Source organism: Geodermatophilus sp. SYSU D01186, assembly GCF_054050215.1.
Window position 1 is genome coordinate 1 of record NZ_JBJGYW010000024.1, and the last position, 84,094, is coordinate 84,094.

The window sequence follows — 84,094 nt, forward strand, 5'->3', positions numbered from 1 at the left end:
GCTCCAAGCCCCACCACCCGCAACCCGACGCCCACACGGCCCGCCCCGGCCCCCCCCCCCCCCCCCCCCCCCCCCCCCCCCCCCCCCCCCCCCCCCCCCCCCCCCCCCCCCCCCCCCCCCCGGGGGTGCCCGTCCGGGGCGCCCGGCGCCCACGACCGCCGGCCGTCGGGCAGCCGGCCGCAGGCCACCTCGAGGGCCAGCGACCAGTCCGGGTCGGTCCAGTAGCCGCTGTGCCCGCCGATCCCGGTGACCGCCCGGGTCTGCAGCGCGAGGTCGCCGGGCACCGGGTCCAGCAGCCGCCACTCGTTGCCGCACACCCGGCGGCCGGTGCGCGGGTCGACCCAGTCCGGCTGCGGCGTCGCCGGGTCGTCGAGCCGCCGCGAGACCAGCGGGCCGCCGTCGTGGCTGTGGTCCCAGCTGGTGACCGGCCCGGCGACGGGGTCGGTGTCGCGGTACAGGCTCACCCACCGGAACGCCCCCGCCATCCCGCGCAGCAGCTCCGGCGGCACGTAGTGCGGGAAGCCGCGGGTGAACTGCAGCCGCAGCTGGGACCCGAAGGTCACCCACCGCACCCGGCCGCGGACCTCCTCGGGCAGCCACAGCAGGGCGACCAGCGAGATCAGGCTGCCCTGGCTGTGCGCGGCCACGACCACCTCCCGCACCGGCGCGGGGTTGACCGCCGGCCGCGATCCGGCCGGCCCGGCGTCCTCGTCGTCCTCCAGCGGGTCGGGCACACCCAGGTGCCAGCAGATCCGGCGCACCAGCGCCGGGACGACCTCCGAGGCGTACGGCGGCGGCACGAACGGGTGCGCCGTGCGCGGCCAGAACGCCACCACGTCCCACACCACGTTCAGCCCGCGCCGGGCACCCTCCCTGCGCAGCGCGCCCCGGGCCAGCAGCACCGTGCCCAGCCCGATCCCGAGCAGCGCCACCTGGCCCACCCCGATGACCACGTCGTCCCCGGTCACCGTGCCGCCGGGCGGGGAGGACACGCCGGTGAGCAGGCTGACCGGGAACGCCGGGTCCTCCCCCGCGCCGCGGGCCGACCACGACGCCGCCCCGATGGCCGCGGCCAGCACCAGGCCGAGGGCGGTCCAGAAGCCGAGCACCAGGGGGACGGCGTTCTTCATCCGTGCCCGCTGCATCGCCCTGCCGGCCGCGTGCACCCACGGCGGCGGCAGGTGGAGCGCGGGCGGGTCCCCGAAGGTCATCGCCGCCTGCGCCCGGGCGCGGAACACCCGCCGCCGGCGGCCGGCCCGCAGCCTCGCGGCGACGGCGAGCGCGGCGAACACCAGCGCGGTCAGCCCCCACGCGTAGGAGAACCGCTGCAGGAGCTCCGGCACGTCCACGTCGGTGCCGGTCAGCCCGTCGACCAGCTCCTCGACGCCGAGGGTGAGCCCGGCGCTGGAGCCGACCGCCAGGTAGCAGCCGACCGCCGTCGCCAGCGCGGCGGACATCCCGCCGGCGAAGCGGCGGAACGGGCGCGGCGTGCGGCGGGCGGCCGCCCGCGTCCCGGCGGCGAGGCCGGCGACGGCCAGCACGAGCAGGGTCACCGCGCCGGTGCCCGCGAGGACCAGCAGCGCGACCGCCGGTTCGGTCCCCGGCAGCCGGCCGGCGCCGGAGACGTCGGTGACCGCGACGGCGACCAGGGCCAGCACCAGCGCACCCCCGGTGAGCACCTGGACGGCCCCGGCCGCGGCCGCGGTCCAGCGCACCGCCCGGGCGCGGTCGGGTGCACCGGCCTCCAGCACCGTCGCCCGCCGCTCCGGGTCGCCCGCGAACAGCACGACCAGCGCCACCAGGCCCAGCACGGCGGCGGCGTACCAGCGCCAGCCCGCCGCCCAGCCGGTCCCGCCGTCGGCGGCCACCGACAGCCCGAGCCAGGCGACGACGAGCAGCCCCGCGGCGTGGTGCAGCCGGCGCAGCGACGGGCTGTCGGGGTCGCCGTCGAAGAACGCGGCGTCCCCGAGGCCGGGCAGCCCGTCGGCGCCGTGCCCGAGGTCACGGGGGCCGGCGTGGGCGAACCGGTAGCGGCGGCCGGTGTCGACCGCGCCGATCCGCGACAGCCCGGTGACGAGGGCGGCGGCCACGAGGAGTCCGGCCACGACGACGACCCGGTCGGCCACCGGCAGGCCCCGGCCGGCCAGCCACTGCCAGGCGAGCAGGTCGACGACGACGAGGCAGTCGGCGAGCGCGAACAGGCCGGTGAGCACCAGGCCGACGGTGCGCAGCAGCGCCCCGCACAGCGCGTGCAGGCGACGCTGGGCGCCGGTCTCCGGCGGCGGCAGCATGAACTGGGCGGCGTTGACGATGCCGAAGGGGATGAGCAGCAGCCACAGGCCCTGCGCCCACGAGCCCGACGTCCACCGGCCCCAGTGGAAGGCCTCGAGCAGGTGCCCGTCGGGGGCCGGCACCTCGTGCTGCTGGGCGTCGGCGGGGCGGAAGCAGCGGCTGCGGTCGTCCCCCGCGACCTGGACGGTGTGCGCGCTGCCCAGCATGTAGCCCGGCGGGGTCCCGCTGACACCGTGGACCCGCAGCTCGACCCAGCCGGCCATCGGCTCTCCTCCTCCGCCGCCCGCCGCGCACGTCACGGTTGACCGTCGGGTGTGCGGGCATGATCTGCCCCGTTCCCCGGCCCCGGCCAGACCCGAGCCCCCGCCGTACCGTCCTCGCCCACCCGCCTGGAGGCGTTCCGCATGTCCGCACCCGTCGAGTTCTCCGTCTGGGCACCGCTGCCGAAGCGGGTCCGGCTCCAGGTCGACGGCGCGGTGCACGACATGCGCCGGGACGACGACGGGTGGTGGCGCGCCGTGGTCGAGGCGGCACCGGAGGCCGACTACGGCTTCCTGCTCGACGAGGACGGGACGCCCCGGCCCGACCCGCGCTCGCGCCGCCAGCCCGACGGCGTGCACGGGCTGTCCCGCCGCTTCGACCCGGCGGCGTACGGCTGGGGCGACTCCGCCTGGACCGGCCGCCCCCTGGCCGGTGGCGTGGTCTACGAGATGCACGTCGGCACGTTCACCCCGGAGGGCACCCTCGACGCGGCGGCCCGGCGGCTGGACCACCTGGTGGAGCTCGGCGTCGACTTCGTCGAGCTGCTCCCGGTCAACGGCTTCAACGGCACCCACAACTGGGGCTACGACGGCGTCCTCTGGTACACGGTGCAGGAGGAGTACGGCGGCCCGGCGGCCTACCAGCGCTTCGTCGACGCCTGCCACGCGCGGGGCATGGGCGTGATCCAGGACGTCGTCTACAACCACCTGGGCCCATCGGGGAACTACCTGCCGCTGTTCTTCCCCGTGTTCTCCGAAGGCGCCAACACCTGGGGCAACTCGGTCAACCTGTCGGGGCCGGACTCCGACGAGGTGCGCCGCTACATCATCGACAACGCCCTCATGTGGCTGCGCGACATGCACGTCGACGGCCTGCGGCTGGACGCCGTCCACGCGCTGGTCGACGAGCGGGCCACCCACCTGCTGGAGGAGCTGGCCCAGGAGGTGGACCGGCTGTCGGTCGCCGAGGGGCGGCCGCTGACGCTGATCGCCGAGAGCGACCTCAACGACCCGCGCATGGTCACCCCGCGGGTGGCCGGCGGCACGGGGCTGACCGCGCAGTGGAGCGACGACTTCCACCACGCCCTGCACGCCACGCTCACCGGCGAGGGACAGGGCTACTACGCCGACTTCGCCGCGGCCGGGCTCGCCGGCCTGGCCAAGACCCTGACCGGGGCCTTCTTCCACGACGGCGCGTGGTCCAGCTTCCGCCGCCGGCACCACGGCCGGCCCGTGGACACCGGCGTCCTGCCCGGCTGGAAGTTCCTCGCCTATCTGCAGGACCACGACCAGATCGGCAACCGCGCGGTCGGGGACCGGATCTCCGCCTCCCTCTCCCCCGACCTGCTCGCCGTCGGCGCCACCATCGTGCTCACCAGCCCGTTCACGCCGATGCTGTTCATGGGCGAGGAGTGGGGCGCCTCGACGCCGTGGCAGTTCTTCACCAGCCACCCCGAGCCCGAGCTGGGCCGGGCCACCGCCGAGGGCCGGATCGGCGAGTTCGCCGAACACGGCTGGGACGCCGACGTCGTCCCCGACCCGCAGGACCCCGAGACCTTCACCCGCTCGAAGCTGGACTGGGAGGAGCTCGAACGGGAGCCGCACTCCCGGCTGCTGGGCGTGCACCGGGCGCTGCTGGCCCTGCGCCGGGCGCACCCGGACCTGGTGGACCCCGACCTGTCGCGGATCGCGGTCACGTGGGACGACGCCGAGCGCTGGCTGGTCGTGCACCGCGGGTCGCTGCGGGTGGTGGCGAACCTCTCCGGCGAGGCCCGGGAGGTCGACCTCGACGTCCCGGCGGGCGAGGTGCTGTTCGCCAGCGGCGAGCTGCCGACCATCGACGGGCGCACGGTGACGGTGCCCCGCGAGAGCGCCGTCGTGGTCTCCACCCGCTGACGTGCGCCGCCTGCTCCCCGGGGCTGCGGCCGAGCTGACCGACGCCGACCTGGCCGACGCCTACCGGCCGCCGCCCGGTCGCTCGCTGCGGACGAACTTCGTGGCCTCCCTCGACGGCGCGATCACCGTCGAGGGGAAGAGCGCCGGGCTGGGCTCCCCGGGCGACCAGCGGGTGTTCCGGGTCCTGCGGGCCCTGGCCGACGTCGTCCTCGTCGGGCACGGGACGGCGGCGGCCGAGGGCTACCGGCCGGTCGCGGCGGACCCCGCCGTCGGGGCGCTGCGCGCCGCGCTCGGCCGGAGGGCGACCGCGCCGATCGCCGTCGTCTCCCGTCGGGCGTCGCTCGCCCCCGGGGACCGGCTGGCGGTCGACTCCACGATCCTGGTCACCTGCGCCGCCTCCGACCCCGGCCGCCGGGCGGCTCTGGCCGACGCCGGCGTGACGGTGCTGGTCTGCGGGCAGGACGACGTCGACCTGCCGCTCGCGCTGGACCGGCTGGCCGACCTCGGCCACGAGCAGGTGCTGTGCGAGGGCGGGCCGCAGCTCTTCCGCGCCGCCCTGCGGGCCGGGGTCGTCGACGACCTCGCGCTCACGCTGTCACCGGCGCTGGTCGGGGCGGGGCAGCCACACCTGCTCGGCGAGCCGCTCACCGACCTCGTGCCGCTGGAGTTGCGGCACGTGCTGGAGGACGACGGCGTCCTGTTCACCCGCTACGCGATCACCCGCTGACGAGCCGGACCACGTCGCCGTAGCCGGTCAGGCGGGCGTCCGCGGTCAGCAGGACGGCGTCCTCCGCCACGGCCTGGGCGACGAGCAGCCGGTCGAACGGGTCGCGGTGCACGTCGGGCAGGTGCTCGACCGCGGCCGCGTGCTCCGCGGTGACGGGCAGGGAGTCGAGCCCCAGCTCACGAGTGACCCGGCGTGACCACCTCCGGACGTCATCACCGAGGGACAGCTTGCCGAGGCGCTGCTTGATCGCCAGCTCCCAGATGCTGACGGCCGACAGCATCCGCTGATCGGCGTCGGCCAGGAGCTCCTCCGCTGCACCGAGCCGTTCGGGCGTGGCCGCGGCCCACATCACCACGTGGGTGTCGAGGAGGAACCTCACTCCTCGCCCTCGAAGGCGCGCTGCAGGTCCTCCGGCAGCGGGTCGTCGAAGTCGTCGGCGATCCAGACGTTGCCCCTGTCGAATCCGAAGTTGGGCGTCCGGCGCGCTGGGGCAACCAGCCGAGCCACCACCCGACCGCGGTTGGTGATCTCGATCTCCTCGCCCGCGGCGACCCTCTCCAGCAGCCGAGACAGGTGGGTCTTCGCCTCGTGGACCCCGACCGATGTAGTCACATCACTTAGTCTACTGTTCGCGCTCCCTCTGGACCGGCCCTCGGCACCCGCGGGACCGGTCGGCGCTGCTAGCTTCCCGCCGGTGGGCGACGCGAGCACCGGTCCAGGGTCCTTCGCCGAGCTGCTGCGCCGCTTCCGCGACCGTGCCGCGCTCAGCCAGGACGAGCTCGCCGCCCGCGCCGGCCTGACCGCCAAGGCCGTCGGGGCCTTGGAACGCGGCGAGCGCCGCCGGCCCTACCCGCACACCGTCCGCGCCCTCGCCGACGCCCTCGGCCTGGCCGGCGGGGACCGGGCCGCGCTGACCGCGGCGTCGCGCCCGGCCGGGGAGGAGCAGCCGCCACCCCCGGTCGGCCTGCCGCTGCCCCCCACGCCACTGGTCGGCCGGGACGCCGAGCGTGCGGAGGTGCTCGGGCTGCTGCGCTCGGGCGCGACCCGGCTGCTCACCCTCACCGGGCCGGGTGGCGTGGGCAAGACCAGCCTGGCGCTCGACGTCGCTCGAGCCCTGGCCGGCGACTTCCCCGACGGGATCGCCGTCGTCGAGCTGGCGCCGGTCCGCGAGGCGCGGCTGGTGCTGCCGACGCTCGCCCGCGCCCTCGGCGCCCGGCAGCTCGCCCCTCCCCTCGGCGACTCGCTGGCCGCCTTCGTCGGGACCCGGCGGCAGCTCGTCGTCCTCGACAACGTCGAGCACGTGCTCGACGCGGCGGCCGACGTCGCCGACCTGCTGGCCCGCTGCCCCGGACTGGCGGTGCTGGCCACCAGCCGGGCGGCCCTGCGCGTGCGGGCCGAGCGCGACCGTCCGCTGGACCCGCTGCCCGTGCCGGCCGGCGCCGACGTCGCGTCGGTCGCCGCGTCCCCCGCCGCGCAGGTGTTCCTCGACCGTGCCCGCGCCGCCGGCCGGGCGGTGCCGCTGACCGGGGCGACGGCGGCCGACGTGGCCGCCATCTGCCGGCGCCTGGACGGGCTGCCGCTGGCCCTCGAGCTGGCCGCCGCGCACGCCCGCTTCCTCTCCCCCGCCGCGCTGCTGGCCCGCCTCGACCAGGCGGTGGGCCTCCCGCGGTCCCGGGACCTGCCCGAGCGCCAGCGCACCGTCCGGGCGACGCTGGACTGGAGCCACGACCTGCTCACCCTCGACGAGCAGGTGCTGCTGCGCCGGCTGGCGGTCTTCCCCGGCGGGTTCTCGCTGGCGGCCGCGCAGGAGGTGGCGGGGGACGGTGGCGACGTCGTCCCGGCGCTCGGCGGCCTGGTGGAGCAGTCGCTGGTGGCCGTGCAGGGCGACCGCTACCGGATGCTGGAGCCGGTGCGCCAGTACGCGGCCGCCCGGCTCCAGGAGGCCGGCGAGACCGACGCGGTGGCCGACCGCGCGGCGGAATGGGGCTGCGCGCTCGCCTCGGGCGCCCGGGCCGGCCTGCGCGGGGCGGAGCAGGCCGCGTGGCTGGACCGGCTGCAGCGCGAGCACGGAAACCTCAGTGCCACCTTCGGCCGGCTGGTCGACAGCGGCCGCCTGGGTCCGGCCGCGCGGCTCGGCGCGGACACCTGGCTGTACTGGGCGCTGCGCGGCGACGTCGTCGAGGGGCTCGGGTGGGTCGAGCGCGTGCGAGACGCCGCCGGGACAGGGACGCTGCCGCCGGCCGAGCGCGCGGCGCTGCAGCTGGCCCTGGCCGGGCTCCGCTACGCGGCCGGTGACATCGCGGGCATGCGGGCCCCCGCGGCCGAGGCGGTCCCGGCCGCCCGCGCGGCCGGCGCCGACGACCTGCTCGCCGAGGCGCTGGTCCTGTCCGGGTCGGCGGCGGTCTTCCTCGGCGACCTCGACCGGGCCGCCGGGGAGCTGGCCGAGGCGGCGTGGCTGGGGCGGACGGCGGGCCTGCCGTGGGCGCTGGCCCACGCGACCCTCGCCGAGGCGCAGCGGCTGGTCCAGTCCGGGGACCTCCCCGGGGCGGCCGCCGGACTGGACGACGCCGAGCGGGTGGCCCGCGAGATCGGCAGCCCGTTCACCCTGGCCACGGTCCTCAACATGCGCGCCACCCTCGCCCAGGGCACCGGGGACGACGCCGCGGCGCTGGCCTGCCTCACCGAGGCCGCCGACCTGGCCGCCGCCGTCGCCACCACCTGGACGCTGGCCTACACCCTCCCGGGGCTGGCGGTGCTGGCCGCGCAGCGCGGGCGCCCGGAGCTGGCGGCGGAGCTGTTCGCGGCCGGGTCGGCGACCGCCGAGGCGGCGTCCGTGGCGGTCAGCTTCCCGCCGGACCTGGAGCGGGCCGGCCACTGGCTGGCCGCGGTGCGCGCCGAGCTGGGTGAGGAGGCGTTCCGGCGGGCCTGGGAACGCGGCCGCGGCGTCCGGCCGGCCGACGTCCCCGGGCTCGCCGCCCGGCTCACGCGGCCGACCGCACCCGCCTGACGTAGCGCCGGTACCGCCGGAGGAACACCGTCCGCGCCAGCAGGCGGACCGGCAGCGGCAGCTTGGCCAGCATCTCGGCGGCCTCGTCCGGGGTGGCCTCCTCGAGGACCGACCCGAACATGATCGGCAGCTCCGCCAGGGACATCTGCGCCAGCCCGTGGTCGCCCAGCTGCGCCCACTCCTCCGTCGACACGTGCCGCGCGGCCAGCGGCAGGATCTCCCGCTCCTCCTCGTCGAGGTGCTCCACGAGGGCGGCGCGCAGCGCGTCGAAGGTCGCGGCGACCTCCTCGGTGACCGCCGGCCGCGCCTCGGCCTCCCAGCGCGCCAGCGCCGCGGGCAGCCGGTCGATGTGCTGCTCGACCTGCCCGTGCTGCGCCTCCATGCGGTGGACCAGGGCGGCGTCGGGGGCGGCGCGCTCCAGCAGCTTGGGCCAGAGCAGCTCGTCCTCGCCGGTGTGGTGCAGGTGCAACCCCTTGAGGACGAGCCGGGCGTGGGCGGCGACCACGGCGGCGCGGGCGGTGTCCCCGGCGGGGACGGCCCGCACCAGCTCCGGGATCAGCCGGAACTCGCGGCGGAACGTGCGGTGGACGACGACCATGTCGTGGACGTCGGTGAGCGGGGCGGAGGAGGTCTCGGTCATGGCGACGAGCCTGTCCGGGAGCCGGGGACGGCGGCACCCACACGACCTCCACACCGCCCCCACACTCGCCCCGCCCGGGGGTCCTCGCGCCCCGCTGAGCTGCCGGCCGCCGGCCGCGGCTGCTTGACTGCGGGCATGGACCTGCCCGTTCTCCCGCCGGTCAAGCCGATGCTGGCCAAGGCCTCGACCAAGCTGCCCACCGCCGAGGGCCTCTTCTACGAGCCGAAGTGGGACGGCTTCCGCTGCATCGTCTTCCGCGACGGCGACGAGGTGGAGCTGGGCAGCCGCAACGAGCGCCCGCTCACCCGCTACTTCCCGGAGGTGGTGGCGGCGGTCAAGGCGGCGCTGCCGGAGCGGTGCGTGGTCGACGGCGAGATCGTCGTGCCGGCGGGCGACCGGCTGCACTTCGAGGCGCTGCTGCAGCGCATCCACCCGGCCGAGTCGCGCGTCAACCTGCTGGCCGAGCAGACCCCGGCGTCCTTCGTCGCCTTCGACCTGCTCGCCCTCGGCGACGAGTCGCTGATGGAGTTGCCGTTCGGCGAGCGGCAGGCCCGGCTGCGGCAGGTGATCGGGAAGGGCACCGAGTCGGTGCACGCCACCGCCATCACCCAGGACACCGGGACGGCGCAGCGCTGGTTCGAGGAGTTCGAGGGCGCGGGGCTCGACGGCGTGGTCGCCAAGCCCGCCGACCTGCCCTACGGACCCGACCAGCGGCTCATGACGAAGGTCAAGCACGTGCGCACCGCCGACTGCGTGGTCGCCGGGTTCCGGTGGCACAAGAGCGGGCCGATCGTGGGCTCGCTGCTGCTCGGTCTCTACAACGACGCCGGCGACCTCCAGCACATCGGCGTCGCGGCGTCCTTCCCGATGACCCGGCGGGCCGAGCTGGTCGAGGAGCTGGCGCCCTACCGGGCCCAGGCGCTCGACGGGCACCCCTGGCAGGACTGGGCCAACGCGGAGACCAACGGGAACGGCGAGCACCGGATGCCCGGGGCGCAGAGCCGGTGGAACGCCGGCAAGGACCTCTCCTGGGTGCCGCTGCGGCCGGAGCTCGTCGTCGAGATCAAGTACGACCAGCTGGAGGGCCGCCGGCTCCGGCACACCGGGCAGTTCCTGCGCTGGCGTCCCGACCGGGAGCCGCGCAGCTGCACCTACGACCAGCTGGACGTGCCGGTGCGCTACGACCTCGCCGAGGTCTTCGCCGGCTGACAGCCCAGGGAGCATCGCAGCACAGGTCGGTCCGGGGCGCGGGGGCCGGCCGGTGTCATCGCCGGCTGAGCGCAGCGTGAGTGGCCGTTGTGACCGGAGGGGCGCAGCGGCCGAGGGACCCGGACCCGACCGCCTGTCGCGGACGGGTCCGATCGGTTCCCGAAATAGCATCGCTCCCCGTGTCGAGGAGCCCTGGAGACCTGCTGCGGACGACGGCCCGCGGGCTGGGGCAGTCGCTCCTCACCGTCGGGTTCGTGCTGCTGCTGTTCGTCGTGTACGAGCTGTGGGTGACCGACCTGCAGAGCGCCGCCGCGCAGGAGGAGCTCACCACCGAGCTGCGTGAGCAGTGGGACGACCCGGCCCAGGCGGCCCCCGCGGAGTTCCCCGACGGCGAGGCGTTCGCGTTCCTGCACATCCCGCGGCTGGGGGCCGACTACTCCCGGGCGATCGTCGAGGGCACCGGCGCCACCGAGCTGGCCCAGGGCCCGGGCCACTACGTCGACACCGCGATGCCCGGCGAGCAGGGCAACTTCGCCGTCGCCGGCCACCGGGTGGGCCGCGGCTCGCCGTTCCTCGAGCTCGACGAGCTGCGCCCGGGTGACCCGATCGTCGTCGAGACCGCCGAGAACTGGTTCGTCTACCGCGTCATCGGCGACCCGGCCACGGGCTCGTTCACCGCGCCCGGCACCGCCGTCCCCGGCCGGCAGATCGTGTCGCCGAGCGACGTGTCGGTGATCAACCCGACGCCCGGCGCCCCCGAGGCCGCGCCCACCGGCGCCTACCTGACGCTGACCACGTGCCACCCCGAGTACTCCGCACGCCAGCGGCTGATCATCCACGCCGTCCTCGACGGCGCCCCGATCCCCCGCGCCGACGTCCCGGAGGGCCCCGGCGCCCTCCGGGAGGGATGAGGACGACGACCGTGTACTCCTGGATCTGGCGGCACCTGCCCGGGCCGACCGCCGTCAAGACGCTGCAGGCGCTGGTGCTCGTCGCGGCGGTCAGCGCGCTGCTGCTGTTCGTCGTGTTCCCCGAGGTGGAGCCGCACCTGCCGTTCGCGGACGTCGTCGTCGACGAGTGACCGTCGACCGCTGAGCCGGGCAGCGGTGAGGGGAGGCTTCTGCGGCCCCGGCGCGGGGCTCCTAGGCTCATGATCATGCGCCTGTCCCGCGGCCTGGTCGCCGTCGTCTCCGGCCTGCTGCTGACCGTCTCCGGCTGCACGTCCTCGGACTCGGAGTCGCCGGACTCCTCCGCCGCGTCGACGACGGCGGCCGAGCCGGAGGCCGAGGAGATCGCCTGGACCGACTGCGACGAGCAGATCCAGTCCTCGATCGCCGGCAGCCCCGGCAGCGACCGGGACATCCTGTTCGAGTGCGGCCGCACCCAGGTGCCGATCACCTACGCCGAGCCGCAGGGCGAGAAGCTCACGATCTTCCTCGTCCGGGCCCGGCTGGCGGGGCAGACCGACCGGCTCGGCTCGCTGGTGGTCAACCCGGGCGGCCCCGGGGCATCCGGCGCCGACGCCGCGATCCAGCGGGCGCTGACCCTGCCGGAGAACGTGCTCGCCCGCTTCGACGTGGTCGGCTTCGACCCGCGCGGGGTGGGGCTGTCCACGCCCGCGGTCGAGTGCGTCCCCGACGAGCTCAAGGACCGCGTCGTGGCCGCCGAGCCGCGGCCGGTCAGCGACGAGCAGCTCGACGAGGCGTTCTCGCTGGCCCAGGAGGTCGCCGACGGCTGCGCCGACGAGTACGGGGACGCGCTCAGCACGTTCAACACGACCGACACCGCCCGCGACCTGGACCTGCTGCGGCAGGGGCTGGGCGACGAGCAGCTGACCTTCCTCGGCTGGTCCTACGGCACCACGCTCGGCTCCACCTACGCCGAGCTCTTCCCCGACCGGGTGCGGGCGATGGTGCTCGACGCCGCCGTCGACCCCGACAACGACCCCCGCGCCGACGCCGAGGCCAGCGCCGCCGGCTTCGAGGCGGGCTTCGACGCCTTCGCCGCGAACTGCACGACCCTGGTCGCCGGCTGCCCCATCGGGGCCGAGCCGCGGCGGTTCGTCGAGGAGCTGCTCGCCCAGGCCGCGCAGACGCCGATCCCCAGCGCGCGGGCGGGTGAGACCCGGCAGGCCACCCCCGGGGTGGTCATGACCGCCATCCAGGCCGGGCTCTACAACACCAGCGCGTGGCCGCAGCTGCAGCAGGGCCTCGCCGCGGCCCGCAACGGCGACGCCCAGCAGCTGTTCTCCCTGGCCGACGCCTACTACGGCCGCCTCCAGGACGGCACCTACTCGAACCTCATCGACGCCTCTCTGGCCATCGGCTGCGCCGACCGCGACCCCGACCTGCAGGTACCCGAGGACGAGATCCGGGCGCTGGCCGCCGACTGGGGCCAGCGGTACCCGCTGTTCGGCGCCGGCTCGGCCGCCGGCCTCTACACCTGCTCGGCGTGGGACGACGACCCCACGCCGCTGCCGGCACGCGACGCCGAGGGGGCGGCGCCGATCCTCGTCGTCGGCAACACCGGGGACCCGGTCACCCCGCTGCCCGGCGCGGAGCAGATGGCCACCGAGCTGACCTCGGGCGTGCTGCTGGTCTGGCAGGGCCTCGGGCACACCTCGTACCCGAAGACCGGCTGCGTCAACGACGTGGTCAACGCCTACCTGGTCGACCTGGTCGTCCCGGCCGACGGTGCGACGTGTCCCCTCTGAGCCGGCGGGGCCCTAGGGTGCGCCGGGTGAACGCGCGATCCGGGTCCGGTCGGTGATGGCCTCTGCGAAGGACGCCGTCGTCCTGCAGGTCGACGGCCACGACGTGCGGATCTCCAGTCCGGAGAAGCCGTACTTCGCCGACCGCGGCATCCGCAAGATCGACGTCGTCGAGTACTTCATCAGCGTCGGCGACGGCATCCTGAACGCGCTCCGGGACCGGCCCACGACGCTGGAGCGCTGGCCCGGCGGGGTGTTCGAGGGCGCCCGGCTGTCCACCCGCGTGGACAACACCGGTGACGCCTTCTACCAGAAGCGGGTGCCCAAGAACGCGCCCGACTGGGTGCCGACCGCGCACATCACCTTCCCCAGCGGTCGCACCGCCGACGAGATCGCCCCGGACTCGGTCGCCGTCGTCGCGTGGTGCGCCAACCTCGGCACGCTGACCTTCCACCCGTGGCCGGTGTCGAAGTCCGACGTCGAGCAGCCCGACCAGATCCGCATCGACCTCGACCCGCAGCCGGGCACCGACTTCGCCGACGCGGTGTGGGTGGCCCCGCACGTCCGGGAGCTGCTGGCCGAGTTCGGCATGCAGGGCTGGCCGAAGACCTCCGGCGGCCGCGGGGTGCACGTCTACGTGCCCATCCAGCCGCGGTGGACCTTCCCGGAGGTGCGCCGGGCGGTCATCGCCTTCGGCCGCGAGCTGGAGCGGCGCCTCCCCGACCGCGTGACGATGTCGTGGTGGAAGGAGGAGCGCGGCGAGAAGATCTTCATCGACTACAACCAGATGGCCCGGGACCGCACGATCGCCTCGGCCTACTCGATCCGCGCCAAGCCGCACGCCCCGGTGTCCGCGCCGGTCGACTGGGACGAGTTGCCCGACGTCTCGCCGCTCGACTTCGACGTGCGCACCATGCCGGCGCGGTTCAAGGAGGTCGGCGACAAGCACGCCGGCCTGGCCGACCACGCGTTCGGCATCGAGCCGCTGCTGGAGCTGGCCGACCGCCAGGCCAAGGACGACGGCCTCGGCGACCTCCCCTATCCCCCGGACTACCCGAAGATGCCGGGCGAGCCGATGCGGGTCCAACCGAGCCGCGCCAGGCGTGTGACCAGCGAAAACGACTGACGCCGAGGTCTCTGACGGGCTAGCACAGCGCTCACTCGCCCGATAACCTGCCCGCCGTGGCCGTGCGGCTGGAGGACCTGCTGGCGTCGTTCCGGCGGCACCTGCGGGCCGCCGCCAAGGCGCCACGCACGATCGAGCTGTACAGCCAGAGCGTTCAGTACTTCAGCCGCTGGCTGGCCGACCGAGGCCGGCCGGCGACGCTGGAGGAGCTGACCAGGCACGCCATCGCGGCGTGGCTGGCCGAGCTGGCCGAGACCTGCGAGCCGTCCACCATCAGCACCCGGCTACGGGGCATGCGGCGGTTCTGCCGCTGGCTGGTCACTGAAGGAGAACTGGAGAAGGCCCCCACCGACGGGATCGAGATCGCGAACTCACCCGACAAGCCTGTCCCGATCCTCACCGACGACGAGATCGCGGCGTTGCTGAAGGCGTGCGCGGTCGGTCGTGGCCGGCCCGGGATCCTCGACCGCGCCGTCTTCCTCGGCCGCCGCGACGAGGTCGTGCTGCGGCTGCTGCTCGACACCGGCGTGCGGGTGTCCGAGCTGTGCGGGCTCGCGCTGACCGACGTCGACCTGGACCGGGAACTGGCCTACGTCACCGGCAAGGGCTCCCGGCCCCGGGTGGTGCCGTTCGGCGCGAAGACCGCCCAGGCCGTGGACCGCTACCTGCGGGTACGCGCGCTGCACCCCTACGCCCGGTCACCGCGGCTGCTGCTCGGCCAGCGCGGCCCGATGACCCCCGACGGCGCCCGCGACGTGCTGCACACCCGCGCCGCGCAGGCCGGCGTGGCCGACGTGCATCCGCACCGGTTCCGGCACACCTTCGCCCACCGCTGGCTGGCCGGAGGAGGACAGGAGCGGGACCTGATGATGCTGGCCGGCTGGCGCAGCGACGACATGCTGTCCCGCTACGCCGCGTCCACCGCCGTCGAGCGGGCCCACGAGGCGCACCGACGTCTCGGCCTCGGCGATCGACTCTGACCCGGCCGCAACCCGAGAGACCCCGCGGTCCGGACCACCACGCGTGAGGGCGGGTTGCCGAGCCGAGTGCAGATTTCCGGGAGCCGACTGGTCGAGCTCCCCGCCTCCAGATCTTCTCCAGTACACGCGCCCCGCGCTTCGGATCTGCCTGCCGACCTGCTGAGTTCCTCGGTAGCGGTGGCGGGTGACCGCCGGCCGGCACTCGATCGTCTCGGTTCTATCGGCCGCTCATGTCATCCTCGTGGCAGCGCCGTCGTCCACGGGGGAAGAGGCGCTCTCACGGGGGTTCCTTCTGATGCGTTCACGCCTGCCATCTGTCGCGCTGCTCGCCGTCGGCCTGCTCGCCGGGTGCGGTGCCGACTCCGAGCCCGCCGTCTCGCCGGCAGCAACGCCGTCGCCGACCGTGGCCTTCGTCGGCCCGTCAGGGCTGGAGGTCGAGTCCGAGGAGGCGGCTCGCGCCGCGCTCGATGCGCAGCGCGTCGAAGCCGAGCGACTGGCCGCCGAGGCGGCCGCGCAGGCTGCCGCCGAGGCCGCCTCCCGGCAGGCGGCTGCGGCCCGCCAGGCCGCCGCGCAGGCGGCCGCAGCCCAGGCAGTCATCGACGCCGAAGGCGGCTGCCCGCCCGGCTGGTACTTCGACGACTACTCGGGATGCACCGATCCGAACGACGTCGCGGACAGCGGCCCCGCCGTCGACGGGGATGACGGCTACGTCTCCTCCGATCTCGAGGTCCGCTGTTCCGACGGCACCGCGACCGTCGAGGAGTGCTTCGGACCGGGGTCGGACCTCAATGACAATGGCATCGCCGACATCAACGAGTGACCCGGCCCGACCCCCGCTCGGGCCGGCACGGCCGTGCATCACCCGAGCCGCCGCGCAGCACCCCAGCCGCTTCGTCAACAAGCAAGCCTCGAGCCAGATGACACCGACCTGACCCCCCAGTCAGTGCCCGGGGTCCGCCGACATCCGGGGTCGTGCCGCTTCCCCAGGTCAAACGGCTGCGACGTTCGGCGCCGTCCGGCCGGGTACAGCCTCGTCCGGACCGCGACGGCGGCGCAGTCTGCCGTCGTCGGACGCCGTCAGCAGTCTGACGCGCCCCGCTCGGGTGAGGTCACCCCAGTGGAGGGGTGTACGCCGAGGACGAGGAACGCGCGGCGGGCAGGGCACTCCGTTGGCCGAGGACCGGGTCGGCACCTGGCTGTCCGATCGAGGAGTGGCACGGCATCCGGGTGCGGGATCCGGCGCGGACCTGCCCCGGGAACGTCGCATGTCGGAGGCGAGCCGTGCACGGGTGATCCCACTCCCAAGACCATCCGACCGGGGGCCCGTGCGTGCATCCGGGCGCGCCGGTCGTCCGGAAGGACTCTGCGTGGGAAGCCTCTCGCCCAGCGGAGGTCGCGTCGTCCAGCCGCTGTTCGGCGCCGGCCCGAGCCGGGAGCGGGTCGGGTCCCTGGTGCTCCGACCCGCCTTCCCCCCGTCGTCGCCGACGGCCACACGCCGTGACGGGGCGTCGGCTCGCTGGTCCCGAGGACGCCGGCGAGACGCCCGGCCGGTACGGCCGGGATCGAGTCCGGATCAACGTGTCGCCGAGGACGCCGGCGACCCGACCCTGAGCCCGTGACCGGAGGGGACGTGGAACGACACGAGGTACTCGTCGTGGGAGGCGGCAACGCCGGCATCTCCCTGGCGGCACGACTGGTCCGCGACGGCACCTCGGGCGTCACCGTCGTGGCCCCCCAGCCGGTGCACCGCTACAAGCCCCTGCTCAACTACGTCGGCGGCGGGCAGGCGACGATGGCGGACCTGGAACGCCCGATGGCCGACGTCATCCCCGACGGGTGCGCGTGGATCCGCGACGCCGTCGAGGCGGTCGACCCGGTCGGCAGGACCGTGCGCACGCGTGCGGGGCGCTCCCTGCGGTACACGACGCTCGTCTTGTGCCCCGGCCTGGTGGAGGACTGGGAGGCCACTCCGGGGCTGCAGGCGGCCTACCACGACGGGTGGGCCGCCTCCACCTACGTCCCGGGCGGCGCACCGCGGGTCTGGCCGGGCCTGGCGTCGCTGCGCGCGGGCTCCGCGCTCTTCACCGTCCCGCCGGAGCCGGCGTCCTGTGGTCCGACCGCGCTCAAGCCGCTCTTCCTGGCCTGCGACCACTGGCGGCGCACCGGTGTCCTGGCCGACCTGGAGGTCCGGCTCGTCCTCCCCGAGCGGTCCGCCGTGGGCGTGCCGGAGGCCGACGAGGTCGTGGACCGGGCTCTCGCCACCTACGGCGTCGAGGTGCTGCGCGAGGCCCGCATCGAGCGGGTGGACCCGGATGCCCACGCCGTCACGGTCGCGACACGCACCGGACGGAAGGTGATCGACGACGTCGACGTCGCCCACGCCGTCCCCCACTACCGGGCGCCACGCTGGATCGCCGACAGCGGCCTCGCGGCCGATCCGGCGCCGGGCCTGGCCGACGTCGACCCGTTCACCCTGCGGCACCGCTCACACGCATCGGTCTGGGGGCTGGGCGACGCCGCCGCCGTGGCGACGCGACCCTCCGGCGGGGCTCTGCGGCGCCAGGTCGCGATCCTGGCCCACAACCTGGCGGCCGACCGGAGCGGGGCGCCGATGCAGCGGTACGACGGGTACACGGTCGCGCCGATCACGGTGGGCCGCCGGGCGCTGATGCTCGCCGAGTTCACCCGCGACGGCCGGCCGGCCCCGTCCGTGCCGTTCGTCGACCCGATCAAGCCCCGGCGGGTGACGTGGTGGTTCGACCGCTACGCGCTCCCGCAGGTCTACTGGCGCCGCATCCTCCGCGGACGGGTGTGACCCGGAGGCGCAGCGCCGCACGACGCCCCTCGACCTCGCAAGCCCTCCAGTAGCGCCGCGAAGCCGTCCGCGGCGGCACGGCCCATCGAGGTTGCTCAGGATGAACGGAGTTTCCCGCACGAGGTCCAGGGCCAGCGCTCTGCGCACCGCCCGGTAGGCGTGCAGCGCGGCCACGGTGGCCGTGAGGTCGACGACCCGCGTGCACCGCCCGGAAGCTCGAGCCCTCGGGCCGCGGCCATCAGCGCGCCGCGGTCGCCGGCTGTGGTCGCTGGTCAGCCGTGCCTCGGCGGTCGGGCGCCGGGTGCACCACCATCACCGGGCACGGCGCGTGCATGGCGCAGTGCAGCGCCACCGACCCGAGCAGCAGGCTGCGCGGCTCACCGCGCCCCGTGCTGCCGACCACGAGCAGCGCCGCGCCACGCGCCCGGGTCACGAGCACGTCGTGGGCGGGGCCCTCGACGACCTGGACGTGCACGGCCGGCTGGTCGGTGGCGCCGCCGTCGCGCACCTCCTGCACGAACGCGGTGGCCTTCTCCCGGAGGCCCGCGCGGATCTGGTCGGCCGTCGGGAGGAGGGCCGAGTACATGTCGGTCCAGTGGTCGGCCAGCTCGTAGGCGGCCACCGCCTCCACCACCCCGCCCCGCAGCGCGGCCTCCACCATGGCGCGCAGCAGCGCCGCTCGGGAACGCTCGGAGCCGTCGATGCCGACGACGACGCGGGCCGGCGCGGCGGCCTCGACGGCCATCGGGTGCACCACCGTCACCGGGCAGCGGGCGTGCGTGACGCAGTGCAGCGCGACCGAGCCGAGCATGGCGCCGCGGACGCCGCCCCGCCCGCGGCTGCCCACCACCAGCAGGTCGGCGTCGCGGGACCGGCTCAGCAACTCGTCGGCCGCCGGACCCGCGGTGACGACGGTCCGGACGGCGACGTCCGCGACGCCCGGCACGGCCGCCACGGCCGGCTCCCGGCGGACCTCCTCGAGGAAGGAGGACGCCTGTTCCTCGGTCTGCGTCCGGACCGTCTCGACCACCGACGGGTCCCAGACATAGGGATCGGTCCAGTACGGGTGGACGAGGTAGGCGCTGACGACGTCGAGCTCCGCACCCCGGGCGGCGGCAGTGGTCAGGGCGTACCGCAGGGCGGCGCGCGAGCCGGCCGACCCGTCGACGTCCACCACCACGCGCGACCCCCGGGGAACGTCCCCGCGCGGGTCCTCTGCTCCGGTCATGTGTTCTCCTCGATCCCGGCCCGTTCGTCACCGGGCTCCAGTCGACCTTCGAGGTGGGGAAACCGGCCTATCCGGGGTCGATGGTCACCGGCGGGAGGACCTCCGGTCCCGGGCTTCGGGGGGCAGCCGAGCGCTGCTCCCGGGAGCAGTTGCACCGGGCGGGCGCGCGCCGCGGGTGGACGAGCGGCCCGTGCCCGTCCCCCTCCGGCGCCGTCCCGGCCTGCACCGGCGGTGGGCGGGACGTGGTCGACCTACACCCGATCCTCGTCGGGAGTCCGCACCGCGGCGCGGAAGGGCAGCCACACGGCCAGGCCCATGACGAGCAGCGCCAAAGGGATGTGCACCGGAGTCAGGAAGTCCTGTCCGTCGTCCACGAGCAGGCCGCTGACGTAGGCCTCCACGACCAACGCGACGGTCAGGGCGAGCGCACCGAACAGGAGGTCCCGGCGCGCCCTCAGCCGGAACCACACCGTTGCCACGACGGCCAGGACGATCGCGATCTCCCCACCGCGGGCGTGGACCTCGATCCAGCTGCCGGCGGCGTCCCGCTGTCCGTCGTACTCCAGGAACAGCCCGGCCCACAGACCCTGCAGCAGGACGGCCACCGCGGCCAGGCCGGTGATCCCCCCGAAGACCCGCCGGTCGATGCTGTCCCTGGCCTGCCCGCGCACGGGTGCGCGTCCTGTCGTCGTCACTCCGGGTCTCCCTCCGTCGCTGCACTCGGGGGACCGAGTCCACCGGACCGCGCCGGACGCGCACCACCGCCCTCCGGCGCTCGTGACGGGACGACCGGCCCCCGGGGACACGGCGGGGACGAGACGTGTCGTCGGCGCCCACCGGGAGACGACGCCGAGGTCGCCCGGGTCAGGCGTTCCCGGCCGAGTGGTGCTCCGGGGCGAACGGACCACTCGTCGAGGACCTTCGCTCCGGGGCACAGGCGGACGCTGCAGCGGACTGTTGGATCACCGGCGGACCGTGGAGCACCCGGGTGGAGGAGCGGGAGACCGATGATGGGCTGGTACGGCTGGAACCACATGAGCGGCTGGGGCTGGTTCGCGATGACGGCCAGCACCGTGCTGCTGCTGGCGCTCCTCGTCGGCGGCATCGTGCTGCTGGTCCGGGTCGCCCAGCAGGCATCGCAGGGCGACGCACGCCGTCCGCACGCCGGCTCCCGGCCATCGCCCGAAGACGTACTCGCCGAGCGGTTCGCGCGGGGGGAGATCTCGGAGGACGAGTACAGGCAGCGGCTGGCAGTTCTCGCCGACCCCCACCCGGGCACGCCCCGACGCTGATCCGACTCGCCGCGTCCGGGCCGTACGCGACTCCTGCCCGAACGAGGCGCGGGCCTGCCCGTAGGCGCACCGCAGGATGGACCGGACGACCCCGCGAGTGGAGTCCTCCGGCCCCGTCCGGCCGGACAGGGCCGCGGTGGGATGGCCCCCGAGCCCCTGGACGGGAGGAGCCGGACATGTGCGGGGACACGCCGCAGTACCGCGGGAGGGTGGACCGTGCACGCCCGGGTCGGTGACTGGCTGGCGGTCTACAGCAGCACCGTGGACGCCCCGGTCCGGCGCGGGCAGATCGTGGAGGTCCCCCACGCCGACGGCTCACCCCCGTACGTCGTCCACTGGCTCGACGACGAGCGCCGCAGCCTCGTGTTCCCCGGCCCGGACGCGGTGGTCACGACGCAAGCTCCCCACGCCGCCGCGGTCGTTCCCCGTCCCTGAGCCCCCACGAGACCGAGGAGGACCCACGATGACCAGCAACCTCCAGCGCCGCGACAAGGGCACCCAGACGTCCCCGTTCGCGCGCCTGGACCGCATGTTCGAGGAGTGGCTGCGCAGCGGCCCGATCCGCCGCTCCTTCCCCTCCGTGTGGGAGGGGCTCGGGGAGGACGTCATCAGCGTCGACGAGTACCGGGACGGCGACACCCAGGTCATCCGCGCGGAGCTCGCCGGCATCGACCCCGACCGGGACGTGGAGCTGACCGTCCTCGACGGCACCCTCCGCATCGACGCCGAGCGGCGCGTCGAGCAGGACACCGAGGACAGGGGCTACACCCGCCACGAGCTGCGGTACGGGCGCTTCACCCGGACGCTGCCGCTGCCCCCGGGCGCGACCGAGTCCGACATCGCGGCCAGCTACCGGGACGGGATCCTCGAGATCCGGGTCCCGATCGCCGAGCCGCCCGCCGAGCCGACGCCCACGCGGATCCCCATCGCCAAGGGCTGACCGGCGTCCCCGCCACCGAGGCCCCGGCCCTGCACCACGGGGTCGGGGCCTCGGCACGGCGTGCCCGCCGCCCCTGGCGGCGCGGGGACGTTCGTTCCTCGCGGAGGGGACCGCCGCCCCCGGTGAGCGGCGGCCCGCAGGCCGAGGCTCGGGAGGCACCACCGGACGAGGAGCCCCCATGACGCCCCCGACACCTCAGGACCGGCCGGCGACGCGGACCCGGGAGCCCGCCACCGTGCCCCGGGAGCTGGAGCAGGCCGCCGATGCGGCGGTGCTCGCCCCGTCGGTCCACAACACCCAGCCCTGGCACCTGGTCCTGCAGCCGTCCTCCCTGACGCTACGGGCCGACCGCGCCCGCCAGCTGACCACGCTGGACCCCCTGGGCCGCGAGCTGGTGCAGAGCGTCGGAGCCGCCCTGTTCAACGCCCGGGTCGCGCTCGCCGCCGCCGGCCGCGCGGTGCAGGTGGACCGGCTACCGGCTCCGGAGGACCCCGACCTGCTGGCCGTGGTCCGGCCCGTCGACGGGGCCCCGGACGCCGCCCTGGCCGCCCTCGCCCCCGCCGTCCCCCGGCGGCGGACCAACCGGCGACGATTCGACGAGGCCCGGCTGCCCGACGACCTGCTGCGCCGGCTGGCCCACGACCTCAGCCTGGAGGACACCGAGCTGGTCCCCGTGGACCGCGAGGACCACCGGCAGCTGCTGGGCCGCCTGACGCAGCAGGCCGACCGGGTGCAGAACGCCGACGCCGCCTACCGCGCGGAACTACGGCACTGGACCAACCGTCCGTCCTCGGACGGCGACGGCGTCCCCTCGGCCGCCGTGCCGCACGTCGACGGCCGGCAGCACGACGACCTGCCCCTGCGCGACTTCGACACCGCCGGGTCCGGGGGTCTGCCGGCCGACACGCACTCGGGCACGGGGCAGACGGTGGTGCTGCTGGCCACCCGGGACGACGGCCCGTACGCCTGGCTCCGGTCCGGGGAGGCGCTCGAACGCCTCCTCCTGGAGATCACCGCGCTCGGGTGGACCGCCAGCCCGATGACCCAGGTCGTCGAGGTGCCGCTGACCCGGACCCAGCTCCGGTCGGCGCTGGCGTGGGACGCCCACCCCCAGTTCGTGGTCCGCATCGGCCACGCGCTCTCCACCTCGCGCACGCCGCGCCGGCCCCGCCGCACGGTCGTGGACAACAGCAGCCGGCCTCCCGAGCCCGCCACCGAGACGGGATCCCCGACCCCCACCGGCTGGCCGCTGATCCCGCGTCCGCGCCCGTCCGGCCGCCGACCGGTCTCCGACGGCCGCGGAGGGACGACGTGGGTGTGACCGCGGGCCGCCGACCGGTCGTGGTCTGGATCGACGGTTCCCGTGCCTCCCGGCCCGCCGCCACCGCCGCCGCCCGGCAGGCACGCCGGGGCCTGCACCCGCTGCGTCTGGTCCGGGTCGTGCCGACGACGTCGTCCGGGCAGGACGCCCGCGACACGGCGCGGCGAGCCGCGGACGAGCTCGACGACGCCGGCGCCGCCCTGCGCACAGAGGCCCCGGCGGCCCCCGTCACCACCGCGGTCCGCGCGGGCCCGCCCGACCTGGTGCTGCTCGACGAGTCCCGGTCGGCGCGGCTGCTCGTGCTGCCGGCCGCCCCGCAGCCCGACCCGGTGGCCACGTCCCTCATCCGCCGGGCGCACTGCCCCGTCCTGGTCGACCGGCCGGTCCCGCCCGGGGCGGCCGGCGTGGTGGTGGGGGTGGACGGCGGTCCGGGCACCGTGGCCCTGCTCCGCGCGGCCACCACCGAGGCCTGCCTGCGCGGCACCGCCCTCCTCGTCGTGCACGCGTGGCGCCGGCACCGAGAGGGCAGGGCCGACCCCCGGTTCGAGGCGGCCGTGACCGAGGCCGAGCGGGCGCTGGTCGAGCAGTACGTCACGCCGGTCAGGGAGGGCCATCCGGGCGTTCCCGTGGCGGTGCGGGTCGTGCACGGCGAGCCGCGGCGGGCGCTCCTCGCCGCATCCACCACCGCCGAGCTCGTCGTCCTGGGGCGCCGAGCCGGGCGCGGCGCGCTCCGCGCGGACGCCACCGCCGCGGCCGTGGCGGCCGGTGCCGCCGCGCCGGTGCTGGTCGTGCCCCTCGCCCCCACCCTCCCGGCCCGGGACCGGTCGCGGGCCCGGCGCAGCGCCGTCGCGCTCAGCTCCTGAACCGGTCACCCGCGGGTCAGCGGTGCAGCACGGCCGCACCGCCGAACCGGCCGTGCGCGAGGTCGGCCAGGGCCCGCGGTGCGTCGTCCATCGCGTACGGGACCGTGGTCGCCCGGACGCCGAGCCGGCCGGCGAGCCGCAGGAACTCCTCGCCGTCGCGCCGGGTGTTCGCCGTGACGCTGCGCAGCCGGCGCTCCTGGAACAGCTCGGCGGTGTAGTCGAGCGCCGGGATGCGGGAGAGCCAGATGCCGGCGACGGCGAGGGTGGCGCCGCGGTCGAGGGCCCGGAGGGCGACCGGCACGAGATCACCGGCCGGAGCGAACAGGATCGCGCCGTCCAGCGGCTCGGGGGGAGGGTCGGTCGCGGCGCCGACCGAGTCGACGCCGAGCTCCGCGGCGAGCCGGCGATTGTGCTCCCCACGGGTCAGGACGTGCACCCGCAGCCCCTGGGCCAGCGCCACCTGCGCGGTGAGGTGCGCGCTGCCGCCGAAGCCGTAGATGCCCAGCCGCCCGGCGGGCGGGACGTCGGCCAGGCGCAGCGCCCGGTAACCGATGATCCCCGCGCACAACAGCGGCGCGGCCTGCTCGTCGTCCAGACCGCCGGGCAGCGCGTAGGCGAACCGCTCGTCCACCACGCAGGCGTCGGCGTAGCCGCCGTCGAGATCCCAGCCGGTGAACAGCGGGGCGGTGCACAGGTTCTCCTCGCCGCGCCGGCAGAACCGGCAGGTGCCGTCGGTGCGCGCCAGCCACGGCACGCCGACCCGGTCCCCGACGGCGAACCGCGCGGCACCCGGGCCGACCGCCGTCACGCGGCCGACCACCTCGTGCCCGGGCGTCACCGCGGGGCGGCGGGGCGGCAGATCACCCTCGGCGAGGTGCAGGTCGGTGCGGCACACCCCGCAGCAGGCCACATCGATGCGCACCTGGCCCGGCCCCGGCTGCGGCTCGTCGCGCTCGACGCGCCGCAGCGGCCCGGCATCGATCGGTGCCGGGCCGTCGACCACCCAGGCCCGCATGCGCCGGCCCCGGCCGATCAGGGGTGCGCGGCGACGGACGCCGACCGGGGCGCCGGGGCGACCCCTCGGGAACGCTCCGGGTGGACCACCATCACCGGGCACGGCCCGTGCACCACGCAGTGGAGGGCCACGGACCCGAGCAGCATGCCGGCCAGCCGGCTGCGGCTGCGGCTGCCGACGACCAGCAGGAGCGCGCCCTCGGACCGGCGCACCAGCACCTCCCCCGGCGTCCCGACCTCTACCACGACGTCGACGCCGGCGGGACGGGTCTGACCGAGGGCGGCGGCCACCACGCGCTCGCCACGCCGGCGGGTGTCCTCGAGCGTCTCGGGGACCGGGGGCGCGACGATCGCGACCTCGCTCCAGTACGGCTCCGGCTGGGCGACCATGACCGCCTCGACCTCGGCGCCGGACCGCCGGGCCTCCTCCACCGCCCGCACCAGGGCCTGCTGCGCCACGGCCGACTCGTCGATGCCCACGACCACGCGCGCGGCCTGCGGCTGCAGCGGCGCGTGGACGACGACGACCGGGCACGGGCTGTGCACCGAGCAGTGCAGGGCCACCGACCCGAGGAGGGTGCTGCGCACGCCGCCGCGGCCCCGGCTGCCCACGACCAGCAGCCGGGCCCCCTCCGCCCGCCGCACGAGGTACTCCGCCGGCGCACCGGCGGCCACGACGACCTGCACGGGGGTGGCCGCCGCGTGGGGCACCGCCATCACCCACGGGTCGCGCATCGCCTCGGCGACGAAGGCCCGCGCCCGGGCCTCGGTGTCCGACCGGACGGTCTCGATGCGGCGGGTGTCCACCAGGTACGGGTCGGCCCAGTAGTCGTCCACCGGGAAGGCGCTGAGCACCTCGACGTCGTCCCCGGACCGCGCCGCGGCGGCCAGCGCCCAGACCAGGGCGGCCCGGGCTCCGGATGAGCCGTCCACCCCGACCACGATGCGGCCCGGGGCCGCGTGCCCGGGACGGTCACGGGCGCGGTCGCCCGGGTCGGTCGTCGACGGCTCGCCGCTCACCGCGACCACCTCGCTCTCCGCCGGGTCCCTCCCGGACGGGACGAGCGTCGGCCACCACGCAGCCGGGGGACGCTGGCCCACGTCCCCCGAGCCGGGGACCTTCGTCCCGGGAGACGGCCGGCAGCCCGCCGACCCCGGAGCCAGGAGGGTCCGCACCCCGCCCGCCCGGCGGGGCCCGCGTCCCTCCCGGCCCAGGAGGGACAGAGGTCCCGCGCCGCTGCGCCCGGCGACCCTGGGGCGGGCTCGCCCCCCTCCCTAGCGTCCGGACCAGCAGCCCGTCCCGGAGGAGGAGCCGTGCAGGCCAGAGACGTCATGACCCGCGAGGTCGTCACCGTGGGGCCGGAGACGTCCGCCAAGTACGCGGCGGAGGTCATGGCCGAGCGCGGCTTCGCGGCCCTGCCGGTCGTCGACGAGGAGGACCGGGTCGTCGGCATCGTCGCCGAGGCCGACGTCCTGCGGGACCGGGTGCCGCAGGACCCCCGGCTCCACCTGCGGCGGGACGGCCAGTCACGCGAGTCGGTCCCGTCCCTGCTGGTGCACGGCGTCATGACGCGGGAGGTCCGCACCATCGACGCCCGGGCGGACGTCGCCGACATCGCGCGGCTGTTCGTCGACGACCGGCTGCGCAGCGTCCCCGTGGTCGACGGCGGGCGGCTGGTGGGCATCGTCAGCCGGCGCGACCTGCTCCGTGCGCTGGTCCGCCCGGACGAGGAGATCCGCCACGACCTGCTCCGGCTGGTGGAGGGCTACACCGGCGAGCTCGACTCCTGGTCGGTCTCCGTCGCCGACGGCCTGGCCACGATCCAGCGGGTCCGGGGCGTCCCCCAGCCGTCGCCGGCCGTGGAGGAGCGCGCCCTGACCGCACTCGCCACGACCGTCGGCGGTGTCGTCGGTGTCCGCATCGGCGCCGCACCGGACCGTGCGGCTCCCGCGCCGGCCCGGTCGGCGTCCACCCACAGCTGAGGAGACGGTGATGACCGGGCCCCTTCCCGTGCTGGTCGGGTTCGACGGCTCGGACGCGTCGCGTGCCGCCGCGTCCCTCGCGACCACCGAGGCCCGGCTGCGGCACGCACCGCTGCGGCTCGTGCACGCCCTGTCCTGGCCGCTGGGCGGCGTCGCCGCCGCCACCGACCAGGACCCGGAGCCGGGCACGGTGCTCCAGTCGGGTGCGGAGGCGGTCCTCCGGGACGCCGCGGCCGGGGCCGCCGAGGCCCTGGGCGCCGACCGGGTCAGCTGGTCGGTCGTCCCGGGCGACCCGGTGGAGGTCCTGCAGGCCGCGTCCGCCGAGGCACAGCTGCTCGTCGTCGGCAGCCGTGGCGTGGGAGGCGTCGCCGGCCTGCTGGTCGGTTCCACGGCCAGCGGGGTGGTCGCGAACCCCCCGTGCCCGGTCGTCGTCCTGCCCGACGAGACCGACGTCGTCGTCTCGCGGCGGACCTCCGTCGTCGTCGGCGTGGAGGGACGCCGGCGGGACGACGCGGTCCTCGCCTTCGCCTTCGCCGAGGCCGCCGCCCGGGGCACGGACCTGGTCGCCGTCCACGCGTGGCAGGACGCGGTCCTGGAGACCTCGTTCCAGTCGATGGGCCCGCTGGTCGACTGGGCCGGCGTCCGCGCCGACGAGGAACGGGTGCTCGCCGAGACGCTGGCCGGGTGGCGGGAGAAGGAGCCCGACCTGACCGTCCGTGAGGTGGTCGTGCGCGAGCGCACCGCCCGCGCCCTGGTCGCGGTGAGCCTGACCGCCCAGCTGCTCGTCGTCGGGCACCGCCACCGCAGGCCGTTCGCCCGGCTGGGCTCGACCACCCACGGGGTCCTGCACCGTGCCGGCTGCCCCCTCGCGGTCGTCCCCGTCCCGGCCGACGGTGCCCGGTGAGCGGGGCCGCCCTCCGCGTCCTGGTCACCGCGGCGAGCCGGCACGGATCGACCCACGAGATCGCCGACGCGCTGGCCCGTTCCCTCGCGGAGGGAGCTCCCGGAGGGGACGCGCTCCTGGTCGTCTCCTCGGTGCCGGCCGAGCACCGCCCCGACCCGTCGGCGTTCGACGCGGTGGTCCTCGGCGGCGCGGTGTATGCCGGGCGCTGGCTGGACGCGGCCCGGGACCTGGCCACGGTGCACACGACGGCGCTGCGGATGCTCTCGTTCGGGGAGCGGGCCATGGCGACGGCCATGCGAGCACCTGTCGGGGACTTGCGGGACTGGGCGCCGGTCCGGGCCTGGGCCGTGCGGATCGCCTCCGCCCTGAGCCACCGGTCGGTTCCGACGTCGGTCGCCGGGACGCCGGGCTGAGCCGCGCGGCCGCCGTCGCGCCGGCGCGCCGGCGCTCCTCCCGTCGCCCGCCCGGGACGAGCAACGGCCGGGTCGTCCACGCTGCGGGGTCGGGAGGACGGACGTGCCCACGACGGATGCGGACCGGGCGTTCGAGGTCCTCGGCGAGGCCGAGTGCCGGGAGCTCCTGACGACCGCACGCAGCGGGCGGCTGGCGTTCACCCAGCGCGCCCTCCCCGCCATCCAGCCCGTCTCGTTCCGCCTCCACGACGGCTCGATCGTCATCCCGGCGCACGCCGACGACGAGCTCTCCTCGGCGGCCAGGGGCGCGGTCGTCGCCCTCGAGACCGGTGACCGGGACGACGATCGCAGGCTCGAGTGGAGCGTGTCCGTGGTGGGTCCGTCCCGGCTCGTCACCGATCCGGCCGAGATCGCCACCTACGACTCCCTCGGCTGGGGACGACCGATGAGCGCCCCGGACCGCTGCTACGTCACCGTGGTGGTGGGGCTGCTGCGCGGCTGGCGCACCGTGCCCGCGCACCCGCCGACCCACCACGGTCCGGCTCGTCCGGTCCGGCCGGCCTGACCGCCCCCTCCCGCGGCGGGTTCCCCTCCCCCGTGCGTCGTGCCAGGCTCGATCCGGGAGGGGGAGGTGGCCGGCCCATGCGCACTCAGCAACCCGGACCCCAGCCGGAGCCCGGAGCCGCGCCGCTGAGCGGGATGCGGCTCACGGAGCTGCTCGAGGAGGTTCAGGACCGGCTGGCCGCCGTCGCCCGCAACCAGGCCCGGATCCAGCACCTGCTCGACGCCTTCCTCACCGTGTCCACCGGGCTGGACCTGGAGACCACCCTGAGACGCATCGTCGAGGCCGCGGTCGACCTGGTCGACGCCCGCTACGGCGCCCTCGGCGTGCTGGCACGGGGCGGCGGCCTGGCCGCGTTCATCCACGTCGGCATCGACGACGACCTCGCCGCCCGGATGGGGTCCCTGCCCGAGGGCAAGGGCGTGCTCGGACAGCTGATCACCGACCCGTACCCGCTGCGCATCCCCGACCTCGGCCGGCACCCCGCCTCGGTCGGCTTCCCGCCGCACCACCCGGAGATGCACTCCTTCCTCGGGGTGCCCGTCCTGGTCCGCGGCGAGGTCTTCGGCAACCTCTACATGACCGAGAAGCAGAACGGGGAGTTCACCCCGGAGGACGAGGCCGTCCTCACCGCCCTCGCCGGCGCGGCCGGCATCGCCGTCGACAACGCGCGGCTCTACGCGGAGGCCGAGACGCGACGGAGGTGGACGACGGCGGTCTCGGACGTCCGGGCCAGCCTGCTCGACGCCACGTCGCCGGACGACGCGCTGTGCCTGATCGCCACCCGGGTCGCCGAGCTCACCGACGCCCACGCCGCCTGGGTCGTGGACCGGCCCTCCCCGGGCGAAGACAGCTTCCAGGTCCGCGTCCAGGTCGGCGACGGGCTCGACGATCGGGCCGGGCAGTGGCTGACGACGGCGGGCAACCCCCTGCTGGGCGCGGCCACCGACGGCGTCGTCGTCATGGACGTGCGTGGTGTCGATGACCCGGAGCCCCGCGCCCAGGCCGACTGGGGCTCCTGCATCGCCGTCCCTCTGCGGGGGGCGCACAGCGAGCACGCCGTGCTCATCGCAGGCCGGCGTGCCGGAGCGCCTCCCTTCGACACCGGCACGGCACCCCTGATCGCCTCCTTCGCCGACCAGGTGGCCGTCGCACTCGACCTCGCGGCCCGGCACCGGCTCGCCCGCCGCCTGGACGTCTTCGAGGACCGCGACCGCATCGCGCAGGACCTGCACGACCACGTCATCCAGCGGGTCTTCGCCGCCGGCCTGGCCCTCCAGTCGGTGCAGCCCAGGGTGGCCGATCCTCAGGTCGCACGACGGATCGGCGAGGTCATCGGCCAGCTCGACCAGACCGTCCGCGACATCCGGACGACGATCTTCGACCTGCACACGACCGCGGACGACGACCGGTCCACCAGCCTCCGGCGACGCGTCCTCGACATCGTCACCGAGACCGCCGGACCCGACCTACAGCCGACCGTGCGCATGTCGGGGGCCGTCGACAGCCTGGTGACCGGTTCCCTGGCGGCCGACGTCGAGGCCGTGACCCGGGAGGCGGTGAGCAACGCCGCGCGGCACTCCGGCGCCGGCCACGTCGTCGTCACCCTCGACGTCGCGGACGAGGTCGTGCTCGAGGTGGTGGACGACGGCCGTGGCATCGATCCGCGCGCGGCGCGGAGCGGCCTGCGCAACCTCGAGGACCGCGCCGGCCGGCGAGGCGGCGGGGTGGTCGCCGAAGCGGTGCCGGACGGCGGTACCCGGCTGCGCTGGTGGGCTCCCCTGGCCGACCCCGCCTCAGCTCCGGTCAGTCCCGCCGGGATGCCGCCGGGGAGCCGCGCAGCTCCGTTGCCAGCACCGCGGCCTGGGTCCGCCGCTCCAGCCCCAGCTTCGCCAGCACGTGCGAGACGTAGTTCTTGACCGTCTTCTCGGCGAGGAACATGCGCTCGCCGATCTGCCGGTTGGTCAGTCCCTCACCGATCAGCGCGAGCACGGTGCGCTCCTGCTCGCTCAGCGTGGCCAGGGGACCGGTCGGCTCCGCGGCCCGGCGCAGCCGCTCCAGCACCGCGGTCGTGGCCGTCGGGTCGAGCAGGGAGCCGCCCGCCGCGACGACCCGGACCGCGCTGACGAGGTCCTGCCCGAGGATCTGCTTGAGCAGGTAGCCCGACGCCCCGGCCATGATCGCCTCGAACAGCGCCTCGTCGTCGCTGTAGCTGGTCAGCATGATCACCTTGAGCTCGGGCATCCGGGACCGGAGCTCCCGGCACACCGAGACGCCGTCCCCGTCCGGTAGGCGGACGTCCAGGATCGCCACGTCCGGCCGGACGGCGGGGATGCGCGCCAGGGCCTCCGAGGCGGATTTCCCCTCCCCCACCACCGTGAGCCCCGGATCGCTCTCCAGCACGTCGGCCACCCCGCGGCGGACCACCTCGTGGTCGTCGAGGAGGAAGACCCCGATCCTGCCCTCACCACTGTCCGCGTCCACCGGCCACTCTCTCCGCCGCACTGCCGACCCGGGCGGCACCCCACCACGGCTTCTCCGTGGTCCCGACGCCGACGCTAGGTCCTCAGCCGGCGAGCCGATGGGAGGCCAAGGTCCCGGCACACCAGGGCCTCCGCCCATGATCACCAGCCCGGCGCCGAGCTGGCCGCGGGCGAGCCGCCGTCCGCGCAGCAGGTGCGGGACGCCGACCAGGCCGAACGCCGTAGCGGTGGAACCGAGGGCGTTGAGCACCCCGCAGGCCTGGTAGAGGCCACTCCTCCGCCCCCGTACCGGACCTCCCCGGGGGCGTGCCCCCGCCCCGCCTCAGACCGGGAGGGCCCGCGCCCGCACGTCCAGTGCCACGGCGCGCCGCACGTCGACGACGAGCGGGTTGACCTCGATCTCCACCACCTCGGGGACGGCGTCGGCCAGCCAGGCGACCCGCCGCAGACAGTCGGCCACCCCCGCGCGGTCCAGTGCCCGCCCGTGTCCGGTCGCGAACAGCCCCGTCGCGGCGAGCATCTCCTCGGCGTCGGCGTCGCCCAGCGGGGCCAGCCGGTGCACGCGGTGGCCGAGTGCGTCCGTGGCTCGGCCGCCCGGCCCCAGCGCCACCACCGCACCGGCCGACGGGTCCCGCACGGCCCCGACGAGGACCTCGTCCCCCGGCGCGACCACGGGCTGCACGACGGCACCCAGCCAGTCGTCCCCGGCCCGCCCGGCCCACTCCGCCACGACGGCGGCGGCCTCACGCGGATCGGTGACCGGGAGCCGCAGCAGCCCCGCGTCGCCCTTGTGCACGACGCCGCGGACGACGCCCTTCACCGCGACCGCGCCGGGGACCGAGGACGCCGCGATGCCGGCCTGGGCCGGGGTGGTCGCCCAGTGCAGGGGCACGAGGGGCAACCCGGCCGCGCCGCACAGCGCCGTCAGCTCCTCCGGCAGCAGCCAGTCCCCCTCCGATGCCCGACGGCACACCGCGGTGACGACGTCCCGGGCCGCCCGCACGTCCACGCCCGGCGGCGGCGACACCGGACCGGGGAGACGCGACAGCCAGGCCCGTCGCCGGGCGGCGGCGCCGAGCGCGCGGGCGGCGGTGGCGGGTTCGGCCACGGAGACGAGGAACCGGCCGGCGGGGTCGCCGGGCAGGTCGATCCGCTCGACGGAGGTGGGCCGGCTCAGCCGGACGTCGACGACCGGCGTGCCCTCCGGGTGGCGCTGCACCGCCGCCGCCACCGCCGGGGCGGGGTCGCTCACCCCGGTGGGTGCGGTGACGGTGACGACGGCCGCGATCTCGGGCGCGTCGAGTAGGCAGGTGAGTGCGGCGCAGAACGCCGGCACGCCCACCGCGGCTCCCGCATCCACCGGGTTGCCGGTCGCCGCCAGCGGCGGCAGCAGGTCGCGCAGCCGCGCCTGCAGGTCGGCCGGCAGCGGGTCCACCGGCAGCCCGGCCGCGACCAGGGCGTCGGCGGCGAGCACGCCGCCCCCGCCCACGTTGGTGAGGACGGCGACCGTGCCCGCTGCCGGCAGGGGCTGCCCGCGCAGGAGCGCCACGGCGGCGGCCAGCGTGGTCAGGTCCGGCACGGTCTGGATGCCGGCCGTGGCGTACGCGGCCTCCCGTACGGCCCGCGGCGTGGCCGCGCGCGCCGTGTGCGAGGCGGCGGCGCGGGCGCCGGCACCGGAGGTGCCCGACTCCACGGCGAACACCGGCACCCGAGCGCTCAGGTGGGCGGCGGTCCGCGCCAGCCCCCGGAGGTCGGGTTCGGACTCCGCGTAGAGGGTCACGGCCTCCGTGTCCCCGTCCTCGTCGAACCAGGCCAGCAGGTCACGGGCACCGACGTCGTAGGCGTCCCCGATCGCCGCCATGGCCGACAGCCCCAGTCCCATCCGCTGCCAGGCCGCGACGGTGGCGATCACGATGCCGCCGGACTGCGCGACCAGCCCGATGTCGCCGGCCGGGCATGCGGCCCCGGCGAACGTGGCGTCCAGGAAGGCCGGCGGCCCCGGCGCGGCGACGCCGACGCTGTTGGGCCCGACCAGCCGCATGCCGGACCGGGAGGCGAGATCCCGGAGGCGGTCGGGCAGGCCGGGGATGCCGCCGACGCCCCCGCTGAGGACCAGCACCACCCGGACCCCGGCCCGGCCACACCCCGCGACGACCTGCTCCACGGCGGCCGCCGGCACGGACACGACGGCGAGGTCGACCAGCCCCGCGAGCTCCTCCACCGTGGGCCGGCAGCGGACGCCGTCCAGTTCGGAGGCCGCCGGGTTGACGGGGAACACCTCCCCGCGGAAGCCCGACGCGCGCAGGCCGCGCAGCACGGCCCGGCCGATCGACGTCTCCGACCGGCCGGCGCCGACGACCGCGACCGAGCGCGGGCGGAAGAGGGCCTGCAGGCTCGCGGCCGCCGCGCGGCGGTGCCGGTCCTCGTTCGCGGCCTCGTACCGGCCGTCCGGGTGCAGGGCGACCTCCACGGTGATCTCGACGCCCTCGCGGGTGACCTCCAGCGGCAGGCCCAGGTCGGTCAGCACCTGCAGCATCGGGCCGTTCTCGGCCAGCACCTGCGCCTGGAACCGGTCGACACCCAGCCGCCGCGCGGTCGCGGCGAGCTCCTCCAGCAGCACCGTGGCCACTCCCCCGTGGCGCGTCCCCGGGTCGACGACCGCCGCGACCTCGCCGGTGGTGGCGCCGGTGGGCAGGAGCTGGACCACGCCGACGAGTCGGCCGCGGACCCGGGCGCCGAGGTTCACGGCCCCACCGGCGGGGTCGAACGTCCGGCGCACGTAGCCGGCGAGGTCCGCGGGGTGCATCGTGGCGAAGCGCAGGTACCGGTCCCGGTCCGGCAGGCGCTCGTGCAGGGCGAGGGCCTCGGCCGCGGCGGCGGGACCCAGCGGCTCCACCAGGACCGGTGTCCCGTCGCGCAGCAGCGCCCGCGTCGGGCGACTCCCGCCCGGAGGCGTCACCGTCCCGTCCCCCGGGCGACCGCCTCCGCGGCTGGCACCTCCGCCGGGTCGCCGGCCAGGACCTCGCGGGTCAACCGGTCCATCACGGCCTCCTCGTCCACCGGCACGGTGAGCACACGGACACCGTTGGCCACCAGCCGCTCGCTCGGCCTGCCCCACAGCTCGCGGGTGCCGGCGCGCAGGGGCAGCAGCCGGGCGCACACCCGTTCCCGGACCTCCTCGGAGTGCGGGCGGTGGTCCGCACCCGGGCGGCCTCCCCGTCCAGGCCCGCGATCTCCGCCTGCAGCCGCAGGTGCGGGGTCCGGACCGCGACCTCGAGCGACGAGGACCCGACGTTCACGCAGAGGACCGCCTCGGCCACCGGTCCACCGTCGGGCCCGGGCGGCGGCGACGAGCAGGGCCGAAGGGCCCGAGCGGCCCGCCGGAGGGCGCCTCCGGTGGGCCGCCGGCGGTGCGTGACCGGACCCTCGACACCGATCCGGGACCTCCGGCTCTGCCGCCCGGAGCCGGGATCGGCTGCGCTTCCCGTGACGCCGGCGCGCCCGGGCCGAGGAGGCAGCGTGATCCTGGACCTGGCGACCTCGCTCCGCGAGGAGCTCGCCGTCCGCGGCCGGGTGACCTCCGGGGGGAGCGGCGACGCGGCCACCGCTCCCGACGTCGGCCTGCCGGCCGGGTGCATCGGCACCGGCCTGGCCGAGCTGGTCACCGTCGCGCGGTCGGTCCCCGCGCCCGGCCGGACCGGGTGAGCCCGCAGGAGTTCTTCGCCGCCAGTGCCACGGGACGGGCGGTCTTCGAGCGGGTGACCGCGGTCCTGCGTGGCACCGGCGCGCAGGTGCGTGTCACGCCCAGCCAGGTGGCCTTCCGTCGCGCTCGCGGCTTCGCCTGGCTGTGGCTTCCCGGCCGGTACCTCGCCCGCCCCGGAGCGGAGGTGGTGCTCTCCCTCGCCCTGGGCCGCGCGGACCCGTCACCGCGGTGGAAGGAGGTCGTGCACCCCTCCCGGTCGCACTGGGTGCATCACCTGGAGCTGCGCGATGCCGCCGAGGTGGACGACGAGGTCGCCGGCTGGCTCCGCGAGGCCGCCGGGCGGGCCGGGTGACCGGCGTCGGTCACCGGAGGACGGCGACCTTGAGAGCGCCCGAGGCCACCGGGTCGGCGAACAACTCGTAGGCCTCGCGCACCTGGTCGAAGCCGAACCGGTGGGTGACGATCCGGCCGGCGTCGAGCTTCCCGGCCTGGAGCATGCGCAGCAGCATCGGGGTGCTGGTGGTGTCCACCAGGCCGGTGGTGATGGTGACGTCGCGGATCCAGAGGTCCTCGAGGTGCAGCGTGGTGGGCCTGCCGTGCACGCCGACGTTGGCCACCCGCCCGCCGGGCCGGACCACGTCCACGGTCAGGTCGAACGTCCCGGGCAGGCCGACCGCCTCGATGCCGACGTCGGCCCCCAGCCCGTCGGTCATCTGCCGCACCGTGCCGGCGACGTCGTCGTCGGGCGACAGGGCGAGGGCGGCGCCGAAGGACGTGGCCGCGTCCCGCCGGGCCGGCACCGGGTCGACGACGACGATCTGCTGGGGCGTGTAGAACCCGGCGGTCATGACCGCCGCCAGCCCGATCGGCCCGGCACCGACGATGACCACGGTGTCGCCCGGGCGCACGCCGCCGTTGAGCGCCCCCACCTCGTAGGAGGTGGGCAGGATGTCGGCCAGCATCAGCGCCGCGTCGTCAGGGACGCCCTCCGGCAGCCGGTGGACCGAGCCGTCGGCGAACGGGATCCGCACCGCCTCGGCCTGCACGCCGTGGGCGGTGTGCCCGAGCAGCCAGCCGCCCCCGCCCCGGCACTGCCCGTAGCGACCCTCCCGGCAGTACCGGCACCGGCCGCAGGAGCTGATGCACGACATCAGCACCCGGTCGCCGGCACCGACCGTGCGCACGCCGGGCCCGACCTCGGTCACGGTGCCGACCGCCTCGTGGCCGAGGACCGTCCCCGGCGCCACCTCGGGCACGTCACCGCGCAGGATGTGCAGGTCGGTGCCGCAGATGGTGAACCCGTCGACGCGGACGACGACGTCCTCGGGGTCCTCGATCCGCGGGTCGGGGACGTCCTCCCACGACCGCTTGCCGGGGCCGTGGTAGACCAGCGCCTTCATGACCGTCCTCCTCGGCTGTCGGTGCGCCCAGCGCACTCGCGGCTCCGGCGGGGCCGGAGTGCCGAACGTCCCGACCGCGAGGGCCACACAGCAGCCGTCGGCGCGGGCGCCCCCGGGCAGGCTCGCCCCTGTGACCCGCTGGCTGTTGCGGTACGAGGGGCTCGACCCGGACCAGGAGGCGCTGCGGGAGGCGCTGTGCGCGCTGGGCAACGGCCGCTTCGTGACCCGGGCCGCGGCGCCCGAGTCCCGCGCCGACGGCGTGCACCACCCCGGCACCTACGCCGCCGGGGTCTACAACCGGCTGGTCGACGAGGTCGACGGCCGCCGCGTCGCCAACGAGAGCATCGTCAACCTGCCCGACTGGCAGTCCCTGACCTTCCGGACCGGCGACGGGGACTGGCTGGACCTCTCGGCCGTCCGGGTCTCCGACTACGTGCAGGAGCTGGACCTGCGGCGCGGCGTCCTCACCCGCCGGTTCCGGATCGAGGACGACCAGGGACGCCGGACGCGGGTCGCCCAGCGCCGGCTGGTGTCGATGGCCGAGCCCTGCCTGGCCGCGCTCGACTGCGCCCTGGAGGCGGAGAACTGGTCCGGACCCCTCACCGTCCGCTCGGGCCTCGACGGCCGGGTCACCAACTGCGGCGTCGCCCGGTACCGGGGGCTCTCCGACCGGCACCTGGTCGTGGAGGAGTGTGGGGTCGACGACGACGGCGTCCTGACGCTGACGGCGCAGACCAACCAGTCACGGATCCGGATCGGGCTGGCCGCGCGGCACCGGGTCCTCGTGGACGGCGGAGAGCACCCGGTGGCGCCGGTCCCCGTGACCGAGCAGGGGTTCGTCGCCGTCGACCTGACGGTGGAGGCCGCCCCCGGGCGGCTGCTGACGGTCGAGAAGGTGGCCGGCCTGTACACCTCGCGCGACCGCGGCATCGGCGACCCGGGCGAGGCCGCCCTCGACGAGGTCACCCGCGCCGGTCGGTTCGACGACGTGCTGGCCCGGCACGAGCTGGCCTGGGGGCGGCTGTGGCACCGCTGCGACGTGCGGATGGACCCGCAGGGCCGCGCCTCGCTGACGTTGCGCCTGCACGTCTTCCACCTGCTCCAGACCGTCTCCCCCCACAGCGTCGACCTCGACGTGGGCATCCCGGCCCGCGGGCTGCACGGCGAGGCGTACCGGGGGCACGTGTTCTGGGACGAGGTGTTCGTGCTGCCCTTCTACAACCTCCGGTTGCCGGAGGTCGCCCGCGCGATGCTGCTGTACCGGTGGCGCCGGCTGCCGCAGGCCCGGGCCGCCGCGCGGGCGGCGGGGCACCGGGGCGCCATGTTCCCCTGGCAGAGCGGGGCGACCGGGCGCGAGGAGTCGCAGACCGTGCACCTCAACCCCCGCTCAGGGCACTGGCTCCCGGACAACTCGCACCTCCAGCGGCACATCGGCCTCGCGGTGGCCTACAACGCCTGGCGCCACTACGAGGCCACCGGCGACGTGGACTTCCTCGAGCAGTACGGCGCCGAGCTCGTCCTCGAGGTGGCCACCTTCTTCGCGGACCTGGCCACCTACGACCCCACCGACGACCGGTTCGGCATCCACGGGGTCATGGGTCCCGACGAGTACCACGACGCCGTGCCCTGGGGCGACGGGCCCGGACTGGACGACAACGCCTACACCAACGTGATGGCGGCCTGGACGCTCACCCGCGCGCTGGAGTGCCTGGACGTCCTCCCGCCGCAGCGGCGCGGCGAGCTGCTGGACCTCGTCGGCCTCGGGCAGCACGACCTGGAGCACTGGGGGCACGTGAGCCGCAAGCTCCGCCTGTGCTGGCTCGACGACGACGTCATCAGCCAGTTCCACGGGTACGAGCGGCTCGAGGAGCTGGACTGGGCCGCCTACCGGAAGCGCTACGGGGACATCAGCCGGCTGGACCGCATCCTGGAGGCGGAGGGGGACTCGACCAACCGCTACCGGGTCTCCAAGCAGGCCGACGTGCTGATGCTCTTCCAGCTGCTCACCGCCGACGAGCTGTACGCGGTGCTCGACCGGATGGGGTACCGGTACGACCGGCAGACCATCCCGCGGACCGTCGCCTACTACCTGGCCCGGACCTGCCACGGGTCGACGCTGTCGAAGGTCGTCCACTCCTGGGTGCTCTCCCGCGGCGCCCGCCGGAAGGCCTGGGGGTGGTTCCTCGAGGCGCTGGAGAGCGACATCGCCGATGTCCAGGGCGGCACCACCGGCGAGGGGATCCACCTCGGGGCCATGGCCGGCACCGTGGACCTGCTCCAGCGCGCCTTCACCGGGCTGGAGACCCGCGAGGACGTGCTGTCCCTGGACCCCGCACTGCCCGAGGCGCTGACGGCCATGCGGTTCCGGGTGCGCTACCGCGGCCACCGCGAGGTCGAGGTGACGATCACCCACGACGCCCTGACGATCGGCGGCTCCGGGCAGCCGGCGGCCGAGCTGCCGCTGCGGGTCCGGGACGCCGAGCACCGGTTCGACCCCGGCGGTGTCCTGGAGGTCCCGCTGCCCCGCACCCGCGGCTGACCCGGAGGTGACGCGCCCGTCGGACTACAGGAGCCCACCGGCCCGCAGGTTGACCGCGAGGAGGACGGCGGTCAGCGCGGCGCCGCCGACGGTGGCCACCGCCAGGAGGACCCGGCGCAGGCTCCACCGCTGCACCCGGACCCGCGGCCACGGCGGCAGCAGGGACCGGAACTCCTCCAGCAGGTCCCCGTCGGCCTCGGCCAGCCGGCGGGCCAGCTGGCGCGGGATGGTCAGCGAGCTGGTGGCGGCGAAGGCCTCGGCCAGCTCCTCCGGGCCGAAGAACGCCAGCGCCCGCTCCGTGACCCGCCGGGGCCCGGCGACCAGGGCCAGGGTGAGCATCATGTTGGCGAGGTCGGCGGCCTGCCGCCAGCGCGACGGGCGGAGTTCGCCGAAGGAGACGTCGACGAGGTGGACGCGCCCGTCGTGGGCCAGCACGTTGGAGGGCTTGACGTCGCGGTGCGCCGCGCCCGCCGCCCACAGCCGGCGGACCTGCCGCAGGGCGTCGTCGATCACCGTGTCGTCCACCCCGGAGTCGAGGACCTCGACCGCCTCGGGGACGAGCTCGGTCACGAGGAGGTACTCGCGGCCGGGCACCACCTCGACCACGCCCAGCGGCTCGGGCACCCGCACGCCGCCGTCCCGCAGCAGGCGCAGCATGTAGTCCTCGTGCTCGACCAGGCGGCGGACGGAGGCGAACGGCGCCTCGTCCTCCAGCCGGCCGTACCGGAGCACCCGGGCCCACTTGTACCAGCGGTCCGAGCGCAGGTGCGTGGTCGCGTAGAGCTTGCCGAACAGGTGCTCCGGCGGCCCGCTCGCCAGCCGCAACCGGCACGGCGTGGAGCCCGCGGACCCGTCGAGCCGGTACGGGCGGATCTCGGTCACCTCGATGCCCAGCTGGTCCCGGACCGCGGTGAGGATCTTGTCCGTGCGCTCCTCGTCGAGCCGCAGGTGCGCCTTTCCCGTCCGGTGCCAGGTGACCGGGAAGACCGGCTCCGGAGCGAAGACCTGGAAGGCCAGCGCCGCCGCGCTGCACCCAAGGACGGCGCTGGCGACGGCGGTGCTCACGGTGTCGAGCCCCAGTGCCACCCGGTCCACGACGAGCGTGCCGACGCCGAGGGCGACGACCGCCCACCCCCAGCGCCGCACGCGGCCCGAGGGCGTCAGCGCGACGAGGCTCCCCGTGGCGACGGTGGCCAGGACCACGACCGGCCACGCCGGCAGGCTCAGCTCCGCCGGTGAACCGGTCACACCCTCCCGGACCACGCGCACCAGCCGCGCGTCGCCCCCCGCCATCACGGCCGTCGTCGCCACCAGCGAGACGGTGACGACGTAGACCAGCAGGTGCCGCCACCGGGCGGTCCACGCCAGCAGCAGCACGGTCGGCACCCACAGCACGCGGTACCCCAGCGCCGCACCCAGCCTGCCCAGGTCCGCGGCCCACTCCGGGCCCGACCCGGTGGGCGCGAGGAACTCCCGCACGGCCCGGTCGAACCCCGGCAGCCCACCGGTCCGCCCCGCCCAGGCGACCAGCAGGCCGGCAGAGACGGCCAGGGCTCCGGCACAGACCCACACGCCGCGGGCGACCTGCCATCGGGGGTCGTGGTCCCGGCCCGACGGCCGGCGGCGCTCCGCGCCGGCCGGCCAGGGCGGCCGCCGGCTACCGGTGACCGGCACGCGCGGCCGCTCCGTCCCACCGCCCCCGCCGGACGACCGGAGCCCCTCGCCCACCGACCCGTCGCTGGTCACCGCGCCATGCTCTCCCTTCCCGCCACTGCGGTCCCCGTTCGCGCGGCACGGCACACCGGGCCCAAGGTCCCCCACCCGGGGTCCCCGGCCCGCCCGCACCGGGGCCTCCGGCACCTCGCCGCCGGCCGGCCGCGCGGACACCGTGAGCAGGGACAGGGACCGGTCCCGACGGGAGAGCCCATGACCACCACCCGCACGCCCGACCGCACGACGCCTCGCACCCGCGAACGGAGTGCCGCCGGACTGCTGCTGATCGCCGCGGGCGCCGGCGTGCTGCTGGCCGTCATCACCGCTGAGGCGCTGTACCCCGCGGACTACCGCAGCAGCGTCAACACCGTCAGCGACCTCGCCGCGATGCGGCCGGACGACGTCGTCCGCCAGCCGTCGGCGGCCATCTTCAACGTCACGATGATCGTGGCCGGGCTCGCGATCGCCACCGCCACCGGGCTGCTCGCCCGGGCCGGCGCCCGCCTCTCCGCCGTCCTCCCGCTGGGCGGCCTGGCCCTGGGGATGGTCGGCGTCGGGGTGTTCCCCGGCAACACGTACATGGCCGTCCACCAGGTCGTGTCGCTGCTGGCCTTCCTCAGCGGCGGCCTCGCGGCGGTCCTGGCCGCCCGGTTGGTCGCCACGCCCCTGCGCCCGGTCCTGCGCCTGCTGGGCGCGGTCGCGCTCGGGTTCCTCGTGGGCTACCAGCTGTTCGGGGAGCTGCCGGTGTTCGCGTCCCTCGGTGAGGGAGGCGTGGAGCGCTGGATCGTCTACCCCGTCACGCTGGCCCTGGTCGTCCTGGGCAGCGGGCTGGCCGGCGGGCAGCCGGCCCCGGCGCCGGCCCTCGACCGATGACGCTGGTGGAACGGGCCCGCGCCCGTGCTCGCACGGGCGCGGGGTGTGCCGGCCCACCCGGGGCCCTGCCGGTCGGTGCGCGCGTACGGCACGCTGCTCGCCCACCCCACCGACGGAGGGAGCCGCCATGGCACAGCGACGGTGGCGCGACCTGAGCGGCGGGCAGCGCGCCGCGGTGCTGGCGCTCGGAGCGGTCCAGCTCGCGCTGGCCGTCACTGCCTGGAGGGACCTGGCCCGCCGCTCTCCCGCCGAGGTCGCCGGGCGAAAGGGTGTCTGGGCGGCGGTCATCGCGGTCGACTGGGTGGGCCCGCTGGCCTGGTTCCGCTGGGGCCGGCGGCGCTGAGCCGCGCCGGCTGCACCCGGGCCGCGCGGAGGTGGTTGCGTGGACCGGTGGCCCGGACCGTCCTGGCCCTCGCCGTGGTCCTCGCGGTCTTCGCCGGGGTGCTGCCGCGGATGGCCGACTACTCCGCGGCGTGGGACCTGGTCCGCGGCATGACGGCCACAGGGACCGTGGTCGTGGCCGGGACCGCTCTGGTCAACCTGTTCTCCTACGCCCCGCTGTGGATGGCGGCCATGCCGGGGCTCACGCTCCCGCGGGCGGTGCTGTCCGACCAGGCGTCCACCGCGGTCGCCAACACGGTGCCGATCGGCTTCGCGGTCGGCGTCGGAACGAACGTCGCGATCTTCCACTCCTTCGGCTTCTCCGCCGGTGAGATCACCCGCGGGGTCGCCCTGACCGGGGTGTGGAACAACCTGGTCAAGCTCGGGATGCCGGCCCTCGCGCTGGCCGGGGTGGCCCTGGTCGGCGACGTCGGCACCGGGCTGGGGCTGGCCGCCCTGGCCGGCAGCGCGGTGCTCCTCGCCGGCGTCGCGGCCCTGGTGCTGGTGGTCGGCAACCGTGCGGCCGCGGCCGTGCTGGCCTCCGCGGCCGAACGGCTCTCCGGCCGGGTGGCCCGCGCCCTGCGACGGCCGCCGCCGTCGGGGTGGGTGGCGGCCACCGAGCGGTTCCGCCTCGAGTCCCGGGACCTGGTCCGCGCCCGCTGGCCGCACCTGACCGCCGCGGCGGTGGTCAGCCACGGCGCGCTGTTCCTCGTCCTGCTGGCCTGCCTGCGGACGGTAGACCGGCAAGGCGCGGACGTTCCCTGGCTCGTGGTCCTCGCGGTCTTCTCGATCACCCGGCTGGTCACGATCGTGCCGATCACGCCGGGAGCGATGGGCGTGGCCGAGCTCAGCTACGTCGCCGGGCTGACCGCCGTCGGCGTGGGCGCTCCGGCCGCGACGGGCACGGTGCTGCTGTTCCGCTTCCTCACCTGGTTCCTCCCCATCCCGCTCGGCGCGGCGATGTGGCTGCTGTGGTCCCGCGGCGTGGGGAGCGCTGCCCGGGCGGCCCGATGACGCCGATCGGGCCGCGGGCCCGGCCCGTGGTGGGCGCGCCGCCCGAGCCGTTGGTCCCGCCGCTCGGAGCCGTGCGCCACTGACCGATCCCGCGTGCCGGGTCTGGGGTGGAGGGCATGCGGGTTCCGGCACGACGGCGGTGGTGGTGGGCGGTTGCCGGGGCGGTCCTCGCCGCGGTGGCCGTCCTCGTCGGCGTGCTCGTCGCCGGCGGCGGGGGCGGCGGACGTGACGCCACCATCCCCCAGGCCACCGGGACGACGTCCTCCGGGCCCGCCACGAGCGCGACGCCCTCCACCCCCGGACCGGCCGACACGGCTGTCCCGGCCGCCACACCGTCCTCGCGCACGGCGACCACGGCCCCATCCACCACCGCACCGGCCGGGGTGCCCCCGGAGCTTCGCGGCCAAGACCTGACGGTCCTGCCGACCTCGCGCCGGGTGGTCGCCCTCACCTTCGACGCCGGCGCGAACTCCGCCGCGCTGACCCGCATCCTGGCGACCCTGGACGACGAGGGCGTGCCCGCCACGTTCTTCCTCACCGGCCAGTGGGCCGCGGCCAACCCCTCGGGGGTGGCCGCCATCCGCTCCGGCGGGCACCGCATCGGCAACCACTCGATGACCCACCCCCACTTCCCCGGCCTGTCCGACGACGCCATCCGCGATCAGTTGAGCAGCGCCGAGCGGGCGATCGCGGCCGGCGGGGCCGACCCCCGGCCGCTGTTCCGGTTCCCGTTCGGCGACCGCGACGCCCGCACCGTCGCCGCGGTGAACGACGGCGGCTACGTCCCCGTCCGCTGGACGGTGGACACCCTCGGGTGGCAGGGCACCAGCGGTGGGCGCAGCGCGCAGGAGGTCACCGACCGGGTCGTGGGCGCGCTGCAGCCCGGCGAGATCGTCCTCATGCACGTCGGCTCCAACCCCGACGACGGCTCCACCCTCGACGCCGACGCGCTGCCGTCGACGATCGCCCGCACGCGGGACGCCGGGTACGGGTTCGTGACCCTCGACGCGCTGTTCGGGTGAGCCGGTGACCGCCGAGACGACGAGGACCGTCCCGGCCGACGCACCCCGCGGCCTGACCTCCGGCGAGGCCGCGGACCGCAGACCCGCGGGCGGCAACCGTCTGCCGGTCGAGCAGGCACCCAGCCCGCTGCGGCTCCTCCTGGCGCAGCTGGTCCACTTCTTCGCCCTCCTCCTGTGGGGCGCGGCCGTCCTCGCCTTCATCGGCGGCATGCCGCAGCTGGCGGTCGCGATCGCGGTGGTCGTCCTGCTCAACGGCGCCTTCGCCTTCGCGCAGGAGTACCGCGCCGACCGGGCGGCCGAGGCCCTGCGCGACCTGGTGCCCCACCGGGTCACGGTGGTGCGGGACGGCCTGCGCCAGGAGATCGACGCCGTCGACCTGGTGCCCGGTGACCTCGTCGTCCTGGAGGCCGGCGACCGCATCGCCGCCGACCTCCACCTCACCGAGGTGCACGGCCTCCGGGTGGACGAGGCGTCCCTGACCGGGGAGAGCCAGCCGGTCGGCAAGGACGCGGGCGACCCGGCGTCGGCGGGCTGCTTCGTCGTCGAGGGCGAGGCCCGGGCGACCGTCGAGGCGATCGGCGGGGACACCCGGCTGGCCTCGATCGCCACCATGACCCGGTCGACCGCCCGCGCCAAGACGCCCCTGGCCCGGGAGCTGGACCGCGTGGTGCGGATCGTGACCGTCGTCGCCGTCGGCCTCGGTGTGGTCTGTTTCGGCGCCGGCCTGCTCATCGGGCTGCCGGCCGGCGACGGCTTCCTGTTCGCCGTCGGCGTCACCGTCGCGCTGGTGCCCGAGGGCCTGCTGCCGACCGTCACGCTGTCCCTGGCGCGCAGCGCCCAGCTGCTGGCCGGGAGCCAGGCCCTGGTCCGGCGGCTGGAATCGGTCGAGACCCTCGGGTCCACCACGTTCATCTGCACCGACAAGACCGGCACCCTCACCCAGAACCGCATGGCGGTCGTGGCGGTCTGGACGCCGCACGGTGACGTGACCGTCCGCGGTGAAGGGTACGAGCCCCGTGCCGGGCTGACCGGGGAACCCGCTGCCGTCGACGCCGCCCGGGAGCTGGCCCGGACTGCGGTGCTCTGCTCCACGGGGCGGATCCGGGAGGTCGACGGCAGCTGGACGGCGGTCGGCGACCCGATGGAGGCCGCCCTCGACGCGCTGGCCCGGCGCACCGGCGCCCCCGGGCTCGACGCCGCCGACCGGGCGGGCACGCGACGCTTCCCGTTCGACCCCCGGCGCCGCCGCATGTCGGTGCTGGTGGGCGGCGTCCTGCACGTCAAGGGTGCGCCGGACTCGGTGCTGGCTCGCTGCGCCGGCAGCTCACCGGAGGCCCGGCGGGCCGCCGAGGCCCTGGCGGCGAGGGGGCTCCGGGTGCTCGCCGTGGCGCGTCGGGAGGTCGCGGCACCGGCCGACGCCGACGACGCCGAGCGCGACCTGACCCTGCTGGGCGTCGTCGGGCTCGAGGACCCGCCGCGGGAAGGCGTCGACGCGGCGCTGGCCGCCTGCCGCCGGGCCGGCATCCGGGTCGCCATGGTGACCGGGGACTCCGGGGCCACGGCCCGCGTCATCGCCCGGGAGATCGGCCTGGCCGGGGACGACGCCCTGGTCCTCGAGGGCCGCGACCTGCCGCGAGACCCCCGCGAGCTCGGCGCGCTGCTGGACCGGGACGGCGTCGTGGTGTGCCGCGTGGCGCCGGAGGACAAGCTGCGCATCGCCGAGGCCCTGCGCGGCCGCGGGCACGTGGTGGCCATGACCGGGGACGGGGTCAACGACGGCCCGGCGCTGCGCGCGGCCGACATCGGCGTGGCCATGGGCAGGAGCGGCACCGACGTCGCCCGCCAGGCCGCGGACCTCGTCCTGCTCGACGACCACTTCGCCACGATCGTCACGGCCGTGCGACAGGGGCGGACCACGTTCGCCAACATCCGCCGGTTCCTCACCTACCACCTGACCGACAACGTGGCCGAGCTGACCCCGTTCGTCGTCTTCAGCGTCACCGCCGGCGGGATCCCGCTCGCGCTGGGCGTGCTGCAGGTGCTGGCCCTCGACATCGCCACCGACATGCTCCCCGCACTGGCACTGGGGGCCGAGCCCGCGTCGGCCCGGGTCCTCGACGGCCCGCCGCCGCGCCGCCGGCTCATCGACCGCGCCATCCTCCGGCGGGCCTTCGGGATGTTCGGCCCCGTGGAGGCGACGGTGTCGATGGCCGCCTTCCTGACCGTGCTGCTGGGCTCCGGGTGGTCCTACGGCGAGCCCGTGTCGGCGCAGGTGCTGGCCACGGCATCGGGAGCGGCCTTCACCGCCGTCGTGCTGGGCCAGCTCGCCACCGCCTTCGCCTGCCGGAGCACCAGCAGGCCGCCGTGGCGGCTGCGGGGACGGCCCAACCACCTGCTGCGATGGGCGGTCGGCGTCGAGCTGCTGGTGCTCGTCGCGGTGCTCGCCGTCCCCCCGCTGGCCGATCTCCTGGGCCAGCGTCCACCCTCGCTGCCCGGCCTCGTGGTCGCCGTCTGCGCCATCCCCGCCGTGCTGGGTGCGGACGCCGCGGACAAGGCCCTGCGCCGGCGGGGCGGGGCCGGCGCGGCGGCGACGTCCGGCCCGTCCTGACCGGGCCGTCCGCCCCTCGTCCCCGTCCGAGCCGAACGGCCAGCGTGGTCGCATGACGACTCCACGCGTGCTGGTCGGGTACGCCACCGCCGCCGGCTCCACCCGGGGCATCGCCGAGCGGATCGCCGCGGGGCTCACCGACGTCGCCGACGTCACCGTCGTTCCCGTGGGTCCGGACGTCGACCCGGCGGGGTTCGACGCGTTCGTGATCGGCAGCGCGGTGCACGACATGGCCTGGCTGCCGGCCGCCGCCGATTTCCTCCGCCGGGGCCGCGCCGTGCTCGGGGAGCGGCCGTTCTGGTGCTTCAGCGTGGCCGGCGTGGCGCCGTCCGGGCCGCTCAGCCGCGCGCTCGTCGGCTCGGAGGTCCGGCGGATCGGCGCGACGTTCCCCTCGGGCCTGGTCCCCCGCGACCACCGGGTCTTCGGCGGCATCGTCGTCCTCCAGGGGATGCCGCTGTGGGGCCGGCTCTTCTGGCGTGCCGTCGGCGGCCGTCCCGGCGACCACCGGGACTGGCCCGCCGTCGACCGCTGGGCCGGCGAGGTCGCCGCGGCCCTGCGCGGGCTGCACCGCGACCGGACGGCGGCCGGCCCCGTGCGGCCGCCCGCGGTCTGACCCGTGGGGTCGAGGGGCCCGGTACCGGGGGACCTCGGCCACTCCCCACCCGGGAGACGCCGGCGGAGGCTCGGTCCGACACCGCACCGGACCGAACCCGCCCCGAGGAGCGACCGTGCTCACCGCGCACCTGGACCGCACCACCGCCTCCGCCGTCGTCGCCCTCGCCAACCGCGCCCCCTCCGTGCACAACTCCCAGCCGTGGCGGTGGCGGATCGGCCCGTCCTCCATCCACCTGTTCGCCGACCCGGCCCGGGCCCTGCCGGCCACCGATCCCGAGGGCCGCGACCTGCGGATCAGCTGCGGGGCGGCCTTGCACCACCTCCGGGTCGCGCTGCTGGCGGCGGGCCTGGGCGCGCGGGTGCACCGGCTGCCCGACCCGGCGCACCCGGACCACCTGGCCGCCGTGGAGACCACCGCCCCGGCCCGGCCGACGCCGGACGACCTGGCCCTGGCCCGCGCGATCGAGATCCGCCGCAGCGACCGCCGGGTGTTCTCCACCTGGCCGGTGCCGGTCGAGTTCACCGCCGATCTGGTCCGGACCGCCGCCGAGGAGGGCGCCGCCCTGCACGTCCTCGAGCGCGAGACGGAGCGGTGGAGCGTGCGGCGTCTGATCGAGCACGCGGCGGTGGAGCAGGCCCTCACACCCGGGCTGGGTCAGGAGACGGCCGAGTGGACCGGCCGCAGCCGCTCCGCCCGTGAGGGCGTCCCGGCGGGGAACGTCCCGGTCGGGCCGGACGGGACGGTCCCGATGCGGCACTTCGCCGGAGGTGAGCAGCCGCAGAGCGAGCTGGGCACCGGGGAGTCCGACGGGACGGTGCTGGCGGTGCTCGCCACCGCCACCGACGAGCCGGTCGACCAGCTGCGCGCCGGGGAGGCGCTCAGCGCCGTGCTGCTCACCGCCACGCGGTCCGGGCTGGCCACCGACCCCGTCAGCCAGCCGCTGGAGGTGCCCGCGACCCGCGCGGAGCTGCGCCGGGTCTGCCTGGGCGGCGAGGGTGCGCCCCAAGTCCTCCTGCGGCTGGGCTGGGCCCCCGTCAGCGCCGACCCGGTCCCCCCGACCGGCCGGCGTCCCGTCGACGACACCATCGACGCCTTCGACGCGCCGTGGGCGTGAACGTGGCGCCGCTCCGCGGTGACGCGGCGGCACCGACCACCGACAACCGGGACCGGGCACGGGAGGACGAGGTGGACGAGGCCACGACGTGGACCGTCACCATCGAGATCGACGAGCACGACGGGCACACCCGCGCGGTGGCGCGACTGCGCATCCGGGACACCGACCGGCTGACCGGCGTCGGGCTCGCCCGGCTGGACCCGGCCGACCGCGACGTGCCCGAGATCGGCGACGAGATCGCCGTGGCCCGGGCGCTGTCGGACCTGAGCCACCGGCTGCTCCAGACCGCCACCGAGGACGTCGAGCAGTCCACGGGCACACCTGCCCACCTCACGTTGTGAGGATCCGCGACAGCGACTCCCCTGGGAGGTCCACGTGAGCGTTCCCCGCACCGGTCCGCAGGCCGCCGGCCGCATCGCCGTCGGGGTCGACGGGTCCCCCTCGTCCGAGGACGCGCTGCGCTGGGCCGCGGAGCAGGCCCGGCTGACCGGCCAGGAGCTGCACGCCGTCACCGCCTGGGGACTCCCGCTGCCGTACGACGCGCCCGTCACCGGCGAGGTGGACTGGTCCGGAGACGCCGCGGCGGCCCTGGAGAAGTCGCTGGCGACCGTCCTCGGCGCCGCCGACGCGCCGCGGGTCGTCCGCCACGTGCAGGAGGGCCACCCCGCCGGGGTGCTGGTCGACGCCGCCCGCGACGCCGACCTGCTCGTCGTGGGCTCCCGGGGACACGGCCGCCTCCCCGGGCTGCTGCTCGGTTCGGTGAGCCAGCACGTCGTCGCCCACGCCACCTGTCCCGTGGTCGTCGTCCACGGGCACCGCGCCCCGACCGGTCTGGTCATCGTCGGCGTGGACGGGTCGCCGGAGTCCGAGCAGGCGTTGCGGTGGGCGGCCCGGCAGTCCCTCGCCTCGGGGGTGCACGTCCGCGCGGTCACCGCGTGGCACGTCCCCGTCCTCTCGGGCCTCACGGCGGGCACGGAGCCGGACTGGGCGGCGCACAGCGCGCACACCCTGGCCACGACCGTCGCCGACGCACTCGGCGGGGCAGGCGGCATGCGGGTCGAGCAGGACGTCGTGGAGGACGACCCGGCGGTCGCACTGCTCCGCGCCGCGGAGGGCGCCGACCTGCTGGTGGTCGGCCGGCGCGGCCACGGCGGCTTCCCCGGCATGCGGCTGGGATCGGTCAGCCGGCACGTGGCGACGCACGCCTCCTGCCCCGTCGTGGTCCACCCCGGCGTGCCCCAGGGGCAGCCCACGCGCTGAGCCCACCGTCCCGTGCCGGGTGCCGTCCCGAGGTCCCGGCGGCACGGGCCGTCGGCCCCTGCCCCTCCCGGGCGCGCGGCGGGACCGTGGACACGTCTCGTCGGGGGAACTCTCGGAGGTGTGCCATGAGAGGACGACGGCGACTCGGCCTGCTGCTGGCGGGTGTGCTCGCCCTGACCACGACCACTACCGCGGTCGGGGCCGCCACGGCGTCGACCACGGCATCGACCGTCCCGGTGCTGGTCGGCATCCGGGCGGCGCACCACCCGACCTTCGACCGCATCGTGTTCGACTTCGACGGAGGGCTGCCGGCCACCCGCGAGGCCGGCTACGTCCCCGAGCTGATCGGGGACCCCTCCGGCCTGCCCGTGCCCGTCGCGGGGCGCGCCATCCTGCAGGTGCGCTTCCAGCAGGCCGACGCCCACGACGCCGGGGGCAACGCCACGGCGCCGGACCGGGTCGCCTTCGCGCTGCCCAACATCGTCACCGCGGTCCGGTCCGGGGACTTCGAGGCGGTCACCACCTACGGCATCGGCCTGGCCAGCCGGCAGCCGTTCCGGCTGTCCACCCTGACCGACCCCGACCGGGTCGTGATCGACGTCGACGCCGGGTTCACCACCGTGCAGCGGCAGGTGTACTTCCTCGACGCCGACAGGTTCGCGACCGGCGAGGAACCCTACTTCGTGCCGGTCCTGCGACCGGTGCTGCCCCGCACGCCGGCCACCGGGGTCATGGACCGGCTCTTCGCCGGGCCGACCCCGGCCGAGGCCGCCCGCGGCCTGCAGTTCCTCGCCTCGGAGGCCACCGGGTTCACCGGCCTCGCCATCAGCCAGCGGATCGCCCGGGTGCAGCTGACCGGCGGCTGCAGCAGCGGCGGCTCCACCGCGACGATCGCCGGCGAGATCTTTCCGACGCTGCGGCAGTTCGACACCGTGGACTTCGTGAAGATCTACGGCCCCGACGGCCGCACGGAGCAGCCGACCGGGTCCGTGGACTCCATCCCCGAGTGCCTGGAGCCGTGAGCCCGCTGCCCCTCCCCGGAGCCGCCCGGCTCCGGGGAGGGGCACCTCAGGCCCGTGACCCGAGGCCCGGGAGCCGGCGGGTCAGCCTCCGGCCGCAACGGTCGCCGGTGACTCCGGGACGGCGGCCCGGGCCGGCTCCGGACGGACGACGAGGACCGGGCACCGGGCGCGGACCGCGCAGTGCAGCGCGACCGAGCCGAGGACGATCCCGGCCAGCCGGCTGCGGCTGCGGCTGCCGACGACCAGCAACGAGGCACCCGCGGACCGCTGCACGAGCACGTCGCCGGGCGCACCGGTGTCGGCCACGACCTGCACCCGCGGACCGGACACGGTGCCCAGCACGTCCCGCACGATGGCCTCCGCGCGCAGCCGCGCCTCCTCCAGCTGCTCGTCCTCGGGAGGCGGGCGGACGATGGCGGCGTCGCTCCAGTACAGGACCGGCTGGCACACCGCGACCGCCTCCACCGCGGCGCCGAGTCCTGCCGCCTCCTCCACAGCACGGGCGAGGGCGGCGCGCGACACGGGCGAGTCGTCGATGCCGACGACCACGCGCGGCTGGACCGGTCCGGGCGCGGAGTGCACCACGACCACCGGGCAGGGTGCGTGCGTGGTGCAGTGCAGGGCCACCGAGCCCAGCAGGGCGCTGCGGACCGCGCCGCGCCCCCGGCTGCCCACGACGAGCAGCCGAGCGCCGGGAGCCCGCTCGACGAGCTGCTCGGCCGGGGCACCGGCCACGATCGTGAAGTCCACCGGCACCGCCGACACGCCCGGTTCCGCGGCCGCGACCGGGTCCCCGATCGCCTCGGCGACGAACGCGCGGGTGCGGGTCTCGGCGTGGGACCGCAGGACCTCGAGGCGGTCGGGTCCCACCAGGAGCGGATCGGTCCAGTAGGACGCCACCGGGAAGGCGCTCACCACGTCCAGTCGGGCCCCGGAGCGGGCGGCGGCGCGGACCGCCCACACCACCGCGGCCCGGGCACCCGGGGACCCGTCGACCCCGACGACGATGCGCCCGTCCGCCGGTCCGCCCGGCCGGTCGCTCGCCGGACCGGTCGTCGCCTCACTGGTCACCGCCACCACCTCGTTCCCGCGGGGTCCGTCCCGGACAGGTCGAGCCTCGGGCGCCGCGCCCCCCGGGGACCGTGGCCGACGTCACCAGGCGCGTGGACCTTCGTCCCGGCCGACGCCGGCTCCGGGACCGGAGGTCCACGGGCGCCGGGGCCGTAGGGCACTTCACCAGCGCATCGGGCACCGGTGACCGTGGTGCCACGTCCGCGAGAGGAGGCCCCGGTGGCCAGCAGCGTGCAGCGACGGGGTCCCACCCGGGTCCCCGTCCGGCCGCGTTGACGCGCCCCGGATCGCGTCGCGTGCCCACCGCGTCCGCCCCGGGACCGACGGTCGCCCCGCCGGAGGTCGTCACCTGGCTGGACGACCCGCGAGCGGCGGAGCCGGCTCGGGCCGGCGGCAAGGGGGCCGGCCTCGCCCGGCTCCGGCGGTCCGGACTACCGGTGCCCGACGGTTTCGTCGTCGAGGCCGGCGCGTACCGCCGGTTCCTCGCCGCGTCCGGTCTCGCCCCGCTCGTCGACCGGCTCACCGCGGGGCTCGACCCGGGCGACGCCGACGGGCTGGCCGACGCGTCGGCCCGGCTGCGGGCGGCCTTCGAGGCCGCACCCGTGCCCGGCGAGCTCGCCGACCCGATCGTCGCGGCCTGGCAGCGGCTCGGCGCGCCGGCGGTCGCGGTCCGCTCCTCGGCCACCACGGAGGACCTCCCCGAGGCCAGCTCCGCCGGCCAGCAGGACACCCTGCTCGGGATCTCCGGGGCCGAGCAGGTGGTGGCTGCCGTCCGGCGCTGCTGGTCGTCGCTGTGGACGGCGCGGGCGCTGGCCTACCGCGCCCGGCACGGCACGCCGCAGCCCGACGTGGCCGCGGCGGTCGTCGTCCAGCGGATGGTGGACGCCGACGTCGCCGGGGTGCTGTTCACCGCCGACCCGGTCACCGGGCGCCGCGACCACGTGGTCGTGGAGGCCGTCCGCGGACTCGGGGACGCCCTGGTCAGCGGGCGGGTGACGCCGCAGCGATGGGTCCTGGACGCCCGCACGCGCGCCGTCCTGGGCGGGCCCGACGCCGGGGCCCGTCCGTACCTGGACGGCGGGCACCTGCGCGAGCTCGCCGCGCTCGGGCTGCGCGCCGCCGCGCAGTCCGGCACGCCGCAGGACCTGGAGTGGGCCGTCGCCGGTGGGCGCTGCTGGCTGCTGCAGTCCCGGCCGATCACCTCCCTGTTCCCGCTGCCGTCCGGGCCGCCGGCCGGCCCGGGACTGCGGGTGTACATCCCCCTCACCCTGGCCGCGCAGGGCATCACCGAGCCCATGACGCCCGCGGGCGGCCACCTGTTCGCCACGCTGGCCGCCGCCGCGACGTCCCGGTGGGCGGGCGGACCGCGCGGGCCGCAGGGCGCGGCGGGGTCGGTGTCGACGGCGGCCGGCCGCCTCTTCTACGACATGACCCCCCTGCTGGCCGCGCCGCGCCTGGGCCGGACCCTGGCCGACCGGATGGCCCTGAAGGACCCGGCCACCGCCGCGATCCTGCGCGAGTGGCTGGACCGCGAGGGACACCGGCTCGTCCGCTCCCGCGACGCGCCCCTCCCGGCGGGCCTGGCGCTGGCGCTGCTCCGCGCGGTGCCCGGGCTCGTCGCGGCCGCCGCCGACCCGGCGCGCGCCCGCCGGCGGCTGCTGACCCGCGCGGAGGTCCAGGTCCGCCGGCTGCACGACGAGACCGCGGCCCTCACCACACCGCGGGCGCAGGTCGAGTTCGTCCTGTCGACCGCGCCGCGGCGCGCGGTCGACGTGGTCTGGGCGCAGCTGCCGCCCTTGTACCTGGGGCTGCTGGCCGGTGCGCTGGCCGCCCGGCTGTGCGAGCGGTGGCTGGGCTCCGCGACCGGGTTGGAGCCGGTGCGCCGCTGGCTGCCCCACGACCCCACGCTCGCCATGGGCACCGCGCTCGCCCGGCTGGCGCAGGCCTGCGCGGCGACCGGCGGCGAACCGTCGGCGACGATGCCGGGCATGGCGGAGTTCCTGGCCACCTTCGGACACCGGGCGCCGGACCGGGAGATCGACCTGGGGCTGCCGCGCTTCACCGACGACCCGTCCTACGTGGTGCAACTGGTCCGCGGCTACCTCGCGGCCGGGGACCCGGCGGCGTTGCTGACCCGGCAGCGGCGCGGCGCCGCGGAGGCCGACCGTGCCGCCCGCGACCTGGTCGCCGCCGTCCGCCGCACCCGGGGCCGGCGGCACGCCCTGGTCCTGCGCGCGGTGCTGAGCCGTTACCGGGCCCTCGGCGGGCTGCGCGAGCGCCCGAAGTTCGACCTGGTCCGGGTGCTCGCCGTGGCCCGGGGCGTGCTCCAGCAGGTCGGCGCGGCCCTCGTCGCGGCGGAGCGCCTGCACGACGCCGACGACGTGTTCTTCCTCGACCCGGCCGACCTGCGCGCCGCGGTGTCGGGAACCGCCACCGACCTGTCCGAGCGCGCGGACCACCGCCGCCGGGAGTACCGGCGCGAGCTCGGCCGCCGGGCCGTGCCGCGGATCCTGACCAGCGAGGGGGAGGTGGTCTACGGCCCGGCCGCGCTCCCGGAGGACCTCCCCGGGACCCTGCGCGGCACCGCGGTGTCACCCGGGGTGCACGAGGGCGCCGCGCGGGTCCTCGACTCCCCGGTGGGCGCCGCCCTGGCCCCGGGTGAGGTGCTCGTCGCGGCCAGCACCGACCCGGGGTGGACACCGCTGTTCCAGCTCGCCGGCGCCCTGGTGATGGAGGTCGGCGGGGTGGTCTCCCACGGGGCGATCGTGGCGCGCGAGTACGGCATCCCCGCCGTCGCCACGGTGCCGGACGCGACCCGGCGGCTGCGCACCGGCCAGCGGGTCCGCGTGGACGGCGGCGCCGGCACGGTCACCGTCCTGGACGGTTCCTGAGCCTCTTCCGGGGACAGGGACCCGGCGGGTCGCGACCAACGGCACTGCCCCGGCACGCCCGGACCCGGACAGGGTGGGAGCCGTCCCCGGACACAGCGCAGGAGGACCCCATGGGCGACCGCCGGCACCGCAGCAGGATCGTCGTGGGCGTGGACGGTTCCCCCTCCTCCCGGCAGGCGCTGCGGTGGGCGGCCCGGCAGGCCGAGCTCACCGGCGCGGAGCTGCACGCGGTCACGGCGTGGCGCCTGCCCACGACGTACGGCTGGATCCCGCCGATCGCGGACCACGACTGGGCGGGCGAGGCCCGCGCCGTCCAGGCCCACGCCATCGCGGAGACGCTCGACGGCACCCAGGCCGAGCGGGTGCGGCGGGACGTCGTCGAAGGCCACCCGGCCCGCGCGCTCGTCCGCTGCGCGGCCGGTGCCGACCTGCTGGTCGTCGGCAGCCGCGGGCACGGCGGGTTCTCCGGCATGGTGCTCGGCTCGGTGGCCCAGCACGTGGTCACCCAGGCGCCCTGCCCCGTTCTCGTCGTCCGGGAGACCGCAGCCGCCGAGGACGCCCCCCGGGCGGGCGTGGCCGCCACCGCAGGACGGACGCCGTCCTGACCGCGACCACGCGGCAGGGACGTCAGCGCACGCCGGCCCACAGGCCGCGTTCCCGGGCGTACGGGTCGTCCACGACCCGGGGGCTGGTGTCCAGACGCATCACCGCCCGGCGGGCCAGGTCGTAGCGCGGCCAGCCCGGATCACCGGTCGTCGCGAAGGAGACCCACGCGCCGTGCACGAGGTCGGCGAGCTCCTGCGGCGGGTGCTCGCCCAGCGCCCCGCCGAGCATCTGGCGGCGGCCCGGGTCGAGGGTGTCGAAGACGAAGGGGATCTCCAGGCCGTGACACGCGCCCAGGCGCCCACCGAACGCAGGTGAGCGCCAGGCGAACTCATAGGCGTACGTGGCCGCCGGGGCGGGGGCGTGCGCGTCGGCCAGCCGGAGCGCCGGTACACGGATCCACCAGTCGGTCAGCACCGCGGCCAGCAGGTCACCGGGGCTGGCCCCGGGGTGGGCGGCGCGGTAGGCGGGCAGGGCCGTGTCGGCCGGCAGCCCGAAGGCGGCGAGGCTCTGGGAGCCGTACACCTCCACCGGCCCGGTGAGCACCTCGTCGGTGATCCGGTCGATGGCGCCGCTGAGGACCTGGAACAGCCGCCATTCGTCGGAGTTCGTGCCGACCATGACGTCCACGCCCGCCGCGGCGCCCGCAGCGATCCGCTCGATCGGGGGCGCGGGGACGACGTCGCCGTCGACGACCGGGTGGAACGGCATGGTGCTCGCCACCACCTCCGTGCCCCAGCGCGCCGGGTCAGGCGCCGTCACCACCTCGGCGTCCACCTGCGCCTGGGCCTCCAGCAACCGCTCGACGGGCACCTCCGCGATCACCTTCCGGTCGGCCGGGACGCCGAGCACCTCGGCCAGGCGCGCGCCGATCCGGGCGGCCTCGACCGGTGGGATCACGTGGTGGGCCGCTCCGCTCTGCAGCACCGCCCGCCGGAACAGGCCCTCGGCCCGCGGCATGCCCAGCAGGATCCCGATCGACATCGCCCCGGCGGACTCGCCGAACAGGGTCACCCGCTCCGGGTCCCCACCGAAGGCGGCGATGTTCTCGCGCACCCAGGCGAGGGCGGCGACGTGGTCGAGCAGGCCCAGGTTCGCGCCGTCGTCCCCCTCCCCGAGGTAGAGGAAGCCGTCCGCGCCGGTGCGCCAGTTGATGGTCACGCAGACCACGCCGTCGCGGGCGAAGCGGCTGCCGTCGTAGCTGCCGCCGGAGGAGTAGTGGAACGAGCCGCCGGGGCTCCACACCACCACCGGCAGCCCGCCGGCACCGGGGTCGGGGGTTAACACGTTGAGGTTCAGGCAGTCGTCCCCCGGCACGGCGGGGTCGTAGATCATCCCCGTGGGGTCGTCCCCGGGGAGCTTCGGCTGCGGCGGCTCCGGCCCGATCGTCGTGGCGTCCCGCACACCGGTCCACGCCTCGACCGGCTGCGGCGGCCGCAGCCGGTTCGCGCCGACGGGGGGCGCCGCGTACGGGAGGCCCAGGAAGGCGCACCCACTCTCCGTGGGAGTGCCGCGGACCAGGCCGTGCCGTGTCCGGACGATCGTGGCCATGGGTCTGTCCCCTCTCTCACGGGACGGAGGCGGTCGCCACCGGCCCCGGCCCCCTCCGCCCTCCGGCCGGCCGCCGGAGGGCACGGACGACGAGCAGCAGCCCGGCCGGCACGAGGGCCGCTGCCCCGCTCCCGGTGAGCTCGGCAACCGTCAGCGGCTCGGTGCCGAGCAGCGTCGCGAGGCCGGGCAGGTAGACGGCCGCGAGCAGCAGCAGGGCGCTGCCCCCGACGGTCACCGGGAGCCACCGGCCGGTGCGCCACGACCGCCACGCACCCGCGGGCCGAAGGGTCAGCGCCAGGGCGAGCTGGGCCACGGCCAGCGTGACGAAGAGCTGCGTCTGCCACGGCCCGCCCCCGGCGCGCGCGCCGACGGCCACCGCGAGGCTCACGCCGGCCACCGCGACCGACAGCCCCGCCACCTGCAGCGCGAGCGCGCGGTCGAACACCCCCGACCGGGGCGGCCGGGGTGGACGGCCGAGGACGTCCGGCGCCGGGGGCTCGCCGCCCATCGCCACCCCGACCGGGCCGTGGCTGAGCAGGTTGACCCAGAGCACCTGCGCCGGCAGCAGCGGCAGGGCCAGCCCGGCGAAGGGTCCGAGGAGCATGACCAGCACCTCGGCCACGCCGCCGGCCAGCCCGAAGCCGACGAAGCGGCGGACGTTGTCGAACACGCGCCGTCCCTCGGCGACCGCTGCCGTCACCGTGGCCAGGCTGTCGTCGGCGAGCACGAGGTCCGCGGCCTCCTTGGCCACCTCGGTCCCCCGCTGCCCCATCGCCACGCCGATGTCCGCGGCGCGCAGCGCGGGGGCGTCGTTCACGCCGTCGCCGGTCATGGCGACCACGTGCCCCTCCCCCTGCCAGCCGGTGACCAGGCGCAGCTTCCCCTCCGGCTCCACGCGGGCGAGCACGGAGCCCTCGGCCAGGTGGTGCTCGTCGACCAGCCCGACCGCGCGGGCCACCGCCGCGGCGGTGCCCGCATGGTCGCCCGTCACGAGGACCGGCCGGATGCCCGCCCGGTGGCAGGACGCGATCGCGGCCGCGGCCTCGGGCCGGACGGGGTCGTCCATCCCGACCAGGCCGAGCAGGGCGCCGTCCCGCGCGACCGCCAGCAACCGGGTGCCGTCGGCCGCCCACCGTGCGGCCACCTCCTGCGCCGCGGCCTCGCCGTCGAGCCCGGGCAGGACGGCCTCCGGCGCGCCCTTGGTGACGACCGTCGTGCCCCCGTCCGGCTGCCGGTGGGTCGTCGTCATGCGTCTCGTGCGCGCGTCGAAGGGCTCCTCGGCCAGTCGGGGGTGTGCCGACCGCACCGCCGGCACGTCGATCCCCGCGATCCGGGCCGCGCGCACCAGCGCCGTCTCGGTGTCCGCGGTCCCCCCGGCGCCCGCGGCACCGGCGCCGGTGGGGTCGGCGTCGTTGCACAGCGCGGCCGCCTCGAGCAGGCCCCGGACCGACGCCGGCAGCGCGGCGCGAGCCAGGGGGACCTCCCCGTCGACCGGCGTCCACCCGCGGTCGGCGACCATGGCCCCCGCCGTGAGCGTCCCGGTCTTGTCGGTGGCCAGCAGGGTGACCGACCCCAGCGTCTCCACCGCCGGCAGGGACCGGACGACGGCGCCGCGCCGGCTCATCCGGGCGGCGCCACCGGCCAGCGCGAGCGCCACCACCGCCGGCAACGACTCCGGCGTGGCGGCCACCGCGAGCGCGACCGCGGCCACCAGCGTGGTCTCCCACGGCTGCCCGCGCAGCAGCCCGGAGACCACGAAGAGCAGGCAGGCGACCGCGACCCCGAGCGCGATCTGCCGACCCAGCCGGGCCAGCCGCCGCTGCAGCGGGGTGAGCGGCTCCCCGGCACCCTCCACCAGGGACGCCACGCGCCCGACCGCGCCGGCCGCTCCGGTCGCGGTCACGACCGCCTCGCCGGTCCCCCGGACGACGGTCGTCCCCGCGTGCACCATCCCGGTGCGGTCGGCCAGCGCCGTCCCGGGTCCGGAGACCGTCTGCGCCGACCGGTCCACCGGCAGCGACTCCCCGGTGAGCAGCGACTCGTCCACCTGCAGCCGGGTGCTGCGCAGCAGGCGGGCGTCGGCCCCGACGACGTCGCCGGCGGCCAGCCGCAGGACGTCGCCGCGCACCAGTTCCCGGGTGGGCACCCACCGGTCCCGGCCGTCGCGGAGCACCCGCGCGCTGGGCGCCACGAGCTGCCCCAGCGCGACCACCGCCCGCATGGCCCGCCGCTCCTGCACGACGCCCAGCGTCGTGTTGGCCACCACGACCAGCAGGATCACGGCGAGGTCGACCAGGTCCCCGGTGACGGCGGTGAGCACCGCGGCCCCCAGCAGGACGAGGATCAGGGTGTCGGTCAGCTGGGTGAGCACCGAGCGGACCAGGGACACCGGGCGGTGCGTGCGCACCTCGTTGGGCCCCTCGGCGGCCAGCCGCCCGGCGGCCGCGGCGTCGTCCAGGCCCCGGGCCGGGTCGACGCCCACCGCGGCCGCCACCTCCAGGGCCGGCCGGGCCCACGGCGGGGACCCGTCCGGCGCCGCGGGCACCGCCGGCGGAGGTGCCGCGTGCTGCCCGCCCACGAGCCGCACCACGCCGCACCCGGTCACCACGGCGACGGTGACGGCCATCGCCGCTCCACCGGCGATCCCGATCAGCGCCACCGCCACCAGTCCCTGGCCCGGCTGCCACAGCGGCGTGGTGAGCGCGGTGAACACGGCCAGCCCGGCCAGCCAGCCGGCCGCGGTCCAGCCGACCCAGCGTCCGCTGCGCGGCACGTGCCGGCGCAGCACCGACCACTGGGCGAGCCCCAGCGAGGTCAGGAGCACGGCTCCGCCGGCGAGCCCCCCGGCCACCTGGACGGCGACCGGCCACTCCGAGGCGGCGCCGCCCAACGCGGCCGGCGTCAGGCCCACCGCCCACGCCACCGACGCCGCGAGCGCCGTCCACAGCGTCCAGTCGCGGCGGCGGAACCCCGGGAGCACCCGCGCGAGCACGGTCGCCTGGGACCACCCCAGCACCGCGCCCTCCCCGGCACCGGCGAGCAGCAGCACCGCGAACGCGACCGGGTCCCCCGGGTCGTCGGCACCGCTGAGGACGGCGAGGGTCGGCACGAGGAAGCCCAGGGCCTCCCCCAGCGAGGTGGCCGCGACCCAGCGCCGCCACAGGCCCCGCCGGTCCAGGCCGGCCGCCGCGGGTCGGCGGGCGGCCGTGCCGGGGAACGCGATGCCGGTGCCCACCCGCCGAGCGTGGGTGGTGGCGACCGGGCCGGCTCAGGGCGGAAGGTCACTCCGGTGCGGGACCGGCGACCCGCGGGCGGGCCCGCGCAGGTGCCGGTCGGCTGCCGGTCAGTCCTCCGGCCGGGTCACGGGTACGCGCCAGCTGACGACCGTCCCACCGCCGTCCGGCGCAGGACCGACCCCCGCCTGCCCGCCGAGGCGCCGGGCCCGTGCGTGCAGGTTCGCCAGACCGTTCCCGCGCGGCGCGGCGGACTCCACGCCGACGCCGTCGTCCTGGACCGTGAGCTCCAGGACCCCGTCGCGGACCTGGAGGCAGACGTCGGTCCGGGTGGCCCGGGCGTGGCGCGCGACGTTGCTCAACGACTCGCGCAGCACCGCCAGGACCTCGACGGAGGTCTCCTCCGGGACGACGGTGTCGACGGGGCCGGAGAACTCCAGCGACGGCGTGAACCCGAGGGCGCGCGCCCCGTCCTCGACCACGCCGATGGTCCTTCCCCGCAGGCTCTCACCAGCGTCTGATCCGCGCCGGTTCAGCTCGAAGATCACAGTCCGGAGCTCGCGGATGATCCGGTCGGTCTCCTCGATCAGGGGGTCGGCCACCGGGGCCAGCTCGGGACGCCGGCGACCCGCGGACGCCAGCTGTAGTCCCAGTCCGAAGACCCGCTGGATGGTCCGGTCGTGCAGGTCGGCGGCCATGCGGTCGTGCTCGTGGCGGAGGGTGAGCTCGTGCTGGGCCGCGACCCGCTCGCGGCTGCTCGCCACGACGCTGCCGCGCATGCGGTCGACGGCGTCGGCGACGAGGGACAGCTCCTGCGGGCCGCGGCGGTCGATGCGGCGGTCGTAGTCGCCGTCGGCGACCACCCGGACGTCGTCGAGCAGTCGCTGCAGGGGCCGGGTCAGCCGGCGGTCGAGGAACAGCCACGTGCCCAGCCCGACGGCCACGGCGAGGGCGGCCGCGCTGACCGCGATGGCGTTCGCCAGGGACTGGGCGCCCCGGATCCTGGCCAGCTGGGCGGCGGTCAGCTCGACGGTGCGGTCCTCCAGGGCGCCGACCCGCGATCGGAGGGTGTCAAACTGCGCCTTCCCGTCGACGGCCAGTGACCGGGCCTCGGCATCCGCCAGGGGACCCTCCCCGCGGGCCGCGTGGCCCGGTGCGGCCACCGTCGTCCGCCAACGCTCGCCCGCTGCCTCCACGGCCTGCAGGAGCTCCAGCCCCTCGGCGTCGTCCGAGAGCAGACCGGCCAGCCGCGCCTGCAGCCGGTCGGCCGCGGCGCGACCCTGGTCGTAGGGCTGGAGGAAGACGGGGTCGCCGGTGAGCAGGAAGCCCCGGTGACCGGTCTCCTGGTTCACGTAGGCGGTGGCCAGGTCCGACGTGGCCTGCTGGGCGGGCAGCACCCGGTCGGACAGCGTCCGTTGCGCGCCGGCCACGGTCGCCCGGGCCGCTCCGGTGACCGCCGCGCTGCCCACCAGCATGACGATCAGGACGGCGACCGCGGAGCGCACCACGGCGCGCAGGGAGGTGAGGCGCGGGTCCAGGCTCACCAGGTCGTCCCCACCCATCCTGCTCGGCTGCGCGGCCGCGGGCGTGGGGAACCTACTCCCGACCGCGATGGGCCAGAAGACCCATCTCCGGCGGGGCCGCACGTGCGGAGCGCCCGGGCGGGGTCGTTGGTCCGCCCGGCTCGGGACCGGCGACCCCGACGGCGGGCACCGGGCGGCGACAGCCTGTTGGAGCGCAGCCGACCGAGGAGGTCCGATGCCGAACCCGGCCCCGCCCGTGCCCTCACCGCGGGCCACGACCCCGCCGCGGCCCGACCCCGCCTCCCTCGTCGTCCCGCTCGCCCGGCTCTCCGCGGCGGACGCCGACCGCGCCGGCGGCAAGGGCGCCAACCTCGGCGAGCTGCTGGGCGCCGGGTTCCCGGTGCCCGACGGCTTCGTCGTCCTCGCCGGCGGCCTGGCGCAGGCCCTGACCGCGGCCGGGGCCACTGCTGAGATCGACCGCCTGCACACCGCCGCTCTGGCCGCGGCCGTCGACAGCGACGGCGCACCGGAGCAGCGGCTGGCCGCGGCGTGCCGGGCGGTGCAGGACGCGGTGCGCAAGGTCGGCATGCCGGCCGCGCTGACCGCGGTCCTGCGCACCGAGTACCAACGGCTCGGCGACCGGGTCACGGTCGCCGTCCGTTCCTCCGCCGTCGGTGAGGACAGCACGGAGACCTCCTACGCCGGCATGAACGCCACCTTCACCAACGTGCGCGGCGCGCACGCGCTGGAGGACGCCGTCGTCGAGTGCTGGACGTCGGCGTTCGCGCCCCGCTCGGTGGCCTACCGCGCCCACCACGGCACGACGGGTCTCCCCGCGATCGCCGTCGTCGTGCAGGTGATGGTGCGCTCGGAGAAGGCCGGGGTCGCGTTCACCGCCGACCCGGTCACCGGTCGCCGGGACCGCGTCGTCGTCGAGGCCGCCTGGGGCCAGGGCGAGGTGGTCGTCAGCGGCCGCGTCGAGCCCGACACGTACGTTCTCGACGCCGGCGGGTACCTGCTCGACACGCACCGCGGCACGCAGTCGACCCAGGTCGTCGCCGCTCCCGGCGGCGGCGACCGCACCGTGCCGCTCGGCGCTGCGCACCCCGGCCCGGTGCTCAGCCGGGCGCGGGCGGAGGAGATCGCCGCCCTGGCGCTGCGGGTGCAGGAGCACTACGGCCGGCCCCAGGACGTCGAGTGGGCTCTGGCCGACGACCGGGTGTGGCTGGTCCAGACCCGCCCGATCACCACCCTCCGCGAGGCCGCCGCCGAGGGACGTCCCGCCGAGGCCGCCCACCCCGACGCCCAGCCGCTGGTGCACGGCCTGGCCGCCTCCCCGGGCCGGGCCTCCGGTCGGGTGCGCGTGCTGCTCACCCCGGCCGAGGGCGGGAGGCTGCAGGACGGCGAGGTGCTCGTCGCGCCGTTGACCAACCCCGACTGGATGCCGACCGTCCGCCGCGCCTCCGGGCTGGTCACCGACACCGGGGGGATCACCTGCCACGCCGCGATCGTCGCCCGCGAACTGGGCGTCCCCGCCGTCGTCGGCACCCGGACCGCCACCACGACGCTCACCGACGGCACCGAGGTCACGGTCGACGGCGACACCGGGCGGGTGGTGGCGGGCCGGCTCGCCACCGCAGCCGAGCCGAGCCCGGCGGTCACCGCCGTGCACCCGGTGGGCGCCGCGGAGCCGGAGGTCACCGCCACCGGCCTCGAGGTGAACCTCGCCGACCCGGCACGGGCCGCCGAAGTCGCCGCGCTGCCCGTCGACGGCGTCGGGCTGCTGCGGGCCGAGCTGCTGCTGACCCGGGCGCTGGCCGGGCGGCACCCCGCGGAGATGATCGCCCGCGGCGAGTCCGAGCAGGTCGTGGCAGCGCTCACCGAGGGCATCGCGGCCATCGCGCGGCCGTTCGCCCCGCGACCGGTCGTCTACCGGACGGCCGACCTGCGCAGCAACGAGTTCCGTGGCCTGACCGGCGGGGAGGCCCACGAACCGGTCGAGGACAACCCCATGATCGGGCTGCGCGGCTGCTACCGGTACGTGCAGGACCCCTCGCTGTTCGGCCTGGAGCTGGCGGCGCTGGCCCGCGTGCGCGAGGAGTTCCCCGGGGTCGCGGTGATGATCCCGTTCGTGCGCACGAAGTGGGAGCTGGAGGCCTGCCTGACCCTCGTGGACGACAGCCCGCTCGGCCGGCAGCGGGGACTGCGGCGGTGGGTCATGGCCGAGGTGCCGTCGGTCGCCTTCTGGCTGCCCGAGTACATCGCGCTGGGCGTCGACGGCGTCTCCATCGGCAGCAACGACCTCACCCAGCTCGTCCTGGGCGTCGACCGCGACTCCGCCGACCTCGCCGACCTGTTCGACGAGGCCGACCCGGCCGTCCTGCACGCCATCGACACCGTCATCGGCACCGCCCGGCGACTCGGCGTCCCGTCGTCCCTCTGCGGCCAGGCACCCTCGCGGCGACCGGCGTTCGTCGAGCACCTGGTACGCGCGGGCATCACCTCGGTGTCGGTCGAGCCGGCCGCCGTGCCGGCCACCCGCCGGGCCCTCGCCGCGGCCGAGCGGCGCGTCCTGCTCGAGGCCACCCGCGGGCGGCGCGGGGACGACGCGTGACCACCGCGCCGACGGCGCCGGTCGTCGCGGGCGTCGACGGCTCACGCCGGGCGGTGGCCGCCGCCCGCCTGGCCGCCCGGGAGGCCCGCGGCCGGCAGGCCCCCGTGCGGCTGGTGTTCGCCTTCCCCTGGACCACGCGCAACGCGATCCCGGCGCCCGAGGGCTTCGACGGTCTGGCGGCCCTGCGGGTGGCCGCCGACCTCGCCCTAGAGGTCGCGGCCGAGGCCCTCGTCCACGAGTTCCCCGGGCTGTCGGTCCACATGACCGCATCGACGGCCCGGTCGTCGGCGTCCTGCTGGAGTGCGCGGCCGGTGCGCAGCTGCTGTGCCTCGGGACCCGCAGCACCGACAGCCTCGGGGACCTCGTGCTCGGCTCCACGGCCGCCGACGTCACCCGCGCGGCGCCCTGCCCGGTCATCGTCGTGCCGGAGCGGCCGACGACGTCGGTCTCGGGGCGGTCCGGTGTCGTCGTCGGCCTGGACGGCGGCCCCGGGGACGACGACCTGCTGGCGTTCGCGGTGCGGGAGGCCGCCCTCCGCGACACGTCCCTGGTCGCCGTGCACACCTGGGAGCACACCGTGCCCGGGCCGCTCGCCCTGGCGGTGGACCCACTGGTCGACGTCGGCACCGCCCAGCGCCGTGAGGAGAGCGCCCTCGACGACGCGCTGCAGCGGGCCGGGACTCCCACCGTGCCGGTGCAGCGGATCGTCCAGCGCGGCCGCGCGGCGCCGGTCCTGCTCGCCGCCGCCCTACGCGCCGAGCTGCTGGTCGTCGGCCACCGGCACCGGCGCGGCGGTGCCCTGGGCAACCTCCGCTCGGTCACCAACGCCGTGCTGCACGGGGCGGCCTGCCCGGTCGCGGTCGTGCCGCTGCTCCGGCCGGCGCGGAGAGAGGGAACGGGCGGACGCACGCAGGCCCCCGCCGCCGGCGTCACCGCCCGGTGAGCTCTGCAGCGGGGTGCCCCTCCCCGGTCGCGGACGGACGCGTCGAGACCGGACCGAAGCCCCGGGCTCCCAGGACGATCGGCCCCGGACCACGACACGGCCCGCGGCACAGGCTGTGGACGTGGCGAGCCACCTACACCCGCAGCGGCGTCTGCTCCGGCAGCTGCCCACGCACCACGCCGGCTCCACGCCCCGACGGGTCGCCGGGATCGAGGACTCTGAGGCAGCCGGAGCGCGGCTGTGAGCGCCGGCCCGGCAGGAGCCCACCCGCTGCTGGTGGCGGCCCTGAACCTGTCCCGGTTCCACAAGGAGCACGAGCGGTTCTACGCGTCCTCACCGTTGGAGACGGCGGTGCGGCTGCAGCGGCACGCCCGCGCCCTGCAGGCACTGGCCGACCGGTGGGTCACCGCCGAGCCCTCCACGCATCCCTCGCCCAGCCCGTACGCGGGCGCCGAGGACCTCAACAGCGAGGCCGCGACCGCCCTCGACGGCGTGCTGTTCCTCGAGGGCGAGGGCCGCCCGGCCGAACTCACTGCGATGCTCGGTGAGCTGCGTACGGACGCCGAGGGCTTCGCCGGCGGTGGCACGTGGCTGGCCGAGGCGATGCAGGCGTCGTGGAACGTCGCCGCGGCCCTGCTCGAGTTCGACGAGCTGGCCGACGTGATGGGTGAGCGGCACCGGATCATCGCCAACGACTGGCTGGCCGCGCACATGCAGTCGCTGATCGCGACCCTGCTGGCCCGAGCCGCGGACATGCTCGAGCACGTCGACCTCTCCCCGGCCGCGCTGCGGGCCGACCTCGCCGCCGCCCGGATCGCTCCGCGGCGGCTGTACGCCGCCGCCGAGGTGCTCTCCCGCGCGGCCGATCTGTGCTGCGAGTCCGCACAGCTGGTGCACGACAACGAACGCCGCTGGCGGGTCACCCGCGACCGCATCGAGCAGGTCGTGCACGCGGTGTCCGCCGACAGCGAGGCGGTCGAACGCGGCGGCGAGGCCCCACCCGGCGCGTGAGGCGACGGGTCGGGGGCTGCTCCCAGCCGACTACCGCTCCGGTGCGGCCCCACCGGGCGCGGTCGCCGCCTGCTCGGCCGGTCGGAAGGCGACGAACGGGTGGGTCCGGACGAACTGCCGCACCGTTGCGTCGTCGTGCAGGTCCCCCCAGCCGAGGACGGTGCTGGCCAGCCGTAGCCGCTTGGGGTGCTCGCGGCGGAACTGCACGGCGACGTCGAACGCCTCGTCCGCGGTGGGGAACCGCTGCTGCGGGGTGAAGGTCCGCCCGCCCATCTGCACCTGCACGGCGGGGTGCGCCTGCAGGTTGCGGTACCAGTCGGTCTGCGGGCCCCACGCGGCGCAGATCACGGCCTCGCCGGTGGCGCGATCGTGGCGCAGCACCATCGCCACGGTCTGGTGCGGCTGACCGGTCGTGCGGCCGACGTGGGTGAACGCCACGAAGGTGTGGCCCACGGCCGGGCCGGCGTTGTGCTGGTAGGCCTTCAGCGGCAGCCGGAAGACCGCGCGCGCCAGACGGCCGGGCCTGCGCCGCAGCCCCAGCAACGGGCGGTGCCGGCCCTGCCTGCGAGACGTGTCCGGAACGGTCATGACCTCCACCTCCACGGGTGACACGGGCACGGTCGTCGAGGACCACGGAACGACACCCGGCCGAGGCCGAGCCAGTGGCGATGGTCCTGCGCGCCTGCCGATCGGACCCCGGCAGCGGAGGAGTGGACCGCGGACGCGCCGCAGGGCCGGTCACACGCCGTTCGGCACGCATCGTCAGGCAGCGGCGCCGGGCCGGTCGTCCAGCGGGGGCGCACCGTCCGCAGGGCCACGTACCCCGACGAGAACAGCAGCAGCCTCGAGGAAGGTGCTCGACCTGAGCGTGGCGATCGGCCACAACGTGGTCGACGGGGCGCCGGCCACCTCCCCGACCTCCGCTCGGAGGCACCGGCCGTGTCCCCGAGCAGCGGTCGTGTCGCTCCTCCTCCCCGCTCAGGCAGGGCCGGCCATGACCGAACCGGCGCGCGGATGCGGGACGGCCGTGCCATGACCGGGGACGGCGAGGAACTCCCGCACCACCTCGAACAGTCGGACCGGGTCGTCGTGGTGGATGTGGTGTCCGGCCCCCGGGAACTTCTCGTACCGGACGAGAGGACCGGGCAGGGCCGCGACGATCTCCTCCGCTGCGTCGACACTCCCCCACGGGTCGGCGTCGCCGGCGATGACGAGCGTCGGACACCGCACCCCGGCGAGCTCGGGACGCAGGTCGACGTGGCGTATGACCGATCCGGGATCGCTGAGCAGTTCGAGGTTGTACGTCGTCCGGGCGAGCTCGTCCGCGTCGGCCTGGCTGGGTCCGTAGAGCGGCGCACACACCTCCCCGTACCGAGCGAGCGCCTCGGGGCCGCCTGTCGACCAGAAGGCCCGGGCTGCTCGAGCCGCCTCGTCGCCTCCGAGCCGGCCGAATGCACGGACGAGCCCGTCGAGGTCGAGCCGCGGCCGGGTCGACTGCAGGATGAGCTTGGCCGGATGCTCCGGGTGGCGCGCGGCGTACCTCATCGCGACCATGCCCCCGAACGACCAACCGAGAACGACCGGCTTCTCGATCCCGAGTGCGTCGCAGAACGCGCGCACGTCCTCCGCGAACACGTCCACCGTCCACCGGGACCGATCACCCTGGTCGGAGCGGCCGTGACCTCGGAAGTCGAGGTAGACGACCTGCGCGACGTCTGCGAGCCGCGAGTAGGCCGGTTTGAAGACGGTGTGGTCGAATCCGGGCCCCCCGGACAGCAGCACGAGGGTCGGGCGCTCACGCATCGAGGGCCCGTCCACGACCAGGCCGGCTCCGTCCACGTCGAAGAACAGCCGGACGTCGCCGACGCGTAGTCGCATCCGGCGACGGTCACCCCCGTCCGGCTGGAGGCCAAGGGGCGAACGACCCGTCCTACCGACGGTCGCAGGCTGCGCTGCACCCGCGTGTCCCTGCGGCAGGCCCGGAGCGCGCTCGTCGGCACCCACGACGGTGGGTATCGCCCGCCCACCGAGGCCCAGCCCCACACGCCGGCCGGAGTTTCCAGGATCACGGCCGGCTCGGCAGGCTGGAGATGTCGGCCGTGACAGCTACCACGCGGACCCGGCCTGCCCGACAACACTGTTGTCCTTCCCTCTACGGGCCGGTTGACCTCGCCCGGGTGACGACCGGCTCCTACTTCGGCGCTGGGGACTGTCGTTGGACTCCCCTAGCAGATTGTGTGAGCGCAGGGGGTGCACACGGTGACGTCGGCGGTAGCGTGATCGTCAACGGCGCAGGTCCTGCCACCTCAGCGATTGGGCGTTGACGGTCGACCGCGCGGCGGCGAAACAAGACGTCCGCTGGCTCTCGTCCCGTTGCCTCTCGTCTCGGCGTGCTCGCGTCATGCCGCTGACGCCCCGCTCTGGGCTGCCGCGAGGTCACACCCGCAGTCCATTGCCGATCCCCAGGGGATCGAGGACGTCATGGACCTGTCCGGCACAGATCAGCGCAGCCGGGCGCCCGACCCGCGGGCCGCCTTCGCTGAACTGGCCAAGATCATGCTCGGCGCGCAGCCGCTGTCCGAGACGCTGTCCCGCATCGCGGGCCTGGCCCAGCAGACGATCCCCGGCGTCGCGGACGCCTCGGTCACCCTCGTCCAGGACGGCGCGGTCTCCACCATCAGCTTCTCCGGACCGCTCGCCGCCCATCTCGACGAGCGCCAGTACGAGGCCGGCTTCGGGCCGTGCGTGGACGCCGCCCTGTCCGGCCGCACGATCGCCATCGACGACACCGCCGACAGCGACATCTACGCCGACTTCGGCCGGCTCGCGCACCGCCACGGGATCACCCACACCATGTCGGTCGGCTTGCCCGTCGAGCGGCGCACCATCGGCGCGCTGAACCTCTACGGCCGCGACGAAGGCCCCTTCGACGAGACCACCGCGGACCTCGCCACCGCGTTCGCGTCCTACGCGGCGGTCGCCGTGGCCAACGCCGATGTCTACGCCAACACCGTCATCCTGGCCGGCAACCTGCAGAAGGCCCTGGACTCCCGCGCCGTCATCGACCAGGCCAAAGGCGTCCTCATGGCGCAGCACGGATGGTCACCCGAGGTCGCCTTCGACCAGTTGGTGCGGTGGTCCAACAGCACCAACCGCAAGCTGCGCGACATCGCCCGGGACCTCGTCGAGGCCGTCCAGCAGGGCCAGCCGCGGTGAGCACTGGCCGCGACGGCGCAGGACGGTGCCGACCCCCTGGACGGGCGCCTCGTCCCGCTGGGTCCGGTGCCCACTGACAGGGTCTCGGTGCAGGCCCGCAGGTAGTGAGACCCAGGCTCCGCGGCTCGCATCCACGAGCCGCCCCTGGCCGTGACCACCCCGGCCATAAGACCCGGCGGCCGCTGCAAGCGCGGGTAGCCACGAGGCCGGCGCCCACGACGAGATATGGAAAGACCGCCCGCAACCAGAGGAGTGTGACGAGACCGGTCAGTCGGCGGAACCGGTCAGGCAGGTTCCTCAGCGGCCTCGTATACCTGACCGGCGCAGGCCATCCTGCGCGCGGTCGGCAGTGGCCGCCCCCTCGGAGGCGTTGGGCTCGAAGACGCTGAGCTGCCTGTTCGAGCCCAGTGCTGGGCGTTCTGCACTCCCTCGCCGGACCCCGGACGCCCAAGGACCGGCGGTTGGAAACACAGCCCCGAGCTCCTCGTCCGCTGGCGTAGCGTGCTGTCACACCACGCGGTACCGCCGTGGAGGCAGAGCGGCCGCGCAGGTGACTCCTGTCCGACCGTCCGGGCCTCCGCGGCGGCCCGGCTGTCTCGGGTGAGTCGAGCCCGCTCCCAAGCCACGGCGGCGAACTTCCGCAGGGTAGTGGCTCAACGATCAGGTGGATGTCTCGGATGTTGCTTCGCTCGGGCCTTCCAGACCTGCCTGACATCCACCTGGTCGCCCCGTCCGGCGGGCCACTGGAACCCGACGGGGGGGAACAGCGCCTTGAGTGACGACTGCCCGGTCAGCAGGGGGGCTCGAACAGGTCCCCGTCGGCACGACAGGGAACGACTGCCATGACCGGCTCCCCGTGGGCACGCAACCCGCGCCCGGCCCGCCCGGCGGACGTCCGCATCCTGGGGCGTTGGAGCCCGACCCGGGCCGCAGAGGTCACGGCGGGCCGCCTGCAACTCGGGGCCGCCCTGCACGACGGCACGCGCCCCCCCGGCGCGGCCGAGGGAGGCGTCGAGCGGCTGCTGCTGGCATTCGAGGAGCTGGTCAGCAACGCCGTGCGGCACGGCCGGCCGCCGATCGAGGTGATGGTCACCGCGGACGGTCACTGCTGGCTGCTCGAGATCACCGACGCCGCCGGCGGTACTCCGCCAACCCCTGACCCGGGCCGGGACGCCGCGCTCGGTGGACTGGGCCTCGCCCTCGTCGCCGAGATCAGCAGCGCCTACGGCTGGGAACCGCTCGGCGACGGACGCAAGGTGGTGTGGGCGCGCGTCGACTACACGCGTCAGGAAGCGCCCCCGCCGCCGTCGTGACCGCTAGGTCGGCGAGCTGAACCGAGCGGCGTCAGCCGCGTCGCCGTCCGTAGCGCGGAGGGTCCACCGTGGAGGTTCGGAGCCGGAGCCGGCTTTCCGGCAGGTTGTGCCACCGGCTCCCATGCAACCGATCGGGAGGATGTCGCACCAGCGACAGTCATCGGGCCCACGCTCACTGCGGCAGGGACTCCCCTTCGGCCTGGAGCGCCGAAGCGAGTCCCGTGAGGTTCAGCAACCGGCGGACCGGTCCGGTCGCCGGGAGCAGGACGTCCAACTCGCTGCGAGGGCCGGCGCGTTCGGAGACCTCGAGCAGAAGCCCGGCGCCGACGCTGCTGACGAAGCCGAGCCGGGTGAGGTCGAGGGTGATCGGCTGGTGCCCGGTCAGTTGCGCAAGGAGGAGCTCGCGGATCCCGCTGGTTCCGGCGAGGTCGAGGTCCCCGATCAGCGCCAGGCAGCGGCGGCCCTGTGCGTCGGTGACCTCCAGGGTGGCCGGCTGCTCGTGGGGTCGCTGCGTCACGGGGACCTGCTCCACAGTCGTCCGGGGACGGGGCACCGGGGCTGCCGGGGTGAACACGAAGTGCAGGGTGGTGCCGGCGGGCCCGGGAGAGAGGTCGACGTCGCGGGCGAGCGCGGAGATGATCTGCAGCCCGCGGCCGCGGAAGCCGGGGTCGGACGGTGGCGGGCGCCAGGTGCCGGTGTCGGTGACCGAGACGACGACGTCGCCTCCGTGGCCGAGGTGCAGCTCGACGCCCATCCGGCCGGGATCACCCGCGTCTCGGTAGGCGTGCTCGACGGCGTTGCCGGTGGCCTCGCCGAGCGCCAGCAGGAGGTCCTCGATCGCATCGGGCTGCAGCCCCGCCTCGGCAGCCCATCGCCGCACCGCCCGTCGCACCACGGGCAGCCGTACGGGCTCCGCGGGCAGGTCCAGCCGCAGCGGCGCGGGCAGCAACCGCACGGCGACCACCGCGACGTCGTCGGTGCCGCCGTTCCCGTCGACGAGCTGGCCGAGGACACCGTCGACGAGCGCCGGTAGGGCGGCCGACCGCCGGGCGGTGACCGCGGCAGCCAGCCGCTCGAGGCCGTCGTCAAGGGTGGCACCGCGGCGCTCGACCAGCCCATCGGTGTAGAGCACCAGGGTCGCGCCCGGCGACACGGTGAGGGCCGCCTGCGGGCGGGGTCCGGCGGTCGGTAAGCCCAGCGCCGGGGCCAGCCCCCCGTCGAGGTACCCGTCACCCCCGGTGCCGTCCCCGCCGTCGAGCACCAGTGGCGGCGGGTGTCCAGCGGAGCTGTAGGTGAGCTCACCGACGTCCGGCTCCAGCCGCAAGCAGGCGACGGTGCTCATCCGGGCGCCCGACAGGTGAGCGGCGAAACGGTCCAGGAGCTCCAGCGCCCGCGCGGGCGGAAATCCAGCCAGCAGAAGGCCGGCCAGCGCGCTGCGCAGCTGGCCCATCACCGCGGCGGCGGGGGCGCCGTTGCCGACGACGTCGCCGACGGCGACCGCGACCGCGCCGCCGGCCAGCGGCAGGACGTCGTACCAGTCGCCGGCGGCGGAGGTGCCCTGCACCGCTGGCAGATAGCGGGCGGTGATCGCCAGCCGCTCCACGACCGGCGGGTCGCCGGGCAGCAGACTCCGCTGCAGGGTGTCGGCCATCTCCCGGCGCACGTCGGCCAGCGCGGCGCGCTCGAAGGCCATCGCCACCTGGTCGGCGACGGTGAGCAGGAGGGCGCGCTCGTCGGAATCGAAGGACCTGGGCGTGCGGAAGGTCACCGCGAGTGCACCGACCAGCCGGTCGCCGACCAGCAGCGGTAGCGCAGCGATGCCCTGGGTCTGTTCGGACATGCTGCCCGCCACGGCGGGATAGCGTTCGACCGTCGTCGCCCGGTCGGGCAGCCAGACCGGGCGGCGGGTGAGCGCGGCGTCGGGGAGCGGCACAGTGGGCGTCAGTCGCATGGTGGTGTAGGGCTCCCAGCGCCTCGCAGGATCTCCCACCACGTCGATCGTGTGCAGCTGGCCGTCGTCGCCGAGGGAGCAGACGGCGACGACGGAGGCGCCGAGCACGTCGCGCAGCCCGGTGGTGAGGGCGGCAGCGGCCTCGGCCACCGTGCCGGCCGCCGACAGCGCCACGGTGATCTCGTGCAGTTGCTCGCGTCGGGCGGCCAGCCGCTCGGCGGCCACCATCGTCGCCAGGCGCTGACCCAGGTCGGCGGCGAGTGCGACGTCGGCCTCGTCGTACCGGTCCGGCGCCGCAGCTGTGAGGGTGAGCAGTCCGACCACGGCGCGGCCGATGGTCAGCGGCGCGGCCAGCCAGCTGGCGCCGCCGATGGCGGTGAGCGCTGCCAACTGGGCCTCGTCGGTGGTGGCGTCGCGGAACATCTGCTCGGTGACCTGGGGAACGGCGAAGGCGCGTCCGGCGCGGAACTCCGCGGCGAACTCATCGGGCACCTGCACCGATCCCAGCGCCCGCACCCGGTCCGCCAGGCCGGCGGGGGTGACGGCCACCGGCCGGTACCGCTCGTCGTCGCCGCGCAGCCACACCGCGGCCCAGTCACAGTGGTCGGGCACGAGCAGGCCGGTGACCGTCGCGAGCCGCTCCCCCACGCTGCCGGGACCGGTGAGCATCCGGCCGGCGGCGGCCAGCAGCGCCGCGGCCCGTTCTCGCCGCATCGAGTCGCTGACGTCGATGAGCACCGAGTGCATGGCGGTCGCCGTGCCGGCCTCGTCGCGGGCGACGTGCGCCAGGTGCTGCAGCCACACCCACCGCCCGTCGGCCGCCCGGACCCGATAGGTGAGCGACAGGTCCTCGCCGTCGGCAATCGTGGCGCGCACCGTCGACAGCACCTGCTCGGCGTCGTCCGGGTGCAGGATCCGCTGCCACAAGCCGGGCTGGTCCAGCCACTGCCGGACCGGATAGCCCAGCACCTCCTCGGCCCGGGCATTGACGAAGCGGAAGCGCCAGGTCACCGGGTCGCGCTCCCACACGATCGCGTTCAGGCCGGCGACCATCGCCTGCATCCGGGCCGCGCTCGCATCGGCGTCCCGGCGGGCCGCCTGCGCCGCATCGGCGTCCCGGCGGGCCCGCGCGGCTGCCTCACGGGCCTCGGCGAGTTCGGCGCGGACCACGGAACCGGCGGGCTCCCGTGCAGGAACTGCGCCGGTCGTGGCCGCTCCGGGATCGTGTTCTGACACCACCGCTGGACCCCTTGCCTGACGACCCCGCGAGCGGTACGTGCGGGATGTCGCCCGACGGCCGCCGCGGAGAGCTTCCGCAAGCCTGGTGGGCACGGAACAGCGCGCCTAGACTGCGGTCGCGGTCAGCAGTGGTCGTCCTGGGCGGGCACCATGCGTCGCCCGACCTGGTGGTCGGCTGCGCAACGGTGTGGGGTCTTCGTGGGTGGCACCGCGACCGTACCCGGGCTCAGCGGTCGAAAACGCGGGCCGCTGGGCCGCCGTTCAGGAAGGCGAGCCGCCCTCGTTCCGGAACTGTGCCGGCGAAAGCCGGTCTGCAACGCGGTGCGTTGCATAGCGTTCTGGCCGCCTCAGCCCGCCTCCGTGCGCTCCGTCTGGCCTCCATCCCGTCGGGTGGGCGCCTGGCGGGGTTGGTACCGAGCTGATCTCGTCGCACAGGCGCGCGGGCCCCTTCAGTGCCGGAGGCCGCCATGACGCGCCTGCCAGTGCCCTGGCGGCTGATCCTCGCCGTAGCCGTCGGATACGCCGTCGGGTCGATCACCTCGTTCGTGCTGTTCGAGTCGTCGAGCACCGGAGCGGTGCTGTTCCTGCCGGCCGGGGTCACCCTCTCCGCGCTGGTGCTCAGCGACGGGCGGCGGTGGCCGTGGATCCTGGCGACCGCCGCGCTCGTCGAGGTGGCCATCGACCGGACCCAGGGCATCGGCCCGCTCGCGGCCTGGGGGTTCGCCCTGGCCAACACCGCCGAACCCCTGGTCGGCGCCATCCTGCTGCGCCGGTTCGCCCCGCACCCCGACCTGAGCCGGCGCCGCGACCTCGGGGCCTTCCTGCTCTGCGGGGTGCTGGCCGGCCCGCTCGTCGGCGGGCTGATCGGCTCGCTGACCATCCAGTGGTCGCAGGGGCCGGCAGTCCTCGACCGTCTGCTCCCGTTCTGGGCCGGCGACGGCCTCGGCGCGATGACCGTGGGCGGGGCCGTGCTGACCTGGCAGCTGGACCGCGACCGGCCCGGCGCCGCTGGCCCGGCGCGGCGCGCAGCGCTCCTGCTGGCGACCGCCGGGGTGACGGTCGCCGTCTTCTGGCCGGTCGTCCTCCCGCTGGCGTACCTGACGATCCCCTGGCTCTTCTGGCTGGCCCTCCGGTACGGGGTCGCCCTCGTCACCGAGGCCGGTCTGGTGGTCGCGGTCACCGCCAACGTCATGACCGTGGTCGGCCGCGGACCCTGGGCCCCGCTCAGCGACACACCCCGGGTCGAGGCCGCCCTCCTGCAGCTGTTCATCGCCGTGGCCGTCCTGGGCGCCTGGCTGCTGGCCGTTGAGATCGCCGAGCGGGAACGCGCCAGGTCGGCGTCCCGGCGGGAGACTGCCGCGCGCCGCCGGGTGGAGGCGCTGCAGGAGGTGACCGCCGGGCTGGCGACCGCGGCGACCACCGACGCGATCGCCGCGGTGCTCGTCCGCTCCGGCATCGGCCTGCTCGCCGACTCCGGCGCCGTCGGGGTGATCGACCGGAAGAGTGACCGGCTGCGGGTCTGGACCACGGCCGGGCACGGCGTGGCCGACCTGCCGCTGGACGCGCCCTCACCACTGGCGACCGCCGTCCGGCGCGGCGTCGCCGTCGAGGCCCGCTCGCCGGCCGCGCTGGCAGTGCCGGCCCGGGCCGCCGGCACGACGTTCGGGGCGCTGGAGTTCCGGTTCACGGACAAGCACGCGATCGACGAAGACGTCACCGCGATGTCCCGGACGCTCGCCGACCTCATGGCCCCGGCGCTGCACCGGGCGCGGCTGTACGAGGAAGAACGGGAGGCCGCCCACCAGCTGCAGCAGTCCCTTCTGCCCGTCGTGCCCGACGAGCTGCCGGGGGCGGAGTTCGCCGGCTGCTACCGCCCGGCCGACCAGCACCACGACATCGGCGGCGACTGGTACGAGGCCTTCCTCCTACCCGGCGGCCGCATCGGGTTCGCCGTCGGCGACGTCGTCGGCCACGACCTGCGCGCCGCCGCCGCGATGGGACAGCTGCACGCGGCGCTGAGCGCCCTGGCCGCCGCCCCGCACGACGGCCCGGCGACGGTCCTCGACGCGCTGGACCGGGCGTCGTCGACCATCCCCGGCGCGGGCCTCACCACCATCGGCTACGGCGAATACGACCCGGCCACCTGCCGACTGCGCTACGCCTGCGCGGGCCATCCGCCGCCGCTGCTCGTCACCGACCACCACGCCCGGTTCCTCACCGGCGGGCGGTCCCGTCCGCTCGGCGCCGCAGATGAGCCCCGCCCCGAGGCCACGGTCGACGTCCCGCCCGGTTCCATGCTGCTCTGGTACTCCGACGGCCTCGTCGAACGGCGCGACGCCGACCTCGACACCGGCCTGAGCCGCCTGACGTCGATCGCCTCCCGACTGGACGGCGCCCACCCACGGACCTGGTGCGACGCCGTGATGCGGGACCTGACCGGCGGCCAGCGGCTGCACGACGACGTCGTACTCATCTGCTTGCGGCTACAGCCGTGCGACCCCCGACGCCGCCGTCCCGCGGCCCCGGCACTCGATGGTGAGGCGGGAGGTGTCCGGCAGGGCGGCGGCCTCGTTCGGGGGTGATCTGGGCGCGGCCGTCCGGCTGCGGCCACGAGGTGAGGGCGAACGAGCACCGGCTCGGACAGGGAGGGATGCACCGGGACTTGCTCGTGCGTGGCCGGCCCCAGGAGGCCCGGGTCCGCCCACGTCCCCGCGGGCACGCTGGCTGCCTCGGGTCGGCCGCCGGGCCCGCCTCGCAGCCCGCAGGGAATTGCTCGTGTGCGCGGGTGCACCGGGCTCCGTCGGGAGTAGCGTGATCTTCGACGGCGCCGGTCTCGTCACCTCAGCCAACGGCGTTGGGCGTCGTGACCGCCGCAGCGGCCGAAACAGCCGTCCGCTGGCTCTCCGCCCGTGTTCTCTCGTCTCGGCGTGCTCGCGTCACGCCGTTGACGTCCTTCCGGCGGGCTGTCGCGAGGTCGGACCCGCAGTCCATGCCGATCCCTCGTGGATCGAGGTCGTCGTGGACTCCTCCGGTATGGCACCGATCGGCCGGCCGGCCGACTCGCAGGCCGCCTTCGCCGAACTGGCCAAGATCATGCGCGGCGCGCGGGCGCCGTCCGAGACGCTCTGCCGCATCGCCGAGCTGGCCAAGCAGGCCCTCCCCGGCGTAGCGGACGCCTCGGTCACCCTGATGCGCGTCGGTGCGGTCTCCACCGTCAGCTACACCGGGCCGCTCGCCGCGCTCCTTGACGAGCGCCAGTACGCGGCCGGCTCCGGCCCCTGCGTGGACGCCGCCATCTCCGGCGACACGATCACGATCGACGACACGACAGCCAGCGGCACCTATCCCGACTTCGGCCGGCTCGCGCACCGCCACGGCATCACCCACACCATGTCGGTCGGGCTGCCCGTCGAGCGGCGCATCATCGGCGCGCTGAACCTCTACGGCGGCGACGAGACCACGTTCGACGGCTCCACAGCGGAACTGGCCACCGCGTTCGCCTCCTCCGCGGCGGTCGCGGTGGCCAACGCCGGCGTCCACGCCAGCACCGGCACTTTGGTCCGCAACCTGCAGAAAGCCCTGGACGCCCGCGCCGTCATCGACCAGGCCAAGGGCGTCCTCATGGCGCAGCACGGATGGTCGCCCGAGGTTGCCTTCGACCAGTTGGTGCGGCAGTCGAACAGCGCGAACCGCAAGCTGCGCGACATCGCTCAGGACGTCGTCGATGCTGCTCAGCGCGGTCAGCCGCAGTGAGCACTGGCCGCGACGCTGCGGACCGGATCCGGCCCCTCGGCGGGAGTCGTGCCGCCGCCCTGTGATCAGCGAACACTCCACCACCGCCGGTCCGGACACGAGGCGGCAGGCACGGCTGAGGAGGACCCACGGGGACAGGCCGGCCGGCCTTGACCCGCCCACCGCCATGCTCCCGGCAGGCACGTGCGTCGTGCCGGGCGCGGACGGTACACCGGGCACCTACCGCTTCTACGTCCCTGATCTCCGAGTGCCGGCGCGCTGGCAGCTGTGACCGGGCGCTCCCCGACACCCGAGACCGTCGTCCCCCGAGGAGCGCGGCACCCGCCCCCCGGAGCCGGTCCTCTGCGGCGGGGGGCTGCGGTTGGGTGGGGCAGCGACGTCTGGTTGCAGCGGCGGAAGGGCTCACCCGACGGGCAGGCCGACGTTCCTGTCAACCCTTGTGGCGACGCGGTGGCGCCAGACACGCGGAACGATCGACGCGCCGCCCCGACCATCCATCGGCTTGATCCACGGCTACCTCACCGCACGACGAGTCGGCTGATCGTGACGGCAGGCGACGGCGTCCCGGCGGGGGCACGTCATACGGCCAGCAGGCGGTGGACCTGCTGGATCGCGATCGACCCCTCCCCCACGGCGGAGGCCACCCGCTTGACCGACCCGTGCCGCACGTCGCCGGCCGCGAGGACTCCGGGAAGGCTGGTCTCCAGGGACAGGGGCGGGCGACTCGTGGCTCGGCGCGCGTCCTCACTCAGGTCGACGCCGGTCCTGATGAAGCCCGCTTCATCGCGCTCGATCGTCGGCGGCACCCAGTCGGTGTGCGGCCGCGCGCCGATCATCAGGAACAGGGCGTGGGCGCCGACCGTCACTCGCTCCCCACTCCCGCGATCGCGCAGCACCAGGCGCTCCAGCCAACCCTCACCACCACCGCCGTCGACGACCTCCGCGCCGGTCCGCACCTCGATGTTCGGGGTCTCCTCGACCTGGCGGACGAGGTAGTGCGACATCCCGGCATCCAGCGTCGCGGCACGGATCACCAGGGTGACGCGCTTGGCGTGGCGGGCCAGGTGGAGAGCGGCCTGCCCGGCGGAGTTCGCGCCCCCGACGATGTAGACCTCCTCCCCCGCCACCAGCGGCGCCTCCGAGGCGGCCGCGCCGTAGAAGACACCCGCCCCGTGCAGCGCCTCGAGCGACTCGACCCCGAGCCGGCGGTACGTGGCGCCCGTGGCCAGGACGACGGCGCGGGCCACCACGACGCCGCCGGTGCTGAGGGTCAGGACGACGCGGTCGTCCTCGCGGGCCAGGTGCGAGACCTGCTGCATGAAGGCGAAGCGGGCGCCGAAGACCCAGGCCTGCTGGTACGCGCGGCGGGCCAGATCCGCCCCGGTGAGGCCCCGCGGGAAGCCGAGGTAGTTGCGGATCGACGAGCTCGCCGTGGCCTGCCCGCCGATGCTGCCCGAGTCGATGACGACGGTACGCAGCCCCTCGGAGGCGCCGTACACGCCCGCGGACAGCCCGGCCGGCCCGCAACCGACGATCACCAGGTCGTACCGGTCCCCCGCCGGGTCGATCGTCTCCCCCGCCGACCGGGCGATGTCCATGTCGGAGGGGTCCTCCACGACCCGACCGTCGGGCATGACCAGGAACGGCAGCCGCTTGTCCGGTCCCACGTCGGTGAGGATGGCGCGGCCCTCCGCGGAGCCAGCCAGGCAGAACCGGTGCGGCAGCGCGCAGTGCCCGAGCGTCTCGCGCAGCTCGTACGCCCGCCCCGACCAGGTCTCCCCCACCACGTCGATCGTGTGCGGCGCGCGGCGCCGGGCCTCGGCCCAGGCGAGCAGGAAGCTGGACACCGCCTGGTGGAACTGCTCGTCCGGCGGCGGCGCCGGCCGCACCAGGTACTGGTCCATGCGCCCGCGGGCGATCGCCTCGAAGATCGCGTCGCCGGTGGCCGGGTCGCCGAGATGGGCCCATCCGATGAGCAGGACCCGGACGGCGTCCGGGAAGAGGGCCGGCACGTCGGCCAGCAACTCCGTGCCGGAGGCGCCCTGGAGCTGCTCGGCCACCAGGACGAGGGCGACGTCCTCACCGGCCGCCGCGCACTCCTGGAGCACGACGCGCGCCTCGCGCGCGGAACCCAGGCAGCAGATGCGGTAGTCGCCGGAGTAGCGGTTGCGCAACTCCCGCTCGACATCCGCGAGCAAGGCAGGGTCGTCATCGACCAGGATCAGCAGGGGGAGGCTCATGGCAGCTCGCCGGATGGCGGGGTGGCCTTGCCTCGGCGCACTGAGCCTAGGGGTGCACGACGTCGCCACACCAGGGCCGACCCGCGACCGGTCGGTGCGCCGCAAGCGAGGAAGGACGTCGTCTTCTCCCTCCGGGCATGGGTGGACGTGGGGGGTGCTGAGGGGCAGCGATCACACACACTGGGCAGCTGTCCCGCGTCGGTGAGCCCGTCAGCCCACGTCGACGAACAGTGCGGGAGCGAGAACCGGCCTCACGCCCATTGGCTCGCTGCGCCCTGCCGTCTCGTGACAGCGTCGTGACTGACAGAGACGACGCCGCAGGCTCCCGGCTCGGCGGTGTCGCGGGCGGCCTGGCGCGCAGACCGCGCGGCATGCCCGATTCCGGCGCAGCTGTCCCAGCCCTCAAGTCGATTGCAGCCGGTGTCACACCTGGTCCTCGCCCCGCGCTGGAGGCCGGCCGAGGGCAGGTTGCAAGGGCGGGGCACCCACGGCGCAGTGCACCCGGCAGGGGCCGTCGACCGGCAACTGAACCGGGGCGTCCACCGCTGCGACCACCTCGGCACGGATCGCCGCGAAACTGGCCGGCACGGCCACCAGCGCCAGCAGACCGCCAGCCACCATCAGCCCGGCGCAGATCAGCATCGCCGTGCCGTACGCGGGATCCAGCGTCACCGGATCGGTCAGGCTCGCACCGACGCCGGACACGACCGGCAGGAACGCCACGGCGAGCAGGCCGGCGGTCCGCGCGACCGCATTGTTCACACCACTCGCGATGCCGGCGTGCCGGTCCTCGACCGCGGCCAGGGCTGCGGCGGTGAGCGGCGCGACCGCGAGGGTCAGTGCCACCCGAGCAGCACCGCGAAAGGCAGGACGTCGGACCAGTACGTGGCGCCTGCGCCGATCATGGCCAGCCCGACCAGGCCCGCGGCGCCCACGACCGGTCCGGCGAACATGGGGAGCCGGGGCCCGATGCGGTTGGCCAGGGCGCCGGTCCGCGCCGAGAACGCCAGCATCAGCAGCGTCACCGGGACCAGCGCCAGCCCCGCCGCCACCGGCGAGAACCCGGCCACCACCTGCAGCTGGACGACCAGGAAGAGGAAGGCACCGGAGAGAGCCGCGTAGACCAGGAAGGTCACGGCGTTGACCGCGGAGAACGCACGGACCCGGAACAGGCCGAGCGGCAACATCGGAGCGGGGCCGCGCCGCTCCGCGAGTACGAATACGCCCAGGGCCACCACGCCGAGTGCCAGTGCGGCCAGGACCAGCGGATCGGCCGGCCCACGTCGGGTCCACTCGGCCAGGCCGTAGGTGAGTCCGCCGAGCCCGACCACGCCCAGCGCTGCCCCTGCCAGGTCCAGCCGTCGCGGAGCCGCGGGGTCGACAGACTCCGGGACGTGGCGAAGCGTGATCAGCACCACGATCAGCGCCAGCGGGAGGTTGATCAGGAAGAGCAGGCGCCAGGTGGCGACCTGGACCAACCATCCCCCGACCAGCGGCCCGATCGCCCCGGCGACACCTCCCAGCCCCGACCAGGCACCGATGGCACGGGTCCGGTCGTCGGGGACGAAGGAGGCCTGCAGGATCGCCAGCGACCCGGGGGCGAGCAGGGCGCCGCCGACGCCCTGCACCGCCCGGGCGGCGACCAGTGTCGCGGTGGTCGGAGCCAGCCCGCACAGCACGGATGCCGCCGTGAAGACGACGACACTGACGAGGAAGACCCGGCGGCGGCCGAATCGGTCCCCCAGCGACCCGCCGAGCAGGATGAAGCCGGCCAGCGTGAGCGTGTAGGCGTTGACCACCCACTGCAGTCCGGCCGCACCGGCGCCCAGGTCTCGGCCGATCGCGGGCAGCGCGATCGAGACGACCGTGGCGTCCAGGAACGCCATGCCGGAGCCGAGCACGGTGGCGAGCAGCAGCGATACCTCGGCCCCGACTGGCTGACCCGGCGCAACGACGAGGCCCACACCCGCCACCTGGTCGCCCAAGCTGGAGAAGCTCGGCCACACCGTGGTTCTCGACCCGGTCGCCTGCCTGACTGCAGCTGGGCGGAGAACCCGAACGGCGCCGACGACGGCCGCCGCGGCCTGGTGCTGGCCGAGCGGAGTACGCACCCGGCTTCCTCACCGAGTACCTCGGGTGGATTTGCGCCGAGCCGATCCGACGGTGGTCCGCGTGACCCTCGCGCGGCTCGCCGACGGAGCCCGTGGGCGGAGCATGAGGGCTTAAGCCTCTGGGGTTCTCGGCGGGGTGTCCAGTCATCCTGTTGGCTCCATCTGCGAGGCGTCCGAGCCGAGGCGCCGCTCGCCACGTGCGTCGAGTCGAGGAGCACTCCCCATGCCTGGTGGCGCCCACCGAGTCGAGAACCTCGATCAGGACACGTGCCAGCGACTGCTGGGGACCGTCCCCTTCGGCCGGATCGCCTCCACCGACAGAGGGCTCCCGAAGATCGTCCCCGTTCACTGCACCCTGCGCGGAGACGAGATCATCATCGGCACCATCCGGGCTCACAACACCGTGCGAGTCCAACCCGGTGACGTCGTCGCCTTCGAAGCCGACACCTATGACCCCACCACCTGCGAAGGCTGGTGCGTCGGCGTCATCGGGCCCTGCCGGGTCATCGACGACCACGCGGAGATCGACGAGTTGAACGCACTGCGATTCACTCCGTGGACCTCGCGGGACGGCGGACACTACTTCGGACTGCCACTGCGCCTCATCTATGGCCAGGCCTTGACCAGGCGACACGACCAGACCGCCGGACCGACCGGCCGGCCGAGCACCGCCTTGCCCTCCACTGCGTCCTCGCCATCGGGCCGTCCCTGAGACCGCCCCCATGGACACCGTCCCGGCTTGACGACGAGTCCAGGGGCTCCTCCTACTGTCCCAGCGGCCGGACACCGGCGTTGAACTGCTCCGACGCCAGACGCGATCTAGATGCCGCTCGGGCTTCTTGCCCCCCGCCGGGCGGGCGTGCCGGAACAGGGTCGGACGTGGCCCGCGAGCGGTCCGGGCGTCACGACCGACCCGGAGCCCCGGCTGCAGCACCGGCCCGGCGGCACACCGCGGCGAGGAAGACCGCGATGCCGTCGACGACCACGTCGAACCGCAGTGAGCGGAACCGGTCGAAGGTGTGCTGTGCGCCGGGGAGCTCCGCGCAGACCACCGGCTGACGCGAACCCCGGCGCAGCTGCGCGGCGAAGGCTCGGGCACCCTGCACCGGCACGTAGGTGTCGCAGTCGCCGTGGGCCAGCAAGAACGGCGGTGCACTCGCCGCGTCGTACTCCAGAGGCGTCGAGGGCGGCGACTCGCTGGGGTCGTGCCCCTAGTAGCGGCCGTAGTACCCGTAGAGGCAGACGGCGGCGCTCACCGTCGTGTCCGCCTGTTCGAACCCCGGCTGGAAACCGGCTCGTTCGGGGAGGGCGGCCAGGGCAGCCAGGTGACCACCGGCCGAGTTGCCGGACACGACGACCAGGCCGGGATCCGCGCCGTGCGCGGGACCGTGCTCCCGGGCCCAGGCGATGACCCTCTTGACGTCGACCAGGTGGTCGGAAGGCCCGGCTTTGGGCCGCAGCCGGTAGTTCGCCCTGATGCACGCCCAGCCGTCGGCGGCCATCCAGTGGAGCAGATCACCCGCCTCCCGGCGCTTGTGGCAGCTGCAGCAGCCGCCGCCGTGGAAGTAGATGGCGTCGGCGCGCCGGTCGGCCGCGAGCGGCGGCGGTAGACATCGAGCCGGTTGCGCCGGCCGCCGCCCCGTAGGTCAGGTCCGGGATCCGTGCCACCTGCCGCGGGCGGACGGGGACCGGCACCACCAGCGTGACGAGCCGTCTCCCCAGGCCTGACCGCGGTCGCCGAAACTCCTCCCCCAGCCCCGCGGCGAGGGCGCGAGCGACCACTTTCCCGGCCCGGAGGCGCGCCGCGCCACGACCGCCAGACCGGCCCAGGTCAGCAACGCCAGGCCGAACAGCAGCCACCCGGGGGGCGTGCGCAGGAGACCGTCCTGCGCGACCGCCGGCACGGTGGTGGTGAGCAGCAGGACGGCGAACAGCTGCGGCAGCTCACTGACGCCCAGGACCACCACCAGGAAGCCGCCCACCGCCACTGCTCGCGGCCGGCGGATCGGCGCGAGGGCCAGCAGCACGCTCGCCCCCAACACGACCACCGCGACGACGACTCCGACCGGCACGAGTCCCTCCTCTGCAGATGTAGTGAATGCCCTGCCCTACAGCCGTAGAGGCCGCTGGCAGGGAGGCTCCGTTGGCGGACACGTCGCGCAGGACCCAGCTCGCCGACGCCGCGATGGTCACGCTCGCCCGCGAGGGCAGCCGGGGACTGACGCACCGGGCCGTGGACCGCTCCGCCGGCGTGGCCGAGGGGGTCGACGTCCTACTGCCTCCACACGCGGCCCGCCGTGCTGCAGGCCATCGTCGGTCGGATGTCCAGCCTGGACGCGGCGAGCATCCCGGCGCCCGCGCACCCGAGCGCCGAGGAGTTCGCCGACGCCTTCGCCGCCGTCGTCCATCACCTGCTCACCGACGGCCGCGACCGGCAGCTGGCGCGCTACGAGCTGGCACTGGAGGGGACACGGCGACCGGATCGCGGAGTCCACCGCGCTCGGCGTTCCGGACTCACAAGAGCGCGCCCGGGCCTTCCTCATCCTCGTCGAGGGACTGCTGTTCAGCCGGCTGGCCGCCACGGACGACGTCCCTCCCCACATGCCTGCGAAGCCTCGTTCGCGCATGCTGGCGGCGGTCCACGTCCCCCTGCGCGGGTACCCCGCCACGACGGCGCCCCCCGCACCCGGCGGGGCCTGCGTCGACAGGTGTGTCCGCGCCGGACGGCGCCCCCAGCGGTGGCTGCCCCTGCTCGATTTGCGAGATCGGGGACGGCTCACGAGCTCCTGGACGGCCGAGAGAGCACCGAGTTCGTACTCGTCGTGGGGGGGGGGGGGGGGGGGGGGGGGGGGCGCGCGCCGGGCCCCCCGCCCGCGCGGCGGCCCGCCCGCCGCACGACAC

The 84,094-nt window shown here is 75.8% G+C and carries 70 protein-coding genes and 1 pseudogene; 45 read left to right on the forward strand and 26 right to left on the reverse strand.

Annotation, left to right across the window (positions count from 1 at the left end):
* A partial coding sequence (locus ACI784_RS17245) for a hypothetical protein (protein WP_457014268.1) occupies positions 1–2,555 on the reverse strand: 2,555 nt, incomplete at its 3' end.
* A 141-nt stretch (positions 2,556–2,696) separates the two neighbouring features.
* Here ACI784_RS17245 and treZ point away from each other — a divergent pair.
* Positions 2,697–4,448: a malto-oligosyltrehalose trehalohydrolase gene (treZ, locus tag ACI784_RS17250; protein WP_457014269.1), complete on the forward strand. Its 1,752-nt coding sequence runs from the start codon at positions 2,697–2,699 to the stop codon at positions 4,446–4,448.
* A 1-nt stretch (position 4,449) separates the two neighbouring features.
* Positions 4,450–5,175 carry a dihydrofolate reductase family protein gene (locus ACI784_RS17255; RefSeq protein WP_457014270.1) on the forward strand — a complete coding sequence of 242 codons (726 nt, stop codon included), beginning with the start codon at positions 4,450–4,452 and terminating at the stop codon, positions 5,173–5,175.
* On the opposite strand, the gene ACI784_RS17260 is transcribed toward ACI784_RS17255, so the two are convergent.
* Entirely contained in the window at positions 5,165–5,554 is a 390-nt protein-coding gene (locus tag ACI784_RS17260; protein WP_457014271.1) for a type II toxin-antitoxin system VapC family toxin, read from the reverse strand. The genes ACI784_RS17255 and ACI784_RS17260 overlap by 11 nt on opposite strands.
* Positions 5,551–5,787, reverse strand: a complete 237-nt coding sequence (locus tag ACI784_RS17265; RefSeq protein ID WP_457014272.1) for a type II toxin-antitoxin system Phd/YefM family antitoxin — start codon at positions 5,785–5,787, stop codon at positions 5,551–5,553. Before ACI784_RS17265 ends, ACI784_RS17260 begins: the two co-directional genes overlap by 4 nt.
* A gap of 82 nt (positions 5,788–5,869) precedes the next feature.
* Between ACI784_RS17265 and ACI784_RS17270 the strand changes: the two genes are divergently transcribed.
* On the forward strand, positions 5,870–8,182 hold the full coding sequence (locus ACI784_RS17270) for an ATP-binding protein (RefSeq protein WP_457014273.1): 2,313 nt from the start codon (positions 5,870–5,872) through the stop codon (positions 8,180–8,182).
* Here ACI784_RS17270 and ACI784_RS17275 read toward each other — a convergent pair.
* Positions 8,157–8,822 (reverse strand): hemerythrin domain-containing protein, encoded by a 666-nt coding sequence (locus ACI784_RS17275; protein ID WP_457014274.1) that lies wholly within the window; start codon positions 8,820–8,822, stop codon positions 8,157–8,159. The two genes, ACI784_RS17270 and ACI784_RS17275, sit on opposite strands and share 26 nt — an antisense overlap.
* 135 nt (positions 8,823–8,957) lie before the next feature.
* On the opposite strand from ACI784_RS17275, the gene ACI784_RS17280 reads away from it, so the two are divergent.
* From ACI784_RS17280 to ACI784_RS17315, 8 genes are all read left to right on the forward strand, one after another.
* On the forward strand, positions 8,958–10,031 hold the full coding sequence (locus ACI784_RS17280) for an ATP-dependent DNA ligase (protein WP_457014275.1): 1,074 nt from the start codon (positions 8,958–8,960) through the stop codon (positions 10,029–10,031).
* Positions 10,032–10,210: 179 nt separating this feature from the next.
* Positions 10,211–10,942, forward strand: coding sequence for a class E sortase (locus ACI784_RS17285; RefSeq protein WP_457014276.1), 732 nt, complete (start codon positions 10,211–10,213; stop codon positions 10,940–10,942).
* An 11-nt stretch (positions 10,943–10,953) separates the two neighbouring features.
* The gene (locus ACI784_RS17290) at positions 10,954–11,112 is read left to right on the forward strand and encodes a hypothetical protein (RefSeq protein ID WP_457014277.1); all 159 of its coding nucleotides are present in this window, start codon (positions 10,954–10,956) and stop codon (positions 11,110–11,112) included.
* Positions 11,113–11,187: 75 nt separating this feature from the next.
* Positions 11,188–12,744, forward strand: a complete 1,557-nt coding sequence (locus tag ACI784_RS17295) for an alpha/beta hydrolase (protein ID WP_457014278.1) — start codon at positions 11,188–11,190, stop codon at positions 12,742–12,744.
* A 55-nt stretch (positions 12,745–12,799) separates the two neighbouring features.
* The gene (gene ligD, locus ACI784_RS17300) at positions 12,800–13,867 is read left to right on the forward strand and encodes a non-homologous end-joining DNA ligase (RefSeq protein WP_457014279.1); all 1,068 of its coding nucleotides are present in this window, start codon (positions 12,800–12,802) and stop codon (positions 13,865–13,867) included.
* Between the two features lie 56 nt (positions 13,868–13,923).
* Positions 13,924–14,847, forward strand: a complete 924-nt coding sequence (locus tag ACI784_RS17305; RefSeq protein WP_457014280.1) for a tyrosine-type recombinase/integrase — start codon at positions 13,924–13,926, stop codon at positions 14,845–14,847.
* Between the two features lie 184 nt (positions 14,848–15,031).
* Positions 15,032–15,667, forward strand: coding sequence for a hypothetical protein (locus ACI784_RS17310; RefSeq protein WP_457014281.1), 636 nt, complete (start codon positions 15,032–15,034; stop codon positions 15,665–15,667).
* A 795-nt stretch (positions 15,668–16,462) separates the two neighbouring features.
* Complete coding sequence (locus ACI784_RS17315) at positions 16,463–17,662, forward strand: NAD(P)/FAD-dependent oxidoreductase (RefSeq protein WP_457014282.1); 1,200 nt, start codon at positions 16,463–16,465, stop codon at positions 17,660–17,662.
* Positions 17,663–17,900: 238 nt separating this feature from the next.
* Here ACI784_RS17315 and ACI784_RS17320 read toward each other — a convergent pair whose 3' ends face one another.
* Positions 17,901–18,890 carry a universal stress protein gene (locus ACI784_RS17320; RefSeq protein WP_457014283.1) on the reverse strand — a complete coding sequence of 330 codons (990 nt, stop codon included), beginning with the start codon at positions 18,888–18,890 and terminating at the stop codon, positions 17,901–17,903.
* Between the two features lie 251 nt (positions 18,891–19,141).
* Positions 19,142–19,585 carry a hypothetical protein gene (locus ACI784_RS17325; protein ID WP_457014284.1) on the reverse strand — a complete coding sequence of 148 codons (444 nt, stop codon included), beginning with the start codon at positions 19,583–19,585 and terminating at the stop codon, positions 19,142–19,144.
* A 312-nt stretch (positions 19,586–19,897) separates the two neighbouring features.
* On the opposite strand from ACI784_RS17325, the gene ACI784_RS17330 reads away from it, so the two are divergent.
* From ACI784_RS17330 to ACI784_RS17350, 5 genes are all read left to right on the forward strand, one after another.
* Complete coding sequence (locus ACI784_RS17330) at positions 19,898–20,182, forward strand: SHOCT domain-containing protein (RefSeq protein WP_457014285.1); 285 nt, start codon at positions 19,898–19,900, stop codon at positions 20,180–20,182.
* A 216-nt stretch (positions 20,183–20,398) separates the two neighbouring features.
* Positions 20,399–20,617: a DUF1918 domain-containing protein gene (locus ACI784_RS17335; RefSeq protein ID WP_457014286.1), complete on the forward strand. Its 219-nt coding sequence runs from the start codon at positions 20,399–20,401 to the stop codon at positions 20,615–20,617.
* Between the two features lie 28 nt (positions 20,618–20,645).
* The gene (locus ACI784_RS17340) at positions 20,646–21,122 is read left to right on the forward strand and encodes an Hsp20/alpha crystallin family protein (protein ID WP_457014287.1); all 477 of its coding nucleotides are present in this window, start codon (positions 20,646–20,648) and stop codon (positions 21,120–21,122) included.
* Positions 21,123–21,300: 178 nt separating this feature from the next.
* Complete coding sequence (locus ACI784_RS17345; protein WP_457014288.1) at positions 21,301–22,443, forward strand: Acg family FMN-binding oxidoreductase; 1,143 nt, start codon at positions 21,301–21,303, stop codon at positions 22,441–22,443.
* Positions 22,434–23,306 carry a universal stress protein gene (locus ACI784_RS17350; RefSeq protein ID WP_457014289.1) on the forward strand — a complete coding sequence of 291 codons (873 nt, stop codon included), beginning with the start codon at positions 22,434–22,436 and terminating at the stop codon, positions 23,304–23,306. Before ACI784_RS17345 ends, ACI784_RS17350 begins: the two co-directional genes overlap by 10 nt.
* 16 nt (positions 23,307–23,322) lie before the next feature.
* On the opposite strand, the gene ACI784_RS17355 is transcribed toward ACI784_RS17350, so the two are convergent.
* Positions 23,323–24,321 carry a zinc-dependent alcohol dehydrogenase family protein gene (locus tag ACI784_RS17355; RefSeq protein ID WP_457014290.1) on the reverse strand — a complete coding sequence of 333 codons (999 nt, stop codon included), beginning with the start codon at positions 24,319–24,321 and terminating at the stop codon, positions 23,323–23,325.
* Between the two features lie 17 nt (positions 24,322–24,338).
* Entirely contained in the window at positions 24,339–25,340 is a 1,002-nt protein-coding gene (locus tag ACI784_RS17360) for a universal stress protein (protein ID WP_457014291.1), read from the reverse strand.
* 294 nt (positions 25,341–25,634) lie between these two features.
* Here ACI784_RS17360 and ACI784_RS17365 point away from each other — a divergent pair, with 294 nt between their 5' ends.
* The 5 genes from ACI784_RS17365 to ACI784_RS17385 all read left to right on the forward strand — a co-directional run bounded on the left by ACI784_RS17365 (position 25,635) and on the right by ACI784_RS17385 (position 30,101).
* Positions 25,635–26,303: a CBS domain-containing protein gene (locus ACI784_RS17365; protein WP_457014292.1), complete on the forward strand. Its 669-nt coding sequence runs from the start codon at positions 25,635–25,637 to the stop codon at positions 26,301–26,303.
* A gap of 10 nt (positions 26,304–26,313) precedes the next feature.
* A complete protein-coding gene (locus tag ACI784_RS17370) occupies positions 26,314–27,207 on the forward strand; it encodes a universal stress protein (RefSeq protein WP_457014293.1) in 894 nt (297 codons plus the stop codon).
* Complete coding sequence (locus ACI784_RS17375) at positions 27,204–27,620, forward strand: flavodoxin domain-containing protein (protein ID WP_457014294.1); 417 nt, start codon at positions 27,204–27,206, stop codon at positions 27,618–27,620. The genes ACI784_RS17370 and ACI784_RS17375 overlap by 4 nt, the downstream gene beginning before the upstream one ends.
* Before the next feature lie 103 nt (positions 27,621–27,723).
* Positions 27,724–28,185 carry a pyridoxamine 5'-phosphate oxidase family protein gene (locus ACI784_RS17380; RefSeq protein ID WP_457014295.1) on the forward strand — a complete coding sequence of 154 codons (462 nt, stop codon included), beginning with the start codon at positions 27,724–27,726 and terminating at the stop codon, positions 28,183–28,185.
* 77 nt (positions 28,186–28,262) lie between these two features.
* Positions 28,263–30,101: a GAF domain-containing sensor histidine kinase gene (locus ACI784_RS17385; RefSeq protein ID WP_457014296.1), complete on the forward strand. Its 1,839-nt coding sequence runs from the start codon at positions 28,263–28,265 to the stop codon at positions 30,099–30,101.
* Here ACI784_RS17385 and ACI784_RS17390 read toward each other — a convergent pair.
* The 3 genes from ACI784_RS17390 to ACI784_RS17400 form a co-directional block, all read right to left on the reverse strand.
* Positions 29,989–30,666 carry a response regulator gene (locus tag ACI784_RS17390; protein WP_457014297.1) on the reverse strand — a complete coding sequence of 226 codons (678 nt, stop codon included), beginning with the start codon at positions 30,664–30,666 and terminating at the stop codon, positions 29,989–29,991. The genes ACI784_RS17385 and ACI784_RS17390 overlap by 113 nt on opposite strands.
* Positions 30,667–30,987: 321 nt before the next feature.
* Positions 30,988–33,624: a GNAT family N-acetyltransferase gene (locus ACI784_RS17395; RefSeq protein WP_457014298.1), complete on the reverse strand. Its 2,637-nt coding sequence runs from the start codon at positions 33,622–33,624 to the stop codon at positions 30,988–30,990.
* On the reverse strand, positions 33,621–33,827 hold the full coding sequence (locus ACI784_RS17400) for a hypothetical protein (protein ID WP_457014299.1): 207 nt from the start codon (positions 33,825–33,827) through the stop codon (positions 33,621–33,623). The genes ACI784_RS17395 and ACI784_RS17400 overlap by 4 nt, the downstream gene beginning before the upstream one ends.
* 357 nt (positions 33,828–34,184) lie before the next feature.
* On the opposite strand from ACI784_RS17400, the gene ACI784_RS17405 reads away from it, so the two are divergent.
* Both ACI784_RS17405 and ACI784_RS17410 read left to right on the forward strand, forming a co-directional pair.
* Positions 34,185–34,370 carry a hypothetical protein gene (locus ACI784_RS17405; protein ID WP_457014300.1) on the forward strand — a complete coding sequence of 62 codons (186 nt, stop codon included), beginning with the start codon at positions 34,185–34,187 and terminating at the stop codon, positions 34,368–34,370.
* Complete coding sequence (locus tag ACI784_RS17410) at positions 34,367–34,720, forward strand: DUF5655 domain-containing protein (protein ID WP_457014301.1); 354 nt, start codon at positions 34,367–34,369, stop codon at positions 34,718–34,720. The genes ACI784_RS17405 and ACI784_RS17410 overlap by 4 nt, the downstream gene beginning before the upstream one ends.
* 10 nt (positions 34,721–34,730) lie before the next feature.
* On the opposite strand, the gene ACI784_RS17415 is transcribed toward ACI784_RS17410, so the two are convergent.
* Complete coding sequence (locus tag ACI784_RS17415; RefSeq protein ID WP_457014302.1) at positions 34,731–35,768, reverse strand: alcohol dehydrogenase catalytic domain-containing protein; 1,038 nt, start codon at positions 35,766–35,768, stop codon at positions 34,731–34,733.
* A 130-nt stretch (positions 35,769–35,898) separates the two neighbouring features.
* Here ACI784_RS17415 and ACI784_RS17420 point away from each other — a divergent pair, with 130 nt between their 5' ends.
* Positions 35,899–38,307 (forward strand): glycoside hydrolase family 65 protein, encoded by a 2,409-nt coding sequence (locus ACI784_RS17420; RefSeq protein ID WP_457014303.1) that lies wholly within the window; start codon positions 35,899–35,901, stop codon positions 38,305–38,307.
* A gap of 24 nt (positions 38,308–38,331) precedes the next feature.
* On the opposite strand, the gene ACI784_RS17425 is transcribed toward ACI784_RS17420, so the two are convergent.
* Positions 38,332–40,053 carry an RIO1 family regulatory kinase/ATPase domain-containing protein gene (locus ACI784_RS17425; protein WP_457014304.1) on the reverse strand — a complete coding sequence of 574 codons (1,722 nt, stop codon included), beginning with the start codon at positions 40,051–40,053 and terminating at the stop codon, positions 38,332–38,334.
* A 180-nt stretch (positions 40,054–40,233) separates the two neighbouring features.
* On the opposite strand from ACI784_RS17425, the gene ACI784_RS17430 reads away from it, so the two are divergent.
* From ACI784_RS17430 to ACI784_RS17475, 10 genes are all read left to right on the forward strand, one after another.
* On the forward strand, positions 40,234–40,893 hold the full coding sequence (locus ACI784_RS17430) for a DUF998 domain-containing protein (protein ID WP_457014305.1): 660 nt from the start codon (positions 40,234–40,236) through the stop codon (positions 40,891–40,893).
* 127 nt (positions 40,894–41,020) lie between these two features.
* Entirely contained in the window at positions 41,021–41,236 is a 216-nt protein-coding gene (locus tag ACI784_RS17435; RefSeq protein ID WP_457014306.1) for a PLDc N-terminal domain-containing protein, read from the forward strand.
* A 47-nt stretch (positions 41,237–41,283) separates the two neighbouring features.
* Positions 41,284–42,288: a lysylphosphatidylglycerol synthase transmembrane domain-containing protein gene (locus ACI784_RS17440; RefSeq protein WP_457014307.1), complete on the forward strand. Its 1,005-nt coding sequence runs from the start codon at positions 41,284–41,286 to the stop codon at positions 42,286–42,288.
* A gap of 116 nt (positions 42,289–42,404) precedes the next feature.
* Positions 42,405–43,310, forward strand: coding sequence for a polysaccharide deacetylase family protein (locus tag ACI784_RS17445; protein WP_457014308.1), 906 nt, complete (start codon positions 42,405–42,407; stop codon positions 43,308–43,310).
* A 4-nt stretch (positions 43,311–43,314) separates the two neighbouring features.
* Positions 43,315–45,918 (forward strand): cation-translocating P-type ATPase, encoded by a 2,604-nt coding sequence (locus ACI784_RS17450; RefSeq protein ID WP_457014309.1) that lies wholly within the window; start codon positions 43,315–43,317, stop codon positions 45,916–45,918.
* A 52-nt stretch (positions 45,919–45,970) separates the two neighbouring features.
* The gene (locus tag ACI784_RS17455) at positions 45,971–46,531 is read left to right on the forward strand and encodes a flavodoxin domain-containing protein (protein ID WP_457014310.1); all 561 of its coding nucleotides are present in this window, start codon (positions 45,971–45,973) and stop codon (positions 46,529–46,531) included.
* Positions 46,532–46,646: 115 nt separating this feature from the next.
* Positions 46,647–47,648, forward strand: a complete 1,002-nt coding sequence (locus tag ACI784_RS17460) for an Acg family FMN-binding oxidoreductase (protein WP_457014311.1) — start codon at positions 46,647–46,649, stop codon at positions 47,646–47,648.
* A 2-nt stretch (positions 47,649–47,650) separates the two neighbouring features.
* Positions 47,651–47,989, forward strand: a complete 339-nt coding sequence (locus ACI784_RS17465) for a DUF1876 domain-containing protein (protein WP_457014312.1) — start codon at positions 47,651–47,653, stop codon at positions 47,987–47,989.
* Positions 47,990–48,023: 34 nt separating this feature from the next.
* On the forward strand, positions 48,024–48,908 hold the full coding sequence (locus tag ACI784_RS17470) for a universal stress protein (protein WP_457014313.1): 885 nt from the start codon (positions 48,024–48,026) through the stop codon (positions 48,906–48,908).
* A gap of 125 nt (positions 48,909–49,033) precedes the next feature.
* Positions 49,034–49,930 (forward strand): AMIN-like domain-containing (lipo)protein, encoded by an 897-nt coding sequence (locus ACI784_RS17475; RefSeq protein ID WP_457014314.1) that lies wholly within the window; start codon positions 49,034–49,036, stop codon positions 49,928–49,930.
* Positions 49,931–50,011: 81 nt separating this feature from the next.
* Here ACI784_RS17475 and ACI784_RS17480 read toward each other — a convergent pair whose 3' ends face one another.
* Positions 50,012–51,001, reverse strand: a complete 990-nt coding sequence (locus ACI784_RS17480; protein WP_457014315.1) for a universal stress protein — start codon at positions 50,999–51,001, stop codon at positions 50,012–50,014.
* Positions 51,002–51,297: 296 nt separating this feature from the next.
* Between ACI784_RS17480 and ACI784_RS17485 the strand changes: the two genes are divergently transcribed.
* Complete coding sequence (locus ACI784_RS17485) at positions 51,298–53,892, forward strand: PEP/pyruvate-binding domain-containing protein (protein WP_457014316.1); 2,595 nt, start codon at positions 51,298–51,300, stop codon at positions 53,890–53,892.
* 110 nt (positions 53,893–54,002) lie between these two features.
* Positions 54,003–54,497, forward strand: a complete 495-nt coding sequence (locus tag ACI784_RS17490) for a universal stress protein (RefSeq protein ID WP_457014317.1) — start codon at positions 54,003–54,005, stop codon at positions 54,495–54,497.
* Positions 54,498–54,519: 22 nt separating this feature from the next.
* Here ACI784_RS17490 and ACI784_RS17495 read toward each other — a convergent pair whose 3' ends face one another.
* The 3 genes from ACI784_RS17495 to ACI784_RS17505 all read right to left on the reverse strand — a co-directional run bounded on the left by ACI784_RS17495 (position 54,520) and on the right by ACI784_RS17505 (position 60,823).
* Positions 54,520–56,046, reverse strand: coding sequence for a carboxylesterase/lipase family protein (locus tag ACI784_RS17495; RefSeq protein ID WP_457014318.1), 1,527 nt, complete (start codon positions 56,044–56,046; stop codon positions 54,520–54,522).
* A gap of 16 nt (positions 56,047–56,062) precedes the next feature.
* Complete coding sequence (locus ACI784_RS17500; protein ID WP_457014319.1) at positions 56,063–59,281, reverse strand: cation-translocating P-type ATPase; 3,219 nt, start codon at positions 59,279–59,281, stop codon at positions 56,063–56,065.
* Between the two features lie 108 nt (positions 59,282–59,389).
* Positions 59,390–60,823 carry a CHASE3 domain-containing protein gene (locus tag ACI784_RS17505; RefSeq protein ID WP_457014320.1) on the reverse strand — a complete coding sequence of 478 codons (1,434 nt, stop codon included), beginning with the start codon at positions 60,821–60,823 and terminating at the stop codon, positions 59,390–59,392.
* Between the two features lie 214 nt (positions 60,824–61,037).
* Here ACI784_RS17505 and ppsA point away from each other — a divergent pair, with 214 nt between their 5' ends.
* From ppsA to ACI784_RS17520, 3 genes are all read left to right on the forward strand, one after another.
* A complete protein-coding gene (gene ppsA / locus ACI784_RS17510; protein ID WP_457014321.1) occupies positions 61,038–63,416 on the forward strand; it encodes a phosphoenolpyruvate synthase in 2,379 nt (792 codons plus the stop codon).
* Positions 63,417–63,711: 295 nt separating this feature from the next.
* A complete protein-coding gene (locus ACI784_RS17515) occupies positions 63,712–64,359 on the forward strand; it encodes a universal stress protein (RefSeq protein ID WP_457014336.1) in 648 nt (215 codons plus the stop codon).
* 240 nt (positions 64,360–64,599) lie between these two features.
* A complete protein-coding gene (locus ACI784_RS17520; RefSeq protein WP_457014323.1) occupies positions 64,600–65,370 on the forward strand; it encodes a hypothetical protein in 771 nt (256 codons plus the stop codon).
* A 30-nt stretch (positions 65,371–65,400) separates the two neighbouring features.
* Here ACI784_RS17520 and ACI784_RS17525 read toward each other — a convergent pair whose 3' ends face one another.
* Entirely contained in the window at positions 65,401–65,958 is a 558-nt protein-coding gene (locus tag ACI784_RS17525) for a nitroreductase family deazaflavin-dependent oxidoreductase (protein ID WP_457014324.1), read from the reverse strand.
* A gap of 390 nt (positions 65,959–66,348) precedes the next feature.
* Entirely contained in the window at positions 66,349–67,248 is a 900-nt protein-coding gene (locus ACI784_RS17530) for an alpha/beta fold hydrolase (RefSeq protein WP_457014325.1), read from the reverse strand.
* A gap of 603 nt (positions 67,249–67,851) precedes the next feature.
* Here ACI784_RS17530 and ACI784_RS17535 point away from each other — a divergent pair.
* Both ACI784_RS17535 and ACI784_RS17540 read left to right on the forward strand, forming a co-directional pair.
* Entirely contained in the window at positions 67,852–68,586 is a 735-nt protein-coding gene (locus ACI784_RS17535) for a GAF and ANTAR domain-containing protein (RefSeq protein WP_457014326.1), read from the forward strand.
* Positions 68,587–69,428: 842 nt separating this feature from the next.
* Positions 69,429–69,899, forward strand: a complete 471-nt coding sequence (locus ACI784_RS17540; RefSeq protein WP_457014327.1) for an ATP-binding protein — start codon at positions 69,429–69,431, stop codon at positions 69,897–69,899.
* A 172-nt stretch (positions 69,900–70,071) separates the two neighbouring features.
* Here ACI784_RS17540 and ACI784_RS17545 read toward each other — a convergent pair whose 3' ends face one another.
* Positions 70,072–73,020, reverse strand: coding sequence for a SpoIIE family protein phosphatase (locus ACI784_RS17545; RefSeq protein WP_457014328.1), 2,949 nt, complete (start codon positions 73,018–73,020; stop codon positions 70,072–70,074).
* Between the two features lie 536 nt (positions 73,021–73,556).
* Between ACI784_RS17545 and ACI784_RS17550 the strand changes: the two genes are divergently transcribed.
* Positions 73,557–75,671, forward strand: coding sequence for a SpoIIE family protein phosphatase (locus ACI784_RS17550; protein ID WP_457014329.1), 2,115 nt, complete (start codon positions 73,557–73,559; stop codon positions 75,669–75,671).
* 229 nt (positions 75,672–75,900) lie between these two features.
* On the forward strand, positions 75,901–76,842 hold the full coding sequence (locus ACI784_RS17555) for a GAF and ANTAR domain-containing protein (protein ID WP_457014330.1): 942 nt from the start codon (positions 75,901–75,903) through the stop codon (positions 76,840–76,842).
* Between the two features lie 578 nt (positions 76,843–77,420).
* Here ACI784_RS17555 and ACI784_RS17560 read toward each other — a convergent pair.
* The 3 genes from ACI784_RS17560 to ACI784_RS17570 all read right to left on the reverse strand — a co-directional run bounded on the left by ACI784_RS17560 (position 77,421) and on the right by ACI784_RS17570 (position 81,046).
* A complete protein-coding gene (locus tag ACI784_RS17560) occupies positions 77,421–79,082 on the reverse strand; it encodes an FAD-dependent oxidoreductase (RefSeq protein ID WP_457014331.1) in 1,662 nt (553 codons plus the stop codon).
* A 423-nt stretch (positions 79,083–79,505) separates the two neighbouring features.
* Positions 79,506–79,928 (reverse strand): hypothetical protein, encoded by a 423-nt coding sequence (locus tag ACI784_RS17565; RefSeq protein WP_457014332.1) that lies wholly within the window; start codon positions 79,926–79,928, stop codon positions 79,506–79,508.
* Positions 79,919–81,046: a DHA2 family efflux MFS transporter permease subunit gene (locus tag ACI784_RS17570; protein ID WP_457014333.1), complete on the reverse strand. Its 1,128-nt coding sequence runs from the start codon at positions 81,044–81,046 to the stop codon at positions 79,919–79,921. Before ACI784_RS17570 ends, ACI784_RS17565 begins: the two co-directional genes overlap by 10 nt.
* Before the next feature lie 370 nt (positions 81,047–81,416).
* On the opposite strand from ACI784_RS17570, the gene ACI784_RS17575 reads away from it, so the two are divergent.
* Complete coding sequence (locus tag ACI784_RS17575; protein WP_457014334.1) at positions 81,417–81,905, forward strand: pyridoxamine 5'-phosphate oxidase family protein; 489 nt, start codon at positions 81,417–81,419, stop codon at positions 81,903–81,905.
* A 190-nt stretch (positions 81,906–82,095) separates the two neighbouring features.
* Here the strand turns inward: ACI784_RS17575 and ACI784_RS17580 are convergent, their stop codons facing one another.
* The 3 genes from ACI784_RS17580 to ACI784_RS17590 all read right to left on the reverse strand — a co-directional run bounded on the left by ACI784_RS17580 (position 82,096) and on the right by ACI784_RS17590 (position 83,265).
* Positions 82,096–82,368, reverse strand: coding sequence for an alpha/beta hydrolase family protein (locus ACI784_RS17580; protein ID WP_457014337.1), 273 nt, complete (start codon positions 82,366–82,368; stop codon positions 82,096–82,098).
* A gap of 36 nt (positions 82,369–82,404) precedes the next feature.
* Complete coding sequence (locus ACI784_RS17585) at positions 82,405–82,764, reverse strand: alpha/beta hydrolase (protein WP_457014338.1); 360 nt, start codon at positions 82,762–82,764, stop codon at positions 82,405–82,407.
* 75 nt (positions 82,765–82,839) lie between these two features.
* A complete protein-coding gene (locus ACI784_RS17590) occupies positions 82,840–83,265 on the reverse strand; it encodes a hypothetical protein (protein ID WP_457014335.1) in 426 nt (141 codons plus the stop codon).
* 249 nt (positions 83,266–83,514) lie between these two features.
* On the opposite strand from ACI784_RS17590, the pseudogene ACI784_RS17595 reads away from it, so the two are divergent.
* A pseudogene (locus ACI784_RS17595) lies at positions 83,515–84,094 on the forward strand (hypothetical protein); the annotation flags it as partial.

Bases quoted from the DNA above. Each gene is read 5' to 3' on its own strand.
- treZ (WP_457014269.1), top strand. From the start codon at position 2,697: ATGTCCGCACCCGTCGAGTTCTCCGTCTGGGCACCGCTGCCGAAGCGG.
- ACI784_RS17530 (WP_457014325.1), bottom strand. From the start codon at position 67,248: ATGCGACTACGCGTCGGCGACGTCCGGCTGTTCTTCGACGTGGACGGA.
- ACI784_RS17455 (WP_457014310.1), top strand. From the start codon at position 45,971: ATGACGACTCCACGCGTGCTGGTCGGGTACGCCACCGCCGCCGGCTCC.
- ACI784_RS17320 (WP_457014283.1), bottom strand. From the start codon at position 18,890: ATGACCGGAGCAGAGGACCCGCGCGGGGACGTTCCCCGGGGGTCGCGC.
- ACI784_RS17340 (WP_457014287.1), top strand. From the start codon at position 20,646: ATGACCAGCAACCTCCAGCGCCGCGACAAGGGCACCCAGACGTCCCCG.
- ACI784_RS17330 (WP_457014285.1), top strand. From the start codon at position 19,898: ATGATGGGCTGGTACGGCTGGAACCACATGAGCGGCTGGGGCTGGTTC.
- ACI784_RS17275 (WP_457014274.1), bottom strand. From the start codon at position 8,822: ATGACCGAGACCTCCTCCGCCCCGCTCACCGACGTCCACGACATGGTC.
- ligD (WP_457014279.1), top strand. From the start codon at position 12,800: ATGGCCTCTGCGAAGGACGCCGTCGTCCTGCAGGTCGACGGCCACGAC.
- ACI784_RS17370 (WP_457014293.1), top strand. From the start codon at position 26,314: ATGACCGGGCCCCTTCCCGTGCTGGTCGGGTTCGACGGCTCGGACGCG.
- ACI784_RS17385 (WP_457014296.1), top strand. From the start codon at position 28,263: ATGCGCACTCAGCAACCCGGACCCCAGCCGGAGCCCGGAGCCGCGCCG.
- ACI784_RS17550 (WP_457014329.1), top strand. From the start codon at position 73,557: ATGACGCGCCTGCCAGTGCCCTGGCGGCTGATCCTCGCCGTAGCCGTC.
- ACI784_RS17560 (WP_457014331.1), bottom strand. From the start codon at position 79,082: ATGAGCCTCCCCCTGCTGATCCTGGTCGATGACGACCCTGCCTTGCTC.
- ACI784_RS17535 (WP_457014326.1), top strand. From the start codon at position 67,852: ATGGACCTGTCCGGCACAGATCAGCGCAGCCGGGCGCCCGACCCGCGG.
- ACI784_RS17575 (WP_457014334.1), top strand. From the start codon at position 81,417: ATGCCTGGTGGCGCCCACCGAGTCGAGAACCTCGATCAGGACACGTGC.
- ACI784_RS17295 (WP_457014278.1), top strand. From the start codon at position 11,188: ATGCGCCTGTCCCGCGGCCTGGTCGCCGTCGTCTCCGGCCTGCTGCTG.
- ACI784_RS17280 (WP_457014275.1), top strand. From the start codon at position 8,958: ATGGACCTGCCCGTTCTCCCGCCGGTCAAGCCGATGCTGGCCAAGGCC.
- ACI784_RS17355 (WP_457014290.1), bottom strand. From the start codon at position 24,321: ATGCGGGCCTGGGTGGTCGACGGCCCGGCACCGATCGATGCCGGGCCG.
- ACI784_RS17345 (WP_457014288.1), top strand. From the start codon at position 21,301: ATGACGCCCCCGACACCTCAGGACCGGCCGGCGACGCGGACCCGGGAG.
- ACI784_RS17415 (WP_457014302.1), bottom strand. From the start codon at position 35,768: ATGAAGGCGCTGGTCTACCACGGCCCCGGCAAGCGGTCGTGGGAGGAC.
- ACI784_RS17475 (WP_457014314.1), top strand. From the start codon at position 49,034: ATGAGAGGACGACGGCGACTCGGCCTGCTGCTGGCGGGTGTGCTCGCC.
- ACI784_RS17445 (WP_457014308.1), top strand. From the start codon at position 42,405: ATGCGGGTTCCGGCACGACGGCGGTGGTGGTGGGCGGTTGCCGGGGCG.
- ppsA (WP_457014321.1), top strand. From the start codon at position 61,038: ATGCCGAACCCGGCCCCGCCCGTGCCCTCACCGCGGGCCACGACCCCG.
- ACI784_RS17435 (WP_457014306.1), top strand. From the start codon at position 41,021: ATGGCACAGCGACGGTGGCGCGACCTGAGCGGCGGGCAGCGCGCCGCG.
- ACI784_RS17430 (WP_457014305.1), top strand. From the start codon at position 40,234: ATGACCACCACCCGCACGCCCGACCGCACGACGCCTCGCACCCGCGAA.
- ACI784_RS17540 (WP_457014327.1), top strand. From the start codon at position 69,429: ATGACCGGCTCCCCGTGGGCACGCAACCCGCGCCCGGCCCGCCCGGCG.
- ACI784_RS17495 (WP_457014318.1), bottom strand. From the start codon at position 56,046: ATGGCCACGATCGTCCGGACACGGCACGGCCTGGTCCGCGGCACTCCC.
- ACI784_RS17525 (WP_457014324.1), bottom strand. From the start codon at position 65,958: ATGACCGTTCCGGACACGTCTCGCAGGCAGGGCCGGCACCGCCCGTTG.
- ACI784_RS17490 (WP_457014317.1), top strand. From the start codon at position 54,003: ATGGGCGACCGCCGGCACCGCAGCAGGATCGTCGTGGGCGTGGACGGT.